The organism is Glutamicibacter sp. (assembly GCF_032154645.1).
Lineage (GTDB): Bacteria > Actinomycetota > Actinomycetes > Actinomycetales > Micrococcaceae > Glutamicibacter.
On record NZ_JALDXV010000003.1, the window covers coordinates 112,749 to 228,091 of the forward strand.

Sequence of the window (115,343 nt, forward strand, 5' to 3'; positions counted from 1 at the left end):
ACGGGTTGCTTCACGCAACAATGCGTCCCGACGCTCGGCCTTGGCGCGTTCGCGGTCTGTTGGTTCGTTGAGTGATTGGTACCTAGCCAACGGCATTATCTCCTTACGAATACCAAGCCCGACTATGGACAACTGTGATGCCTGCCACTAGTGTCAAAAATATGGTGGATGCTTGGACGCTGTGGCAACCAGTTAATAGATATTAACCATACTCGCCCTGATGTGAGCTTCCAAGTAGTAGAGGCCTCATCCCGACCAACGTCCGTCATCCACCGCCCGCAAACCGCGCGGGCAGGGATCGGAGAACTTGATGGAGGCAGCAGCCAATGCTTGATCTAGAACTCGACGAGCAATACCAAGACCTGGTGAACCTTGTCCGTGAATTTGCCCAGCAGGTCGTCGCTCCACAGAGCGCGGCTAATGATGCAAATAAGTCATTTCCGTACGATATTGTGAAGCAGATGGGGGAGCTGGGGCTGTTTGGCCTTCCCATTTCCGAAGAATACGGAGGTTCCGGTGGTGACTACTTCCACCTGGCCTTGGCTCTTGAAGAATTGGGCAAGGTCGATCAGTCTGTAGCCATCACCCTCGAAGCAGGTGTGTCCCTGGGCGCCATGCCGATCTACCGTTTCGGCAGCGCCGAGCAAAAGGAAAAGTGGCTGCCAGAACTTGCCGCCGGACAAAAACTTGCGGGCTTCGGATTAACCGAGCCCGGAGCAGGATCCGATGCCTCCGCAACACACACCCGAGCCAAGCTGGAGGGCGGCCAATGGGTGGTCGACGGGGCCAAGGAGTTCATTACCAACTCCGGTACCGATATCACTTCACTGGTCACTGTCGCGGCCCAAACCGGTATCGACGAAGCAACCGGTGCCAAGGAGATATCAACGATTATTGTTCCTTCGGGCACCGACGGCTTCACCGTGGCGCCTGCCTACGACAAGGTCGGATGGCGGGCCAGTGACACCCATCCGCTGCATTTTGACTCGGCTCGCGTACCCGAAGAGAACCTGCTTGGCGAACGCGGAAGAGGCTATTCCTACTTTCTTAAGATTCTCGACGAGGGGCGCATTGCCATCGCGGCATTGGCTACCGGAGCGGCGCAAGGCTGCCTCGACGAAGCGGTTGCCTATGCAAAGACCAGAACCACATTCGGAACGCCGATCGGCAAGAACCAAGGCATTTCCTTCATGCTCGCGAGAATGGCCACCAGGGTGCACTCGGCGCGATTGGCCTACTATGCGGCAGCCGCCAAAATGCTTGCCGGGAAGGACTTCAAGGTTGAGGCGGCGCACGCAAAACTAATCGCCAGCGAAGCGGCCATGGACAATGCCAGGGACGCCACGCAGGTCTTCGGAGGATACGGATTTATGAACGAATCGTTGGTTGGCCGGCACTATCGAGATTCCAAGATTCTGGAAATCGGTGAAGGCACCACGCAGGTCCAGCAACTGCTGATCGCAAGGAGCCTAGGACTCTAGAAGCTGGCCGAAATAGCGGAGAGCACTTTGGGTGCTCACAGTTAGTACCACCATAATGGTGGGGTGAGCACCCAAGATTTCTCTATTCCCACGAGAGAACCGCGCCGTGTAACGCTTATCGGCTCGACAGGTTCTATCGGAACGCAAGGCCTAGACGTCGTTGATGGAGTACCCGAAAAATTCAGCGTTGCAGCGATCAGCGGCGGCTACAACCTAGAACTGTTGGCTCGGCAGGCGGTGAAGTACCGCCCTGCCGTTGTCGGCAGTGCGGTTGAATCCACCGATCAGCTTGCGGCGGCGATTAAGCTAGCGGCCGAGGATGCTTCAGTGACCGGGTATGAGCCCGTACTCTATGCCGGAGCCGGCGCGGCAACAGAGGTGGCAGCCTACACCGAATCGGACGTGGTGCTCAATGGCATCACCGGCGCGATCGGGTTGGAGCCGACCATTGCGGCCTTGAAGGCAGGTCATCTGCTGGCGCTGGCGAACAAGGAATCGCTAATTATTGGCGGACAGGTGGTTAAGCAGTTCGCCGCTCCAGGACAGATTACTCCGGTCGACTCCGAACACTCGGCGCTGGCTCAGGCGTTGCGCTCAGGCTCCCCCGAGGAAGTAGCGCGACTCATTGTCACAGCTTCCGGCGGGCCGTTCTTTGGGTACAGCTATGAGCAGCTGCGTGAAGTTACCCCTCAGCAAGCGCTGGCACACCCTACCTGGGATATGGGCAAAGTCATCACGACCAACTCCGCAACTATGGTCAACAAGGCACTGGAAGTCATCGAAGCCCACCTGCTCTTCGACGTTCCATTGGAAAAGATCCAGCCCGTCGTGCATCGGCAGTCGATCGTCCATTCGATGGTGGAGTTCATCGACGGCTCGGTGATCGCTCAAGCATCGCCACCTGATATGCGTCTGCCAATTGCTCTGGGAATGAATTGGCCGCATCGCGTTGCCGGGGCGGCGCAGGCTTGCGACTTCTCCACGGCTGCAACGTGGACCTTTGAACCTCTTGACGAGCAGGTTTTCACTGCAGTGAAGATCGCTAAGCAGGCGGCAGCCTCCTCCGGCACGCACATGGCGGTGTACAACGCCGCGAACGAAGTTGCTGTGGATGCGTTCCACGCAGGACTTATCAAATTCACCGACATTGTTGAAATCATCGAACGAGTCTTGGACGCTTACACGCCGGTCAACGCAGAACTCTGCGTAGAAGTTGTACTTGAAACCGATAAGTGGGCCAGAGCCCACGCAGCGAAGATTCTGGGCGTGAGCTAATGAGCACCCTATTATTTATCGGCGGCATCCTCTTCATGGTTATCGCCATCGGCCTGTCCATCGCCCTGCACGAGGTGGGACACCTGGTGCCGGCAAAACTCTTTGGACTGCGCGTGCCGCAGTACATGATCGGCTTTGGCAAAACCCTGTTTTCCTTTAAACGCGGTGAGACGCAGTACGGCATCAAAATGCTGCCGTTGGGCGGCTACATCTCCATGGTGGGAATGTATCCGCCGCGCCCGCACGCCGAGGAAGACCCGCAAGCGCCGAAGAAAAAGCCAAACCTCTTCCAGCGCGTCTTCGGACAGATGGTAGACGATGCGCGCTCGCAGGCGAATGAAAACATTCGTCCGGAAGACGACGGCCGAATGTTTTATCAGCTGCCGATCTACAAGCGAATCATCATCATGCTTGGCGGTCCGTTCATGAACCTGATCACAGGTTTTGTACTGATTGGTGTGGTGCTCACCACCTTTGGCGTTCCAACCACGACGACCACCGTGTCTGAGGTTTACCAGTGCATCACGTCGGCGCAGAACACGACCCAGACCGAGTGCACCGACAAGGACCCGGAAGCACCGGCATATAAGGCGGGGCTGCTGCCCGGAGACACCATCACCGCAGTCAACGGAACGCCCGTCGCCCAGGGGGAGTGGACCGAACTGACCGATGTCATCAGGGACAACCCGGGACAGCCGATTTCACTTGACTACACCCGCAACGGGGTCAGCCACAGTACAACGCTGACACCGTATCTCACGGATCGTCCTGCCATGGATGAAAACGGCAACGCGATCAAGGATGAAAATGGCGACTACGTCATGACAAAGGTCGGTTTCGTCGGCATGAGCTCGACAGTGGCGAATATTCCCCTGCCGTTGAGCGAAGTCCCTGTAGTCATCGGTGATCAGCTGGCAACCATCGGCAACGTGATCATCCATCTGCCCCAGCGCATGGTTGATGTCGCCCAGGCGGCATTCGGCAATGAAGAACGCGACCCGAACGGGCCCGTGTCAATTGTCGGCGTAGGACGTATTGCCGGAGAAATTACTGCACAGGACTCCATCTCGGTCAGCGACAAGTTCGCCACCTTGCTGTCCCTGGCTGGCGGGTTGAACCTTGCACTCTTCGCCTTCAACCTGATTCCGCTGCTTCCGCTGGACGGCGGGCACGTCGCCGGAGCCTTGTATGAGGGGATCAAACGTACTGTTGCCAAGATGATGGGCATTAAGAACGTCAAACCGGTAGATACCATCAAGATGCTTCCCCTGACCTACGTGGTGGTGGTCGGTATGCTGCTGATGGGCGGGCTCTTAATATATGCCGATATCTTCAAACCGATTCAACTGTTCTAATCTCAAGGATTAAGCTGAAGTTATGACTGTTTTTGCTGTTGAATACGTATATGCCGAGAATTCCGCCGAACTGCGCAACGAGCACCGTCCGTCGCATCGCGAGTATCTAGGCGGCTTTGTCGCCGACGACGGTAACGTACGTCTACTGGCTTCCGGCCCAACCCCCTCCAACGACGGTGCGCTGCTGATTATGGCAGCAGAGACCGAGGCTGAATTGGTTGAGGCGTTGAACAACGACCCGTTCAAAACCTCCGGTGCGGTGCAGAACGCCATTATTACAGAGTGGAACCCGGTTACCGGACTGCTTAAAGAATTCGCATCCTAAGCGCGGAAGCGCAGGGGAGAGGTGGTTGATTCATGGAATCAGCCACCTTTCTTATAGGAAACCAGAACATGGATCTTAAGATTTCTCGTTCCTTGAGCATCCCCTCGGCGGAGCTGAAATGGAACTTTTCACGCTCTTCGGGCCCGGGTGGGCAGCACGTGAACACCACCGACTCTCGGGTAGAGCTTTCATGGTCGATCGCTGATTCGAGGGTGCTGAGCCCATGGCAACGGCAAAGGCTAAGCGAAAAGCTGGCATCTCGCACCAGCGCAGGGGTGCTCACCGTTGTTTCTTCACAGGAACGTTCACAGTGGCGAAACAGGATGGACGCACAAGAAAAACTCGTGGCTTTGGTCCAAGCGGCGCTGGCACCCGATGCGCCCGCTCGCAGACAGACCAAACCCACCCAGGGATCGGTGCGACGCCGGTTGAATTCTAAAGCCAATCGATCTTCAACCAAGGCGCTGCGCCGTCGGCCGCCGATGGACTAACTGCCACGACCCCAGCTTTAGGCGTGATGCAGGTCATGTGAATACACGGAATTATCTCTAGTGGGCGTCCGTTGAAAATAGATGAAGCGTCAGCTTGTTCAATTTTTCTGTTTTTAGGAGATGCCCACTATGGCAACTAAGGTCCTGACTCTCGTTGGATCCCTGCGCAACGGTTCGACCAACCAGCAGCTGGCAGAAGCCAGTGCAACCCACGCACCAGAAGGTGTAGAGGTTGAGCTGTTCTCGGGTCTTGAGAACATTCCTTTCTACAATGAGGACCACGATGTTGAGGGCGGCGTTCCTGCAGCCGCTCAGGCCCTGCGCGATGCAGCCAACGGTGCAGATGCGCTGTTGCTGATCACCCCTGAGTACAACGGCACCATGCCAGCTGTGCTGAAGAACGCCATTGACTGGCTGTCGCGTCCCTTCGGCTCCGGCGCAGTGAAGGACCTGCCATCGGTAGTCGTCGGCACCGCATTCGGCCAGTATGGCGGCGTGTGGGCTCAGGACGAGGCTCGCAAGGCCCTGAACATTGCAGGCGCAAACGTCCTTGAAGACGTCAAGCTGGCCATCCCGAACTCGGTGGTCCGTTTCGCTGAACTGCACCCACAGGACGACGCCGAGGTAGCCGAGCAGGTTGCTCAGGTCCTGAGCGGCATCAAGTCGGTTGCAGAAGCCAACTAGTGTGTGACGTCGTGGATTAAGCTGAATTTCCACGACATCGTAGAGTAAAGGCCACGGTGTCATGCCGTGGCCTTTCTCGCATCAGTACCCCGTCTGCTGCAGACGGTGACATACTTGGTAAAGAGTATTACCCACAATCAATTCGGAGGCGTCCATTGACTTCGGTCAGCCTAGGCATGCCGGCAGCCCCACCGCCGGTTCTCGCACCACGTCGTAAGACCCGCCAAATTCAAGTCGGCTCTGTTGGCGTGGGTTCTGACTCGCCGATCTCGGTTCAGTCCATGACCACGACCAAAACCCATGACATCAACGCAACTTTGCAGCAGATTGCGGCGTTGACTGCTACGGGCTGCGACATTGTGCGTGTTGCCTGTCCTACGGACAAAGACGCCGAAGCGCTGAAGATTATTGCGATGAAGTCGCAGATCCCGGTCATCGCTGATATCCATTTCCAGCCGAAGTATGTTTATGCGGCCATTGAGGCAGGCTGCGGCGCGGTGCGTGTGAACCCCGGCAACATCCGCCAGTTCGATGACCAGGTCAAGGAAATCGCTCAGGCCGCCAAGGACCACGGCACCTCGATTCGCATCGGCGTGAACGCCGGTTCGCTGGATCGCCGACTGCTCAAGAAATACGGTAAGGCAACTCCCGAAGCACTGGTTGAGTCCGCCATTTGGGAAGCCTCGCTGTTCGAAGAACATGGTTTCCACGACTTTAAGATCTCCGTCAAACACAATGACCCGGTGATCATGGTCCGTGCCTATGAGCTGCTGGCCGAAAGCGGAGACTGGCCGCTGCACCTGGGGGTCACCGAAGCAGGTCCCGCATTCCAGGGCACCATTAAGTCGGCCACCGCCTTTGGTGCACTGCTTTCGAAGGGTATTGGCGACACCATCCGCGTATCGCTCTCGGCCCCTCCTGTTGAAGAGGTCAAGGTCGGCAACCAGATTCTTGAAGCATTGAATCTGCGCCCACGCAAGCTTGAAATTGTCTCCTGCCCGTCCTGTGGTCGTGCTCAGGTCGACGTATACACCTTGGCCGAACAGGTGACCGAGGGGTTGGAAGGCATGTCCGTGCCGTTGCGCGTTGCTGTAATGGGCTGCGTCGTCAACGGTCCCGGTGAAGCACGCGACGCCGATTTGGGTGTCGCCTCCGGCAACGGCAAGGGTCAGATCTTCGTCAAGGGCGAGGTCATCAAGACCGTGCCGGAAGACCAGATTGTCGAAACCCTTATTGAAGAGGCCAATCGTTTGGCGGCAGAAATGGATCAGGGCAATGACGAGAATCCTTCCGCGGGTTCTCCAATGGTCACCGTCGGCTAAGGGCAGTCGACGAGTCGACGGGGATCAACCGCGCATTCTTGGCCGCAGGGACACTGCGGCCTTGATTGCGTTGCTCGACAGGGATCCCGTCGCCAATATTTTCACCCGCTCGCAGGTTGACCTGCATCGTTCGGCTGTGCCTGACGGGTTTGCCCATGTTCTGGGCGTTTACGGTGAAGAAGGGCTGCTTTCCGCATGCTGGGTGGGCGCGAACATGTCGCCCACCTTCATGCCGGAGGAGCAGGCCCAAGAATACGCACTCATGGCGCTGGCCACGCGCCAGCGTTTTGCCTCGGTCTTTGGTCCGGCGCAATCGGTGTTGGCCATGCACGAGGTCCTGGCCACCGGTCCACAGTCAATATTCGATGTTCGCCACAACCAACCACTCATGGAAATGCGAACCAACCCGACGTCGGTGATGCGGCGCCCGCTGCGGCCAGCGCAGCCCGGCGAATTCGACAAGGTGCTTCCCGCCAGTGCCGCCATGTTCGAAGAAGAACTTGGATACTCTCCGCTGGACAACGGCGGGAGTTTCTATCGCGGACGCGTTCGTCAATTGATCCGCCAGAAGCACACGTTGATCGACACCGACGATCTGGGAAATGTCGTTTTCAAGGTGGATTTGGGAACCGTCACCGACCAAGTGGCACAGATTCAAGGAGTTTGGATCAACCCGATGTACAGGGGCCACGGTCTTGCCGCCGGCTATATGGCCGCCACGGTCGACTACGCGTTGGAACATGCGCCCATCGTGAGCCTTTACGTCAACGACTACAACGAAGCCGCGGTGAAGACCTATCAGAAGGTCGGCTTCCAGCAGGTAGGCACCTTCGCCACGATTCTCTTCTAACCGCGCCACGAGGGGTCGGCGAACAGGCGTCTAACCGCGAAGCGGTGCGGCGATCTATTAGACTCGTTGAGAATTGCCGTAAATGATGGGACAAGTAGTGCACGAAAGCAGAACACGACTAGTTGCTGCGGCGGTTCTGGCTACCTCGCTTCTCACCTTGACAGCATGCAACCCGCCGGCCGCGCAGAACACAGAACCCACGGCGGAACAGGCGGTTGAACGCTCCGCCGATGAGTTGAACAAATCCCTCGAAGAGTTCTCGAAAGACCGACCGGGGGCCAAGGTCGTGAGCGATGCGCAGCTTCGCAAGGGGATCCCGCAGGCCCAGCAGTGGCTGGAGAACGTTGAAATTAAACCCAGCAAATGCGGGGTCACTTTCGCGGCACCCATATCAGAGCAATTGAAGAACTCGGTGATGGGAGCGGTCGAGCTCAAGGATCAATACATTACGGTAGCCATCTACCCGGATGTCGAAGCCCTAAAGACGGCATGGGATGCTCAGGCCGAGGCGAGCAACTCCTGCGCGCGGTACACCGTAAAGTCTGAAGGTCAGTCGAGGGCGTTTCACCTTGCAGAACAACCGGTGAAGAGCAACGCCGAGCTGAACCAGGGCTATGTCATCACCGGCAGCGATGGGACTCGAACCTCTCAGCAACTTAGCGTCCGTTCGGCCGCGGTTAATGTGCTGGTCGGCATACAGCAAGCCACCACCAAAGAACAGACGGCCGACCAATTGAAAGCAGCGACTGAAACCGTCAATGCAGTTTTGGAGAAGATCAACTAGCTGATGCGCAAAGTAATGAAAATGTCGAAAAACCGTGGTTTCCTGGTGCTCCCCGTAGCCCTCACCTTGATGATCACCGGGTGCTCTTCGGCGAATGATCAGTCCGCTCCTTCACAGCCAACCCAAGGACAAACGCAGGCTAGTTCCGAAAACCTAAATGCGGAGCGCGTGGAATCGGTGGTGAAGAGCGTGCTCGGCGATGACCCTTCGGCGATGATCGTTGAAAATGAAGCGATGCAGCAGCAACTTCAGATGGCCAAGGACGTGAAGGCCTCGGGCGGAATCAAACCAGAAAAATGCGCACAGCAAATGGAGGACTACACAGTCTCCGATCTCACCGGTTCAGTCTCGGCCACGGGCACCGTCACCGATGAAAAACTTGGAAAGGTTGTTCAAGTTTTCTCCATCACTGATGATGACACCCTGAAAAAGATTTCCCACGCATTGACCTTGAAGAGTATCGACGGATGCAAGGACGTTAGTGTCGAGCAGGGCGGTGAAACCCTCGATGCCACCCGACAGATTCTTCCATTGGACGTGAAGGCGGATCAGTCACTGACCATGTCTACGCAGCTTGATGCAGGTGGTGGCCAAAAACTGAGTTCCACAGTGGTTCAGGCCTTAAAGGGTAGGGATTTTGTCATCGTCACCTACCAAACTGGCATGGAAGGGCCAGCCGAACTCAGTGCGCAGGCTGTTGAGCTGGCGAACAAAACCTTCGATGAGATCAGTGCTTCCAAGTAACTCTTCGGGATTTGTTTTATTTCTACTTGGATTTGAAATATAGTAAGTGGCACATCACTTCCGATACCTGAGGACATCTGAAAATGAAGAAGCGTTCACTAGTGTTGCTCCCACTTGCCGCGGCTCTGGCACTCTCCGGCTGCAGTGGATCCGATAGCACCGCAGAGAATTCGGCATCCGCGTCACAACAGTCCGAACAGAGCTCACCTGAGCAGAGTGCACCGGCACAGAGTGCTGATGCTTCGGCTGCACTGACCAGCGAACAGGCCAGCGCCGTTGTCAAGAAGCTTGCTGGCGACAGCAAGGACGCGATGGTTATGGACGGTGATACGCTCGCCGCATCGATTCCTCAGGCACAAAAATTGATTGACCAGATGGAGATCAAGCCCGAAAAGTGCGCAGAGTTTGTTTCCCAGCAGAACATCGGAGACCTCAGCGGTATCCACATGGCAGTAGCAGTGGTTCCTGGAAGCAATCCAATGGAGTCGACCAGCTACAGCGTTGCCGGCTATGACGACGCATCGAAACTGAATAAGGCCAAGGAACTTGCCACGGCCAAGGATCTGCAGGGCTGCGATAAGTTCACCATGACTATCGGAGGTCAGGAAGTTGAAGCGGCCGCCAAGTTCGTGGACGCCACCTCCGACGCCGACGTCACCTATGTCACCTCCAGCAACGTCAAAATGGGTGGGCAGGAAGTTCCAGGAGGAACTTACCAGATGCAGGGCATCGTAGGTCCAAACGTCATCGGCATCTCGGTCTCCGGAGATTCTTCGAAGTCCCAGGACGAGGTTGTGAAGGAGATGACCACCGAAATGAACAAGGCGGTGGCAGAGGTCAAGGCCCAATCTAAGTAATAGCGGCGTCCGCACCAAAACGGGTGTTGGTTCCCTGGAGAAATCTACGGAGCCAACACCCGTTTTGTGTGATTGACATCGCTAAAAATGGGCTGAAAAAGTTCAGAGAATCTGGAGCCGAAACCCTCAGACAGGCGTACAGTACTCATTCGTGAATATGAAAGCCGAGGTGCCGAACACCTCTTCGTCTTCAAACTCGCGAACGGATCGCCACCGCCTCTACCGGTGGCTCAACGACCAATCCGTTGGCCACGAAGACCCCAGCGACGGAAAGAACCGCGCTGGCAAATGGTGGCAGGTCATGTGCCTGTCCGGCCTGGACTACTTTTCTACGCTCGGCTACCAACCTGCCATTGCTGCATTGGCCGCCGGAGCACTGGCGCCTTTCGCCACCCTCATCCTAGTTGCGGTGACCCTCGGTGCTGCGCTGCCGGTGTACCGCCGGGTTGCAGGGGAGTCCCCACATGGGCAAGGGTCCATAGCAATGCTTGAGCGTTTGCTGCCGCATTGGAAGGGCAAGCTGCTGGTACTGGTCCTTCTCGGCTTCGCCGCCACCGATTTCATGATTACAGCGACGCTGTCCGCAGCGGACGCATCGGCACACCTGATCGAGAATCCATTCACTCCCGAATGGTTCACCGGTAAACAGATCCCCATCACCGTCATCCTGCTTCTGCTGCTCGGTGCGCTGTTCCTCCGCGGTTTTAATGAGGTCATTTGGATCGCGGTGGCACTGGTCGGTGTCTTTCTGAGCCTGAACCTCATAGTGATCATCGTGTCTCTGCTGAATATCTCGGCTAACCCGGTGACCCTCAGCAATTGGATGGACTCGCTCTTCGCAGCTCATGGGGACCCGTTGATGATGCTGTTGGTGTGCCTGATAGTCTTCCCCAAACTTGCGCTGGGACTCTCCGGCTTTGAAACCGGTGTGGCAGTTATGCCGCAGATCGCTTCCAAACCGGGCGACACCCCTGAAAATCCTGCGAGTCGGATCCGCGGAGCGCGCAAGTTGCTGACCACTGCGGCGCTGATCATGAGTGGATTCTTGGTGCTTTCCTCGGTGGTGACAACGGTATTGATTCCCGCCGGCGAATTTCAAGATGGCGGAAGCGCCAACGGCCGTGCACTGTCATGGCTGGCGCACAAGCTATTGGGCGACGGATTCGGCACGCTCTACGATGTTTCCACGATCTTGATCCTATGGTTTGCCGGAGCCTCGGCACTGGCGGGCCTGCTGAATCTGATTCCTCGCTATTTGCCGCGCTTCGGCATGGCTCCCGAATGGGCCCGGGCAGTACGGCCGCTGGTGCTGGTCGTCATCAGCGTGGCGCTGGCCATTACCTGGCATTTCGAAGCGGATGTCGATGCACAGGGTGCCGCGTATGCCACCGGCGTGCTGGTGCTGATGAGCTCGGCCGCCGTGGCCGTGACCATCTCGGCACGACGTAAACGCGAACGAGGCAAGACGGTGCTGTTTACGATCGTGTCGGTGGTGTTCCTCTACACCACCGTGGCCAACTGTCTGGAACGTCCCGAAGGACTAAAAATCGCAGCCTTCTTTATCGCTGCGGTGCTGTTGGTTTCGCTGATCTCCCGTTTCCGCCGCTCCACTGAACTTCGTGCCACCTCGGTGAGCTTCAACGCTCACGCTGAAGAATTGATCAAGGCCGCCGGCCACCGGGGCATTCTGCAATTGATTGCCCACGAGCCTGCAAATACGACCAAGGGAAGGTACCGCAAGAAGCTGCACCATGCCTCGTTGGCCAGCCATATCTCGGACAAGGCTCCGGTGATGTTCCTTGAGGTCAAAGTGTCCGACTATTCGGATTTCGCGCAGGACATTCACGTGCGCGGCGTGGTGCGCCACGGCTTCTGGATTCTGGAGGCTACAGCTCCATCGGTTCCAACAGCCATTGCATCGGTCAGCCTCGCCATCAGGGACAACTACTCGATCATGCCGCATATTTATTTCCGCTGGACCGAAGGCAACCCGTTGAGCAACCTTGCCAAGTTCGTGTTCCTTGGCCAAGGCGAGATTGCACCGTTGACCCGCGAGGTGCTGCGCGAAGCCGAACCAGATCTGCAAAAACGACCGTGGGTGCACGTGGGTTAGTAGGCCCTCACGAAGGCCAAGACTCACCGTACAGGCTTCAAGCCCGGGTTTTCCGGGCTTGAAGCCTGTACCGGTAGAATTGAGAACGGCTAGCATGCTAGCCGGAATTTATTAGTTTTTGCCTATCACGTCTCTTGCCGACTACCCGGCAACTGACATACGGAAAAGGACACCACGCGTGGTTTTGAAGCTTTCCACAACGTTCCTGCGCACCCTGCGCGAAGATCCAGTTGACGCCGAGGTGGCCAGCCACAAGCTGCTGGTCCGCGCTGGTTACATCCGCCGCGCCGCCCCGGGAATCTACACCTGGTTGCCGCTGGGCCTGCGCGTTCTGGCACGTGTGGAAGCGATCGTCCGCGAGGAAATGAACGCCATCGGCGCCCAGGAAGTCCACTTCCCGGCCCTGCTGCCGCGCGAGCCCTACGAGCAGACCGGACGTTGGACCGAATACGGCGAGGGACTGTTCCGCCTTAAGGACCGCAAGGAAGCCGACTACCTGCTGGCGCCTACCCACGAGGAAATGTTCACCCTTCTGGTCAAGGACCTCTACAACTCCTACAAGGACCTTCCGGTCTACCTGTACCAGATCCAGAACAAATACCGTGATGAAGCACGTCCTCGCGCCGGTCTGCTGCGCGGGCGCGAATTCATCATGAAGGACTCCTACTCCTTCAACATCGACGACGAAGGTCTGGACGAGGCGTACATGGCGCACCGCGGCGCCTACCTTAAGATTTTCGAGCGCTTGGGCCTTGAGGTTGTTCCGGTCTTCGCACAGGCCGGTGCCATGGGCGGTTCAAAGTCGGAAGAATTCCTGCACCCTACCGCGATCGGCGAAGACACCTTCGTGCGCTCGCCGGGCGGATATGCAGCCAACGTCGAGGCGGTCACCACCGTGGTTCCTGACGCCATTGATTACTCGCAGCTGCCTGCCTTCGAAGTTCTTGATACCCCTGATGCGCCGACCATCGATACCCTGGTGGCAGTCTCCAACGAGATCCGACCACGCGGCGACCGAGCCTGGGAAGCAAAGGACACGTTGAAGAACGTCGTTCTGGCCATCATCGATCCAGAGGGCAACCGTCACCTGGTGGTGCTCGGCGTGCCCGGCGACCGCCAGGTGGATGAGAAGCGTTTGGAAGCGACCATCGGCGCTGCCCTCGGCATCAATGGCGAGGTAGGCGTAGAGCAGGCCAACGCCGAAGACCTGAAGGCCCACCCGGAAATCGTCACCGGCTACCTTGGCCCGGCCCTGGGATTGGACCGCCAGTTGTTGGGCAAGGATACCGAGGGCGGGATCACCTACCTGGTCGATCCGCGCGTGGTTTCGGGAAGTTCCTGGATCACCGGTGCCAACGAGCAAGGCAAGCACGTCTACGATCTGGTTGCCGGCCGTGACTTCACCTTCGACGGCACTATCGAAGCTGTCAACGTGCTGGAAGGCGATCCAGCTCCGGACGGTTCCGGTCCGCTGCGCACCGAACGCGGCATCGAGATGGGGCACATCTTCCAGCTTGGTCGCAAGTACGCTGAAGCGCTTGAGCTGAAGGTGCTCGACCAGAACGGCAAGCTGCAGGTGGTCACCATGGGCTCCTATGGCATTGGCGTCACCCGTGCGGTGGCAGCATTGGCCGAGGCCTACCACGATGAGAACGGCCTTGCCTGGCCGAAGCAGGTTGCTCCTGCAGACATCCACATCGTCGTCACCGGCAAGGGGGCAGAACTCTTGGAGGCCGCAGAAAAGCTGGCCAACGAATTTGAGGCTGCCGGCAAGGAAGTTATCTTCGATGACCGTCCAAAGGTTTCTGCCGGCGTGAAGTTCTCCGATGCCGAGCTGATCGGCGTCCCAACCATCGTCGTCGTCGGACGCGGTTTGGCAGATGGCGTAGTAGAGGTCAAGGACCGTGCTACCGGTGAACGCCGCGATGTTGCACTGACCGAGGTTGTGGCGGAACTTTCAGCCTAGTCCGGGAATTGCCGAGCGATGAAAATTGAATAGGAGAGTAGCGCGGTGCAAGAGGTATTAGATTTCCTGTCCGTCAACGGCCAACCGGTTTCCCTGTGGGCATTGCTCCTGCTGTTGATAGCAGGATTCGGTGCTGGGTGGATCGACGCGGTGGTCGGCGGCGGGGGACTGATCCAATTGCCCGCGCTACTACTATTCCCAGGCATCACTCCGGTTCAGGCGCTGGCCACCAACAAGCTTGGATCGATCTTCGGGACGACCACCAGCGCCGTCACCTACTATCGGCGCACCAGCCCCGACCTCAAGACAGCAATACCCATGGCCATCACCGCCATGATCGGCGCCTTTGGCGGCGCCGGACTGGCCACGATTCTACCGGCACAGGCCATCAAACCGATCATCATTGCCGCCCTCATCGCGGTACTGCTCTTCACCATCTTTAAGCCCACCGCCGGTGAACTGACCCGGCTTCGCTACACCGGTAAACAGCACTATTTCATGGCGGTCCTGATCGGACTCGTCATCGGTGTCTACGACGGCATGATCGGGCCAGGCACCGGGTCGTTCCTGATTATTGCCATGGTCACCGTGCTCGGCTATAACTTTCTTCAGTCATCGGCCAAGGCGAAGATCGTCAATCTCTGCACCAATCTCGGAGCCCTGGCACTGTTCATTCCCACCGGTCATGTGCTGATGGGACTTGGCCTGGCAATGGGTGTGATGAACATGCTCGGGGGCTACCTCGGGGCACGCATGGCGATTTCTCGCGGCAGCAAATTCATTCGTATTGTCTTTGTCGTCGTGGTGGCGGGGCTGATTCTTAAATTGGGCTCGGATCTTATCCTCGGCAAGTAGACACCCGGCGCTCTATCTGCCTATGAATCAGAGTCTGCACAATGAATCTGTATGGCCCGTCAAATTTACGGAACAGTTCTTGCCAATCCCCGCTATGACTGTTTGACTGACAGAAATATTTCACGTCAGATATGGATATTCCGTAGGTGAAAGCAATGTCTAAGAAACAGAGCACGGTTTCGAGCGAGTCTATGGACAGGACGACGATTCCAGATCTCGCGGGAATTGATCGAGACTTTGAGCAACATCGCCAATCGGAGTTGCAACAACGTCGTCGGCTTACGGGCAAATTATGGAAGTATGCTCTGGGCCGTGCGACGCGTGAATTCTCTAGGAATAAATGCACCGATTTGGCGGCCAGCCTGACCTATTTCACCATGCTCTCAATTTTTCCGGCCCTCTTGGCGGTAGTTTCAATGCTTGGCGTTGTCGGGCAGGCTGAAGAAACAACACAGACGCTGCTCTCATTGCTCAGGGAGTTCGCCAGTGACCAAGTTGTTTCAACCCTGAAGCAGCCCATCGAGCAATTGACCGCCGCACCATCCGCAGGATTCGCCCTCGTTGTTGGTCTTGTCGGCGCCGTCTGGAGTGCTTCCGGATATGTGGGAGCTTTTGGCAGGGCGCTGAACCAGATCTATTCGGTTCACGAGGGTCGATCCTTTTTCAAGCTGAAGCCCGTACTCCTGATGGTGACGATCTTCCTGCTTCTTGCAGTAGCGGTGATGGCAATTCTCTTCATTCTTTCCGGCACCTTCGCACAAAAACTTGGAAACTTTATTGGGCTGGGAGAAACGGCACTTGCAGTGTGGAACATTGCTAAGTGGCCCGTAATGATCATCTTCGCCGTCATGCTTGTGGCGGTCTTGTATTACGGCACCCCGAACGTCAAGGCGGCCCGGTTTCGTGTACTCAGCGCCGGTGCCTTCGTCGCGTTGGTCGTTCTGGGACTGGCGACGGTGGGATTCTTTTACTATGTGTCCAACTTCGGCAGCTATAACAAAACGTACGGTGCAATTGGCGGCGTAATCGTTCTCCTGCTGTGGATTTGGATTGCCAATCAGTCGCTACTATTTGGCGCGGTGCTCGACGTTGAGCTTGAAAGGGCGAGAGAACTGAGCCAGGGCGAGCGTGCCGGCCGCTCATTGCAGCTTGAACCTCGGGAAGCAGCAGGCATAGTGAAGCACGAAGAAAAATTGGAACGAGATGTTCAAAGGGCCGAGAGTCTTCGCCTGACAAGTGAGATTTCTGCGGAGGATCAAGCAGAAAAGAAGTTCTGGAAAGACAGGGAATCCTGAGCGACAGCAAGAAGGGATCGAGTCTTCATAGATCTCGATCCCTTCCATTCTAAGAGGATTAGGCAGTGCGGCTTTCTGCACCCGTTGGCAAGCCCGGGTACTTAACGCCGCTGACGCCTCGCATTGGAGGCAGCGCGTGGGCAAGTGCGCTATGCGGTAGCGGGTCAACCCTGAAGGTAATGCTCGATGCCTTTGCAGCGTCCATGTAGAGGTCTTTGATGGTCTTGTCCTCCGCATATGGCGCAACCAACTCTAGATCTGCGCAACCGATGATCACGTAGGTAAAGCAAAGATCTCCGTTGTCTGGGTCTAGGGTTGCGATGAGAACCGGCGGTTGGTGAACGACAACCAACGCCATGACGTCGGTCAAGGTTTCATCATGCTGTGCGATGACGATTGGCATGCCTTCGCTCCAACCGTGTTCTTTCAGTTTTTCGCGAGCCTGGCGAGAGCCCACTGTTTCGGCAACGAGCTCTGCAATTTTAGATCGAACGAAGCGACCGGGCATAGTTCTCCACCTCCAACTGAAGCGATCCAAGCATGCAATCACTTCTTCCAACTGACAGCTCCGAAGCGGATAATTCCTTTCCGGAAATTTGACCACAATTTACGAATTTAAAATTGTAGTCTATGAATTACCGTAACCTTAATTGGCGAAATGTGCGAGATAAGTTCATCCTTCGAGAGGCCCTTGACCCTACCGGGGGACTTTGCATGACCAGCATTATTGACCCAAATCATTCCATGTCAAACATGGGTGGCAAGCAGTGATTCTCTCTGTCGCGGTACGCTGTCGCGGGAGCTTGGCGGTAGGAATCCGGGTAAATTCTTGACTAAAACTTAAGTATCTGGATTGAGCGGCGGCTAGATGAACTTGGTAGCGAACGCCGCTAATCTTGCATGGAATATACGAATTTTAGATTTCGGCCGTTATCTGAACGTGATAGTCAATTCATCTGAAAATTGAACCTTGAATCATTCAGAGCGCGGTGGAGTTACCCAGGTTGTCGGGGGTGGGGGAAATTAGGAACTTGAGCTCAAATTGAGGATGGGTTGAGGTTTCTTTGAGCTTTGGTTTGAATAGAGAACCTCGAATGCCACGGATGAGGCAACGCTTTGAGCTTGTCCATCGGTATTGCCGGCTGCGGTCAACAACGCCGAGGCGAAGTCATCACTGGCCGCAGAGGAGACCTTGGTTAGATTCTTGAGCGCACCCTCTGGCAGCTGGTAGGCCGGCAGACGTAGATCGGCGCACCCCTCGGTCCAGATGCTGCGCAGCCGGTCCAATTGGTCGTTTAACTCTTTGCGCTGATCTTCAATTGCTGATGCTGCTGCACTGGTTCCGCGGGCTGCTTCAAGTTGCAGAACATAGTCCAGGGCGTAGCCTCGATCCAGGGCGCGGGCGAGCGAAACGGACTCTGCTGTAGGCCCATCAATTTCCGCAGGTGTATTGACGAGCATTGAAGGGTCGCTGATGCACGCGACGCCATCGGTCTCTCCTGCCGAATTCATGCTCGCCGCTTTCTCCCCGTGCAGTGGCTCTGGTAGGGATGCGGCCTGTTTCTTTTCTGTTTGTTCCAGCGCGGTGCGGGCGTCAAAGTTCATTTGGAACGCAACCTGTGCGAGTTTTTGGCCCTGTTTCAGGTCGCCCGATGGCGGCAGAGACATCGAATGGCTCAACTCGGCAACATCGGTCGCCAGATCAGAAACGGCAGACGATGAATACTCTGCAGGGATCTGAGGTTTGGGCTGGTCATCGTAACTAAGCTGGCCAAGAAGATCGGCACCCTGGGAGAGCGTTGTCTCCATCGCCGTCAGCGCGGCAGACTCTTGCTTATCTGAGCTCAGCTTTGCTAATGCCTGTGCGCGGGCATCCAGATCCGCCAATTGTGCGCCGAGGAGCCACTGCTCTTTTTGCGCATCGGATGCCTGCGCTACCGCTTCGGGCTGGCCTGCCTCGATCAGTGATCCCTTGAAGACCGTCATACCTACAGCCCAGGTCGCACCGGCAGCAACGACGGCTGCAAGTACGGGTGCTACCCATTGTGGAGCGCGACGGGTTTGAGGGCGGCGAGAATTGCTGGGGCGCGGGGAAGAAGCAGTCATATCGAGAATGATCATGCCATGAAGTGCTGAAAACTTGATGGGTCTGCAGCTTCTGAGCCTGGCGTGTGGCGTAATTGAAGGCGTGAGTTCTTTCACCTGAAGCGGTCAACGAGTTCTCAAGTGGCTGTTGGGGAGATACGCTTAACGGACAACATCGAATAGCGTGGGAGGATATCCATGACCGGTATGCCGGCCGATACCGAACAGGAAGCGCAGCGTCTGAGTACCGCGCTTAACAAGGAAGTAGAATCCCACGGGTTAATTCTGGAGGAAGTCACCCTCCGCCCCAGCGGCAAGCAGATGATTATTCAGATCATCGTGGACAAGGCCGACGGACACGATTCAGTCAACCTGGACGAGCTCGGCGAAGTGACCACCACTATTTCTAACGCATTGGACCGTGATCCGGTCTATGCATCCGCGTCCCCTTATGAACTTGAAGTCAGCTCGCCGGGCCTGTCCCGCCCGCTGACTGCACAGCGCCATTGGGTACGCGCCCTGAACCGCATGGTCAAGGTGAGCTTGACCGACGGCACCAAGCTCCGTGGGCGCCTCACCGAAGTCAATGACGACGACGTTGTTATTGTCGAGCACCGCGAGCCAGCCAAGAAGGGAATGAAGGCCAAGGTCCTTGATCCGGCCACGTATTCCTTCGACAACATCCGTAAAGCAGTCGTCGACCCGGAGTTGAACTTCGACGATTCGCTCTTTGACAACATCGATACCGAAGATTTGGAGGGCTAAGCGTGGATATTGATCTCGACGCACTGCGCATCCTGGAAAAAGACCGCGATATCCCCATGGATGTGCTGATTCCGACCATCGAATCCGCGCTGCTGCTGGCCTACAACAAGACCGATGGCGCCATGCCGGGGGCTCGCGCGCACATTGAGCGCAGCAACGGCCACGTCTCGATCCTGGTTGAGGACCGCGACGCCGCAGGCGTTGTGCTCGGCGAATTCGACGACACCCCGCACGGTTTTGGCCGCATCGCCGCCTCCACCGCACGCCAGGTGATCATGCAGCGTCTGCGTGAAGCCGAGGACGCACAGGTAGTCGGCGAGTACGCTGCCCGCGTCGGCACCCTGATTTCCGGAGTCATCCAGCAGGGCTACTCCTCGCACATGGTTCAGGTGAACATTGGCGCCATTGAGGCGCTGCTGCCGCCGGTGGAGCAGGTGCCGGGCGAAACCTACAAGCACGGCGACCGCCTGCGCGCCTACGTGGTTTCGGCTGAACGCGGCAACAAGGGTCCAGCGGTGACCCTGTCCCGCTCGCACCCTAACCTGGTGCGCCTGCTGTTCGAAATGGAAGTTCCTGAGATCGCCGACGGCACCGTCGAAGTTGAAGCGCTGGCCCGTGAAGCTGGCCACCGCACCAAGATCGCCGTGCGCGCCACCAAGCCTGGCGTCAACGCCAAGGGCGCTTGCATTGGCGAGATGGGCACCCGTGTGCGCGCTGTCATGAACGAGCTGAACGACGAGAAGATCGACATCGTTGACTACAACGAAGATCCAGCAAAGTTCATCGCGGCTGCGCTTTCGCCCTCAAAGGTGGTCTCGGTAGAAATCCTCGACTACGACGAGCGCCGCGCCCGCGTGGTGGTTCCGGATTCGCAGTTGTCGCTGGCCATCGGTAAGGAGGGCCAGAATGCCCGCCTTGCGGCCAAGCTGACCGGCTGGCGCATCGACATCCTCGCTGCTTCCGGCGGCAAGGAGCCACAGCTTTAGACGGCTGTTTTAACGGTTTGAGCCAGTCATGGCGGATGACGGTGTGCGCGTGATACCAATCTCACGCGCACACCGGTCTATAAACGCGCTAGACTGGTAGTTGGTTCTTTTCAACGGGAAGGTGGCGACGGCGCTCGCATGAAGCTGCATCAGCAACGCACGTGCATTGGCTGTCGGACCTCTACCGATAGGAAAGAACTCATTCGTTGGGTCCTCAATGACGATGCACCGCCGCGTGCGGTGCTTCTTGATGTGCACAGCAACGCCTCGGGGCGTGGTGCGTGGACCCACGAAAATGAAAAGTGCGTGCGGCAAGCGGTGCAGCGCCGAGCATTCGCCAGGGCCTTTCGGGCCCCGGTAGATGATGCCACGGTGCTGGCGCAATTTACCGCACGCGAAGATCGGCCGGGAGCGTCCCGGCTATCTGGCAATCATGATGAAAGCGGGTCAGAAATCTGATGGCAACCCGATGAGTCCGCAATGTTGAGCGCACACCGATGAACAATCAGTTCTGCGTGATCCACCGTGCGGCGGAAGAATTTCACGAAATACATAGCTGATCTGCCAGAGCTCCGCAGTCTTTTTGACCGCAGGGTTTATGCAGATCACATCAAAACAGGAGAGATGTGGCTAAACCCCGCGTTCACGAGCTCGCCAAAGAGCTCGGAATCACTTCGAAAGAAGCACTAACCAAATTGCAGGACATGGGCGAGTTCGTTCGCTCGGCGTCCTCCACCGTTGAGCCTCCGGTAGCGCGCAAGCTGCGCGACGCATTCCCAGGTTCCAACGCCGGCGCAGCCAAGCCTGCCGCCGCTCCAAAGCCAGCAGCAGCCACCCCGGGTGCCGGCCGTCCAGCCGCCCCGAAGCCAGGCGGCGCAAAGCCGGCAGCTGCAGCCCCAGGTCCACGCCCGGCAGCCAAGCCTGCTGCAGCGGCACCTGCACCAGCGAAGCCTGCGGCCGCTGCTCCGGCAGCGCCAAAGGCAACTCCAGGCGCTCCGGTACCGGGTGCTCCAAAGCCTGCGGCAGCACGCCCAGGCGCACCAAAGCCAGGTACCCCGCGTCCGGGCAACAACCCATTCAGCTCCCAGCAGGGTATGCGCTCGGCTGATGCTGGAGAACGCCGTGGCGGCAACCGCGACGGTGCTCGCGCACCTCGTCCGGGTGCTCCACGTCCAGGCGGTCCACGCCCAGGCAACAACCCATTCAGCTCCCAGCAGGGCATGCGCTCCGAAGGCGGCCAGGGCGGTCCACGCCCACCACGCGACGGTGCGCGCGGTCCACGTCCGGGCGGTCAGGGTCAGGGCGGTCCACGCCCACCACGTGACGGCCAGCGCGGTCCACGTCCAGCCGGTCAGGGCGGTCCACGCCCAGCTGGTGCCGGCGGCCCACGCCCAGCAGGCCAGGGCGGCCCACGTCCAGCCGGTCAGGGCGGTCCACGTCCAGCCGGTGCAGCAGGTCCACGTCCGGGCGGCACCACTGCCACCCCACGCATGATGCCTAACCGCACCGAACGTCCAGCCCCAGCAGGCGGCGGACGTCCAGGCGGCGGCGCTGGCGGCCGTGGTCGTCCAGGCGGCGGCAGCGGCGGCGGTACCGGTGGCGGCTTCCGTCCGGGTGCACCACGCGGACGCGGCGGCGTCGGCGGTGCTTTCGGCAAGGGAGGCGCCGGTCGCGGCAAGCAGCGCAAGTCCAAGCGCGCAAAGCGCCAGGAATTGGAGCAGATGAGCGCTCCGTCGTTGGGCGGCGTGAATGTTCCACGCGGCACCGGTGACACCGAGATCCGTCTGCGCCGCGGCGCGTCGATCACCGATTTCGCAGACAAGATCGGCGCAAACCCGGCAGCACTGGTGACCGTACTGTTCCACCTCGGTGAAATGGCTACCGCAACCCAGTCGCTGGATGAGGCAACCTTCGAGGTCCTCGGCGAAGAGCTGGGCTACAAGGTAGCAGTCGTCTCCCCAGAGGATGAAGACCGCGAGCTGCTCGAAGGCTTCGGCCTTGACCTGGACGCCGAACTTGAGGCTGAAGGCGAAGACGAGCTCGAAGAGCGCGCACCGGTGATCACGATCATGGGCCACGTCGACCACGGTAAGACCCGACTGCTGGATGCCATCCGCCAGTCGAACGTCATCGAGGGCGAGCACGGCGGCATCACCCAGCACATCGGTGCATACCAGATCGTGCACGAGCACGAGGGCCGCGACCGCGCGATGACCTTCATCGATACCCCGGGCCACGAGGCGTTCACCGCCATGCGTGCCCGCGGTGCCGAGGTCACCGACGTTGCAGTGCTGGTTGTCGCAGCGGACGACGGCGTTATGCCGCAGACCGTTGAGGCGCTGAACCATGCACAGGCCGCCGGCGTGCCGATCATCGTCGCAGTGAACAAGATCGATAAGCCGGAAGCAAACCCTGACAAGGTCATGGGCCAGCTCACCGAATACGGTCTGGTGCCTGAGGAATACGGTGGCGACACCATGTTCGTGAAGGTTTCTGCACTGCAGAAGCTGGGCATCCAAGAACTGCTCGACGCAGTGCTGCTGACTTCCGACGTCATGGAGCTGCAGGCAAACCCGGACAAGTCCGCCCGTGGTGTGGCCATCGAAGCCAACCTGGACAAGGGCCGCGGCTCGGTTGTCACCGTGCTGGTTCAGTCCGGCACCCTGGCAGTGGGCGACACCATGGTGGTGGGCACCGCCCACGGCCGTGTGCGTGCAATGTTCAACGAGAACGGCGAGAACCTCGACGTGGCTCTGCCATCGCGCCCGGTTCAGGTCCTGGGTCTGTCCTCCGTGCCTCGCGCTGGCGACAGCTTCCTGGTCACCGAGGACGAGCGCACCGCACGTCAGATCGCTGAAAAGCGCGAGACCGCTGAGCGCAACGCCCAGCTGGCCAAGCGTCGCAAGCGCATCACCCTGGAAGACTTCGACAAGGCAGTGGCAGAGGGCAAGATCGATACCCTCAACCTGATCCTCAAGGGCGACGCCTCCGGTGCTGTGGAAGCACTGGAAGACTCGCTGATGAAGATCGACGTGGGAGAAGACGTGCAGCTGCGCGTCATCCACCGCGGCGTGGGTGCCATCACCCAGAACGACGTCAACCTGGCTACCGTGGACAACGCCATCATCATTGGCTTCAACGTCCGCCCAGCCGAGCGCGTTGCCGAACTGGCCGACAAGGAAGGCGTCGACATGCGCTTCTACTCGGTCATCTACGCAGCCATCGACGACATCGAGGCAGCCCTCAAGGGCATGCTCAAGCCGGAGTACGAAGAGGTGGAGCTCGGCACCGCCGAGATCCGCCAGGTGTTCCGCTCCTCCAAGTGGGGCAACATCGCCGGTTCGATCATCCGCTCGGGCACCATCAAGCGCAATTCCAAGGCACGCCTGGTGCGCGATGGCAACGTGGTCGCCGACAACCTGTCGATCGACTCGCTGCGCCGCGAGAAGGACGATGTCACCGAGGTCCGCGAAGGCTTCGAGTGCGGCATCGGCCTGGGGTCGTTCAACGACATCAAGGAAGGCGACATCATCGAGACCTTCGAGATGCGCGAGAAGCCACGCGCCTAATAGCCAACAGCTATTAGCAGTGTGACTCACCGATTCGTGGGCGTTTGACCGCTAGTATGTGGTCAAGCGCCCACGAATTTTGAACCATAAGGAGAAAATCATGGCTGATTCAGCCCGTGCCGCACGCCTTGCCAAGCGCGTGCAGGTCCTCATGGCCCAGTCGCTGCGTACGGTCATCAAGGACGAGCGCATCGACAACGTGACGGTGACCGACGCCCGAGTTACCAACGACCTGCAGCACGCCACCGTGTACTACACGGTCTTCGGCGATGACGACGCCAAGAAGGACGTTGCAGAGCTGCTGGTCAAGCGCGGGGGTGCCCTGCGCAAGGAGTTGGGCCGCAACCTGACCATCCGTCTGACCCCAACCCTGGAATTCGTCGCAGATGAGATTCCCGAGGGTGCATCGCACCTGGAGGAGCTGCTGGCCAAGGCCCGCGAAAAGGATGCAGAAGTTGCAGCGCTGCGCGAAGGCAAGACCTTCGCCGGCGAAGAGGATCCTTACAAGAAGGACGCAGAAGACGAGGAAGCCGAAGCCTAAGCAACGGACCACGTTAAAACCTCCGGCACCACCGAATCATCGGTGGCGCCGGAGGCTTTTTGCTGCTGCGAGGCTAACGCGCAAGCCTTGCTGTAACCAGCTCGCCCGATTCCGTCAGCACCTTGGTGGTGACGGCCACCCGGTTGCCGTCGATGGCGATATCGGCCGCCATCACCGCAGGCATCACCGTGACAGCTTTGCCATGGGAGAGCTTAGCCACCCCCTCGCCGAAGAGCTGCGTAACGTAGACCTGGTTGTTCTTATCCACCGCCACCCCGGTAGGTGCGCTCAAATGCGAGGCCACCAGCTGGGTCTTCTTCGACTCAAGATTCACGCGGTACACCTTGCCCATGGACAGCGACTCGCCCGGAACTCCCGGCAGCACCGTGTAATAGAGCCACTGGCCCTTGACGGTGATGTCGGTGGGCACTGGCTGGGCCCAGTAGGTCAGGCCCAGCATGCAGTCTGGGACGACCATTCCCATCTGCGCTGCCAGTTCCTGTACCGAAGCGGTGATCTTGATCGGCTCAGCTGGCAGGGCTTTGACCAATGAGACCTTGCCGTTTGCGGACACTTTGAGGATCACGTTGGCACCGGCATCGCCAACATAGACACTGGAACCGACAGGGGCGCTGGAGTATGGGTGAGAGAACTGCTCGCCGTGCGACTGAAGATAGGGTGCCTGGGCGAGACAGCTGTCTGCAGCATCCCGCACCCCGTAGACGGTTGAGCCATCCGCATTGGTGGCCGCCTCATACTTGGCCAGATCCGCAACGGTACTCACTTGGCCGGAAGGGGAAATCGACTTGAGGAATGCGGTGGCATTCGGGTCTGGCTGGCCTTCTTCGCCCATAGAATTTTCAAAGAAGTAGGTTGTGCCTCCGGCATAGGAGACACCGCCGATTTCCTTTCCTCCAGCCGAATACAGTGAGCTGCGTTCACCGGAGGCAGAGATTTTAGTGAGCTGACCCGCAAATGATTCTGCCACCAGCATGCTCGAATCAGCGCCGAAAGCTACCTTCAATGGTGTGGCTAGGCCTTCGGCGACTGTGGTGACGTGGGTGAATTCAGAGGAATCAGGCGAATTCTTGGATGCCGCCTGAGTGGGGACGGCGCCGAGCGCCGCCACCAAGACCGAAGCGGATGCGGCAGCAATGAGTGCACGAAACTTCATTGTCATGTCCTTGATGAGAGTGGAGTGCGCGTCAAAAACGTCGCGCAGGAGTATCACCAAGAGACCAAAAGCCGAGCAGAGATCACTGAGACTAGGTGCGAGTGAATGCGAGGTGGAAGGCGAGGGGCTGCCGGCTGAACCGATGGCCTGCGAGGTGACCATAACACCGCGGATGCGGTTCTCGAGAAGACCGCGGTGTGCAGGTGCTTCTCACCAACTGCCCGGCAAATATCGCGAGCAGTCGTAGCTTATCCCGAATGATTTCAGACAAGGCAACGCACAATGGAATTAGGTATCGCCGGCACTAAAGATAGGTAGCCTGGCGGCAGTTCCCCGGCCTAGACCCCCGCCGGCTGGTTACAGGTACTGGTCAAGCAACTGAACAATTTCGGTGAATCCACGGTCTTCGGCAAGCTCGCGCGGCGACGAGCCATTGCTGTCCGGAATGGTTGGATCCGCACCGGCCTCAAAGAGCAGCCTGATGGATTCGACCTGACGAGGACCGCCGTTATTGAGCACAATTGCTTCATGAATCGCCGTCCACCCCGGATTATTAATGTGGTCCAACGGGACGCCGGCGTCAATGAGAATTTTGATGGTCTCCACATGTCCATGCTCCCCGGCAGGAATCAATGCGGTACCTCCGTAGCGGTTGGTGTCATCGACATCAGCTCCCGCGGCGACGGTTGCCTTGAGGATCTCATTGAGGCCTTCGGCGCCGGCATAGAGGAAGGCGGAGTCCTCAATGTCGTCCTTGGCATTCACATCTGCTCCGGCCTCGATGAGGGCTAGGGCCAGCTCGGTGTCCTGCGCCTTGGTTGCTGCGAGAACCGGAGTCATTCCACGGGCGACTTCTACTTCCAGATCGGCACCGTCGGAGATCGCTGCTTTTGCCGCGTCGACATCGCCGTTGTTGACGGCTTTCACCAACGCATCGGTGGCGGCCTGTGCGTCAGGCGTGGCCGACGCGCTGGCGCTGGCAGCGGCAGTGCCTTGAGCTGCGCTGGGTGTAGGAGACTCGCTGGGCTCGGTGCTGTTTTGCGCGGGGGAGCAGCCGGTGAGCAGCGTGGCGCTCAACGCCGTTGTTGCGAGAAACATGGTCAGTCCGGGCTTCGTTGTTTTCATCAAGAGCACTCCTGTTTATCGGAAGGGGTTTCCACCTTCTAGGCTCTCAACTCGCTTCGACCGCTGGCATCGGCCAAATGGCTAGTCTCGATCGCCATGAGGCTGATGGCGATCTATCAGAGGGCGAAGCACCTCTAATTGTTCGCGGAGAACCGCCAGCGCCTCTTCACCCACCTGCTCCTTCCAGCGTGCTTCAATGGCAGCTTCAATCTCTCGGGCTGCCCTTTGGGCTCTGCGTCCCTGCTCAGTGATGGTGATCAGTTGCGCGCGGGCATCGTCGGGGTTGTCCGCCCGATGTACCAGTCCCGATGCTTCGAGCTGGCTGACGAGATATCCGGCACTTTGTTTGGTAATGCCGGCCGACGCGGCCAGGTCGGTTAAACGGCTGCCCTTCACGGCAATGCGCGCCGCGAGTCTGCCCTGGGACAAGGTGAAATCGAAGCCTTGCAAATGCAAGTTCTCGACTATCTGTTCTTCGAACGCGCGATGGGCGATGAATAGCAGGGTGCCCAATGAAAGTCGTTCGGCATTCTCTCTTGACATAGTAGTCAGAATAGCTGACTATTTAGTCAGAGTCACTGACTACTTTGGAGTGTGGGTCATGCATACCGGGGAAATGTGGGACATTATTGTCGAACAGCGCCAAGAACTTGAGGGGATCCTTCGTTCCTTGCCTCTGGAGCTGTGGGAGCATGAATCACTCTGCAAGGGGTGGAAGGTCAAGGATGTCGCTGCCCATGTCATCAGTGCTCCACAGCTGAACGCCGCCGCCATGGTTAAGGTCCTTCCCCTCCTGCTCGTCTACGGCTATAACGGGATGACGCTGCGCGATGGGCAGCGTCGTGGCAGCGTTGGCGCGGAAGCGATTCTGGTCCAATATCAACAGTTTGTTGCGGTCCGACGCGGTCCGGCGGTGGTGGGCGTCCTTGAAACATTAACCGACACACTGGTCCATACCCAGGACATTGTTCGACCATTGGGCATCAGGCATGACATGCCCCTGGCCGCGGCGGAACAGGTCGCTCAACGCTTGGAAAAGACCGGCGTGCTGCTGGGTTCTCGTAAGGTTCTGCGCACCGTACGCATGGAGGCCACCGATTGGGAATTCAGCTCGGGACATGGGCCTTTAGTTAGTGGTCCATTGGCTGAACTGGTGATGCTGCGCGCTGGACGGCAGCCTGAGTGGGGGAGTCTTCGGGGGCCCGGCGTGCAGATTGCCCGGCAGCTTTACGCGGGGCGTTAACCGCGGCAACCGCCGCCCGGGTGTTCTTGAGTGGTGGTTGGTATGAAATTTCATCCCAGCAATATCTTGTTGGGTGACAGCAGTCACACGTACCTTTATTTCTGGGATCCCGAATTGGGATCCCATTAATCAGGTGGTTGTGTTCGGCGGCGCGCGCATTGTCTAGACCAACACTCGCACCATCGTCTGAACGACAAAAGGACACCCCACTCATGACTACGCAAAACAGTGCAGCGACGGCCACCGAGGCCGATGCATCGCGCCCTGGCCGCGGGCGCGCCACGAGAACACGTTGGCACCTTTTTATCCTCCTGTTGATCCTGGTCACGGTCAATTATGTGGACCGCGGTTCAATCTCCGTGGCACTGCCGTTGATCCGCGAAGAGTTCAACATGCCTCCGGAACTGGTAGGGCTGCTGCTCTCCGCGTTCTTCTGGACCTACGCGTTGATGCAGGTGCCGGTTGGGTGGCTCATCGACAAATTCGGCCCGCGCAAAATGCTCACCGCCTCCTGTGTCGGCTGGGGCGCCGCCACCGCGGCGTCGGGTTTGGCCGGCGGATTCGTTTCGATGTTCATCGCCCGATTGGGAATCGGCGTCACCGAGGCTGGCGTTATGCCAGCCGGAGGCAAGCTGAACGCGCTGTGGATGCCAGCCAATGAGCGAGGCCGCGGTGCAACGATCCTCGACGCAGGTGCACCACTGGGTGCCGGCGTGGGCGGCATCGCCATCGCCGGGCTGATCGCTTCCACCGGCTCCTGGCGCTGGGCCTTCATCATCGCCGGCGCTGCAACGGTACTGCTCGGTGCGGCAGTGTGGTGGTTCGTCCGCGACAATCCCCGCAACCATCCAAAGGTCAACGACGCCGAGGCTGACTACATCGAGGCGGCACACCGTGCCGAGGACGCCGCCATCGACGGTGCAGAGGGCACCGGCAAGCTGCGCAACTACCTGAAGTACCGTTCCTTCTGGTCCATGTGCTTTGGCTGGTTTGGATTCAACGGAGTCTTCTACGGCCTGCTGACCTGGGGCCCGCTGTACCTCTCGGAAGCCAAGGGCTTCGACCTGAAGACTATCGGCTGGTCTACCTTCGTGATCTTCGGCGCTGGCTTCGTGGGCGAAATCCTCGGAGGCATGCTGGCCGACAAGCTGCAGGCCAAGGGCGTCGGCACCAACAAGGTCATGCGCTCCATGCTCGGCTTCTCCGCGCTGATGGTCACCCTGGGGCTGGTCGGCACGACCATCATCGCCGACCCGATCACCGCAGTGGTGCTGCTGTCCACCGTGCTGTTCTTCCTGCGTTGGGTAGGCCTGTTCTGGGCGGTTCCGGCCACCTTGGGCGGCCGCAAGAACGCCGGTGTGCTGGGCGGGGCAATGAACCTTTCGGGCAACATCGCAGGATTCTTGACCCCGATCATCGTAGGCCTGATTGTGGGCGCCACCGGCGGCTACACCTGGGCTCTGCTGTACTTCGTCGGCTCGGCAGTGATTATGGGGATCGCCGTCATCAGCCTCGACTACAGCAAGCGGCTGGCCATCTAAGAAAAACAACCAAGTAAGTAGGACAAAGGAAAGACCATGACCGTGGCGGATCTGAACAAGCCCCAACCCCTGCGTGAACAGGTGCGCGACACCATCCGGCAGCGCATCTTCGACGGCTACTACGTGCCGGGCACCCGGCTGATCGAACGTTCCCTGGCCGAAGAGTTCACCGTCTCACGCCTCCCGGTGCGTGAAGCGCTGCGCATGCTGCGTCAGGAAGGGCTGGTCATTGAAAAGGACCGCCGCGGTTCAATGGTTTCCTCCCTCACCGACAAGGACGTCCGCGACCTCTTCGATCTGCGCACAGCGCTGGAGGTGCTCGCCTGCAAGCTCGCCGCCGAACGCGCCAGCGACGAAGATCTTGAAAACCTGCACGAACTGTTGACGGCTGCCCGTTCCCAACTGGAAGCCGGACGACAGGGGACAGCGCAGCGGATCAACAGCGAATTCCATGACCGGGTCATCGACCTGGCGGACAACGAACAGCTCTCCCAGGTCCTCAAACCACTGACCGGCCGGCTGCATTGGATCTTTAGGCACGTCGATGATCTGGGGGAGCTGATCGACGAACACTTCGGCCTGCTGGCTGCCATCGCCAGCCGCGACCCGGAAGCGGCGGGCGCGGCCTCGGCCGAACACATCGCCAAATACCGGGCCCAGTTCCCGGATCTGCACGCACTCTACTCTCAGGACAAATCGTGAAACTGCTAGTGATCAACCCCAATATCTCCCAGGACGTCAGCGCCCTGATCGCCGCCGAGGCGCAGCGGAGCATGGCCCCGGGCACCGAGCTGGTCATGGCCACCGCCGCCAGCGGCATGGAGTATATTGAAACCCGCTTCGAATCCCTGCTCGCGGCCCCCGCGGTGGCCCAGGCGATGGCGCAGACCCCTGACGCCGACGCCGTGGTGGTCGCCGCCTTCGGAGATCCGGGACTGCCCGCGCTGAAGGAAATTTCAGGAGTCCCGGTCGTCGGGATCACCGAGGCTGCACTGGCCGCCGCGGCGCTGATGGGCAAACGCTTCTCCATCATCGCGATTTCAGACAGGATCACCGCCTGGTACCGCGACTGCGTTGAATACAACGGCTACCTGCCGCGCCTGGCCTCCATCCACCACCTGCGCGACAAGCTGAACTCCATCGGCTCGGTGGCCGAGGACTTCTCCGAAAAGCTGGTGGAGCTTGCCAACCAGGCCGTGCACGAGGACGGGGCCGATGTCATCATCCTGGCCGGAGCGCCGCTGGCAGGACTGGCCCGGGACGTGGCAGGATGCATCCCGGTCCCGGTGATCGACGGCATCGGTGCCGGGGTGCGCTTTGCCCAGTCGCTGGCCGCCATGGATACCGGATCCCACCGCGCAGGCTCGCACACCGCACCGCCGGTTAAACCGCGCAAGGGCCTGGAACCAGAGCTCGACGCATTAATTTCTTCCCGCCAGCACGCCACCACGGCGGCGGCCACCCCAGTCACAGGAGCACACTCATGAGCGCCGACCTGATCATCACCTCGGTACTGATCGCCAACGCAGACTCCCGCCGCACCGGCCACGTGGTCGTTGCCAATGGGGTGATCAGCCAGGTCCTCGATGCGGACCAGCCGGTTCCTCACGCCGCACGCATCATCGACGGCTCCGGAAAAATCTTGATCCCCGGCGGCGTGGACGGACACTGCCACATCGCCCAGGTCACCGGGGCCTGGCGCACCATGGACGACTACGCGGTGACCACCTTGGCGGCGCTGGCAGGCGGCACCACCACGGTGATGGACTTCGGCATCCCCGCCGATGCGGGCGAAACCCCGCTGGCCGCCGCCGAAGCGAAGCTGGCGATGATCGCCGAGGCCCGCTGCGATGTGGGACTGCATGCCTCGGTCGTCGACTGGGATGAGAGCACCGCAGGGCAGCTTGCGCAGCTGGCCGAGCGCGGCATCCGTTCGGTCAAGCTCTACACCACCAACCGGGGTTCCACCATGGCATCCATGGACACCATCGTGAAGGTGCTGCGCGAGATGGCCAGGCTCGACGGGCTAAGCTACGTGCACGCGGAGCACGACGCGCTGGTGGTCGACGCGACCGAGAGGCAGGCGGCCACCGGGCAGATCGGGATTGAGACCCTACCCGGCACCCGCCCCGAACTGGCAGAGGAGGCCAGCGTCCGAGAGGTGCTTGCGGTGGCCGAATACACCGGAGCCCCGGTCTATTTTGTGCACCAGTCAACCCCCGGCGCGGTAGACCTGGTCTCCGATGCCAAGGCCCGCGGCCTGCAGGCCTACTCGGAAACCTGCCCGCATTATGTGGCCCTGCACGACGGCGTCTACAACGGGCCGCTGCCCGAGTTCTACGCTTGCTGCCCGCCGATGCGCGACGAGAAGACCATGCTGGCGCTGCGTGCCAAGCTCAACGACGGCAGCATCGACACCATCGCCTCGGACCACTCCTGCTACGACCTGAACCAGAAGCGCGAACGCAGCGACGACCTGCGACTGATGCCGCACGGACTGCCCGGTGTGGAAACCCGCCTGCCGGTCACCTTCACGCATATGGTGGGGGAGAACCTAGAGGGTTTGGAGCGCTTTGTGGATGTCTTCTCCACCTCGGGCGCACGACTGAACGCGCTGGCAGGCAAGGGCAGCATCGCCGAAGGCTTCGATGCGGACCTGGTGCTCATCGACCCGGCGGCCGCCGACCTGGTGGACGAGGTTCCGCTGCACATGGGCACCGACTTCTCGCCATTCACCGGGCACAGGCTGCGCGGCTGGCCCCAGGTGGTCATCTCCGCCGGCCAGGTGGTGCGCGATGAGCAGGGGGTCCACGACCCCGGACCGGTGGGCCGATTCATCGAACAGCAGCCATTTAGCCAGAGCCTTTCCTGGCCCACCCTCGGGGCGGCCCGTCCCGTTGAAGCCCGCTAGCACCTAGGAGCACCCCTATGACTACCAACCCCGTAGTGAGTCACGCCCCCGGAGAGATCAGCGAAACCCGGCCGGTGCGGCTGGGCATGATCGTCCCCTCGTCCAATACCTGCCTTGAGCCGCAGAGCTACCGCATGCTGGCGGGCCGGGAGGATGTCACGATGCATTCGACCCGCATTCCGGTGACCCGCATTGCGCTGGACGGCGGCAGCGATAAGCAGTTTGAAACGCAGACCATGGCCGATGCCGCGGCGCTGCTCGCCAGCGCCGACACCGATGTCATTGCCTGGAACGGCACCAGCGGTTCATGGCTGGGCATCGAGCACGACCAGCAGATCGCCACGGTGATTACCGAGGCAACGGGCGTGCCCGCGACCACCAGCACGCTGGCCTATATGGAAGCCTTCAAACGCTTTGGGCTCAAGCACATCGCGCTACTGACGCCCTATACCCAGGACGTCAACGAACAGATTGCCGCCAGCTATGCAGACCAGGGAATTCAGATCGTCGGATCGCACCACTGGTCCCTGAGCGATAACGAATCCTTCGCCAGGGTCCGCGCCGAAGACCTGCTGGAGCCATCGCGCAGGCTCCTAGAAGAGAAGCCTGATGCATTGATCTACCTATGCACCAACCTCTATGGCGCCCCAGCGGTGGCCCAGCTGGAGGAAGAGTTCGGCATCCCGGTGCTCGATTCGGTGGCGGTCACGCTTTGGCATGCGCTGCTGCTGGCCCAGGCACAGCTGCTCGACACGTCCTGGGGAAAGCTGCTGAGCGCCAAGCAAAACGCATAAAACTAAGCCTTCCGGCCGGCATCCGAAGTTTCGGGTGCCGGCTTCTTTGCGTTAACCCCGGGGCATGGCCGCCGATGTGACCCACCTGAAAACTGGTGTGACCGAGCAGATAATGACAGTAACATGCGTTAAGGTTATGGTGAATATATGGCACGCAAACCACTGACTCACGAAGCACTGCTGGAGATGTCCCGCAGCTGCGCGGCCCTGCTCAACGAGGTAGGGGCCGAAGCTTCCACGACTGAGTTGGTGGCCGCCGCAGGCGTTTCGGAACGCACCTTCTTCAGGTACTTTCCAATGAAGGCCGACTGCCTGCGCCCGATCATGGAAGACGGCTACCATCGCTTCGTCGCAGCCGTCGAGCGCCAATGCGTAGAAGGGTCCTCGGCAGATCTTCTGGAGATCGTGCGCACCGCGTTCATCAGCTCATACGGTGTCGGTGAAGAAGGGCTAGACCGGCGGTTCTTGGAACTCATCACGGTTGCCGAAATTTACCGCCGTTTGTGGCTTGCCATCAATGAAGAAACCATGCAGGCACTATATGCACCAATGTCCCAGGTGCTGAACCTGCCAACAGACCACATCGACGTGCGCCTTGCCGCCGATGCAGCGACCCGGCTGGCAGTTGAGTCAATCCGCCTGATGGCATTGCACTCGCTGAGCGCCGAACAGGCCGCAACCCAAGTGGCCGACGCGCTGCGCCGGCATCCATTGATGCGTCCTGTAGCGCATCGTTAGATTCAAGGAGAAGATCATGGAACTGAACAACAAGGTCATCATCGTCACTGGCGGCGCCCGCGGTCTGGGTGAAGCGTTCTCCCGCGGCATCGTCAAGGCCGGTGGCAAGGTAGTCATCGCCGACCTGCTCGACGCTGAAGGCAGTGAAGTTGCCGCAGACCTAGGTGAGAATGCACTGTTCCTGCACCTGGACGTCACCGATGAAAAGAACTGGGAAAGCGTCGTCGCCACCGCCGAGCAGCACTTCGGCCGCATCGACGGACTTGTCAACAACGCAGGAATCAGCGCCTCGGGAACCCCTGTCGCCGACGAGCCGCTGGACACCTTCCGCAAGATCATCGACATCAACCTCATCTCGGTGCACACCGGTATGCACTTCACCGCCCCGGCGCTGCGCCGCGCCGGTGGAGGATCGATCGTCAACATTTCCTCGGCAGCAGGACTGATCGGCCTCGCACTGACTAGCGGCTATGGAGCAGCCAAGTGGGGCGTGCGCGGCCTGTCCAAGGTTGCAGCCGTAGAACTTGGCCGCGAGAAGATCCGCGTCAACTCCGTACACCCAGGCATGGTGCTCACCCCAATGACAGCAGTCACTGGCATCGTGGCAGACGAAGGCGCCTTCCCTAACAACCCATTCCAGCGCGTAGGTAAGCCTGAAGAACTGGTAGGCGCCGTGCTCTATCTACTTTCCGACGCAGCCAGCTACACCACCGGCGCAGAAATCGCAGTGGACGGCGGCTGGACCGCAGGCCCATCCATCGAATACGTCATGGGCCAGTAGCCGACGTACCGAGTACAACGAAGCCCTTGGCGGTTTCCCCATCATGGAGGAACCGCCAAGGGCTTTTGTCGTCGCCGAGCATCCTCGCACCGCTTCTCCGCCTAAAGGAAGTTGTCGAGGACTTCAACCAGCCGAAGATGCCCGTGTGACAGTGCCAGCTCCCGTGGGGTGCGGCCTACTCCGTCGGCAAGACGAGGGTCTGCCCCACGCTCCAGCAAGAGCTGCACCGTGTGCACATAGCGCTCGCCGCCATCGCCGAGGATGATGGCTTCGATCAGCGCCGTCCAGTGGAGCTTGTTGATGTGGTTGACCTCAAGACCGGCATCAAGCAGTCGCTGTACGGTATCCACGAGACCACGCTCGCTGGCTGGTATGAGGGCGGTGCCGCCGTAGCGGTTGGTGCTGTAGATATCGGCACCAGCCTGCAGCGCAGCATCGAGAATTTTTTTCATTCCGCGAGCCCCTGCATAGAGGTACGTGGAATCTTCGATGTGGTCTTTGGCGTTGACATCTGCGCCAGCGTTGATCAGTTCAAGTGCGATATCGGTGTGGCTGGCTTTGGTCGCAGCCAGTACCGGGGTCATGCCCTGGCTGTTGCGCGACTCAAGATCGGCGCCGTCGGCAATGGCGCTTTTCAGTGCGGAGAGGTCATTCGAGCGCACCGCTGACCAGAGGTGCTTCGTTGCCTGACTGTTCATCGCCGGACTCCGTTTCTCTTCAGTAAATCTAGTTCGAATGGTATACCATTATTGGGTATTTGTATTGGATGCGCAACGAAAGGCTGAGCCGCTTTTATGAAGCAGAACACTGAGAATCGGAACTTCTTCAGGGCTGCCTTCTCGTCGGTGATCACCAGCAAAGACTTTCGTTTTGCCTGGTTCTCCAACGTATTCTTCTTCAGCGGTTTGTGGACCCAAACCCTGGTGCTTGGCTGGATAGCATTCGAGATGACAGGCTCTGAGTTCCTTGTGGCGCTCTTTACCGCCGCTCGATTGGCGCCCATGATTCTGGGGCCCATCGCCGGTGCCTTCGCCGACCGACTGAATAAGGTCCACCTGCTGATGGCTGCCTGCGGGTGGGCTGCTGTGGCAATTTCGGTGGTTGCGGTGTTGGCGGGCACCGGCATGCTTGAGTACTGGGGTCTGGTGGTTGCTGGGCTTGCCATCGGCATGGCGCAATCTCCCTCTCAACCTGCGCGCGGTGCACTCGTTGCGGAGTTGGTACCCGCCCGCGAGTTATCAAATGCCAATGCGCTCAACGCGTTGGCACTAAACATGACTCAGGTGGTTGGCCCGGGCATCGGCGGCATCATGATCGCCACGCTCGGAGCACCCGCGGCATTGTGGGTTTCCACCAGCTGGTATGTACTTTCACTGCTCATGCTGCTTCCGCTGCGCAAACATCAGAATCTAAGCTCGGGACAAGAACACGGCTCGATGCTCAGGCTCATGGTGGAAGGGCTGAAACTTGTTGGCCGCAACCGTCTTGCCGTCGGCGTTTTGCTGGTGACCTTCAGCGCCAATGCCCTGCTGTGGCCGGTATATCAAAGCTTTATGCCGATTTTTGCGGAGCAGCGCCTGCATTTGGATGCGGCTGGGCTTGGAGCCCTGCTCATGGCCGCCGGCATTGGCGGATTGCTTGGCTCGATTGCCATCGCTTCCCTTGGCGACTTCAAATTCAAGGGCGCATTGTTTGTCTATGGAACCATGGTGTGGGCCGCGCTCTGGGCGGTCTTTGCCTTCCTGACCAATGTGCCCGCGGCATTCATCATCCTGTGCCTGGTTGGCTTTTCCTCCGCCGCCTTCGGTGTATTGCAGACCACGCTGTTGTTAATCGTCACCCCACCAGAACTGCACGGCCGAGTCATGGGAATCCAGGAACTTGCCATTGGAATCATGCCCATCGCCACCTTGCTGCTGGGACTCGCCGCCGAAAGCATCGGCGTTGCCCTGACCACCTTCATCGCCGCTGTGCTCTTGATATTGGTGCTGGGACTGCTGGTCATGCTGATCCCTGCTGTCACGAAGATTGGGAGGGAGACCAGCGGCGAACTGGTCGAAACCAAGATTGTCAGTCCTTAGGAGTACCGGAGCTTATTCGCGACCGGTCATCTTAAGGTTCTTCCCCTGGGCATCCATCACGAAAAACGCTTGATGGTAGTCGTCTTCAAGGGTGAAGCGAACTACCACCGGGCCGTAGGACCGGATGAAATCCGGTGAATGAACGTCGTTGATGGTGGAGCGCTCGACGGAAACCATCAGATCGTCCGTCACTGGAATTTTTGACTGTTCGCTCCCTTTTTCAATCGCAGGCCAGATGCTGTCCCAGGCAACCTCGTCCATGGAAAACTGTTCGCGCGCAGATTCCGGCTGGATAGTCGCAGGTCCGCGGTGTTCGGCGTAGGCCTTGGAAAACCACCAATCGTCGGTTTCCTGGCCTCCGGCGGTGACTGGCATGGAGGCCATCACCCGATCGTTGCCAATGTAGATGTCCACCGCGTTGCGGTGCCCGGCCCGACGTTCCAGTTCGTCGACGACATACTTCATCTGACCTTCGGTGCGCAGATCTGCGGTCAACCGTTGCTGGCTCAGTGCTGCATAGCCGGAAAGCACGCGATCTTGGAACGGCAGGAGCATGAGCGCGGCACCGATGAGCAGTGCGCTGGCATAGGCCAGGAAACGCAGTGGCCGCCCCCGCCGGCCGGTGCCCAAAAGCGGTGTGTAGAGCTTGCCCTGTTTGTTGACCTTCGCCGGAATCAAGGTGAGCGGTGCAGCAGGAGGCATCACAGTTGGAACCGAAATATGGTGCGGAGGATTCACCGACGGCGCACCGGTGAAATACACATGGGTGTCGTCCTTGCCGAAGAATGCCACCTCGTGCAGTTCGCCCGGTTGATAACGACCTAGGTGCGTCAGCGGAACGATCATCTTGATCTGGCCAAGGAACGCCTGGCCGTGCGGAGGCTGAACTGCAATGACAATATTGCACACCGGTTCGTCGTTGATCTTGGTGCCGGTCTGGCTCAGCGACTGCACGATCGCATGCCCGATCCTGCCCTGAGAACGCGCCGCGTCCAAGGCCTCGGCGGGAACTACTGCTCCGGCGGTCATCGCTTTGCCGATGGCGATGAATGCCGCGCTGAAGATGGAAATGTTCAGCCCGAGCCCCAATCCCCAGCCAAGCCCACTGTCAACGCCCAGATAGTAGAGGAAGATTCCTGCAAGGACGACGCCAAGCCCGGCAAAGAACATCATGCGCAACATAGTCCACAGCCTACTGAAAGCAGCACGTGGAAGTGCAATTCAAGGGAACCATAGGAGGTCAGCGGACGCAGGGAAACCCGGGCCTGCGGTGTGGAGCTTGTCACGAGTCGATCAGCCAGAGGGCGTTCTGCATAGCCAGACCATATACTGGAGGGCGTGAGTAAAGCCGGGCAGAACACGCAAGAGCAGGCATCGGGCCTCGTACTAGTCGATAAAGATCAGGGTATGACCTCCCACGACGTGGTCGGCCGCATCCGCCGCCTCGCGGGCACCCGCAAGGTGGGCCACGCCGGCACCTTGGATCCCATGGCCACCGGCGTGCTCGTCGTAGGCATCAATAAGGCGACCCGGTTGCTCACCTATATCGTGGGCCACGACAAAACCTACACCGCCACCATCCGTCTGGGGCAGAACACCGTCACCGACGACGCCGAGGGTGAGATCATCTCCGAGCGCATCGCCGCCGCGGTCAACGACGAAGACATCGAAGCCGAGGTGGCCAAGCTGCGTGGAGACATCCTGCAGGTGCCGAGCCAGGTTTCGGCCATCAAGGTCGACGGAAAACGCTCCTATGCACGCGTGCGGGCCGGCGAACAGGTGGAGCTTAAATCCCGCCCGGTGACCATCTCCCGCTTCGACATCCACGAGATCCGCCGCGAAAACGGCGGCAAGATCCTCGACGTCGACGTGACGGTGTCCTGCAGTTCGGGCACCTACATCCGCGCTCTGGCCCGCGACCTGGGCGAGGCGCTGAATGTCGGCGGACACCTCACCGCGCTGCGCCGCACCGAGGTAGGCCCGTACAAGATCGAGCAGACCCGCACCCTTGAGCAGCTAGCCGAAGAGTTCGAGATTCTTCCCATTGAGAAGGCCGCCGCGGCGCTGTTTCCGAACCGGACCGTCAGCGTCGACGAGGCAGTAGAGCTGTCCTATGGGCGCCCGATTCCCGCCTCCTCCAAGATCCTGGACATTCCTGAAAACACCCCGGTGGCGGCGTTCGCACCCAATGGTGTCTTGGTGGCACTGCTGGAAGACAAGGGAGACAAGGCCCGCGCTGCCCTGGTCTTCACGGCCAAATAGTTTCGAAGGGACATTCTTGGTGATTGCCTTCAACGGCTTCTTCATTGCCGGAGCGATCGTCTGCGCCGTCGCATTCATCGTTGCGGTCATCGCCACGATCATCCGCAAGTACCCCGATGACTGGGCGCTGATCGGCGCGGTGGCCACTGAGCTATTTTTGATCGTCTACGGCATCGCCGCAGCCATCCGCCAGGGCGGGGGAGAGAGCGTGGCCGGGGATCCCATTGAATTTTGGGGCTACCTGATCACCGCGCTGATCATGCCCCCGGTCGCGTTCTTCTGGGCTATCAGCGAGAAAAGCCGCTGGTCGAATGCGGTATTGGCGGCATCGGCCGCAGTGACGTTTGTAATGCTGTTCCGCATGGAACAAATCTGGCAGTAGGAGCCGATTCATGAGTGAAAAGCCCCGCAACTCGCGCATTGTGCAGGCAGCGGAAGCCAAGAACGCGGCGAACGGCCCCAAGCCAAGCCGCACCACAGGACTTGGCCGAGTCATTATTACCGTTTACGGCATCCTGGCCCTGGCAGCCACGGTGCGCGGTGTCTACCAGATCCTGACCAAATTCGACGAGGCCCCGGTGGCCTACATCCTGTCGGTGATTTCCGGTCTGATCTACGTGGTGGCAACCATTTCCCTCGCTTCCGCAAAGCGCGGCGCCTGGCTGGTTTCACTGTGGGCTGTCAGCATCGAACTGGTGGGAGTCTTGGTGGTGGGCACCCTGTCCATCACCCATCCGGAAGTGTTTGCCCATCCGTCGGTGTGGAGCGGCTACGGCAAGGGATACGGATACATCCCTCTGGTGCTTCCGATTGTCGGACTGTGGTGGCTTTACCGTAACCGTAACGAGCGCCACGCCTAAAGACGTGCGAGAATTGCTACGGCGGGTTCGCTGATCCGCCGAAGCAAGAACCTTATAAGGAGCAAAGTGCACTATTGGAAGGGCCTGGACGCAGTCCCCACAGATATGGCTCCCACCGTTGTGACCATTGGAAACTTCGACGGAGTCCATCTGGGACACTGCGAAGTTTTGGATTCAGTGGTTGCGCAGGCGAAAGCACGTTCGGCGAAATCCGTCGCAATAACCTTTGATCCCCACCCGGCATTCGTGCACCGTCCGCAGAGCGCACCGCAGCTGATCATGGGTGTTGCGGACCGCATTGAAACGCTGGCCAAGGTCGGCTTGGATGCTGTGCTGATGATCCGCTATACCCTTGAGTTCGCAGATCAAAGCCCCGAAGAATTCGTGAAATCGGTCTTCGTCGACGCATTGAATGCCGCAGCTGTCGTAGTTGGCCACGACGTGCGCTTTGGACGCAACAATTCCGGGGACTTCGAGCTCATGCAGGAACTCGGCGTTAAATACGGCTTCGAGGTCATCGGCGTGGCAGACGTGGGGGACAAGCGCAGGCTGTCATCCACCTGGGTCCGCGAAGAACTTGCCGAAGGCGATGTCGCCGCCGCCGCCGCGATTCTCGGCAGGCCGCACCGTGTGCGCGGCGAAGTCGTTCACGGCGCCGCCCGTGGACGCGAACTCGGCTTCCCCACCGCAAATCTTTCCCCCGACTCATCGGGGATCATCCCGGCCGACGGCGTCTACGCAGGCTGGCTGATCGATGAGGCAGAAGTTCGCTGGCCGGCGGCGATTTCGGTGGGATCCAATCCAACCTTTGAGGGTGTCTCCCGCGTCGTCGAGGCGCACGTGATCGACCGCCCGGAGGAAGGGGTGGAAGATTTCGATCTCTATGGCCAGCAGATCGTGGTTGAGTTCATTTCTCATTTGCGTCCCATGGTTGCCTACCGCGGCATTGAAGCGTTGATCGAGCAGATGGCCACTGACGTCTCCCAGGCCCGTGCAGTGTTGGCCGCCGAGCGGCACTAGGTTCAATGGCAGAGATTCCTTCACTTCCGCGCCGCGCGTTCGTCGTCGATGAGCAGCGGCGCAGGGAGCTGGCCTCGGCCTTCCAAGCCGGAGCCGAAAGCTACGACAAGATCAGGCCTTCCTATCCGCAAGCTGCACTGGAATTCACCGTGCAGCACGGGCCTGTCGCCGCGGTGGATATCGGGTGCGGTTCCGGAATCTTCACCGAACAGCTGGTCACCCAGGGGCTTGAAGTCACCGCGGTAGATCCGTCCCAAGACATGCTTGACGTGCTGGCGCAGCGGCTGCCACAGATTCAACGCATCTGTGCCTCGGGGGAAGATACCGGACTGGATTCCGACGGCTTCGACCTGGTGACCTATGCGCAGGCATGGCATTGGGTGGACCACCCCAAAGCCAGCGCGGAAGCGGCCCGCTTGCTGCACGACGGGGGATGGCTGACCCTGCTGTGGAACCAGTTAGATGTCACGATTCCATGGGTGCACCGGCTGGCGAGGATTATGCATGCGGGCGATGTACACCGCCCGGAACTTGAACCCCCATTGGGCAGGGAATTCTCCAAACCCGAACACGGGCTGTGGAACTGGTCCATGCAACTGGATTTTTCCGAGGTCATCGAGCTGACTAAATCTCGCAGCTACTACCGTAAGGCCAGCGACGCTACGCGGGCCAAGGTGGAAGCAAACCTTGCTTGGTACTGGTGCGAGCATTTGGGCCATGATCCCCAAGAGAAGGTCGACGTGCCACATCTCACCCATGCCTGGAGGGGGCGTCGGCGCAAGCGTCGATGATATGATTGATGCTGGCCTTCGCTGCAGTCCGCGGTTGCGATACGCCGTCGTGAACGTCTGACGTTCATTGTGAATGAAACGCGGTCCAACTCTAGGAGTTTGTTATGGCACTGGATGCCGCTATCAAGAACGAAATCATCAAGGCTTACGCCACCCACGAGGGTGACACCGGTTCGCCTGAGGTTCAGATTGCTGTCATGTCCCGTCGTATTTCGGACCTGACCGAGCACCTGAAGCAGCACAAGCACGATCACCACACCCGCCGTGGCCTGATGGCTCTGGTTGGTCGTCGTCGTCGTATGCTCGGCTACCTCAAGAACACCGACATCGAGCGTTACCGTTCGCTGATCGAGCGCCTGGGCCTGCGCAAGTAGTCTCAAGCCGTTCAGCAAAGCCCCGGTTCCCTGATGGGAGCCGGGGCTTTGCGCTGTCTTGCGAATGGCGTTGCCAATGATCCTAGGCTGGAGATTGAGTCCCCCGGTCGGAGAGGCGCCTGAGTGCCAGGGTGCAGAGAAGCGCGGCGAAAACCAGGATCACAGCCAAGGTTCCCAAGCCAATGGATACACCAAAGGCCGTGGCGATGGCGCCGACCAACAGCGGTCCGCCTGCATCGCCAAGTTCTCGACCCAGCTCGGCCGAACCCATGGTCCGCCCCATGCGATGCTCTGGGGTATTTGAAGCGAGGTGGGCAAAGCCCAATGGAGTTGTGATGCCGATGCCAGCGCCGATGAGGACCGCACCGAGGAGCAATGTGGCAAGGCTCGGCACCAAGGCAACGATTCCCAGACCTGCGGCGCTGACGAGCAGTCCCAGTACCATCCCTCGACGGGCCGAAATTTTCGCCTGATCGCGCAGCCTTCCAACCCACGGTTGAACCAAGGCAGAGGCCAAGGCCAGCACCGAGACGATGACCATACTCTGCCCGCTGCCCAACTGCAGTTCGGTGCCCAGCAACGGCAGGAAGCCGATGGCGGTGCCCAGCGCACCGGTGGCACAGGCCAGGGCCACGGTCGGGACAATGAAGGACGGTTCAAGGCATTGAACCGCCAGATCCTTCAGCGTATATCGCTGCTTTGGCAGCACCGGCAGGTTCGGCATACAGCGGGCCACCCACAAGGCTGCGGCTGCAGAAATGACGGTCATGGTGGCAAACAGCGCCGAGAATCCACCGGCCCAGATCAGCACCGCGCCCAGCAGGGGTCCAAGGACATAGCCCAAGGTCTTCCACGAACCGTAGCGGCCGAAGTACTTTCCGGTATTCTTCGAGCCGGCCAACCGGGCCACCGCTGCAGATGAAGCTGGGGAGAATGCAGAAGCCGCGGCTCCCTGTCCCAACCGAATGAGACCCAGTGCCAGCGGCGTCGCCGCAAAGATTCCGAGCGCTGAGAACACGCAAAAGAACAGCAGCCCGCCAACGATCACCGGCTTGGCTCCGACGCGGTCGCTGAGCGATCCGAAAACTGGCTTCAGGATCACCTCCGCTACGTCATAGACCGCGAGCAGTACACCGAGAGCCAACAAGCTGGTGCCCAGAGTTGACTGCTCTGCACCAAGACCGGCTGCGATGCTATGAGCTCCAAATGCTGTGGTGAATCCCGCCGCGTAGAGGGGTACTGCCGAATTGGCTGTGCTGGTGCGTGCCATCAGTGATCGCCATTCATGGCCGAGTACACCTGCTGTGCATAGTCATCGAGGTTCGCGACGCAGCCGCTCAACGCGGCTTCTGCCTGCTTGGCGGACTCCAGCTGCAGCACATCGCGTTTCTTCAGGTCTCTGAACCAGCGTCGGAGGCGATCGAGGCTTTGCTCTTCTTCCTCCAGCTCGGCAAAGGTGAACTTCTTGATAGAAATTTCCTTGGCGATTTCTGCATCGAATTTCTTGCAGTCTGCAAGGAACTCTGTCCATTCGTCACTGCGGGCATCCCTGAATGCTTGTTCAAGGACCCGCTGCGATTGCTCGTCCTTGCCCGTGGCTGAAAGCACCGCGAAGGTTCCTCCTGCGGCTGTGCATAGATCGCGAGCTTTAGCCATACCCTCAACAAATTGCGTGGCGTCGGGCAGGGCCCAGGTGCCCGACATCACCGGAACAGCACCAGTTTTACGAAGTTGACGCCACACTGCCACCCTGTGGCGCGAGGGTTCGGAAGGAACTTGAACCAGCAGCAGCAACCATTTGATTTTATTAGTCACAATCCTAAAAGTAACAGTTGTTACAACATTTGAGAGTCGAGGCGTAGCAGAGAATTGATCTTCAGCTGTGGAAGTCTCAAGTTGATGCCCTGAATTCGATACAAACCAGTTCCAAGCAGGAAGCTGTGTGGCAGAATCCGGGAATACATGGGTAAATTACCACCAGCACCAAGGAACAAGCATGTCCGGACAGCACAGGCTCCGTATTTCACTCATGGACCGAGTCTTTTGGATTTCCCTGCTGCTCAAGGGCATCGATGGACTGCTGGAAATTATCGGCGGCATTCTTTTTCTGTTGGTAAAGCCAGAACAATTGGATGCCCTCGTTAGGGTGCTCACTCAGCATGAGCTTGCCGAAGACCCCGGAGACTTCTTGGCTAACTCCTTGCTGCGGGCCAGTGGGGGATTGACTCTGGAAGCTTCGTGGTTCGCCGCAGCCTACCTCCTGCTGCATGGTGCTGTAAAAGTGGTTCTAGTCTGGGCGGTATTAAAGAATCGACTCTGGGCTTACCCGTGGATGATTGCCTTCCTGGTGATATTCATCGGCTACCAGAGCTACCAACTCGTCACCTCGTTCAGCATCGGGATGTTCTTCTTGACGATCTTTGACCTGTTCGTTGTTTGGCTTACCGTGAGAGAATTTCGAATCCATCGGCACAGGGCTCTCAAGGGCACCACAACTCATCGGCGCTGACCTGCGCAAAAGAGCCACAATCTGGACTTGAAATGCAGGGGGTTGATGGCGCCCGGCACCGAGAGCAAAGGCTAACCTGTAGGTACGGTGGATCACCGCAGCACGGAGAAAGCGAGCAGCCATGAGCAAGACAATTCTTGAACGTCATCTCTTCGGCCCTGGACCGAGTAATCCATACCCGGAAGCAACTGCTGCTCTGGGCCTGCCGCTCCTGGGGCACCTAGATCCGGAGTTCATTGCACGTATGGATGCCGTCTGCGACGGGCTCCGGGTGCTGTGGGGAACTAAGAATGCGCGCACCCTGCCGTTGAGTGCCACCGGTTCGGCCGGCATGGAGGCCGCCTTCGTCAACACCATCAACCCCGGCGACGTGGCGGTCATCGCCATCAATGGCCTCTTTGGAGAGCGCATGTGCGAGGTGGCTTCGCGCGTTGGCGCAGAAATCGTGCGCGTGGAGCACGAGTACGGCACACCCATCGACGCCGAACGAGTTGTTGCAGCACATCCGAATCCCAAGGTCATCGCCGGTGTCCATGCCGAAACCAGTACTGGCGTCGTCTCCGACATTGCCGCGTTGGGTGCGATTAAGGGCGATGCCCTGTTGATTACCGACGCGGTGACGTCCATCGGCGGCATGCCGGTATTGGCCGATGAATGGGGGATCGACGTCGGCTATGCAGGTTCCCAAAAGTGCATCGGCGTGGCGCCGGGTCTAGCTCCGTTCACCATTTCAGACAGGGCTTTTGAACGTAGGGTGCAGAAGCCGCAATCCTGGTACCTCGATCTGGGCCTGCTCGGCGGATACACAACTGGTTCCACCGGCGGTAAGCGCACCTATCACCACACCGCCCCGGTAGCCATGATTGCTTCCTTGGAGGCGGGCGTGAAGCGGATTATGGACGAAGGTTTTGATTCGGTGACCAAACGGCACCAAGAAGCCGGAAAGGCACTGCAGGATGGCCTCCAAGCCATGGGTTTGGAACTCTTCGCCGCAGAGGGGCATCGGCTGCCGCAGCTGACCACTGTCAAGGTCCCTGCAGGTGTTGATTCGGCGCGGGTACGCAGCTACCTGCTCAACCGCTTCAGCATTGAGATCGGCGGCGGCGTGGCGCAATATGCAGATACCGTGTGGCGTATCGGATTGATGGGGCCGAATGCCAACCCTGCATCGGTTGCTCTGATCCTTGCTTCGCTGAAGGAAGCTATCGACAAGGCCTAAATCAGCTGATTGCAAAGCATGCGGCGGGTGCTTGAAAGGAAGTTTCGTTTCCTTTTTAGCACTCGCCGCATGTGCAATGGCAGGCTGCCCCAAATTATCGGTGGTACTTCATAGGGTGTGGCCATGAAAGATACCTATGACGCTGTAGGACGACTACAGCTCGACAAGCCGCGCGACTGGTACTCCGCCGAGGAACTGAACCTTCTGCTGGAAGATCCCGAGCCCTCGGAAGAGTTGTGGTGGAATACCACCGCTACACGTGAGTGGGTGAAGCTCGTCTCGGTTTCGCAGCTTGCCCAAGTACTGCAGCTCGTTACGGAGGAAGGCCACACCTTCCAAATCGAAGGAGAAGAGCCAATTGACAAGTATGCGCAGGGAATGCGTTTAGCCGACGGCAACTTCATGTTGGAACTGGCAGTAGTTGATGGAAGCGCCTACAACATGCGCATCGCCTACGGTCCCAATGCCGATCGGGCATCTAGTCATCCCGATGAAGACGTAGAGGCGAACGGCCCCCAGTCGCTGACTCTGGCGCAAACCTATGAGGTGCTGGCAGGCTGGGTCTCAGGCCGGGGACTGCCGGCAGGGTATGGCGGGAGTATCCATGTCTACTGCTAACTGAGAAATCAGCCAGTTGCTAGTTATTTAGCCAAATAGACCTTGCGCAGCGGTTCATCCACCACCCAGGTCGTGTGCATCCCCTCCCGCAAATGACACACACTGCCCGCCACCAAATCAAAGACCTGCTCCGCATACCCGTTCACCGCATGCACCGTGACCGTCGCCCTCCCGGCCAGCACGATGAACAGCTCCTCGGCTTCAACGTCCTGCATCGCGCCTTCGGTCATCTCCCAGAGCCCGAACTCGACCCCGAAGATTTCACCCAGCCCGTGCACCGCGGTGCTCGGGGTGCCGTCCACCAGCTGGGCCGCGTCCACCGGCTCAGGCACCAACACCACCTCCAAAGCGTTGAGGCTGCGGGTGTCCTCATAACCGTCAAACACACTGGTGTTGCTGATCATGAATCAAACCCCATCCCGATCGCGTCCATGGTCCGCAAAAACAGCCCCCGCTTGCCTTCGTTGCGATCCGAGGCGGCCATGGCCCCGGTCATCATCTTCACACCCAGCCACGCGGCGGGTTCTGGAGGGAAGGGCAGCGGCTTCTTCTTCACCATTTTCAGCTCGGTCAGCTCCGTTGTTTCACCCGAGAGCAGGTCGAGCATGACCTTCGCCGCGAAGTGGGTAGCCCCCACCCCCAGCCCGGTGAACCCGGCCGCGGAGGCGACCTTGCCGTCATAGGCCAGGTCAAAGAAGGAGAAGAACCGGCTGCAGGAATCAATCGCACCACCCCAGGCATGGGAGAACTTCAAGCCCTCCAAGGCCGGGAAGGTCGCGAAGAAGTGCGCGGCCAGGCGGGTGTAGGTGTCTTCGCTGTTGTAGTGCTTGCGGTCTACCTTGCCACCGAAGAAATACAGGGCGTCATAGCCGCCGTAGAGGATGCGGAAGTCTCCCTGCTCGTCAATGATCGGCCGCGAGTAGTGGAAGCGGCTGTTCAGATCGGCCAGCCCGGTGAGCTTCTCCCAGCCGATCTCCTCACGCTGGACTGCGGTGAGCGGCTCGGTGACCAGGGCGTAGTCGTAGACCGGGACGGTCATCAACGCGTTGCGCTTGAGCAGCGAAGGGAACACATTGGTGCCCAAGATGACCTTCTTGGCCAGCACCTGACCGTCTGCGGTGGCCGCGGCAACAAGGTCTCCCTGCTCTGACAGGGAGTCCACGCGGGACTGCTCGTAGACTTTCACGCCGAGGTCTTCGCAGACTTTGAGCAGGCCCCAGACCAGTTTGGCCGGGTGCACCAACACCGTATCGGCCGTGGACCAGGAACCGGAGAGGAACGCGGTGGAGCGGATCATCTCCGAGGTTTGGTCGCGGTCTAGGTAGAGCACGTCCTCGCCGTTGGCTTCTTCGCGCAGCCACTGGTCCTGGTGCGGTTCGGTGGCCACGCTCAGGGAGCCTTCTTGGATCAGGTCGCAGTCGATGTTGTAGCGGTGGATGGTGTCGATGAGTTCGGCGAGGTTTTCTTTGCCGAGTTCGGTCAGGCGGGCGTTTTCTTCGGGCAGGTGGTTTTCACCGTTGGATTCACCGTGCACCAGCGATGCTTCGCAGAAGCCGCCGTTGCGTCCGGAGGCTTCGTCGCCGACCCATCCGGCTTCCAGCAGCACCACGGTGGCTTCGGGGTGGCGTTCCTTGGCCTGCAGGGCGCTCCATAATCCGGTGTAGCCGCCGCCGACCACCAGCAGGTCTGCGGTGGTGTGTTCGGTGAGTTTAGGGCGGGGTGCTGGCCGGTTCGGGTCATCGAGCCAGTAGACTGCCCGCTTGGTTTCCCTGAGTGAGGTGGCGGTGAGGGCTGGGTCGATGGTTTGTTCGGCCTGTTCGAAGAAGGTCGGCGTAGATGTAGTCATCACTGTTTCTTTAGTAGGAGGTGTTTTCTGCCGGTTCACTGAATGTGCTGAGCGAAGCAATTCAACTCATGACGCTCACGGCAGCTCATATGTTGTTATGACTTGACTCACATTCATAATGTTGCAAGTATATAGCAGACCAACCAGTTGGTTGGTGAATTTTCAGTATTTACACATTTCTTAGGAGGACTATCCGAATGACGAGCACTCAGCAGCACACCGGCAGCGTTCCTCAAACAGGCTCCAAGGGACTGGCCGCGGGCAAACTTGGACTGCTGCAGTCGACAGTCATCGGGCTGGCTTCCAGCGCGCCGCTCTACTCACTGGCTGCAACCCTGGGCTTCATTGTCATGGCGGCCGGGGCGCAGACTCCCGCGGCCCTGATCGTTGCATTTATCCCCATGTGTCTCACGGCATTCGCCTATCGTGAGCTCAACACCGCCATTCCCGACAGCGGTACCGCCTTCACCTGGGCCGCCAAGGCCTTCGGCCCGAAAACCGGGTGGATGGCCGGCTGGTCGGTCATGGTGGCAGGCGTTATTGTCATGTCCAGCCAAACGGAAGTGGCTTCCAAATACCTGCTGCTGCTGATCGGGGACGGCTCCATTGCCGACTCAAAGGTGCTGGTCACCGCCTTCGGTGCGCTGATCATCATTGCCATGACCTGGATTTCCTACCGCGATGTCGAGACCGGAGCGATTACGCAGTATCTGCTGATGGCGCTGCAGTATGTTGCCATCATTGCGTTCAGCATCGGCCTGTACTTCGCGATCCAAGCTATGCCGACGCTGGGTCTTGAATTCTCCTGGGACTGGTTCAACCCCTTCGCCAGCGATAATCCTGCAGGATTCGTTCAGGGTGTTCTCATTGCGATCTTTATCTACTGGGGCTGGGACACCTGCCTGGCGTTGGCAGAAGAGACTAAGAACCCGCGTACCACCCCGGGCCTTGCAGCGTTGCTGTCCACTGTAATGCTTCTGGTGACCTACATCGGTATGACCGTTTTGACGATGATGTTCGCCGGCATTGGTGAAAGCGGCAAGGGCTTGGGCAATCCGGAAGGTGCCGACGACGTGTTCTTTGCTCTGCGCTTGGATGCCATGGGTTCCTGTGGCTGGCTGCTCGTGTTGGCCGTGGCGATCTCGGCCCTGGCAACCTGCCAGACCACCATCCTGCCTACCGCCCGCGGAACCCTGTCCATGGGCGTCTATGGAGCGCTGCCGAAGCGTTTCGGCGTGGTCAACGAGGTATTCAAGACCCCCGCGTACTCCACGCTGTTCACCGGATCGGCATCGCTGGTGTTCTATGTGGGCATGACGATCATCTCCGGAGACATCTTGGCCGATACCATCGAAAGCACCTCGCTGGCGGTCGCCCTGTATTACTCGATCACCTCCTTTGCCTGCATCTGGTATTTCCGTTCCTCGCTGACCAGTTCCGCCCGCAATGTGTTCTTCCGTCTCGTCCTGCCATTGGTGGGTGGACTGATGATGAGTGCGGTATTTGTCTACTCGGCCATCAGCATGCTCGACCCTGAGTACGGGACCACCACCATTTTGGGCATCAGCGGCACGTTCGTGATGGGCGTGGGCTCGCTTGCCATGGGCTTTGTGGTCATGGGATTGTGGGGACTGCGTCCGGGTTCGCGCGAATACTTCGCCGGTCGTTCGTTGAACCGCGACACCCCGGTGCTTGTTCCAGAGAATTAGGCGCCGCCACGATAGGAGGCCGGAGACTTTGGGAGATCAAGCAGTCATGAGCACAGCAATAAAGCAGGAGATAATTCTCGACGCCTATGTTGGACTGCTCTACGACCATGGCACCCGTGAAGCGACCATTGATGCCACCGCTAAACGCAGCGGGCTATCCAAGGCGGGGCTGTTGCACCATTTTAAGAATCGCCAGGCTTTGGACACAGAATTGGTGCGGCGGCTCAATGAGTTGATCGATGCTGACGTGGCGGCCATGCGTGCGAACCTTGCTCAGGCGGTGCACTATTACTTTGCTTCGTCGATGGAGGAAGATTCACCGCTTGAGCGCATGGTGGTGGCGTCTACCCGGTTGGCGCAGCGTGGAAATGCCGATGCGTCGGCTGCATTGCGCCGTGGCCGCGACTTATGGTTCCAGGTGCTCAATGATGCGTTGGGAGACCCGGTGCTTGCCAAGCTTGCACTGCTGGCCGGCGATGGTGTCAGCTACCATCTGGACATTTCTCGCGGGCATCACGATGAATTCTTGACCGCGCAGACAATTGAGCAGTTGGTGCAGCGTTTCAGCGGACAGGCAGTGGCCAGCGGCGCTCAGTCTGGAAAATAGTCCATTTACTACTGAATTGGTATTTGTAGCAACGCATCTCCATACGAAGCCGAAACTTTTACCGGCGGGTGCACCGATTTGGTGCGCCCGCCGGTCTATTGAACTCCTCGCGGATCTATAAATATATGCAGTCTTCGAACGCTAACGGGCACGCCAAATCCCGTACCGTAATTTAAGCAGCTAATCCGTCGAAAGACAGCGAGACTCAACGAGTCAGGCCCATCAGACGCCGCGGAATCAGCCCACCGGCCGCAGTACCGTGCCCCCATAGTGCAGCGCCAGCTTTTCCAGACCCTGATCGATGCTGACCTGGGGAGTCCAGTCCAGGATGCGGTGTGTTTCGCGCTGATCGAACCAGTGCGCGGTGGACAGTTGTTCGGCCAGGAATCGGGTCATGGGAGGTTCGTCGTGCACCAGATTGCGCGATCCTGCGGCAAGCCACGCGCGTTCGATGACCGAACCTGCACCGCGAGCCAGCCATCCGGGAACACTGAACTTCGGTGCCGGTGCACCGCCGGCGCGGCAGATGCCGGCAATCAATTCTCCCACCGGGCGCGGCTCACCATTGGTGACCACCAGCGCACGCCCCTGAGTCTCGTCCATGCGCTCCAAGCCGCGGACGATCGCGGCGGCCGCGTTGTCGATGTAGGTGGTGTCAATCAGTGCGGCGCCATTGTCCAGCAGCGGCAGCCGGCCGGCGGCCGCCCGCTGAAGCACACGCTCCACCAACTGGGTATCTCCCGGACCCCACACCACATGGGGGCGAATCGCTGCGACCCTGAACTGTTCGTCGTTGCGCGAGAGCGCTTCAAGCTCCGCGGCTGCCTTGGATCGTGCATAATTGCCGCGCGCGCGGCTCGGATCGGCGGTTCCCGCGGAGGCTCCCGCCAGGGCCTGGCCCAAATGCGCGACCGAGGGGGAGGAGACGAACACGAAATCCGCGACGCCCGCCGACTGCGCGGCGGTCAATAAGTGCTTGGTGCCGTCGATGTTCGTCGCGACGAACTCATCCCAATGCCCGGTGAAGGAGACCTTGGCGGCCAGGTGGATGACCGCGTCCATGGAGTCCACCGCGCGGGCGATGTCCGCAGAGTTGGAGAGAGAACCGAGCACCTCGTCGGTGGAACCGGGCGCCGGGCGGCGCTGGAAGGTGCGCACATGGTGCCCCTGATCGCGCAGCAGCTGTGCGACGGCCCCGCCGAGCATACCGCTGGCGCCGGTGACAAGGACCCGACGCGGTCCAGCCAGCTGAATGGGTGAACTCATGGTTTGCGGATCCTTCCACCAGCCAGCGCCGCCTCGGCCCAGGAGGCCAGGTGCGCCCTATCGATCTTCGAGTTGTGCCGAATGTCGGTGGGAAGTTCGGGAACCACCAGCACCGCGGCGATGTCAATTCCCGCGGAGGCCACCGCATCGCGGACCCCGGCTGACAGCTGAGGCGCTGCAAGACCCGGCTTGCGGGCGGGGGGTACGGTCTCCATCACGATGACGGCGCTCTGCGTTCCCGCCGGGCCCACGGGCACCAGCGCGGTGCGCCCGGCTCCGGAAACCGCCTGGGCAAGGTGTTCGCCCAGCACCGGGGTAATCGGTCCGCCGGCGGTGCGCAGCACGTGGCCCAGGCGTCCCTCGACCCACAGGCGCCCGGAGGCGTCGAGGTGCCCCACGTCTCCGGTGCGATGCCAGCCGGGGATGGAGGTGCTGTGCTTTTCGGTGATCCACAACCTGTCATAGCGGTCCTTGACATGCGATGCGCGCACCAGGATTTCGCCGGTCGCTCCCGGTTCGGTGGACGGCTCCAGGATCGGCTCACCGTCGGCGTCGAGCACCGCGATGCCCACGCTCGCGCCGGAGACCGGGGTGCCGACGCAGACGCCGTTGCCGTCCCCGGCCTCCCGGATCCCTGCTAGGTCGATGTCCGTCACCGGCAGCGCCTCGGTCATGCCGTAGGGCGTATGCACCGCGGCGTGTGGGACCAGCTGCTGGACCTGCGCCAGCAACGGCTCAGGAATCGGCGCCCCTGCCGACAGCAGCAGCGACACCTTCTCGAGGGCCTGGCGCTGCTGCTCGGTCAGCTGCTCCTTGGTTGACAGGACGTTGGCCAGCGCCGCGGGGGAGGCGAAGACCACCGTTGCGTGAACCGCCATGGCGGCGTCGGCGAGCGCCGCCGCGGTGAGCGTCTTTGGTGAGGTTACATCCATGTCCGGGGTCACCGAGGTGGCGCCCAGGGCGGGTCCCAGCAGCGCGAAGGGGGCGAATCCTGCCACCAGGGAGGACCCAGCCTTCAGCTGGTAGGTGGCGGCGAGGGTATCGCGCATGGCCGCCAGCTGGCGGTGGGTGTAGACCACGCCCTTGGCGGGGCCGGTGGAGCCGGAGGTGAAGAGCACCGCGGCATCAGCATCCGGATTGGCTGCGGTGAAATCCTGGGCGCTGGGCGTGCCGGCGGCACCCTGCTGCAGCAGTTCGGCCACGCTGTTTTCCACGCCCAAGACCTTTGCCAACGCTGCTGGCAGCCTCTCGACGCTGATGCGCAGTCCTGGCCAGTTCAGCGCCTTGGCGCCGACCAGCGCCCGCTGGATGCCGATCAGGAACTGCGGTCCGGCGCCCTTGATTGCACGGCCCAGGCCCTTGGTGCCAAGACCTGCGTCGGCCACCACAATGACGGCGCCCAGCCGCAGGCAGGCGTAGATCAGCGTGGTGAGCTCGATGCCCGGGGGGACCAGCAGGCTGACCCGTGAACCGCTGGTGACGCCGAGCTGTTCAAGCCCCTTGGCCAGGTCGTTGACGCGTTGGCCCAGCTGAGCCCAGGACAGCGAACGTGGCGGGTTGATGTCCACCACCGCCGGGCTGTGGTCGTTGGTGCGCTCGTCGAGCTGGGCAAGCATGGGCAGGTAGTCCTGCAGTCCAGCGGCCCGCTGGGCGGCGGGGTCCTTGGTGGACGCGGCGTCCAGCCACTGGAAAATCGGGGTGGCGATGTCGCGGTCTTCGGCTACCAGGTGTCCGGCGCCCTCGAAGCGGTGCACCTTTGCCTGCGGCAGCCGGTCCATCAGATCGCGCAGGTAGCGGTCGGAGAAGACCGGATCCTTTGGGCCCCAGAGCAGCAGGGCCGGGACGGTGAGTTCGCGGACGGCCGAGGAGATGGAATCCAGTGCCGGACGGCTCGGGTGTTCCTGGGCAAAGGGGATGTCTGCCACGAAGTTTCCCACGCCGCTGCGCTGAGCGGCGGTGGTGTAGGGGGCCATGAAGGCCTCGCGGACCGCGGGGGTCAGCGCCGGATTGGCCAGCGAGTGGGTCACGCGTAGGAAGGCGTCGGTGGTGGTGGTTCCCCAGCCGTGCACCGCCGGGTGGGATGCCAGCTGCAGGGCAGGAGGCAGGTCGAACCCTGCCGGGTGCACCGCCGTATTGGTCAGTACCACGCTGGCCAGCTGGTCCTGGTGGTTCGTGGCCCAGCCCAGGGAGATGATGCCGCCCCAGTCGTGCCCCACGGTGGTGACCGGTCCGCTCAACTCCAGTTCCCGGGTCAGGTCGCCCAGGTCGTTGACCCTGTCGGCCAGGCGCCGGAAGACCCCGGTGCGTTCGGAAAAGCCCATATCCAGCTGGTCCACTGCGATGATCCGCCAGGGCAGGCGGTGCTCGGATACGTGGTTGAACAGGGAACGCCACAGGTAGGACCAGGTGGGATTGCCGTGCACGCATAGCAGTGTTCCGGTCGGGGTGATGCCCCGCTTGTCCAGTTCTGCACCGTTATCCAGCAGGTGCCAGCGGTGGCTGGTTCCCGGGACGTCGACCAGCGAGGTGGAGGGCACCGTCAGGTGCCGGGAATGCTCTTCGGCCAGGCCGGGGAAGGGGCCGGTCACCAGGCAAGCTCCATCATCGCGGTGTTCAGTCCCGAGCCGACGCCCATGCACAGCACCCTGTCGCCGGGCTTGAGCGACTTGGCTTCCTGCCACAGGGTCATCGGGAGCGAGGCAGGTCCGACGTTGCCCCACTTCGGGAAGGTGACTGGCACGCGGTCGCGGACCAATCCCACGGCCTTGATGATGGCGTTGGTGTAGGACTTGGAGACCTGGTGGGTGACGTAGCGGTCCATCGAGGTCCAATCCCAGCCTGCGGCGTGCGCCTCGTCCCAGGCATCGACGACCAGGTCCAGGCCGTTGTCCAGTAGCCCCTTGCTGTCGGTGTACATGCCGGCAGGACCGCCGACGCACAGTTCATGGTGTGCGGTGCCGGCGCGGGAGACCCCGCCCAGGATGCGCGGCTTGCCCTCGTGCTTGTCGGCGGGGCCGACCACTGCGGCGGCGGCTCCGGATCCCAGGGTGAGGGTGGCGAACTGGCGCAGGTAGTCTTCGCGGGTGGAGTTCGGATCGTTCAGCCGCTGGAAGGTGATCTCCTGGGTTGGCTGGGCGTCCTCGCCGGCGACGATCAATGCGTAGTTGATCTGGCCGGAGTCGATCATGTTCGCCGCTAGGGTCATGCCGTTGACGAAGCCAAGACAGGCGTTGGCAATGTCGAAGTTCATCGCCGAGGAAGGCAGGCCCAGCCCGTGGTGGACCTTGGATGCCACCGACGGTTCCAGGTTGCGGCGGGTCACCGAGGTATTGATCAACAGCCCGATCTGTCCCGGTTCGATGCCCGCGGCGTCAAGCGCCTGCTTGCCTGCCTTGATGGCTGCATCGTCAAAGCTGGTGCCGGCAGCCCACCATCGGCGTTCGGCCACGCCTGATACACGTTCCAGAAGTTTCTTGGACAGATGCAGCCTTTTCAGACTAGGAGCCAGCCGCTCGTCGAACTCAGCGGAACTGAGAACGTCATCGGCGAGCACGCTGTTCACCGAGAGCAGGGCTACGTTGTTGTGTCTGAAGGTTGCATTGCCGTTCAAGATTAGACCTTTACAGGGGACAGGCGTGCCAAACGGGCCACGGCGCAGGGTGCTGGGCGGGCCCGTTGGGAGCCAACGAGCTAGTTTTCTTCCTTAACGGTATTCCCTAAGGCACCGTTCCCCCTATTTCCGGTGTCATTTCAGCCCAGAGCCCGAAAAATTCACGACGATCTGTATGGGCGCTGACAGTTAACCGTGAAAAATGCACACGGGAACCCGCCGATGAGCGGTGCGGGTCATCGGTCTTGACTCATGGACTATCCGTTTCGCGGGTCACCGGTCGTGGTGGTGCGCAAAGCCCAGGTGCACCGTGGAACCTTCGGCGCTCAGCTCGGCGACGCCGCCGATCGGCAGCGTGAACATCGGGCTGGTGTGGCCGAAATCGAGGTTCGCCACTACTGGTATCTGATCGAGCTGCGGGTGTTTCGCGACGATCTGCTCCAGTAGCGAACGGGTGACCCGAGACTCGACCTGGAAGCGGCCAATGGCCAGGCCTGCCAACTGATCAGCACCCTGCGATTGGAGCAGGGCCGCAAGGCTGCGGGCGAACTCGTTGATGTCCACCGCGCCGTCTTCTTCCACGAAAAGCACCGAACCGGCGAGATCAGGCATGGACGGGCCGCCGCGCAGCAGGCCGAGCGTACTCAGGTTTCCGCCGAACACCTTGCCCCGCGCCGAACCCGCATTGAGCACCCAGGGTCCGTCGGTGGTGTGGACGGTCCGTTCATCTTGATTCATGAACCACAGGTCATCGGTGAATTCCTGCCGGTGCTCAATGGACCATTCAAGTTCATGAGTCGCCTGCCTGAACCACTGGCCGGTTGGTTCAAAGTGGTCGCGCATGCCGAATGACGACCAGTGCGCGCCGACGTAGGTCAACAGCCCGGTGCGTGCGTGGATGGCATTGGCCAAGGCAGTGAAATCGGAGTACCCGCAAAAGACCTTGGGGTTTGCAGCGATGAGCTCCCAATTTAGGTAGGGCAGCAGTTCGTTGGAATTGAATCCACCGATGACGCTGATGATTCCATCGACCGTTGGATCGGCGAAGGCATCATGCAGGTCTGCCAGGCGCGAAGTGATGGAGGAACTATCGAAGTCGTCATTCTCATCGACGTGGGCGCCGAAGGTGACGTTGATGCCCAACCGGTCGAAGCGTTCGTTGATCCAATGAGAATTATCGAATTCCATCACGAAGGTGCGCGAGCAGGAGGGAGCAATCACACGAATGGTTGATCCGGCTTTCAGTCGAGCGGGGATCACAATTTTCCGAGGCGACGTGGTCATTTTTCAACCCTATCCGTGGCGAACGTGCCCTTCAAGAAGCGAAGCAGCGGCGAAATCCGTGCAGTTTCGTCATATTCCACGTTGTTTTCTCGGCTCTGGAACTGCCGGGGATGAAACGGGGAGTCATCTTTGTACTTCTAAAGCACGGGTACGACCGCAGTGTTTCAGGTGCGGCGCGCAATAAAAGTCATCTGCGAGGCAAATCAGGCTCCGGGCCAGACGCATGAGTACTTGAGGCAGCAGTGGAAGAAACGAAGGTTTATCTCCGGACGCAAACCACCCATATTTCGCTTTATTGACCCTGTTGACGTGCCCCTTTGCTGGCCGCCGGAGCACTGTTTGGATGGTTTCTACCCAAGCAGCCCATCACCGCATCGCAAAGGAACCACCCATGAAACTCCGCCGCACAAATTCAGTTCGCACCCTTTCCCTGACCGCGCTAGTACTTATCGCGCCGTTGGTGGTCACCTCCTGCGCTTCGTCGAGCCAGGCAGCCGGCAAGAACCCGGACGGCTCGGTAGTTGTCCGTTATGAAGGCGGCGCCAACGGGGTGAACCTTCCTGAACTGGCCGAAGACCTCGGTTACCTTGACGGCGTCGACCTGCAGTGGGTCGGCAACAACACCAGCGGTCCAGCAAGCATTCAAAACACCGCCACCGGTGCCACCGACCTCGGCAGCGCCTTCTCCGGAGCTGTAGTGAAACTCCAGGAAGCAGGTGCCAAGGTCACCGGGGTGGTCTCCTCCTATGGATCGAACGAGGCATCGAACTACACGTTTTATGTCCGCGAGGACAGCGACATCAAGGAACCCAAGGACCTGATCGGCAAGAGCGTTGCAGTCAACACGCTCGGTGCACATTCCGAAGCGGTCTTGAGCTCCTTCCTTCGTCAAAGCGGACTGAGCGAGGACGAAATCAAGCAGGTGCAGCTGGTGGTGCTTCCTCCTAGCGACACAGAACAGGCAATTCGCAGCGGCCAGGTCGACGTTGGTGCTTTGAGCTCGGTGTTCCAAGAACATGCATTGGCCCAGGGAGGGGTGCGCAAGTTCCTGCGCGACGTTGATGTCTACGGAGATTTCAACGGCGGCCAGTACGTATTGCGTGACGACTTCATTGCGCAGAACCCGGAGGCTACCAGAACCCTTGCCACCGGAATCGGCAAGGCGGCAGATTGGGCGAATTCCCATTCACGCGAGGAAGTAGTTGAGCGTCTGACTGACATCATCCAGAAGCGCGGCCGCGGGGAAAGCACCGAACCCTTGAAATACTTCCGCAGCTTCGGAGTCGGAGAGCACGGCGCAGTCAAGGACGAAGACTTCACCCGGTGGGCCCAGTGGCTCAACGACACCGGAATTGTTCAGGGAGAAATCACGCCCGGAGACTACTACACCAACGAATACAACGACCTGGCGAACGGAAAGTAGAAGACTGTGTCAACGATTGAAATCAAGAATGTGGCCAAGTACTTTCAGCGGAAAAGCTCCGGGAGCGCCGAAAGGGTGACGGCGTTGGAATCGGTGAAACTCACCGTGGGCCACGGAGAATTCGTGACCTTGGTGGGCCCGAGCGGATGCGGCAAGTCGACGCTGCTGGACATTTTGGCCGGGCTCAGCGATCCCGACGAGGGGCAGGTGTTGGTTGATGGTCGACCGATATCAGGGCCGGGGCTAGAACGTTCGGTCGTCTTCCAACAGTATGCACTGTTCCCTTGGCGCTCGGCCGTAGCGAACGTGGAGGTTGGACTGGAAAGCCTGGCGCGTGAACGAAAGGATCTCGACAAAAAGCAGCGTCGCGAGCGGGCCGCCGAATACCTCAGGCTCGTCGGCTTAGAAGGATTCGAGGATCGCTATCCCAGCGAACTTTCCGGCGGCATGAGGCAGCGTGTGGCGATCGCCCGAGCTTTGGCCCACGAACCGCGTGTGTTGCTCATGGACGAACCCTTCGCGGCGCTGGACGCTCAAACCAGGGAGCAGCTGCAGGAGCTCCTGCTGCAGATCTGGAAGCGAACCGGTACAACGATCATCTTCATTACGCACGGGATCGAGGAAGCCGTCTACCTGGGGCAACGGGTGGCTGTCATGACGGGCCGCCCGGGCCGAATCCAACGGATCATCGATATCGAACTGGCGGACCGCGATACCAATGAGGACATTCGCTCCACCGCAGAATTCGGCAGGTACCGGCACGAAATTTGGAACCTGTTGCATGCACCAGCCGACAGCATCCCTGGCGTACCGCAACAGCCAGAACCAGTAACGACAGGAGCCGCAGCATGAGCACGATACAAGCGCCGTCATTGACCAAAACTGCTCGACCGAAGACCGCGAGTCAGCCGCAGCAGATCGCGCGGCGGCGGGCTCCTGCCACCGGTGCCGTGGCACGCAGAATACTCTTTGGCTCTGGCGCAATCATCATTTTTCTCATTGCTTGGGAAGTGCTGCCGCTAGTTTTGCTCAGCGACTCGGCAAGGGTATTCCTACCTCCTCTGCACCAGGTGCTTTCCGCGCTGTGGCAGTTGATCACCTCGGGTGAACTTCTGGTCCATGCACAGGCCAGCCTGGGAAGGTCATTAGCAGGCTTCATACTTGCGATCCTCATCGGCGTTCCCGCGGGCCTCATGATCGCCTGGTATCCACGAGCCAAGAGCTTTCTTAATCCCCTGCTGGAAGTCTTCCGGAATACCGCGGCCCTGGCCCTGCTCCCGGTGTTTACCCTCATCCTTGGCATCGGAGAAATATCGAAGGTGGCGATCGTACTCTTCGCCGCATTCTTCCCGGTGCTGCTCAATACGATCCTCGGTGCACAAGGCGTAGATCCGTTGCTGATCCGGGCGGCCAGAACCTTGGGGCTGACAAACCTAGAGATCTTCACCAAGGTGATCCTGCCTTCGGCGGTGCCTACCATCTTCACCGGAATCCGCATGGCAGGTACCGCTTCGGTACTGGTGCTCATCGCCGCAGAAATGATCGGGGCCAAGGCGGGGCTCGGATACCTGATCACCAACTCCCAGGCAAGCTTCCTGATACCGCAGATGTATGCAGCCATCCTCACCGTTTCAATCCTCGGCTTTACGGTGAACACGGGCCTGGTCGCCCTTGAACGGCGTTTCTCACGCTGGAACCGACACTAAGCACACGACAATCTCCCATCTATCAAGAAGGAAACCACCATGTCTCGAAACCTGATCCTCAACGCCTTCCTCATGACCACCGGCCACCATGAAGCGTCCTGGCGGCTGCCTGAATCGACGGTGAATACCGGAACCGACATTGCGCACTATCAGCGACTTGCCCAGCTGGCCGAGAGCGCGAAATTCGATGCGGTGTTCTTTGCCGACAGCCCAGTACTTCAGGCGCCGCCTGCCCAGCGCCCCGCCGGGGCATTGGACCCGATCTTGCTGCTGACGGCGCTTGCCACGGTCACAGAGAACATCGGCCTCATTGCCACCGCCTCGACCAGCTACAACGACCCATACAATCTGGCCAGGGAGTTTGCGACCCTCGATACCATCAGCAATGGGCGGGCCGGCTGGAACGTCGTGACGACGGCGGGAGACGCGGCAGCCAAGAACTTCTCCCAGCACAACCAACTCGACAGCTCCCAGCGTTATGCCCGAGCCGACGAGTTCCTGAATGCTGCGGTGAAACTCTGGGACTCCTGGGAAGACGACGCGGCCATCGGCGACAAGCAGCGAGGCATTTGGGCGGACCCGCAGAAAATCCACCGGATCAATCACCAAGGAAAATACTTTCAGATCGACGGTCCATTGAATCTGCCGCGCTCGCCGCAGGGCCGCCCGGTGATCATCCAGGCAGGTGCGTCTCCGGCGGGAAAGAACTTCGCCGCGCAATGGGCAGAAGCAATTTTTGCGGTACAGCAGTCGCTGGGACAGGCACAGGGCTTCTATGCCGACGTGAAGAACCGAGTAGCGGCCGCCGGAAGAAACCCCGAGGCGGTCAAGGTGCTTCCAGGCGTCGTGCCAATTATCGGCTCCACCGTGCAGGAAGCCGCTGCACTTGCCGATGAATTGGATGAGTTGATTCTTCCGGAGCACGCACTGACCAATCTGGCGGCGCAGCTGCATATCGATCCGACAGAGCTGAAGCTGGATGCGAAATTGCCGGTGGGTCTTGAACACGTTGTGGAAGCCGAAAAGTCGACCTCCCGGCGGGACGTCATCTTGAAGTTGGGATACGGTCGAGACCTGACGGTACGGCAGATCCTGCGCGAGCTGGGCCCCGGACGAGGCCACCAAACGGTCGTGGGAACACCGGAGCAGATTGCGGATCACATCGAGGAATCATTTACCCAGCGTGCCGCCGACGGGTTCAACATCATGGCTCCGGTGCTTCCCTCCGGGCTGGAGGTGTTCATCGAACAGGTGGTGCCGATCCTGCAGCAGCGCGGACTATTCCGCACCGAATACTCCTCCTCCACGCTGCGTGGGCACTATGGGCTAGATCGGCCCGCGAGTATCTTTGCGGAGGGGGAAAACCTCAAGCTCAGCGCCTAGCGGGCATGACTCCGGTGGTTGAACATGCTTCATTAAACGGTGAATGACGTGCCCATTAGGGCACGTCATTCACCGTTTCTACCAGTCGCTGGGAACCTTGACCGATAACACCGGGCAGGGGGCTTGGAGAATAACTCGCTGTGCAGTGTTCCCCATGATGAACTTTCCGATTGCCGATCGCTTTCGAAGACCGATGACAACCAACTCAGCCTCATGCGCCAATGCTGCGTTCACGATGTTCTCCGCGGCATCAGAGCCTTGGGCGCTGCGTTCGATCCAAAAGTCAATGCCCGAAGCGCTCAACCGTTCTTCGAGCTGGTGGTATTCACGAGCGTCAAGCAATCTGTCGTCGACCGGCTGGTCTCCTTTGGAAGAATTCACCACAATCAGTCGTGAACCTGAGCGTTGAGCCTCCGACACAGACTTGTCCAGTGCGGCTTCCCCCTCGGGCGAGGGAATGTATCCCACCACGATGGTCATTTCTTCTCGCTTCCCTTTAGATTGTCGTTAGCGTCCGACTCGGAGGTCTGACCGGTCGAGGTGGCTGCTTCGGAAACAGCCTCGGAATCCAAAGCCGCATGCTCCTGGGAAACCTTGCCGCGCACCGTGCGTACCAGTTTGATAAACAGCGGCAGCGTCAGGAAAAGGGCAATGAGGACGTAGATTCCTACCGCCAGCGGCTCGCTCCATAGGCCGGAAACATCACCGTTGCTCAACTGAAAAGTTTTGCGTAAACGAGTCTCCGCCATGGGGCAGATGATGACTCCCAAGATCAGCGGGAGTACCGGAAGGCCGAAGCGGCGCAGCGCGAAGCCCAACAATCCGATCAGCAGCAGCATCCACAAATCCGTCGTTTGCATATTCACCGAGAACGCGCCAAGCGTGGCAAAGAAGAGGATGCCCGCGTAGAGGAATGGGCGCGGAATCTTCAACAGCTTGGCCCACATTGGCGCCAGCGGCAGGTTGATCAGCAGCAGCAGCGTATTGCCGATGAAAAGGCTGGCGATCAGTGCCCAAACTAGGTCCGGCTCGTTTTCGAACAGCAGCGGGCCAGGCTGAATGCCCTTCATCATCAAGAATGCCAGCATTACAGCCGCCGTGGCGTTGGTCGGCAGACCCAGCGCGAGCATGGGGGTCAATGTACCTGCAGCCGACGCGTTGTTTGCAGCCTCCGGACCGGCCACGCCTTCAATGGCGCCATGGCCGAACTCTTCGGGATGCTTTGAGAGCTTCTTCTCCGTGACATAGGACAAGAACGTAGGAACTTCTGCGCCGCCGGCGGGCAACGCGCCGAAGGGAAAGCCGTAGGCCGTTCCGCGAAGCCAGGGTTTCCACGACCGCTTCCAGTCTTCCTTGCCCATCCACGGGGTTCCCACCGGAATGGTTTTTGCCGGAGTAGAGCGCAGGTGGGCTGCGATCCACAGGGCTTCGCCGATGGCAAAGATTCCAACAGCAACAACCACAATGTCCAAACCATCAACGAGGGAAGGTACGCCGAAGGTGAGGCGGTGCTGGCCCGAGACGGGGTCGGCTCCAACCAATCCGATGGCAAGGCCCAAGCCCAATGAGGCGAATCCACGGATCTTTGACGAGCCGAGCACCGCAGTCACCGTAATCAGGGCCAAAACCATAATCGCGAAATAGCTCGGGTCGCCGATGCTGACCGCAAATTTCACCACGAAGGGTGCAATCGTGACCAGCAGCGCGGTGCCGATGGTGCCGGCAATAAACGAACCGATGGCGGCAGTTGCCAATGCCTGTGCGGCCCTGCCGGACTTTGCCATTTTGTGGCCTTCGATGGCGGTAATAACGGTGGCGGACTCGCCGGGAGTATTGAGCAGGATCGAGGTGGTCGACCCACCGTACATGCCGCCGTAGTAGATTCCAGCGAACATGATCAGCGCGCTGGACGTTTCCATGCCATAGGTCACCGGCAGCAGGAGTGCCACGGCCATGGCCGGTCCGATACCCGGCAGCACACCCACCGCGGTGCCCAGCATGACGCCGGCAAAAGCAAACAAGAGGTTGATGGGCGTCAGCGCCGAGGCAAAGCCTTCCATCAGTAGATTAAAGGTATCCATTTACAGCACCCCCGACAGAATGCCTGCGGGCAGTTTGATGCCCAAGCCCAAATAAAAACCGTAGAAGGTTGCCAAGGAGATGGCTAGCGCGATGACGAATGTCAAAACCCATCTACGGCTTCCCAGACAAACCGCTGTGCCGAAGAAGAGCAGGGTTCCAGCAATCACCCAACCTGCCCAATTTACAATCAGGATCGTGACGACGAAGACTCCCAGAAGGGGAACGATGACCTTCCAATCGGTCGGCTGGTTCAGATCGACGTCTTCACCCTCCTCGCCCTCGGCCAGGTTGCCGCGGAGTACGGTGATCGCCAGGCCGATCGCAGAGAATACCAAGATCGCGCCGACAATGTATGGGACGGTCTTGGGGCCAATCACATCAGACTGGGAATACGTCACCTGGAGCTGCGACGCATCAACGAGCACAATGAGCCCCACCAGAAGAAGAAACGCGGCGAACAATAGTTCGACGCGCTTCTTCTTCGCTGTGGTTACCTCACTCACGCCAGACCCAGCGTCTTGAGCACGCTTGCTACGCGATCGTCCTGCTGGGTGAGGAATGCTTCGAATTCGTCACCGGTCATAAACGCGTCGGTCCAGCCGTTGGTTTTCAAGGCTTCCTGCCATTGCTCGGACTCGTGCATCTTCGTGGCTACATCGATCCACTTGGCCTTCGCTTCATCCGAAAGTTCAGGCGGAGCCACCAAGCCGCGCCAGTTGGTGAAGACGAGGTCGATGTCCGATTCCTTCAAAGTGGGTGCATCCACGCCTTCTAGGCGGTTTTCGCCGCTGGTGGCAAGAACCCGCACCGAACCGTCTTCGATTTGCTGCATGTACTCGCCGGCACCCGATGCTGCAAAATCAACCTTGTCACCGAGGATTGCAGGCAACAGGTCTCCGCCGCCGTCGTAGGAAACGAAGTTCACTTCCTTGGGATCAATGCCAACCGACTCTGCTAGCTGCATAGGCAGCAGGTGGTCAGGCCCGCCCGGGGATGAGCCGCCGCCCACGGAGAGACTACCTGGATCTTTCTTCCACGCCGCAACCAGATCGTCAATTGACTTGTACGGCGAATCCTTTGACACCATGATCGCGCCCGGCTCCTCAATGAGCTTCGCAATCGGGGTGGTCTCGGTCAGTTTCTCCGAGTCGTTGGTGTAGCTTGCGCCAACCACGCCAAGCCCCATCAGCATGGCGAGATCTTCCTTGCCCTTTTCGTTGAGCAGGCGTGCAAGTCCTACGGTGCCGCCGGCCCCGGCCAAGTTGAAGACCTCTGCATTGGAGGCAATTCCGGCCTCATCCATCACCTTGGCCGCTACACGAGCGGTGGTGTCGTAGCCGCCTCCGGGGGTGTTGGGCACCATGATGCGCAATCCGGTAACGGGACCGTTGGCAGAAGAAGATCCGGCTTCCGAATCTCCGCTGGTGACGCCGCAGCCGGAAGCTGTCAGTGCGAGAGCGGCAGCCGCAGCAATTGCTGCAACAGCGCGGAATGGCTTGAAGGTTCTCATAGGAGTGTTCCCCATATCTACTTTGGTGAAGTGCGAATGACATTGATCCTATGAACGGACTGTGGGCCAGGTCACTGTTGCGTAACCAGAGTAGATACTGTTCATTGTGTAACCAAAAATCGTGACTTGGATCTCGTTGATCTTCGATACTCTGGATACGGGCACGATCCAGAACGAAGGGGTGTGGAAGTCATGGCCACACTCAGGAAGCTTCGAGCGCACAACACCAGAAGGCAATTGAGTCTTTCCACCGAAAATCTTTTGCTCCAGTTACTGATCATCGCCGTAGTGATGGCCGGGGTCATCGCGGTATCGGTGGACCAGTCGACCACTGATTTTGAACGGTCCGAAAGCAGACGCAGCCTATCGGCCGCCGAATCATTGGCAGCGAACCCCATGTTGCGAGTGTTGTTGCCCGGCGCAGAGCCGGAAATGGGCGCTGCACTACCGGCAATGGCCGAATCAACTCGAAGCATCTCAGGCCTTGAATTCGTGTCCGTGGCCGATGCCAACGGAAAAATCATCACCTCAAGCTACCCATCAGATATCGGTCGATCATTAATAAACTCTCAGAGCGACGTATTGGACGGGCGTTCTTGGAGGGGCGAGGTGAAACGTGGAGACGAGCACCTGTTGTTGGCGCAGGTCCCAGTTCTCAACGAGCAAGGTGAGCTGATAGGAGTCGTAGAAGCTGGTCAGAGTTATCCGCACACCACGGAAATCTTCAGGGACGTTGCACCCAATGCCCTGATCACCCTGATGATCTGTTTGCTTTTGGGGGCCGGCGGATCGGTTTTGCTTTCGCGACGGGTCAAGTATCAAACGCGTGGCTTGGAACCTCGGGAAATCACCGAACTTTACGAGCATCGCGAAGCCTTGCTTCACGGAGTTAAAGAAGGAACCATCTCCATTGGTCCCGACCAGCGGGTGACCCTAGCCAACGATGTAGCCATCGACCTGCTTGGCCTGCCTGGTAATTGTGTTGGCCGCACGCTAAATGATCTCGACGTTCCGCCTTCGGTGGTCCGTGCACTTATGACAGAGCAGTCTGAGCCTGACCGTGAATTCCTCATCGGAGAAAAAGTCGTGGTCTTCAACCGCATGCCGCTGAAAAGCCACGGAACGGACATGGGCTCGGTGACGACATTTCGCGATAGAACAGAACTGACGCTGCTTGAACAAGAACTCGGAGATACCAAAGCAACCAGCGACATGCTTAGGGCGCAAACTCATGAATTCGCTAATCAGCTGCACACCATTTCGGGCCTCATCCAACTGGAAGAATATGACGATGTTGTCCGATTCATTGATGGGGTGAGCTTCAGCCGAAGCCGAACATTAGAAGAAATCACCCAACGCATCCTCGACCCAACCATTGCCGCACTACTCATTGCCAAGGCCAGCGTTTGCACGGAACGAGGAATAGACCTTCGGCTAGATCCGGACTCCCAACTGCCGCGCTGCGATGATGCACTGGCCAAGGACCTCACAACTGTCCTCGGAAACCTTGTCGACAATGCAATGGACGCTGTCGCCGACGCCGTGGTCGCTAGAATCGATATCCATATCGACGAGACTGCCGAGGCCATCATGGTCATTGTTTCGGATACCGGCTCGGGGATCGATGAAGAAGTCATGGAAGAAATTTTCACTCAGGGATTCTCCACGAAGATCATAGACGCGGATCGAAAACGTGGCTTTGGGTTAGCACTCAGTCGTTTGGTGTGTCGCCGTCGAAACGGGGATATTCGAGCCGAAAACGACAACGGTGCTAAATTCACCGCAACACTGGCAAAGCTAAAGGATAGAACCGCATGATTAATGTCCTGGTGATTGATGATGACTTCATGGTCGCCAAGGTCCACTCGGGATTCGTTAATAGTGAAACTGGGTTTACCGTCGTTGGTGTAGCCCACACCGCTGAGCAAGCAATGCATTCGGTGGCCGCACTGGAGCCGGACCTAGCATTGCTAGACATCTACCTGCCGGATGCCAACGGCCTAGACCTGCTGCAAAAGCTGAGGGATATCCATCCGGAACTTGACGTGATAGTGATCAGCGCCGCGCGAGAAATGGAAACTGTCCGCCGTGCGTTGCGCGGTGGCATCATCCACTACTTGATGAAGCCATTCTCTCGGGAGGATCTGCGCGAAACGCTTGTCCACTACCAAAAGACCTATCGCGACTTTGACGGCAACACTGAACAGGAACTCGACCAATCTGACGTCAACCGGCTTTTAGGAGTCGGCAACCAGCAGCGCAAACCCCTACCCAAGGGCTGCAGTGTCGAGACCTTGGAATTGGTCGAACAGATACTGCGAGACAGCGGCCAGCCGCTGTCCGCTTCGGAAACCGCTCAGAAATTAGGAACGTCGCGAGTCAGCGCTCGCCGATATCTGGAGTATCTGGCCGAAGAGGCGGTAGTTCAGGTCAATCTTAAATATGGGGGAGTGGGACGTCCGGAACGCCTGTACGGAATGGCTAATATCTAGGCCTACGACAACGGCCTTGGACCAAACAGCAGTTCAATCCAAAGCCGTTGAAGGATGGTCATTGACGAGGCAAGGGGAATCGTCCGAGAGAATTTTCCAGCGCTTTGGCTACTTCGATGACAGTGAGGTCGTCGTAGGGGCGTCCGATCACCTGCACACCTACGGGCAGCCCCTCTTTTGACATCCCGCAAGGCACAACGACTACCGGGAATCCAAGGATGCTGATGGCGCGGCAACTGGAGCCGAGGTCGCTCCACGCCACCGGCGTTCCATCCACATCGACGCGGTCCTGTCGTGGATCGACCGCTGGAACGCAGGCTACCGGCAACAAGAGAATCTGGTGTTCCTCCATGAAGTTAAGGACTTCACGCAGGATCTCGTCCCTGACCGATCCAGCTTGTCGGTAGTCTGAAACAGTAGCTTGAACCGGGTTAAGTAGTGATTCTCGAAGGTGCTCGCTGACAAGTTCTTCCCGGCCAGCTGCCAGTGCTTGTACTTCCGGCATGCCAGCGGTAGTTCGCAGCCCAATAAAAGCCTCGGCCGCGCGTTCGATGGCAGGCGGCCGTCGTTCGACTACTGAAAGTCCGCGATCAGCTAAGGCACTGGCGGCTGCCTCGAGGACGGATTCAACGTCATGGCGAATCGGGAAGTTTCCCTCACCGCTGAACCATGCGCAGTTCAGGGACTCCACGGGGGCAGGTGCATAAAGTTGGGCCGGGACGGTGTTGGGGTCAACATGATCGGGGCCCTTGAGTAGCTCAAGCAGCGTTTGATGATCGCCGGTACTGCGCGCGATCCAACCGATAGTTCCCAACCGGTGAAGCACCGATAATGACGACGGGGCGGGGAACGTGTCGCCGGGAACGAAGGGAAGCATTCCGGTTTGCGGAATGAGCCCCACGGTGGGCCGCATACTGGTAAGGCCGGCGCAATGTGCCGGCCAGCGGATCGAACCGCCGAAATCGGTACCCACCCCAAAGCTTGCCATGCCTGAAGCAACGGCGGCGGAGTCTCCGCCACTTGAACCACCGGAAGTCACTGACATGTTCCATGGGTTCCAGGTGTCCCCGAATACCGGGTTCGAGGAATGGGTGGCAACCGCAAATTCTGAACAGTTGGTTTTTCCGACCAAGATCGCTCCAGCTGATTTCAACCGAGCAACGGACGTGGAGTCTTCGTCGGGTACGTAGTCTTTCAGGAGCGGGCTGCCGGCGGTTGCAGTCATTCCCGCAGCGGCAAGGGTGTCCTTGGCAGTGAAGGGGACACCGTGCAACGGCCCGGCCCATTGGCCCTGTTGCGCGAGCCTGTCGGCCTCAGCCGCCTGCTCCCGAGCTTCCGGGTTCAGGGTGACAATTGCATTGAATCGAGGGTTGAATTCAGCGACTGCCGCCAGATGAAGTTCCAGACAGGCTGTGGAGCTGATTTTTCCTTCGCGAATTGCTGCGGCCCAGTCGAGCAGCGATAGCTGCAGGGTATCCGCCACTGTGTAGTTCGTACTCACCGAGCTAACTGTACTTGCCATGTTTTAGTGCTTCTCCTGCAATTTCTCCTGCTGGGACTTATCACTGTCACTTCCTGCGTCCTCCATGGTGATCTTGCTGGTTTCTTTCGCAAGGAAAACACAGATGATCATGAGAACCAGGGTGAGCGAGAGGTACCCGGCGACCGAGAATCCGGTCTGCGTAAGTACCACCAGCTCTAGGGCAATCAGCGGTGCGAAGCCGCCGCCGAAGACGCCAGCGAGTTGGAATCCTACAGCCGATCCGGTGTAGCGGACCTTCGTTGCGAATAGTTCGGGAATGAACGACGCGATGGGGGCGTACATGGCTGCCACGATGCTGAGGCCAATGGCTGGTGCGATCAGTACTAGGAACGGAATCTTCGAGTCCAACATCGCGAAGAAGACGAAGCTGTAGAGGATACCGCCAATTGCCCCGCCGATCATTACCGGTCGGCGGCCAACCTTGTCGCACAAGGACCCGAACAATGGGATGGCAATCGATTGTGCGACCGCTGACAGGGTTGAAGCGGCTAGTACTAGTGACTCGTCGAGGCCGAGATTTTTCGTCCCATAGACCAGGATGAACATTGCGAAAACGTAGAACGCAATGTCGCTGCCGATGCGTGAACCCACTGAAAGGAAGAGCTCTTTCTTATAGTGCTTCAGCACATGCAGCAAGGGTGCCTTCACTTCCTGCTGGCGCTGTGCTTCTTCCTTTGCTTCAGCTTCAGCGAATACTGGAGATTCTGCCAACTGAACTCGGATGTAGAGGCCAATGGCGACCAGCGCGAAGCTGGCAAGGAACGGAATACGCCAACCCCAGGCCAGGAATTGTTCATCGGTAGTCAATGCGGAGACTAACGCAAAGACGCCGGTTGAAAGTAGCAAGCCTGCAGGGGCAGCAGTTTGCACCAAGCTGCCGAAAAAGCCGCGGCGCCCCGAGGTATCAGACTCGGTGACCATCAAGGCGGCGCCGCCCCATTCACCGCCGAGCCCTAAACCTTGGATAAAGCGCAGTGCCACAAGCATGACTGGCGCAGCAATACCAATGGTCGTATATGTTGGTAGGACGCCAACGAGCGCACTGGCCAGCCCCATCATCAGCAAGGTCGTCACCAGAACATTCTTGCGTCCAATCTTGTCGCCGAAATGGCCGAAGAGTGCGGCACCCAAGGGGCGGACAACATACCCCACCGCGTAGGTGGCCAGTGCGAGCAGCAGACCGGCTACCGGGTCGGATCCAGGGAAGAAAAGCATGGGGAAAACAATGGAAGCTGCTGTTCCGTAGGCGAAGAAATCGTAGTACTCCAAGGTGGTTCCAACGAAACTTGCCGCAACGACGCGTTTCATGGAATTTGGGGAGGTGCCGTCGGTCTTTTCAGCAGACGAAGATTTAATGGTCGTGCCGGTCATGGTTGCTCCTGTGAACAGGCGGATGAGTTTTAGCGGAAGTCCTGGGTTCTACCTTCGAAAGTCGTAGGCGGCATAGCTGCGTGAGTATCCGTCTTATTTGGGATCCCGGTTTCGGATCCCAAAATTATTCTGATGTGACCCACCACACTGAGACAATGATGGTTTGGGCTGAAATTAAAGCCAAAATTTTCCCACCATATAGGGCTAACGCGCGTTCCGTACCCTATGTGAGGCTTGGTTGATTCTGTCTACGGGGCTTTGGGTTTCCTGAATGTAACGACACTTCAAGCGGGTCAATGAACGTTTGGGCACGGCATTGGAAGGAATGGTTATTGGCATTCTCAGGTGGGCTTCTGCGCGCCAGCAGGAAATTATGGCGAATCGAGAATGTTGGGATGACGCTATTGGTGCCTAGGCTACGAGCGAGATGATGCCGGCGGCCAAGAGGCCTTGGCCAATGTGATAGGTGACCATGACAATTGTTCGCTCACGGGGATTATCTTCATCGAATCCGCGGCGGGCAATGCCGGAAGAGAGCAATGCATCACTGGCCATGAAAATGCTTGCTCCGATGGCGCAAAGCCATGAACTGGTCAGCCAGGCAAGCAGCACCATTGCAGCAATGGTCAGCGCGTAGACAATGCATGAAATTCCTAGACCAGACCCAAAATTCTTCCACAGCGCGACAAATGAACTGCGCATGACAATGAATGCCGCGGCGACCAAGGCCAAGCCTGCCAGCGCCATGCCCATCTGACCGTCGCGTAATTGGGCCAAAGATATTACGTACGCGATGTGACCAAGAAGGAAGAATCCGAGCCCGGTCATGAAATGAATCTTCTTCTGCCCCAACAAGGCGATATCACCCAGCAGTCCAAGGAGCATTCCCGCCGTAAACCAGAGCCCCGGGCCGCTTGCAAGGATCCCTGCGGACAAGGCAGCAGCGGTCATTAGGGCCATGGTTAAAGGTTTGGCAATGCGTTCCAAAGCTGTTCGCGATCGAGCAACGGACCACCAGTCGCACGACGCGCTGAGGCCGCTAAGGAGCACGAGGGCAAGAGTCATGAATCTCAGACTAGTGCACTGTGACTAGGTACGGGGAAGAGTAACTGTGCGGTCACACGGAGGAAATTAGAAGTTTCTGCGCAATTTATCGCGAATAAGGTGAGGTGAAAATTTGGCAAAACAAACATCAGACGTCTAACGTTAAACCAATGAGTGATGCAACGACCGACACAGTGCCAGAACGGGCGACCCCGGAAATGTCCAAAGAAACTTCTACCGCCAAGCAACAAACGAAACTGTTCGTTGGCTTCCTTGCCGTGGCGGCTGTAGTCCTTATGGGGCTAAACCTGCGTGTCGGTGTGGTCGGCGCTTCAGCCCTCTTCAAGGACCTCCAGAGTTTGCTTGGCTACGGTCCTGTTATTGCGGCAACACTACCGACCATCCCGGTATTGTGTTTTGCTGTTGCCGGATCCGTCACCGTCTGGGTCACTCGCAAGATCGGCCTGGAGCGAGCCATGCTAATTGCGCTGGCTTTGCTCACGGGTGGGTTGTCCATCCGGGCAGCCGAATCAACGAGCATGCTATTGCTTGGAACCATTGTCAGCATGTGCGGGCTGGCGGTCTGCAATGTGGCGCTGCCGTCCTTCGTACGCAAATACTTCCCTGAGCGCACCTCGCTACTGACCAGCGTCTACACGATTTGCATGTCATTGGGCGCAGCAGTTGCCTCGGCGGTGGCTGTCCCCATCGCGCGACAGCTAGGTTCTCCGGTTCTAGGGCTGGCGATTTGGGCGTTGCTAGGTTTGCTGGCGCTCATTCCAATGGTTCCGATTGCCGTCATGAGCAAGAAGCCACGTCCAACAGCTGCAGCAAAACAACACTCGCCATGGCCATTGCTGGTTACCCGCAAGGGTCTGCTCATCACCGGAATCTTTACCGTGCAGGCAATGCTCGTTTATTCGCTGGTGAGCTGGCTTCCGTCGATGCTCATTTCCCGTGGGATGGACGCCGCCGGTGCCGGAGTAATGCTAGGGGTACTGCAGTTCATTTCTATTCCAGCCATCGCCGTGGTGATGTCAATTGCGAGCCGTCCTCGCCTGCTGCGCACGGCATTCATGCTTGCCACCGGAGCAAGTCTTATCGGTTTTGCCACCCTTCCGATTCTGCCAATTAGTTTGACATTGATCTCAGTCATTTTCCTGGGAATTGGATTCACCGTGTTCCCGCTGGTCATGCTTTCGATCAGTCGCAGCGGTGACAGTATCGAGGAGTCGGCTGCCATGTCCACACTTGCCCAGACGGTTGGGTATCTTGCGGCCGCGGTTGCCCCATTCGTATTGGGTCTATTGGCATCGGCTCTGGGGAACTGGCAAGTGCCAATGTGGCTGTTGCTAGTGGTATCAGTGGCACAATTGTTATTGGCCTATATGCTGAGTTCGGGTGTGCCCAAGGCTGCAAAACTGGAACCCGTCGACTCGAAATAATCAGTTCACTCCGGAAGGAAGAGCTTTGACTTCTGCGCTGCCGGGTCGTGCACGCGGCCCCCTGTCAGACGACGTCGCATCTTGGCTGACCCAGAAAATTTCCTCTGGCCAGTGGCCTTTGGACTCTCGAATTCCTTCTGAACCAGTTCTGATTGAGGAGCTAGGGGTATCCCGAGGCACCTTACGTGAAGCGATCAAGGCACTGAGTCATGTCGGCATGCTTGAAGTACGTCGTGGCGACGGAACATATGTCAGGGCCACCAATGAGTTTGACGGTACCGCGCGCCAGGTTTATCAGCAGCACTCCGATCAAGACGTCCTTCAACTCCGATTTGCACTCGATACTCAGGCCGCTCGATTGGCGGTAAATGCTGCCACGACTGAACAAATCAAACGCCTCAGAGAACTTCTCGGTACTCGCCGGGACGCTTGGATCGCTCAGGATTATGAGTCGTGGGTAGAAGCGGACTGGCAATTTCATCTGACAGTGGCCGAAGCTTCTGGAAACTCGCTTTTAGGCGAGGTTTATCGCAGCTTCGAGGAAGTTTTCCATGGCACCAAGATGCAACAGCGTTTACGCGAAGGTTTTGACGGTTGCTTGAGCGCGGGACACGAAGAATTATTGTCAGCTATTGAGAAACGCGACGAAGCCAGTGCGGCTGATTCCGTGAATACGAATTTGGATTACTGCATGTCTTGGGCGGTTAGAGACTCACGCCAATGAAACTTTCGTTGAACGTAGCGTCTGCGATCCAGCATCTGATGGCAAGCTTTACGTAGAAGCGCCGGTCAATACCCGCGAAGAGACCAAAGGGGATGCTCAATGATGGATCAAAGACTCAACGACAGGATCCTAGGTGTCATGGGCGGGCTCTCTGCCGGAGACGCTCTTGGCGCAGGTTATGAATTCGGCCCATCGTTCGGTAGCGACGTGCCGGTAGCAATGATTGGCGGGGGCTTGGGGGATTTCGCCCCAGGAGAATGGACCGACGATACGTCGATGGCGGTGGTTATCGCCCAAGCCCTGGTCCTCAGCGGCGGAAAAGTAACTCCTGCGGCCTGCGATCGCATGGTTCAAGAGTGGGAGCACTGGGCGCAAACTGCGCCTGATGTTGGCAACCAAACTCGTGCTGTCCTCAATCTTGGGCGGCAACTGGCCGATCAGGCTGGTCGGCAAACCATCACCGCCGAGGACGCAGTGGAGGCCGCCGCGCTAATTCACCAGCGCACGGGACGATCGGGAGGCAACGGAAGCTTGATGCGTACCGCACCGGTGGCGATTGCCTTCCTTGGTGCCGATGCGGAAGAAGCTTACGGAGCTGCGGTGCGCATCAGCGAGCTGACTCACTTTGACGCCGAAGCAGGCGAAGCCTGCGGTCTTTGGACCGTTGCCATCCACCATGCGCTGCGTACTGGAGAATTAAACATCCGGTACGGCCTGAACTTGTTGGACTCTTCTCGGTCCGAAATTTGGAACCACCGAATTGATCAAGCCGAGACAAGCGCGACTGCACAGTTCGCCAATAACGGCTGGGTCGTTGAAGCGTTCCAGTCTGCCTGGTGCGCGATCAGCACGACGTCGTCGGCAAACCCAGGTGAGCATCTTGTCGATGCGCTTGAAGCAGCCGTCCGAGGCGGTCAAGATACGGATACCGTCGCCGCAATTGCAGGGTCGCTCATTGGAGCCGCATATGGTCAGTCGGCCATTCCGTCACAATGGCAGTCGATTATTCATGGGTGGCCGGGACTGCGAGCCGCAGACCTTGATAAATTGGCTATCACTTTGGCTACACCCTCATTGCCGGTACAGGAATAACGCTGGTACGCCGCATGCAAGGGCAGTTCCCGATTTCAATCAGGGACTGCCCTTACTCGAAACTTGGCTACTAAGACTGTGCTTGCCGCGTGGTGCGCGTGTATCAGTCGCTCCATCGATCAGGAGCGTGAATGAAACGACGCCGATATTGAAACTGACATACGAATAAGGCGTCCGCTGCGGGCAAGGATCTGTATTCGTCCTTGAACTAAGTCGAAGATCATGGTCGGTTTGAAAGCGTCTGAACTGCGCAGTTTCCCAATTCCCGGTAGGCTTGGAGTAGGGCCTGCATATCTTGTGCAGGACTCCGAAAGAAAACAACTCCCAGGATCGACAGACCGTTGGTCCCGACCGCCAGTTTCGCGGTCCTCGGTAGTGACTTTCGCTTGGGCATCAGCTTCAAGCGCGGGTCTCGATCGAAGACCAGATCTGGGTAGGGCCACTCGGTTTGCTCATCCATGGACATGGGAGCAACTGAAAGGAGCACCCCCTTAATGGAGGGTCCAGAAATCCAGTTCGCCGAGGCCGTTATCGACAACGGCCGCTTCGGCAGCCGCACCATCCGCTTCGAAACCGGCCGCCTTGCCAAGCAGGCTGCAGGTTCGGCAATGGTCTACATCGACGAAGAGACCGCACTGCTCTCGGCAACTACCGCCGGCAAGCACCCGCGCGAAGGCTTCGACTTCTTCCCGCTGACCGTGGACGTGGAAGAGCGCATGTACGCCGCTGGCCGCATCCCGGGCAGCTTCTTCCGCCGCGAAGGCCGCCCATCGACCGAGGCCATCCTGGCCTGCCGCCTGATGGACCGCCCGCTGCGCCCTGCATTCGTTAAGGGTCTGCGCAACGAGGTTCAGGTTGTCGTCACCGTACTGTCCATCGATCCAGATGAGCTGTACGACGTGGTGGCAATCAACGCTTCCTCGATGTCCACCCAGCTTTCGGGACTGCCATTCTCCGGCCCGATCGGCGGCGTTCGCGTTGCACTGGTTGACGACGGAAACGGCGCGCAGTGGGTTGCCTTCCCACGCCACTCCGAGCTGAAGAACGCTGTCTTCAACATGGTTGTTGCCGGCCGCATCGCTGGCGACGACGTTGCCATCATGATGGTGGAAGCTGAAGCTACCGACAACGCTTGGGAACTGATCAAGGAACGCGGCGCCCAGGCACCAACCGAAGAGGTTGTTGCAGAAGGCCTTGAGGCTGCCAAGCCATTCATCAAGGTCCTGTGCGAGGCCCAGGCCGACTTGGCTTCCCGCGCTGCCAAGGAAACCGTTGAGTTCCCGGTCTTCCGCGATTACGAAGAAGATGCCTTCGCCGCTGTCGAGGCTGCTGCTTCGACCCGCCTGGCAGAGATCTACACCATCGCTGACAAGCAGGAGCGCGACAACGCTGCCGGCGCCTACAAGGACGAGGTCCTTGCTTCGCTGGCTGGCGAAGGCAACGCCTTCGAAGGCCGCGAGGGTGAAATCTCCAAGGCTTTCGGCGCTGTTACCAAGCACATCGTGCGCCAGCGCATCCTGACCGACCAGGTCCGCATCGACGGACGTGGACTGGCTGACATCCGCCAGCTCTCTGCCGAGGTCGAGGTTCTGCCTCGCGTGCACGGTTCGGCCATTTTCGAGCGTGGCGAAACCCAGATCATGGGTGTCACCACCTTGAACATGCTTAAGATGGAGCAGCAGATCGACTCGCTGTCCCCAGTGAAGTCCAAGCGCTACATGCACAACTACAACTTCCCTCCATACTCGACCGGTGAAACCGGCCGCGTAGGTTCGCCAAAGCGCCGCGAAATCGGCCACGGCGCACTGGCAGAACGCGCACTGGTTCCAGTGTTGCCAAGCCGCGAGGAATTCCCTTACGCCATCCGTCAGGTCTCCGAGGCACTGGGCTCCAACGGCTCGACCTCCATGGGCTCGGTTTGCGCATCGACCCTGTCGCTGCTCAACGCAGGTGTGCCGCTGAAGGCACCTGTAGCAGGTATCGCCATGGGTCTGGTTTCGGACACAGTAGACGGCGAGACCCGCTACGCGGCCCTGACCGACATCCTGGGCGCCGAAGATGCCATGGGCGACATGGACTTCAAGGTGGCAGGCACCTCCGAGTTCGTCACCGCGATCCAGCTGGACACCAAGCTCGACGGCATCCCAGCCTCGGTGCTGGCGGCTGCGTTGACCCAGGCCCGCGAAGCACGCCTTCACATCCTGAACGTGCTGAACCAGGCCATCGACGCACCGGATGAGCTGAATGCCCACGCTCCACGCATCATCTCCGTGAAGATCCCAGTGGACAAGATCGGCGAGGTCATCGGCCCTAAGGGCAAGATGATCAACCAGATCCAGGAAGACACCGGCGCAGACATCTCCATCGAGGACGACGGCACCGTGCTGATCGGAGCAACCAACGGCGATTCCGCCGAGGCTGCACGTTCGGCCATCAACGCCATCGCCAACCCTCAGGTTCCTGAGGTCGGCGAGCGTTACCTGGGCACCGTCGTGAAGCTGACCACCTTCGGTGCGTTCGTTTCGCTGACCCCGGGCAAGGACGGTCTGCTGCACATCTCCGAGCTGCGTAAGATCAACGACGGCAAGCGCGTTGAGGACGTCGAGGACGTCGTCTCCGTGGGTCAGAAGATCCAGGTGGAAATCACCAAGATCGATGACCGCGGCAAGCTGTCGCTGGCACCAGTTGTCGAAGAGGCTGAAGAAGCTGCAGCCGAGTAATCTCGGTAGGTAGATTCCTGCAGGTCCCGTTTCACCATCGCGGTGGGACGGGACCTGTTGCATTTTCCACGGTGTCGGTTCGAACGCCTAGGCTTCAAGATAGAGCAGCAGCAAAGTTTTTCTTGAGCGCAGTCTGCAGGGCGTGCAGAATAATCTAAAGCCAGCGACCGACTACCAGCTACGGGGTCCACATGAGCGAAGACACGGTGATTAATCCCGAATGGAAGCTTGCCCGGGCCATGGCCGATGCCGTGCTCAATTGGAGCGAATGGTGCCACCGCCGGCAGGACCAGTACATCCCCGAGGAACAGGACCGCGGCCAGGTAGTGCATACTATGGACTGCACCCCGCTGCGCGACCCATCCTTCGCGCTTCGGCCGCGCTGGCGCGCTGAAGAAGCACTGCCCGAAGATGCTCAGGCCCTCGTTCCACTGGCGATTGTCCGCAAGGGAATATTGCGGGAATTTGAAGTCTTTGGCTTCGCAGGCGCTGCCGTTCCCGTTCTCACCCGGGATCAGAATATCGACGTTTCCGTCGGTCTGCTCGCTTATCTGCTGCTTCGGGTTGAAGGGCTGGTTGTGAAGCCAGCGGTACTCATGGACTGTCTTTTCACAATCGTCTCCGACGATGAGAACAGCAGCGACGCGGCCCAGGACTTGATCCACCACGGATCATTCCAAGGAACGAAGGTCATCGACCAGCAGAGGCTGTTAAAGCAGGCACGGATTCCTGAATTGATCAAAAACCTCAGTGAAGGGTTTTTACTGATCGCCGTAGTTCCCTTCGCAGACCTTGGCAGGCGAGGAATCATCAAGGTTTCGTATCTGTGGGATTTCAAGTTCGTGGGCCATAAGGCACTGACCTTTATCAAGGGGCGCCGCTCAATCCAGCTGCCGATGAATGCGCCCAGCGATGCACAGTCCTATCATCTTGAAGTCAGGCTCCCTGCAAACGTCCGCTGCCTGGGGATGAGTATCCCCGGTTCGATAGAGTTGGCTTTCACCGACGATGGAAATCCTGAAACTCAGATCCACGAAGACCAAGAGATCGGCAAAACCACTGATTCCACGTTGCACCTGCGCGCCAACTATCTCATTCCGCCATATCGTTCGGCGGCATGGCTAGAACTTGTCGGACCACGCAACGATACCTTCTGGGTGTCTATTATTGGCGGCTTTTTCATTGCAGTGATCGGAATCCTGCTGACTGTTTTTTCGGCGAGCCTTCCGCCGGAACAGGCAGATGCGCTGGGTGACGCCACTACCGCTCTGACGCTGTCCGTCCCGGCAGTCTTTTTTGGATATATTTCCACGCAAAAGGATCACTTGCTCGGCCAGCCGTTGACGCTGGTGTATCGACTCGTACTGCTGGCCTATGCGCTAATTTTGATGATCATGGCCGGGGCCTCAATGTTCGTGCTCAGCTCGGAACTCTTGCGCGGCATTTGGGCGGGCGGTGCAGCGCTCGGATTCATTATTTTGGTGGTCCTGATCCTGCGACTGCAAGCTGGATTCTGGCATAGAATTTGGCTTAATATCTGGTTTGGCGCCTCGAAGCCGGTGCCTAGTAAGGAAGATCGTTGGAGGTTGTACTTATGACGAATTCACAATCTTCCCCTAAGTCCCGGGGACCACAGCCCGCCAAGATCTATGAGAAGGCAGAAGCCAAACCGGAGCGCCGGGTTATCCCGGTGGAAGTGGCCACCAGATTCGGCGTCGATCCGGCCCTGTACTCGGATGCAAGCGTGGCCCATGCCGTATCAAAAGCCCAAGCAGCTCAGCTCAAGAAGAAGTGGGATCCAAACACTCTGCCCAAAAGCAACTAAGGCCGGGCCAATAATGCCTCTGAAATAACTTCAAGAGAGCTTGTGGCCCGGCCGAAACTGTTGATGCTGGCTTATTTGCGCAGATTCTTGTCGTAGAACTCGCGCAGCTGCACACTCTTTTGCTTAACGATGGCGTCCCACTCTTCCATGCTGGTTGAGCTGTCTGCATAGTCGGAAGGGATCTTGAAGATCTGTAGTGGAATGTTGAAACGCTGGCACATGCTTGCGTATGCATAACCCTCCATGTCAACCAACGAGGCACCAAGTCCTGAAATGTGCGTGCGCTGCGCGTCATCGGAGACGAAGACATCTCCCGTTGCCATGGTGACCTGTAGCTCCGGCAGGATAATGTCACCGCTGGGCAGTACATCAGCCGAAGGCAGAGGGAAATCGTGCTGGATCAGTTTGGCTACCTGATAAATCGTATCGAGGCTGGGGCGGTCCTCGCCTGCATGGCCCACCACTCCGGCGGTACCCAAAACAATGACTCGCTCAATATCGTTTTCAGCAAAGGCCCCGGCGAGCGCCACGGTGGCGTTGACCTTGCCCACCCCCGATACAAGGTGCTCGACATCGCTAAAGGCCACTGCCTCGTCATCATGTGCAAAGACGAGCAAGGTCTTCTTTTCAGCCATCAGTTTCCCCTCTAAAAAAGTCAATCCGGGTCTTAATTTCTTCCCGAAAGTCCTAAAGAAGTCTAACGGTTACGGTTCGTTAAACTGCATCGAACCAGTAGCCGGTGAGCGGATACACTTCTAGGTATGAGTGATATCGAACTTGCTGAAGTTGAAAGCTTTGCCCTCGACCATACAAAGGTGAAGGCACCCTACGTGCGTAAGATCGGTGTTGAGCACGGCCCCAAGGGCGATGCCATTTCGAACTACGATATTCGTTTCGTTCAGCCGAACCACGGCGAAATCCCCACCGCTGGCCTGCACACCATCGAGCACACGCTTGCAGGCTTGATTCGCACCCGATTTGATGGGTTGATCGATTTCTCCCCGTTTGGCTGCCGCACAGGATTCCACCTGATCGCGTGGGGCGAACCAACTCCTGCCGAGGTGGCTGCAGCGATCAAGACCTCTCTGGAAGATCTGGTTCAGAAGGTTACCTGGGACGATGTTCCAGGCACCGAGGCCGTCAGCTGCGGCAACTACCGTGACCACAGCCTGCATTCTGCCAAGGAATGGGCGAAGCTCATTCTGGAACAGGGCATCAGCCTGGATGCTTTCGACCGGACGAACATCGCCTAGGTAGAATTTGCACGTTTCAAGGGCTTCGGTCTCATAGTGAGATCGGGGCCCTTGAATGCATCGTGCTGAAATAACTTGGAACCAATGCCGGCGTTCAGTACTCTCAAATCTAGAACCGGTAGCATGTAGTGCATGCGAAAAGTTTTACCCTCAGCTGTGCTTCTTTCGTTGGTTTTGCTGACAGCATCAGGGTGTACGAACTTTGACGCAGCAGCCACATCTCCAGTCAGCAGCGAATGCTCGGCAGCCATTCAAGATCAGAACGCGTCATGGCAGGATAAGAAGGCCTTTGAAGAAGAAATACAGGGGCTGGAGATCAAGTCCCTGCAGGCGTGCAAGAATCTTGACGAGTGGGCCACCGCCGTCTCCTACAATCCCGGGTCAATGGGCTATGAGGTCTTGAACACCGAGGAAGCGGCCAACCTCGTGTACCTTCCGTGCCAAGGCGATGATCCAGAAAATGAAACCCCGGTCTGCGCCGATGCCGCCGGGCGCGGCTATCTCGATTAGTCTGCGACGCTGCCGTTGAGAGGGTAGCAGTCATCTCCACTTGCTAGATGACCAGTGGGATCTTTGTCGATAGACTGACGGAAAGCAGCGCCTTGAGGCAGTGCTTTCTGGATAGAAAGAGATCGAATGCTGGTCACCATCACCTTGGATTCACCGGTTGGTTCAGAAATCAACGCAATGGATCTTTCTCACCTTCTGAGAAAGCACCCCGAGAAGGTGCAGTCATTTGACCTGCCGGTTGGCACTGCACACGTCTTCTATCCTCACCGTACAGAAGATCGCACCACTGCAGCCTTGCTGCTGCAGATCGATCCAATCAACCTCGTGCGCAGCAAGCGGTTTCGTGGAGATTCAGGAATTCTTGACTACTACGTCAACGATCGGCCCTACACCGCGTCCAGTTTGACCGCTGTAGCTATCGGCAAGGTCTTTCGAAGTGCGATGACGGGCGTTAGCGTTAGTCGTCCGGAACTTGCCTCCACCGCGCTGCCACTGACGATCAGCATCCCGGTGATATCAACTCGAGACGCCCGCGGCATTGACCTGGTTCGGCGGCTCTTCGCCCCGCTGGGCTGGAACATTGAGCAAGATCCAATCGCCTTGGATTCTGACTTTCCGCAGTGGGGCGATTCCCAATACTCTTCCCTGGTGCTCCGCGGCACCGAACGCTTGGATGTCGCGCTCCGCCAGCTCTACGTCCTGCTTCCGGTCCTCGACGACTCAAAGCACTACTGGGTAAACGACGACGAAACTCAGAAGCTCGCCCGCCAGGGGCAAGGGTGGTTGGAAGAACATCCGGAACGAGAACTCATCACGAGGCGCTATCTCGTCCACCAGCAGCCCTTGGTAGCACTGGCGGAGGCCCAATACTCGGCCTCGGGTCAGTCGGCAGACACTCAAGAACCGGCGGGGAGCGATGACAACGCCACCGCCGACGTCCCTTTGCGGGTACAGCGCGCACAATCCGTGCTCAAGGTGCTCAAAGACCGTGGCGCACAGCGGGTTGTTGACATGGGCTGCGGATCTGGAGCGCTGCTGCGCAGGCTGCAGGCGGATCCATTCTTCACCCGCATCGTTGGAACCGACGTTTCTGCCCGCTCATTGGAACTGGCCGCCAACACGCTGCACCTCGATGAGCGATCCGACGCTCAGCAGGAACGCATCACCCTGCTGCACAGCTCCGCGGTGTATCAGGATGAGCGCCTCAATGGATTCGATGCCATCATCTTGATGGAAGTGATAGAGCACCTTGATCTATCTCGATTGCCGGCGCTGGAAGCGGCAGTATTTGCCGCCAATGCTCCACGCTCAGTCGTTGTGACGACCCCCAATGCCGAGTACAACGACCATTATCCAGGTCTTGAACAGGGAGCACTGCGCCACGATGACCACCGTTTTGAATGGACACGCGATCAGTTTCAAACATGGGCCCACAAGGCAGCCCTAGAACATTCATATGTGGTCAGCTTCGAAGACATCGGCCCCGCCGCAACGTCGGTGGGTGCGCCAACCCAGATGGCAATCTTTTACAAGGAGCAAGCATGAGCGAACTACAACTTCCTGAGGTCGGTCTTGTGCTTCTCATTGGAGTTTCAGGTTCCGGAAAATCAAGTTTCTCGGCCAAGCATTTTGGACGGTTCGAGGTGTTGTCGAGCGACTTCTTCCGCGGGCTGGTGAGCAACGATGAAACCAATCAAAAGGTGAGCAAGGCAGCCTTTGAAGCACTTGAATTCGTCGCTGGCAAACGCCTCGAAGCAGGGCTTTTCACGGTCATCGATGCCACCAATGTCCAGCAGTCGGCACGCCAGTCGTTGATTGAGGTGGCCAGAAAATATGATGTGTTGGCCTCTGCGATCGTCCTGGACGTGCCCATCAAGCTGTGTTTCGAACGCAACGAGCAACGGGGGGAGCGTCGGGTTCCTCCGCCTGCCATCGAGCGGCAGCACAAGGAACTTAAGCGTTCACTGAAGTCATTGCGCCGCGAAGGATTCTCGCGGATCCACGTATTGAATGGTGAAGAGCAGATTTCCGAGGCGAAGATCCTCCGGCACAAACTGCTCATCGACTTCAGGGACGACCACGGGCCGTTTGATGTGATTGGCGACGTGCATGGCTGCCTCGACGAACTGCAGATGCTGTTGGCAAAACTGGGCTACAGCATCGAGTGCGACATCGAGGGGCGAGCAGTAAATGCGGTCCATGCAGCCGGCCGGCGTGCAGTCTTCGTCGGCGACCTCGTCGATCGAGGGCCTGATTCGGCTGGTGTGCTGCGTCTGGTCATGGGCATGGTGCGGCAGGGCAATGCACTTGCGGTCAGTGGAAACCACGAAGACAAACTGGTGCGGGCCCTGCGCGAACGCAATGTCAGCCTGACCCACGGTCTGGATCAAACCATGGCACAAATTCAGGCGGAAGGTCCACAGTTTAGGCGCGACGTCACCGATTTCTGTGCTTCGCTGCTCTCACATGTTGTTCTCGACGACGGAAATTTGGTTGTTGCCCACGCCGGTCTGATCGAGAAATACCAGGGCCGTGCCTCGAAGCGGGTCCGCGCATTTGCGCTTTATGGCCAAGTCACGGGTGAAGTCGATGAGTTCGGGTTGCCGGTTCGCTACCCGTGGGCCAATGATTACCGCGGCAAGGCAAGCGTACTTTTCGGACACACACCAATGACGGAGGTCGCGTGGATCAACAACACCGCGTGTCTCGATACCGGGTGCGTGTTCGGCGGCGAACTCAGCGCCATGCGCTACCCGGAACGCGAAGTATTAAGTGTCGCAGCGCTCAAAAAGTACACGGAATCAGGGCGTCCGTTGGAATCTCCCTACGGCCCCCAGCGAGAAGCGGGAGTGCTGTCGATTCAGGACGTGACAGGGCCATTACGGTTGCAAACCAGCTCCTACGGCACGGTCCGTATCGGCGCCGAACAGGCCGCCGGCGCGTTGGAGACCATGAGCCGCTTTGCCACCGACCCGCGATGGCTGCGCTACCTACCGCCGACCATGTCACCGGCGGAGTCATCGCAACGCCCGGGATATTTGGAGTACCCGGATGAAGCCTTCGCCTATTACACGAAGCAGGGTGTTACAGAGGTGATTTGCGAACAGAAGCATATGGGTTCCCGGGCGGTGATGCTATTGGCCCGCGACCCAGAACGCTTCGACGCAGCGGCGGGTTGGCTGGGAGCCCTGCACACCCGCGCCGGCCGTGATTTTCTTGACCCGGAGGCAGAACAGGCCCTGCTGTCCCGGGCCCACCGTGCTGCCGATGACTGCGGGCTGTGGGAGGAATTAGACACAGACTGGCTGCTGCTTGACGGTGAGTTGCTTCCCTGGTCGTTGAAGGCAGAAGCGCTGATCAAGAACACCTACGCCAGGGTGGGCGCCTCGGGCGTCGCCGCGACGCGCGCTGCGGTTCAGGTGCTCGAGCAGGCGGCAGATTCCGGATTGGATGTCTCACAGCTTTTGGAAGGCGCACGGGGACAGTACGACAACGCGAAGGCATTCCGCGACGCCTACAGACGCTACGTCGGGGACAAGGACCAGCTGCGTTTCGCTGCCTTCCAGGTGCTCGCCACCGAGAAGCGAACGTATGAAAGCTCTGACCACGGCTGGCATATGGGGGTAGCGCAGCGTCTTGCTGCCGCGGCACCGCAGTTGTTTATCGAAACCGAGTGGGTCCGCGTCAAGCTCGACTCGGATGAAGAAGTTCAGCGTGCGGTTCGGTGGTGGGAGCAGCTGACCGATTCCGGCGGTGAAGGCATGGTCGTGAAACCTTGGGGCAACTTGCAGCGGGGGAGCAAGGGGTGGATCCAGCCAGGGATTAAAGTCCGCGGGCAAGAATACCTTCGGATTATTTACGGACCCGATTATCTCGAGCCGCAGAACCTTGAACGGCTACGACGCAGGGCAACTGACAAGAAGCGGGCCAGGGCGCTCCAGGAATACATCCTCGGATTGGAAGCACTGAACCTCACAGCGCAGGATGAACCGTTGTGGAAGGTCCACCAAATGGTGTTTGGGGTCCTCGCCCTCGAATCGGATCCCATTGATCCGCGGCTGTAGAACAGGTCGTCATAGGCGATCGGGGACGGCCGACGGCCGGGTGGTGCCATGCACTAGCGATGCTGTGGGAGAATATAGGTCATAATTCCCGGCAAATGCTGGAACACCAAGTGAGCTAAGGACGTATTCCGTGGTCATGATTCCGTTGCCGTTGCATTCGGTAGAGGATCAGCAGTTTTCGCCCATCGACCCAGCAGATCTATCGCTGGTCCACCGAGGCGAAGGCGGGTCAGAAGTTCGGCGAAGTATTCTTCCCGGAGGCGTTCGAGTTCTTACCGAAGCGATGCCTGGACAACGATCGACCACCGTAGGTTTCTGGGTACCGGTGGGCAGCCGCGACGAAGAAGCCGGTCACTATGGTTCGACGCACTTCCTGGAGCACTTGCTGTTCAAGGGCACCAGCAAGCGCACCGCCCTTGAGATCGCACAGTCTTTTGATGCTGTCGGTGGCGAATCGAATGCTGCGACGGCCAAGGAGTCGACCTGCTACTACGCGAGGGTTCTGGATACCGACCTGCCCATGGCATTGGAAGTCATTGCCGACATGGTGACCTCAGCGGTCATCGACCCGTATGAACTTGAACAAGAACGCGGCGTCATCATTGAAGAACTGGCCATGGACGCCGACGACGCAACAGACGTCGCCCATGAGCGATTCGTCGCGCGCGTTATGGGGGAGCACCCGCTGGGCCGACCCATCGGCGGCAGCCCGGAGGAGATCATGAACATCTCCCGCGAAGCGGTCATGGAACACTATCGTGCCCACTACCGCCCGAGTGAATTGATCATCACCGCAGCAGGTTCGCTGAACCATGACGAATTGTGCACGATGGTGCTCAACGCCTTGACCGAGGCGGGATGGGAGCTTGATCCCCTGGCCGTACCAGAGCCGCGGCGCAACCCGGAACCTGCCCAGGTGATTAGCAACCCGGGGCTGGAAATCATCAACCGTCCTGTGGAACAGGCGAACATCATCGTTGGCTGCACCGGCATTACCGGGCACGATCAGCGTCGACAGATCCTTGCCGTGCTCAACGCAGTACTCGGTGGGGGGATGAGTTCACGTCTTTTCCAAGAAATCCGTGAAAAGCGTGGACTCGTGTACTCAACCTATTCGTTCTCTGCCGCCTACACCGATGCAGGCTACTTTGGAATGTATGCCGGATGCGCGCCCGCCAAAGCGGCGGAGGTGATCGGCCTGCTTGGCGCTGAACTTGACCGTTTGGCCGCCGAGGGCATTACCGAAGCAGAACTGACACAGGCCAAGGGGCAGCTGGCCGGCGGCACGGTATTGGCGCTTGAGGACCCGGGAAGCCGCATGTCCCGCTTGGGCCGGGCCGAAATGATCACCGGCGAATTCCAAGACATCGATGAAGCGCTGGCCAAGGTTCACTCCGTGACCCGAGCGCAGGTTCAGGAACTGGCAAGGGAACTTGCATCCGAGCAGCGGGTCATTACCGTCGTTGGGCCCTTCGAAAACGAAGAAGCACTCGGGATCTAGCGCCTTCGCCTGTGCGCACGCGCGAGAAGCATTTGTGCGCCATGGAACAGGTCCTAGAATCAGGCTCCTTGCGAATGCTGGTCTACGGCGTTCCAGAGGTCTTCCGGAAAGAGCTTGTGAACTTCCTTCCGATACCCGCTGCCCTCATCTGGTTTTTGAATCTTGTTTCCTGAAATCTTGAAGGGGAATGCTTCGGCTTTTGCGCCCGAACCTGCTGCGACGGAATTGCTGTCGGTGCAAGACGCCCAGCCATAAGTACTTTTGCCTTCGACGCGGAACACTTCAACGCTGCACGAAGGCGAAGAAATATCGGCCCCTTGGTCTTGAACTAGCTTGACGATTTTCTGCTGTTCATCATCGCTGAGATTGTCTGGCTGAGAAGAAGCAGCGCAAGAAGTGGCGAGAACTGCCACCGAGAGTGCGGCTACTGTACCGAGGGCTGTGTTTTTGACGTTTCGATTAATCATGATCCGTCCATCTTCCTTGCGACACTGTTCTATTCATCTTGGACCTGAACCTCGGTGAACCCAGTGAATGAACCTCGGCGTGCCGAGAGCTACTTCACAAGGGATCAGGCACCGGTGATGGAACCGCCTGATGTACACGTCACGAAAATCATGGTGATGTGGCTATTGGCGATAGTCTTAAAGTCATGAGTGCACAGATCAAAGTTGCCGTGCTTGGCGCGGCTGGACGTATGGGATCGGAAGCGGTCAAGGCCGTCTCCGAAGCCGCAGATATGGAACTAGTGGCTAGTTTGGGTCGTGGCGACGATCTGCAGCAGATTATTGAAGCTGGGGCTACCCACGTCGTTGATCTGTCAGTTCCGGGATCGACCGAGCAAAACGTGCGTTTCGCCGTAGAACATGGCCTGCATGCGGTCGTGGGAACCACCGGTTGGAGTGACGAGCGCAGGGCCGAGCTTCAGCTCCTACTTCAGCGCCACCCATCGGTGGGCGTGCTCATTGCACCGAACTTTGCCTTGGGGTCCGTCTTGGCAAGTGCCTTTGCAGCGACTGCCTCCAAGTACTTTGAATCCGTCGAAATCATCGAGCTCCACCATCCCAACAAGGTGGACGCGCCCAGCGGAACTGCCGTCCGCACCGCCGAATTGATCGCCAGCTCGCGCGAAGCGGCCGGAGTGGATGCAAGTCCCGATGCAACAGAGACTCAACTTGACGGTGCCCGGGGGGCGGTGGTTGATGGAATCCACGTTCATTCGGTCCGATTGCGTGGCCTTGTGGCCCACCAAGAGGTTCTGTTGGGTGGACCGGGAGAACAGCTGACCCTGCGCCATGATTCATACGACCGGGCGTCGTTCATGCCGGGTGTGCTGTTGGGCCTGCGAACCGTGGCTTCAAAGCCGGGGCTTACCTACGGCCTCGATGGATACCTGGAGCTGGGACAGTGAAGACTAAGCTGTGGGTCGGCGGCATCCTCTTGCTCTTCGTCATCTACATCGTGATGGCGTTCAACCAGGCGTTCCGCTTCATCAACACCGGAGTCCCTCAAGCTCAGATCATGGGCGTAGCGATTCTTGTTATTCCGGCCTTCGGTGTGTGGATCTTGATCCGCGAGGTCCTCTTTGGGCTGCGCACTGAAAAGATGGGCAAGACCCTAGCAGAACTGGGCGAGCTTCCAGAAGATCTTCCACGTATGCCATCGGGTAGGTTCGTCCGTGAGGCCGCGGATGCAGATTTCCCCAACCATCAGCGTGATGTGGAAGAACATCCAGAATCATGGAAGTCCTGGTATCGGCTTGCCCTTGCCTATGAGGCAAGCGGCGACAAAAAACGCGCTCGTAGTTCGATGCGTACTGCCATTGATTTTTGGCGTGGCGAGCAGAAAAACGCCAACGCATAGCAAGCCACACATTCACCGGGCCGATCTGTAGCGGCGGGAAAAATCATGAAAAGGGCCGCGGCAGTCGCGAAATTCTGAGCATCACATGGCAACTGTCGCGGCCCTTCTGACTGCCGCGCAGCTGAGGCGTCGTTCAGCTCTCTGGATGTTCGTTGTTCTTTGGAACATCTGCTCCGCTGAGTGTCCTTACCAGTGATTCCAGGGGACCGGACGTCGGGTTGAGCATCAGCCACAGCCCTAGCAGCGCCGTAGCGCTGCAGAGGATCCACCAGGCGGCGGTGGGGCTGATGAGTTCATACACCAGCGGAAGAAACAAAAGATGCCCCACATACAAGGTCAGTGGCGCTTTGCCCGAGGCCGAAACGAAGCGGCCGAATGCTCCAAGCCGCCGAACTATCAGCTGCATTAATCCGATCACGGCCACGGCGAACGCCGCCGTGTGGATCGTGGAAATCAAGGATTGGCTATGGGCGGTGGGAAGCCAAAGATAAAGTTGCTCGCCTAGCAGCGGATCAATCGAGGATCCAGGCAACCTGCCGGTGGTCAACAGCGTTCCTACCTGTGTGCTACTCGCACCGGTCAGCTCGGTAATCCGGTCGATGCTGGGAGAACTGACGAGCCAGCCAAGCAGCAGCGACGATACTGCAATCAGCGAACCCCAGATAAACAGGTGCCAGGCAGCGCGTGTGCTGCGCAGATTGCTGCGGGCCACAGCCATGCCCAGCAGTCCGTAGCCGAGCCACACCAGCAGCGGGTAATAACCGGTGACGAATAGGTCCTTGAATAGCAGTCCGGGAGTCGTCAGGTCTAGGAAATTTGGATTGTGTCCAAGCGACTGCTCGTTCCACTCGGCTTCCAGCGGGCGCCACAGTATAGGGGCAATGATCAGCCAGAGACTTGAGACTATCCAAAGTGTTGCCCTTGAGAGCGTGATCGCGAGTGGAAGCAACAGAAAAAGTATCCCATAGTGGACGAGGATGTTCGCAATCGCTTCATTTGCGGACCCAATGAGCAATCCGAGCACGGCAATAATTAATGCTCTCCGGAAAAGGATTGAGTAAACCTTGGGGTTGGAGAACCCCTTTCGCACCATGGATTCAGTTAAAAGAACCAGCGAAATCCCAGCCAGGACCATGAACAAAACCGAAGCCCGCCCGGCGGCTAAAGCCCCGGTAATTGTAGGGGAGTAGGCGCCTTCAGCTGTCGATGTGGACAGGGTGAAAACATGCGCGGCGAACATTCCGAGGATGGCCAGCAACCTGGCTGCATCCACTCCCAGCAGCCGTCGCGACGTGCTTGGTTGATCCATGAATTCATCGGATCACGGATTCAAGCGGAGATGCCATTCCAACATGCGCGAGTGTAGATTAATCCCATGGCTACAAGTGCAATTGATAATCAGGCATTCCCCTTCGGAACCGTGCTGACCGCAATGGTCACCCCCTTTGATGAAGCAGGTGAGGTTGATTATGCGCTGGCCGCTAAGTTGGCTGCAAAGCTTGTCGATGACGGCTGCGACGGTTTGGTCGTCACCGGAACCACCGGAGAGACCTCCACCTTGACCGATGAGGAAAACATCGGCATGTTCCGTGCAGTCGTTGAAGCGGTCGGCGACCGTGCAGCGGTGCTTGCCGGATCCACCACCAATGACACCCGTCACTCCATCACCCTGTCGCTGGCCGCCAAGGAAGCCGGAGTCGACGGCATCCTGGTCACCACCCCGTACTACAACAAGCCGAGCCAGGCAGGCGTCGTCGCACACGTTATGGCCATCGCCGAAGCCGTTGAGCTTCCTATCATGCTTTACGACATCCCAGGTCGTGCGGGCATTGCGCTGGATCCGTCCACCATTATCGAGCTGGCAAAGATCCCTCAGGTGATCGCGCTCAAGGACGCAAAGGCCGACTACCAGTCCACCACCACCGTGTTGGCCAAGACCAATTTGCATGTCTACTCTGGCGACGACAGCCTGACCCTGCCGCTGATGGCGGCAGGTGCTGTGGGCGTAGTTTCGGTTTCGGCTCACGTAGCGGCGGCTAAGTACCGTACGCTGGTTAATGCAATGCATGCTGGCGATTTGGCCACTGCACGTGCTACACACTTCGAGCTGGACCCGATCCAGCGCGGCATCATGGGCCACATTCAGGGTGCGGTTGCCGCAAAATATGGACTTCACTGGCAGGGTGTCCTGCCAAACACCGTCGTCCGACTGCCACTGGTGGCGCCGTCGGACGCTGAGCTAGATGCTATCCGCGCGGACCTACGTGAAGGCGGATGGGATCTGTAACGAAAGGGTATAACCGCATATGACTGAAAGCTCCGTAGGTAAAGCCGACTCTGCCCGTCTGCAGAGCCCGGCCAAGCTGAAGAAGGGGACCATGCGCATCGTCCCCCTCGGCGGCTTGGGCGAGGTCGGCCGGAATATGACCGTGTTCGAACTCGACGGCAAGCTGTTGATTGTCGACTGCGGTGTGCTCTTCCCAGAGGAGCACCAGCCGGGCGTGGACCTGATCCTGCCCGACTTCTCCTACATCAAGGATCGCCTTGATGACGTGGTGGGCCTGGTGCTGACCCACGGACATGAAGATCATATTGGTGCGGTGCCATACCTGCTGCGCCTTCGCGAAGACATCCCACTGTACGGGTCCAAGCTGACCCTGGCCTTCGTGGAAGCAAAGCTGGCAGAGCACCGCATCAAGGCGGTCACCAACATCGTGGTGGAGGGCGAGATCGCCCAGATCGGCAACTTCGAATGCGAATTCGTCGCCGTGAACCACTCGATTCCGGATGCTCTGGCGGTGTTCATCCGCACCGAGGCCGGCACCGTGCTGCACACCGGGGACTTCAAGATGGACCAGCTGCCGTTGGATGGACGCATCACCGATCTGCGCCACTTTGCGCGCTTGGGCGAGGAAGGCGTGGATTTGTTCCTGCCCGACTCCACCAACGCCGAAGTACCCGGCTTCACGATGCATGAGCGAGAAATTGGCCCCGTGCTGGAAGCCAAGTTCGCCCGCGCCCGCCGCCGGATCATCGTCGCTTCCTTCTCCTCGCACGTTCACCGTGTGCAGCAGGTGCTGGACGCTGCGGCGCTGCATGGTCGCAAGGTTGCCTTCATCGGCCGCTCGATGGTGCGCAATATGGGCATCGCCGAGCGCTTGGGCTATCTGGATGTCCCTCAGGGCGTGCTGGTTGACCTCAAGCAGATCGACCAGCTGCCAGATAACAAGGTAGTGCTCATGTCCACCGGTTCGCAGGGCGAGCCAATGGCCGCGCTGTCCCGCATGGCCAACGGCGAGCACAAGGTGCAGATCAACCCGGGCGACACGGTGATCCTGGCCTCCAGCCTGATTCCGGGCAATGAGAACTCGGTCTTCCGCGTGATCAACGGCCTGATGCGCCTTGGTGCAGAGGTCATCCACAAGGGCATGGCCAAGGTCCACGTCTCTGGCCACGCTTCAGCCGGCGAACTGCTGTACTGCTACAACATCCTGCGCCCGAAGAACGTGCTTCCGGTCCACGGCGAGACCCGTCACCTGATTGCCAACGGCCGCCTGGCCGCACAGTCGGGGGTCCCGGAGGAGAACGTGCTGCTGGCCGAAGACGGCTCGGTCATCGACCTGGTTGACGGTGTCGCACAGCTGGTGGGACAGGTTGAATGCGGCTACGTCTACGTGGATGGCTCCAAGGTCGGAACTATCACCGACGATGACCTCAAGGACCGCGTCACCCTGGGTGAAGAGGGTTTCATTTCCGTCATCACCGTCATCAACCGGACCAACGGCACCATCATCTCGGGCCCGGACATCCACGCCCGCGGAGTGGCCGAGGAAGACTCGGTGTTCAACGAGATCAAACCAAAGATCGCGGCAGCGATCGTGGAGGCCGTGGCAAATAACCCTAACCACAGCACCTACCAGCTGCAGCAGATCACCCGTCGCGTCATCGGCTCGTGGGTATCGCGCAAGCTGCGCCGACGCCCGATGATCGTCCCTGTGGTGTTGGAAGCCTAAGCGCTTTTATTCCGTCGAAAACCTCACCTTTCCGCAAAGATTGGTGAGGTTTTCGTGTTTTCTGCGCCGGGTCGGCACAGCGAATTCCCTTGAGCTACTTCTCGGCGTCAAGAACGCACAGTTGACTAGTTCTCTTAGGCGAGGAGCCGTGATAATCTCAACTTCAATTCACTGCGATGTTTGAGAACAGGGGTGCATCGTGGCAGGCATGGTCAATTATCAAGGCTCGTATTTTCCCGCTGAGCAGCAGACACAAGTCAGCAGCAAGAGCTTTGTCGCAACCTGGATTCTGTCGTTTCTATTCGGTGTCTTCGGAGCCGACCGGTTCTATCTGGGGAAGATCGGGACTGCTGTCCTCAAATTGGTAACCCTCGGTGGTTTGGGGATATGGGCTTTTGTCGATCTTGTCATCACCTTATGCGGCGCCCAGCGAGACAAGTTCGGAAGGCCCCTGGAAGGGTACCAACAGTATCGCGTCCTCGCATGGATCTTGACCCTGGTTCCTACGGCCCTTTCCCTATTCCTGTTCTTTGCGTTGAACGTTTTTGCCTTCGTTATTGGCACCAGTGTTCCGACGACGCCGAATTCAGGAACAGCGATCGAAGAAACTTCGCAGTACGCCGGACAGAATGAATACCAGATGGCGTTGAACCAGGCACAGCAGTATTCAGACGAGTACTGGATGAGCGAATCTGCCATCTTTTCTGTCCTCGTGGACCCCGCGGAAGACGGATTCAGTGAAGAAGCAGCCAATTACGCTTTGGACAATGTGGACGCCGACTGGAATGAGAACGCACTACTTGTAGCCCGCTACCTTCGGGAAGAGGAGCACTTAAGCGTCGATGAAATACGTGATCAACTATTAAGCGTCGAGTTTGAAGCTTTCACCATCGACCAAGTGAAGTATGCCATGAGCCACTTGGATGTCGTGGCCTGACAAGAACTAGTGATCTACACGAGTCGCCGAGGCTCCTTTTACCAGCGAGTGCTTGCAGTCCCAGGCTACAAGGAACCTAGCAGCATGGCGCAGGTAATACCTTGAACGAAGCACGTCGGAGATCAAACTGTTTCTATCTCAGAATCGCCAGAATTTTCGGCCAAGGTAGATGGTGCAGCGTCACGATCTTTCTGCTACTGGTGACCGACTGCACTACATCGAGAAACGAATAAGTGGTGAGTCGAGTAGATTCCTCATGATCAGATGCATTTTACTTAATGGTCTAAATGCTGAAAGTCCGTTGTCACGTCTGATTCAGCGAACAACTGATCCGCATATCATCACCACGTAATTTCTGAGGAGAACCCCGTGTCATACCAGTCAAACTCATATCAACAGCCAAACCCGTATCAGGCGGCACACAACTGGGAGGGTCAAAAGAGTTTCGTGGCAACCTGGCTGCTGTCCTGGTTTCTCGGAGGACTGGGTATCGATCGTTTCTACCTAGGAAAATTCGGTACCGGCATCCTAAAGCTGATCACCCTTGGAGGCTTCGGCATCTGGGCACTGATCGACATCATCTTGATCTTGGCTGGGGCGATGCGCGACAAGGCAGGATACAACCTGGCGGGGTATGAAAAGAACAAGAAGACCGCGTGGATCGTCTCTTTGGTGATGTTCCTGATTGGTCTGGGAATCGGGGTAAGCACCGGTCCTGACTACATGGAACAGATGCTGTACATCTAAGCTGAATGCGCAGATGACGAACTGAAATTTAAGATTCAAAAGGCGAACCCCTGTGAAGTCTCACGGGGGTTCGCTTGTGTCAGCTCTTTTTCTGCCGATGAATACCCCAGTTCACCTGTGCAATGACTTATTCCTCAGGCAGAATGGGACGTGGGCACCTAACAAGGAGACATGCATGTCAGAGGCGAGTACTGAGTCAGGATCGATTAGTTCGGGCGTATCGCAGACATGATTGAATTTACCTCTGTCACTAAGAGCTTCCCCGACGGAACCGTAGCGGTCGAAGATTTTTCATTGATGGTGCCGACCGGCAGAACTACGGTACTCGTCGGTTCCTCGGGATGCGGGAAAACAACATTGCTGCGCATGGTCAACCGCATGGTTGAGCCCGATGGTGGGCGCATCAGTATCGACGGTAGGGATGTGCGACAGCATCAAGCGGTCAACCTGCGTCGCAGCATTGGTTATGTCATGCAGAACGCCGGTTTGATGCCCCACTTCACGATTGCAGACAACATCGCGACAGTGCTGAAACTGCTGAAGAAATCACCGAGATTCCGACAGCAGCGGGTAGAAGAACTCATGGAGGTCGTGGGACTAGAGATCAGCACGGCCAACCGATATCCGCACCAGCTATCCGGGGGCCAGCAACAACGCGTTGGTGTGGCAAGAGCCTTGGCGGCAGATCCAGAAGTCTTGTTAATGGATGAGCCCTTTGGCGCAGTGGATCCGATCGTTCGGGCCGAGCTGCAGCAAGAACTGATCAGCCTGCAGCGAGGCCTGGGCAAGACCATCCTCTTCGTCACCCATGATATCGACGAAGCATTCCTACTTGGCGACCAGATCGCGATATTGTCCGCCGGTGCGAACTTGCTTCAAGTCGGAGCACCGAGCGAAATTATTGAGAATCCGGTCGATCAATTTGTTGCTTCATTCATCGGAGCCGACAAGGGGCGGCGTGCACTGACCATTAAACATACACCTTGTGGCCCGGTCGTGATCGACGGCCAGGGTCGTGCCCAGGGGCGGTTGGTCGATACCGAAGAGATTACATGAGCTGGATTCTGCAGAACTTCGAACTCATTGTTTCCCTGAGCCTTGCGCACTTGCGTCAGTGTCTTCTGGCCTTGACCCTAGGCTTCGCTATCGCGCTGATTCTAGGATGGCTGGCGGAACGGGTCAAACCCCTCCGCACACTGCTGGTACTGGGAACCGGCCTGCTCTACACCATCCCGTCGTTGGCGCTATTGATGATATTGCCGGCAGCAACGGGAATGAGCGCCATTAGCGAAGCAAATCTCGTCACGGCATTGACGATCTACGCGGTGGCAATCATGACACGAAGTGTGGTCGATGGCCTGGACTCGGTGGGTCGTGAGACGCGACAAGCAGCCAAAGCCATGGGCTACGGGCAATTCAGGCGCTTGGCCGAAGTGGAACTACCATTGGCAGGGCCCGTGATCCTTTCTGGGCTTCGAGTCACGGCGGTCAGCACGATTTCTTTGGGCACCGTTGGAATCCTAGTTGGTGTACGAAATCTCGGTTACTTGTTCACCAACGGGCTGCAACGTCGAATCATTGCGGAAGTGTTTGCTGGAATTCTGGCCGTCGCAGTGCTTGCGCTCATCGTAGACCTGACACTGATACTGCTGGGTCGTTGGCTGATGCCGTGGAATCGGCTGATGCAGAAAAGCGGCATTGGTCAAGCAGTCGGAGGACCGCGATGAATCTCGTGCGCAATTCCCTGGATTGGCTCATCGATCCGTCACAATGGCAGGGCGAAGACTCGCTGGCAGCCTTGCTGGGCGAGCAGTTGCTCTACACATTTGTTGCGGTGGGCCTGGCGGCACTGGTTAGCGTTCCGCTTGGCTGGTGGATTGGCCATAGTGGCCGTGGACGAGATATCGCGGTGGCAATTACGGGTATGGCTCGCGCCGTACCCTCTTTTGGGTTGCTGATCTTGTTGGTGTTGCTATTCGGTGTGCTTCACAAACCAGAAGCGGCTCTGTTGACTTTTGTGCTGCTGGCAATTCCCCCTATTCTTGCCGGATCCTACACAGGATTCCAGGCAATTGACCGTCGAACCTTGGACGCGGCTAGGGCAATGGGAATGAGCGAATTGCAGGTCATGGCCAAGGTTGAAATACCTCTGGGACTGCCGTTGCTGGTGGGTGGTCTGCGCTCGGCGATGCTGCAAGTCGTAGCCACTGTGACGATCGCAGCCTACGTCAATCTTGGCGGATTAGGACTGCCGATTATCAGCGGGCTGAACCTTCGCCGATATGACATGGTGTTGGGAGCAGCCCTGTTGGTGGCAATGTTAGCTCTGACGATTGACTTGGTGATGGGCCTAATACAAAAGATGTCAGTACCCGGCGGATTGCTCCGTGGGACACGATTTATTGTCGATCCAAAGGACGGAATTCATTGATGCAACTCAAAAACATGAAGGGCTGGGGAGTGGCTTCTGCAGTTCTTGCTGGCGCGTTAGCTCTGACTAGTTGTGGTGGCAGCGATCCACTCGAGGCAAATACAAGTGCCAACGGTGCACCGCCCGATGGGCAAAGCGTGGTTGTCGGCTCTCAGGCATATTACTCAAATGAGATTATTGCCGAAATCTATGCACAGTCGCTGGAACGAGCAGGATTTAACGTCGAGAGGCAATTCAGTATTGGCCAGCGCGATGCCTACATGCCGCAGCTGGAGAACGGTTCGATCGACATCATGCCCGAATACACCGGGAACCTGCTGCAATATTTTGAGCCGGAAACCAAGGCCCGCAAAGCGAACGACGTCTACAGTCAGCTTTCTTCGGCATTGCCTAATGGAATGGCTGTTTTGGATCGAGCTGAGGCATCGGATCAGGATTCGTATACGGTCACTCGTGATTTTGCTGAAGACAATCAGCTCGCTTCGATTGGGGACCTTGCGAAGGTTTCGAAACAACTAACCTTGGGAGGTCCACCGGAACTGAAGCAACGGCCGTATGGACCTTCAGGACTGTCGAAAACATACGGCGTTGATGTCCAATTCTCATCCACGGGAGATACAACTGTCGAAGATTTGGTGGCGGGGACCGTGGATGTAGCTAATGTTTTCACCGCGGACCCCCGAATTCAGACTGAAAATTTGGTGGTTCTCGACGATCCGAAGGCATTGTTCTTGGCATCCAACGTAGTTCCAGTGGTCGATGCATCAATGGCGGATCAGCTGGGTGAAGTAATTGACCCTATTAGTGCGAAGCTGTCAGCGGAAGCCTTGATTGGGCTGAATGTTGAAAGTACGGTTGGACAGAAATCTGCTCAGGAAATTGCTACAGATTGGTTAAACAAGAATTTGCAGTAGTCTATTTTTCTTTTGGAACCACGATTTGGAAATACCTTAAGCCAAAAAGTTTCCGTATCCCGAGCCAATGCGGGGGATACGGAAACTTTTTGAGTTTTAGTGGAGTCCTAGACTAGCACTTGAGTTCGCTGGCCAGGTCAGCACGAGCTGACTCCACTGCCTTAGCATCGTCCTTCAACGAATCAACCGACTGTGAAACAGTGGCATCTTCTGGAAGGTCCTTAACTGCCTTGTCGAAGGAATCCTGCTTTGAGTTCAAATCCTCAAGACGGTCCTTGCTCACGTCGGCAGTTGCTTCGGCGTAAGTCTTGTAAGCGCTCTGGACATCATCATATGCAGAACGGATCTCGCCGATGGTGGATTCCTTGTTCAGTGTGGACTGGAAGGTTTCCAACGAGGTTGCATAAGCCTTCGATGCGTCGCAGGCTTCAGTTACGTTTTCTTCAGGCGAGGAGCAACCAACGAGCAGAGTTGCTACTGCTGCGATGCTGCACAGACCACCAATGAGAGTTTTCTTCTTAGACATTGAGTCGTGTTCCCTTCAATATTCGAGTGACGAATGGAAGCTGACCGGCTTCACTAATTGATACTAGAATTCTGCTGGCTGCCTCGCCCAGCTACCTCATCCTTGACGGGTGAATGTACTCGGTTGAGCGAAAAGCTTCATTCGAAATGAATGATCAGAAAGGAACAATACTAAAGTGACGAGTTGGCGTTCGCTTAATGTGCATGGGCACACTTGCTGCGTTAGCCTCGTGGCTGTCGGGAATTCGTGCCAAGCAAACCAGTTGACCGAGCAGCAGAAATCGCCTCGCGTCTAGTGCCCACATCAAGTTTGCGGTAGATGGATTTGATATGTGTTTTTACCGTATTGGCAGAGATCTGAAGGTCATCAGCGATCTCTGAAATTGTCGCTAATGATGGGAGCAGCTTCAACAACTCCAGTTCACGCGATGTGAGAAGCGGTGCGGATGTAATCGATGTTTCGGCCTTGAACTTGCCGATTGAATCAAGGGCCCAACTGAATTGTGACAGATGATCTCTATAACCCAGAAGAGCGTCACGGGCATCGGCTGGTAGAAGAACTATTACCCGCAAGGTGTCCTGTGCTGCGGCTAGAGTCAATGCTTTCTCGAAGGCCTTTCGTGCCTTCACCGGTCGATTTTCTCTTACATCGATCGCCGCTTGGATCGCCCAGGCGAAGGTTTTCCCGTGTGCAGATACGCAAGGGGCAAACTCCGACGTGACCATGGTAGTAATTCTTTGCGCCTGACCAAGTTGGTCGGAGAGCAATAACTCCCAGGCAGAAATGAGGTAGTACTCCCCGCAGTTACCGAATCTTCTGCGAAGTTCATCTTTTAGATGAAGAACCGAGGCTTTCTTATTAGTAACAAAAAGCATCTCAGTTAAGTGCAATGCACACAAAATAGTCTCGGAGTCGGAGCCCTGGGCCTTCAAGAACTCATGAAATAGTCCTTCGAACTCATGACAAACAGAAGCCTTAATTGGTGATTCAGGGAAGCTTAGAATTAGCGACAAGCGTCGTGCTGTATCGAAAAACTCATCGGGGTAGAAGCTCGACTGCCGAACAAAGGAGAGATGATGCGTAGCAGCTTCGGCGTCCAGCCTAAGAAAGCCTGTCCATGCCAAGATAAGGTGCGCGGCAATCGTTCGAGGGTGGTACTTCATCCCCAAGCTTTCGGCCAAGGTCAGAGAATCCTTCGCATAATTGCTTGCTAGTGTTTGGTTGTTCTCAATTGCCTGCAAAGCGGCGGCCGAAGTTAGAATGTCAATGCTGAAGGTGTGAGGGTTCCCCTGCAGCTCATCGGTCGCGATCTTATTCATTAAGACGCGAGCCTTGTCGATTTCTCCAAGGTAAATGAGCGAGGAAATACGCAACGTTGATGCATAAAGTCGCAGCTCCGGCGGTCCGTCCGTTGCGCTGTTTGATTCGAGTACGGACAACGCGCCATCAAAGTTCCCGTTGATCAGCAATAAATGCGCATGAAGTACTTGACTGAGTGGCCTAAATTCGGCGCCAAGAACTTCACCGTCGTGTCCAGTGAGGCATTCGTCAAGCCAGAGTTGAGCAGACCCGGGGGTTCCTTTATTGACCTCTAGAAGGCCACGGAGCAATGCCACTTCCGGGATATTCGCTGTCAATTGTGACTTAAATATTGGTGCACCAAGTTCCAGCTGGTTTTGCCAGAAAAGCGGTAGAACTGATCGAGCCAACAGGTCTTGAATAGTCTCCAAGTCCTCACTGCTGATCGCATGCTGCAAAGCTTCGAGATGCCGGCCTTGTCCTGCGCGAAGCCTCGCGGCCCGGCGATGCAGCGCAGATAGGTCGTTGACTTCAGAGTCTCGATTGCTTCGGGTCAAAAATTGCGACAGTAGCCTGTGCAGCCGGAACGTTTTCACGGTGTTGTCTGATTCCAAGGGAACGACCATCGCAGTTTCTTGTCGACAGGTACTTACAATCTCTGCCGCTGCGCCAGAGGATTCGAGTACAGCTTCAAGATCGGAACAGGAAAAGGGCTCAATGAGCGCCATGACCTCTAAAGCGGATTTAATTTGTTCCGGGTAACTCTCGAATAACGGCTCATAGAAGTCAGATAGCAAAGCGTCTAAGCAAGTATTGGCAGCTGATTCGTTGATAGGCCCGTGACTCTTCACAAAGAGAATGGGAGCGATCCAACCTTCGGTGACCTCTAGAAGCCGATTAATATCAACTCCCTTGGAATCAATAAAGTCCCGGGTATCACGTCTCTTTACCAATAAATCCTTGGGCGAGATGCGAAGTACTTGGAGGTCCAAATCGAGTTTGCGGACTGACTCTAGCCCAAGTAGCTTACGTCCGGAGAGAATTAGGCGAAAATTCTCGGGGATATTATCGACGAAGTAGTTCAGCCCGTCCTTAATATTCTGATTGTTGATGACATCAACGTTGTCGAGTATCAAAAACACCGGCGAATCACTGGCTGAGATGTAATCGATTAGTCGATCAGCACCGATTGCTGAAACTGGTCCGGGGGCGAGTTTCTCCCAATTTGTTCCGCAGAAAGCGAAGCCCGCCAGATTCCAGAACCTAGACGGTTCGTTGTCGAGTGCGTCCAAAGATATCCATAGGACGGAGCTACCTGTCTTTTGGCAGTTTCGAGCCCACTGCGCCAGAAGCGTTGTTTTCCCAAATCCAACCGGAGCGTTAAGCGTTAGGATTCGGGTCGAAGACTGATGCCATTCGCTAATTTTTCGGGTCAAGCCCCCGCGGATAACTTCACCAGATATTGCAGAAGGAATGCACGTCTTATTGCGAAGTGCAACCGTCATCAATTCTCCAAAGTCCCTGTCGAAGTCTGCTCGTACCTTCTTATTATAGAGTGATGAATTTTTGAACAGTTCATATCAGCTCCGGAGAAGTGCTTATGTCGGTTGTGTTTAGTTACCTGTCAGTGCAGCTTTCGATGTCCTATTGCGTAAGTTTGAGATATTGAGTGATATTGGCAACTGCTATTGGTCTGAATTGACCGGAGGACCAACTAAGAAGTTGCAATAATTACATTCGACACACGTGTTCAGGAATCATTGCACCATGCTTGGTAAACCTCCGTCTTGCGAGCCATGCAAGTACTATACGTGCGGTAACTCATGTTCTTGTTCTATCACAGGTTCAACCGAAGAGACACGGATCCTGTCAATCTTCGAATTCCTGATTGCACATTGTTGATTGTGTAGTCATTTGCCCCCTCAAGTACCTTCTCAAGTAGTTTTGGGCGCGATAGTCCTAAGTGAGCATTCTGGAAAGTAAAAGAGGGTAAGCCGCTGGAGAATTTATTCACCAGTATCGCTTACCCTCTTCAAAGTCCCTATCGTTGGCGCAGGACTGAATCAGATCAACCTATGAACTCTGAGTTGCCCGATTAGTCGTTCGCGAAAACGCCGCGCAGTTTTGCTTCTTCGTCGTGGCTAAGGTTTGTCTCGAGCAGCTCCATCTTGGTGCCTGCGAACGCTTCCGCCACACGGTCCGTGGTTGCATCCGAGCTCAGAACGAAGATTGCAGAAGTACCTTCGACTACCTCGTCGCGGACTCGCTTGATGAAGGAATCATCGATGCCAACATCAGTCAGTGAGCCGGACATCGCACCCATTGCCGCGCCCATCGCGGCACCCAACAGCGGGACGAAGAAAATCAACCCAAACAGGAAGCCCCAAAAGGTTCCGCCGAGGGCACTGGCCCCGGTCACGTGATTCAGCTGCTTGGTTTTTGGCTTCTTTGCACCGTTTTCCCAAGAGACAATCGCGGCATCATGAATTTGGATGAGTTCCTTGGTCTGCAAATCTAGAAGAACTCGTTCGGCGCTATCTGCACCAGTTGCGTCATGAAATTTCCATACAGTGAGCGTCGCCATAGATGTTCCTTTCAGGCTTGCCGGAGCGGTTCCGGTCTATGAGTAACTCTTGTCTTCGGACCTCGACGTGGCATCACCCGAACCGGGTGAGAACAGACGCCTGTCGTTTGAGAGCCAGCTGAAGTGCGAATAATCAGGGATCGACGAAGACCCGTGCCCAACTGTATTTTTCAGGATCCGAGAAGGTGAGCGACAGGACGAATAACGTCAACGGGACAGCCAATACAGCGCCTATAGGGCCGAGAATCCATGCCCAGACAATGAGCGACAGGAAGGAGATCGTAAGATTCATTCCAACGGCTTGACCGACAACCTTAGGTTGGAGCAATGATTGGAAAACAATGTTGATCACCGAATAGGTGACGATTAGGACCACCATCGCGGTGAAGTCATGGCCCAGCAGGGCTAGCAGCGCCGGAGGAACCAGGCCGATGACGAATCCGATGTTGGGAATGAAATTGGTGGCAAAAGCCAACAGTCCCCACAGCCATGGCAATGGGATTCCCATGATGTAGAGCACCAAGACATCTAGCAGAGCGATACCGGCACCAAAGATGGTGGTGACTACTAAGAATTTTCGAGTACTGCCAGCAAATTGGATGAACGAGCCGCGCATCGTCGCATGATGATCCTTAAGCGCTAGTAGCTTTGAAATGACGCCGTCCGCATCAAGGCTCATAAAGAGAAGAAGTGAAACCAGGAAAATTATTGCTGTAACCAAAGATGCAAGTCCTGAAAGCATCCCCGTTAGTAGATTCTTGATGTCTTCAAAATTCAAAGACTGCTTCAACAACTCCACGGCATCGATATTAATGCCTGCATTGATCATGAAGCTTCTGGTCGATTCGATGAGATCGGTAAAGGCAGCTTCATAAGTGGGTAGAAGCTCAATTAGTTCTGTGGCCATGAGGTAGAAGGTCCATACACCAACCAGCAAAATGCTTATAGTCAAGGTAAAGACGACACCTGTGGCTATCGGCCGTGGCCACTTCTTATGTACTAGAAAATTGCGAGCGGGGCTCAACATGATCGATAGAACTATAGCTAAGAAGACCGGCCCTATGATTCCCGAGGCCAAATGAATTCCTATAAATACGATCACGATCGCAGCCATAGAAAAGAGCGGTAAGCCAGGGAATGTGGCACGTCCTTCTCGTTGAGTGGTGTCCATAATATATATGTTAAAACTTGACCCGTCTTTGCAAATCACCCGGTGTGGGTGAAGCTTCGTTTTCAATTTCATTCGATGATCTATTTATAGGCTGCGCATTGTAAAAGGACGGTAGGTCAATTAATGAAGGTCGGTCCGGTAGAAGTTCTCGTGTGCACTTTTCCGCGCCTCAAGGTAGAGAAACTCTTCCTTGAAGCCTTGGAAGAAACTGTAGAGACTGGCGCTATCGCTCTAATTGACCTTGTGCTGGTGCAAAAAGACGCTGAGGGAAATCTGCAGTTTAGGGACTTAGAACGCGGTTTGCCGGAGCATTGGGCACGAATGATTATTGACCCAAGACCGATGATTCTCTTCAGTCAGCAGGACATGGACCTAATTGCCAGTTCACTGAATAACAACAATTGCGCAATAGCTATAGCTGTTGAACATCGCTGGAGCCGTAGATTGTCGTCCGTGGCGATGAGCGTTGGTGGCGGGACTCAATTACAGACAAGCATTCCACACTCCGACGTCGTTAAGGCCTTCAAATCTGATGGAGTAGCGGCCAACTAGACCAGTACGAAGTTTTGTCCAGATTTTCCGAGCGAAAGTGGAATTCGATGTTGTATTCACGCTATAGCAGGCCAGGTATTCTTTCGCATGTGTCTTTGGGCGGACAATCACACACCTCTGAATCAAATGATCATGGCGTGGTGCCGAACGAATCAGGCATGCCCATTCCGCATAAGGCTGTTGCGCCTGATAATCGGGAAGAAGCTTTAGCCTTGAACCATACTTTCCGTTGCTTAGTCTTGCTTCAAGAACGGGGCATGCTCACCGAACATGAATTCTGCCTCGCAGCCAAAAGACTCTTCGCATGACGAGTAGCAAGGAAGAACCGATGCATTCGTTAAGTGATGATTTTTTGAACCCGACGAGGGAACCAGGAACGCGTACAGCCAAGTCCGAATATTTGTTGCCGGAAATTGAAGAACGCGTATTTAGAAGGCCACGAGTCAACGACGAACTTGAAGCTTCGATCACAGGCAACCGAATTACTGTGGTTGCGGCTCCCAGCGGTTTCGGTAAAACGGTCGCAGTTTCCGCATATCTAGATTTGGCGAAGGCCGAGGTTCTATGGGTAACAATTCCGGAGAGCGGCCAAGGGCAAACCGGACTGATTGATGATCTACGATGCACAATAACTGATCTCAGCAATTCCTTGAATGCCCCGCGACAATTGAGCGCAGTTAAGGATCTCGATGGAATCAATACGAATCGAGTTTCTACGAAGCGAAAGCTCAACGACGTACCGATAATAGTCGTAGACGACTTTCATCTTGCGTCGAGCACACTTCGAGATGATTTGTTGAATCTGCTGACAAGCTCATCAATTCCATCAGTGAAGCTCGTCATTATTGGGCATTCGCAAATCCTCGGAAGCCTTTCGAAGGTCATTGCACGTCATCCAGAGGCATTGATCACGGGCAACGAACTTGCCTTTGACACTTCAGAACTGAGCATATTATGCCGTTCGGAGTTCACGTCGCTTGACCCTCATAAACTGATGCAAGACACTGGTGGTTTGCCCATAGCGGTGAACTTGTTTCTCAAACTCAAGCGCGGAAACATCCACTCAGACTCCAAAATTCAAGACATCCTTTCGGGATATGTGCGGGAACATGTTTTAGGTGCATTGCCTCGTGAACAATCAATGATGCTGCAGGTATTGAGCGTTAGCGATCAGTTCAGTTCCCAATTTGCGGTCGAAGTTGTTGGACGGCAAGAAGCGGAATTGTGGCTCGAAAAGTTCGTTTCACTTGGATTCATGACTCGTCATTATTCTGTGGGTGGTGAGCTTTATGCAGTTCAGCCTGTTGTCCGCAAGCAATGCCTTAAGGTGCTCTCGGGCGCTCAGCCGGAATTGTTAAAGAACGTTCATAAACAGGCAGCGCGCTTCCTGGAAGTCGGCAGTCCGCTCGTTGCGATGAACCATTACCGCAGCGCGGGAAAGATTGACGAAGCCGTTGAGATACTGAAAAAACGTTGGGTACGCCTTCTATTAGAGGACCGATATCCAGAAGTTACCCGTTGGTGCTCCAGCCTTGAAGAACGGCTCTCAGATGATCCTTCCGTACTCTTAATTTCAGCGTGTGCCGAGGAACTAATGGGCCACAGAAACGTCGCACGTGCAAGATTCGAACGTGCTCAGGCTCAGATCTGCTCTGGTCAGGGAGACAGAACTTCTCAGGCCATTCTGAAACTAGCCCGGCTCTTCCTCGTCGATGAACAAGATGAAGCATTGGCGGCAAGTGATGCTGTTCGACAATTGATGGGTAGCAATGATCCTGTTGTCGCTCACGATTATGCCGCCCTGCAAATGCTCGTAGGCTGGGCGGAGCTACGAATAGGTAAGCACTTGGACCTGTCCCAAGAACTGCTTTTCGCTGCCACCAGTGAAGCTGAAGCACGCGGTGAAATTCTTCTTGAACAGCGAGGAAAGCACCATCAAACTGCGGCTCTTGTGCTTGCCGGCAAACATCAACAGGCGAAGAAGCTTGTTGATGAATGTCGCAGCCAACCAGGGGCACGGTCATGCCCTGAGTCCAGTATTTGGGCCGGCGGCGCACAGATTTCTCAAGGCATCATGTCATTCTGGGAGGCAGATTTTTTCCAGGCTAACCTTGAGCTGAGCGATCTTTTTGCATCGGATATTCCAGCGTCGCCTTTTGGTGCAATAGCTAGATTTTATGCGGCTGTAAACGCTGCATTTAGTATGGATCCGGTAATGCGCAGAAGGGCTGCCGCAGGATTGCAAGCAATTCCGCGGGCCAGTCTTTATGGGCAGGACTGGTCGGTATATAGAGATACTGCCTTGGCATTATTGGAAGAAGCCGCAGGCAACCGTTCAAAGGCCCTGGCAATAGTAGGTCGCTACAGCGGAATGCGCGGAGTACCGCTCATCGGCGTTTCTCTTGCATCGATCCTGCGTAGAAATGGGGATCTCACCGGTGCGTTGCAGATGTTGGCAATGCACCAACAAAATCCTGATTGCTCGTATCTTCGTGTTTCCACCCTGCTCACGGCCGCTTTGGTTTACAAGAATAAAGGGGACGCCGAGGCAGCACATGAATATTGTGAGTCGGCGTTGGAAATTGGCAGCCTAGAACGGATTAAGCTGCCCTTCTGCGATGGCGATTTGGCTGTTCGAATATTGTTGGCCGAGCATCTACTGCGACCTACGAAATATGAATCCTTCGTCACCGAGTGTTTAACGTATTCACAAGGTTCAGGTTTGCTCGATTGCCTTTCATCGAGGGAGACTGACGTGTTCAGATTGTTGCAGACGACTAGGACTGTAAAAGAAATTGCTGACCAACTCGATGTTTCGGTGAACACGGTCAAGACTCATCAGAGGTCCATTTATCGTAAACTTGGCGTGCAGAATCGTCGAGAGGCACAAAAGGTCGTTGCTTAGCTGCGTCCTTAAAAGGAGAATCCACTGGACCCCAATACGTTGGGAGCCAGTGGATTTTGTCTTGTGCCAGTATTACATCTGAGCGATCCGCTGCCGTCAGGAAAATGATTCCTTGGACACCAGTTCCAGAACTGCTTCCGCAATTTCATTGGGAATCGTGGTTATCGGAATTAGGGTTGCGCCGGCTCGCTGATACTGGGATTTGGGGAACGACCATGTATGTTCAACTAACACAACAGCCCAACCTCCGACGCCAACTTTGTCCAGAACATATTGGAAGTCCTGCTCGGCAATGAGTCCGGGCAGCTTCAGAGTTATCCCAGCTAAGGCGAACTCGTCTTCATCCACATCACTCCATGACATAGATTGCGTTTCGGTGAGTGTTGCAATGGCAAAGTCCAATACTCGAATTCCTCCAGCTTGGACCAATTCGCTGAGCCTGTGGAGGAGGACCGGGTCTGGGTAGTTTCCATGCAACGGCGCTGTGACGATCTCCAGCGTTCCGAAGCGACTGGACGATTGATTGGGCACGTAGATCACTGGCCTTAGAGAAGTGCGAGCTTTGGCTAGGACAAAGCACGAGTCTTGATGGTGTTGAACTCTTCGTTGGTGATGATTCCGCTCTGAAGCAACTGAGATGCTTTCTCGATTTCAGTACTTGGCGAAGATCCTGCAACTGAACGGATGTAGGCATCCGATGTCTGCTTCTGTTCTTCAACGTTTTTAACACTGCGCTCGGCCATACCTTGGCCACGGGCGATGAGGTAGACCACGGCAGTGATGAATGGGACGAAGATAAGGCAGACTACCCAAATGGCCTTAGCCCAACCTGACAAGCCCCTGTCGCGGAAAACATCCATAAGAATCCCGATCATAGTCACCAAATAGGCAACGAAAATGAAGGTGAAGAAGAACCACCAGATAATGTCCCAGAATGATGACCAGAATTCCATGGTCGTACCTTTCGCCTATGTTCGCTCCTCCGATGGAACGCTAAAATGATGCAATCACGGACCTTGCCACCGTATCCAAGTAACTCATCTTCAATGGGCGATATAAATTGTGGAACCAACTTCACTAGCATTTTTGACTTCAAAAATGAGCCGCTCAACTCCATCGGAGTTTCGACGTATCACCCACTGAGGATGAGCTATAAGCCGTGAACTACACATTTCAGTAAATGTATAAAAGAGAGTCACCGCCGTGAGGCCCTCGGTTTGGTGAGCCCGATATGCGAGAAAGGAAAGAAAGCATGTCTGATTTACGGTTCGGACCAGTTGAGCTATACCTCATCGGTTTCCAGAGTGATACTCCGGACGCTAATACGTTGGAGTCGATTGCTCGACTTTTTGAGTCCGGCATTCTTCGTTTGCTGGACTTAGCCTTGATTTCCAAGGACGAGAACGACAACGTTGAAATTGTTGAGATTGAAGGCGGGTACGAGTCCCTCGGTTTGAGCATCGAGTCGGCGGAGCTAACCAGCGGTCTCATCTCTGATGAGGATTTGCAGGAGCTTGCAGCTTCCATGCCTAGCGGCACTTCGGCGCTGGCCGCTGCCGTAGAGCTCGCATTCGCGCGAGATCTAGTAACGCAGCTCGCAAACTCAGGTGGAGAGGTATTGCGAACCGAACGCATTCCGGCGCCAGTGATCAACGCAATTATCGATCTCAGCGAAGAACTTTCAGACATTGAAGGAGGACAGTAAAAATGCCATTTCGTAGAATGGGACGACCTGGTCTGATTGGGACTGCAGCACGAACCGCTGTCATCGCCGGCACCGCTCAGGCAGTCGGAGGTCGTGTAGCGGCAAACCAGCAGCGCAAAGCACAGGCACAAGTTGAGCAGGAGCAGTACGCTGCGGCGCAGGAGCAGGCACGAATTGACGCCAGCGCGCAGGCAGCAGTAGCGGCACAGGCGCAGCCTGCAGCGGTCGCACCCGCTGCTTCCGAGGACAACTTGCTGGAGCAGCTTCAGCAGCTGGCGACAATGAAGGCCAGCGGAATCCTCACCGACCAAGAATTCGCAGAAGCGAAGGCGAAGCTCCTGAGCTAGTCCAGGGCCGTGAACGGGTAAACCATCAGAGAGCATGAAAGGACCAGCAGCCTGTCGCTCTGAGCAACCCGAACACACTTTGAATTGAAGATCCGGTCAAATAATTTCGATTATTTGACCGGATCTTCTCTATTTCCAACCAAGGGTTCAAGAAAAATACAGAGCAATTTGGCTTCGTTGGATCTGGACTACCAAAAAGATTCGGTGGCGCTCATCCTCAGTAGGTGATCTGTGAGTTTATGCCTGCCGAATGATGCCACGATGTAGATATGAAAACCGATGATGAATTACAGACACTGCGTGCTCGTGTCGAGGAGCTCGAACGAGAAAACGCAGCACTAAATACAAAATCTGCACCGGGTAAAGGTAGGCGCTGGCGTGCAGTAGTTTCGGCGTTATTAATCGCAATTGCCGTGCTCGTGGCACCCATTGCTGTCATTGGTACTTGGACGCATTCGCAATTGGCGGATACAGACAAATTTGTTGCGACTGTGGCACCGCTGACGAAGGATCCCGCAGTTCAGGCCTACATAACAGATGAAGTCGTTGCAGCCATCAATGACAAAGTCGATATTGATGCCTTGGTCTCTGACGCATTTGATGGCATCGCTACCTTGGATCTACCTCCGAAGGCGGCCGCTGCACTAGGTCTCTTGGAAGCACCGGCAGCGAACGGCGCACACAACATGATTAATACGGCCGTTTCCAAGGTCGTTGCGTCGCCTCAGTTTTCCACGGTGATCGAGGAAGCCCTGCGTCAGACGCATTCAAGGGCAATTGCGATTATTCAGCAACAGCCGGGTACCGCAGTCACGCTTTCCGAAGACGGAACCGTCTCATTGCAGCTTGGAGTTGTCGTTGAACGAGTTAAGGCTCAGCTGCAAGCTCAGGGCTTTGGATTTGCAGATGCTATTCCAGCTATTGACAAGTCAATTCCACTGGCCACGGATTCGTCCCTGGCCAGCGTTCGAGCAATCTACAATATCTCCGTCGTCGGCGGATACTGGCTTCCGTGGGTTGTGTTGGTGCTCGCCGGTGTAGGCATTGCGCTGGCGCGACGCCGTCTGCGTGCCCTGTCGGTGACTGGATTGGCCTTAGGCATCGCATTTGCCGCAACGTGGATGGGCGTTTTTATTGGTCGAACCTTGTTCGTCGGAACGATAGCCCCGGTGATCATGCCGAGAGATGTTGCGTTGGCGATCTACTCGCAGCTGACGGCCGCTGTGGTTTCTGCACTAGTCGCGTTGGTAGTTCTCGCGCTGGGAATCGCGTTGGGCGGTTGGTTCGCCAGCGGCGCACAGTCAGCCATGTCCACGCGCGGTGTTCTGAACCGAGGATTCTCTAGCGTACGTGTTCGGGCGGCACGTGGTGGAATTTCCACCGGTGCATTTGGGCGTGGAATTGAAAAATTCAGGCTAACGATCCTCGTCCTTGCAGCAGTTGGCGCGGTAATCGTCATCTTCCTGAATCGACCTGCCACCTTCTCGCTGGTACTTGGCTCGATCATCACGTTCCTGGTCATAGCAATCTTGGTCGAGCTGCTGCGACACCCGGCGGAACTTGATGAGATTCAGAGTCAGAAGTCGGATTCGAACCTGAACTTAGATATTGCTTCCGGCGACGATGACGAATCTGTAAAACAGTAATGCTAATTGTGGCAACCTTTTAGGTTCCCGCTCGTAGTAGTTCCAGTGGATCTCAACAGGGCTGCTGGAAAGTTGGAACGCGTTTTGAACTCCGAATAGTCGATTCATAACCGCGAAAGGGATGTTCCCGGCCTACACGTCGGGGACGTCCCTTTACATGTTTCGTGATTCTGAACATTCGATGAATAGAGAAGCTCCGCAGATTCTACAGACGTAAAGTCATACTAAATCCACTATCCGAAAAGGTGGAAAACATTGCCCAGTGCCTTTGAAAAAGCGTCGTATCCAAGCCAAAGGGCGAATCCGCATTCGAACCGTCATACATAAACTCGCTCGCGCAGTTTGCCTATGTTTGGGGATATCCCATGGTGAATATGATGAATCGACGCACACGGCTTGGCGCCGCTCCAGAACCGGGGCGCCTTGGAGGTATTCTTCGGAGGTATTCTTCGGAGGTATTCTTCCGGCTTCGCCGATTGGCCAAATTGCCATGCTGAATGACTACATCGAACCCGCAGAACCATTTATCGCCTGCCCGAACCAAGATGTTGCGTACGGTCTTGGGTTCTTTTCGCTCGACGAGCAACCTGTCGTTGTCCAGTTCCCCGACTTCGGCGATCGCTTCTATGTCTATGCTTTCTGTGATGCTCGTACTGATCAGTTCGGTCATCTGGGGTCGTTGTATGGCAGCAAGCCAGGCCACTACTTGCTTGTCGGGCCAAATTGGAGCGGAGATGTACCGGAAGGCATCGTAGATGTTTTCCGGAGCCCTACGGACCTGGCAAATGCCATTCCCCGGATTTTCATGGACGATACCAACGAAGATCGCGCTGCACTCCAACCGCTGGTGAATCAAGTATTGGTGTACCCGTTGGATGAATATACCGGTCAGATGCGAATGAAGGACTGGGCGAATGTTCCTTCCTTTGAAGCGGGGGACTCTGCCGGCGGTGGCGAGACGAAGTGGGTTCGACCCGAAACCTTCTTTGAGCAACTGGGCGAGGTCCTTGCGACAGTCTCTCCTTTACCAGGAGAAGAAGCCATCTATGCACAATTCTCAGCATTGCGAGCAGCCGGGGAACGCGATCCGCAGATCCGGGAGTTAATCGAGGCGGCGTTCCTTGCCGCAGACGAATCTTTTGTGCAGCGGGCCATGAAGTGGGAGTACAACGGCAAAGATGCCGGAAACGGCTGGAACCGTTCCGTCAATAATTCACAGCGGGGGATCGATTTCCAAAATCGTGCCGCGACTTCACGCTCGAATATGTTCGAAAATCTCCCCAATGAAACACTGTATTTTTACACCGACTATGATTCTCGGAGAACTCGCCTGACGGGTGTCGAGTCGTACGAGGTGACCTTTGCCGCCGGTCAGCTACCGCCGGTCGACGGCTTTTGGTCACTGACCATGTACGACGACGACCACTTCTTCTACCCAAATGAGCTTGGTCGGTACTCATTGGGCACGAAGAAGAAGAGTCTCAAGTACTCGGAAGACGGATCCTTGACGATCTATGTTGGCCACGTTTCTCCCGGACCGGTGCTCGAAAGCAATTAGCTTCCTGCTCCAGACACCACCTTCTCCCTGTACTTGCGAGCCTATGGAGGGCAAACGGGCATTACCGAAGGCACTTGGGTGCCACCGGTCGTGAAACGCCGTTAACGGGCGCACATTTAAATTGATGGGGCGGAGCACTTCGTAAAGTGCTCCGCCCCATCTTTCGTGCTTGCTATAACGAATCCGGAGGAATCAAAGGTGGTGGGCCCGGGTTGGCGGTAATGGTGGCCCGTAGCTCCATGTCTTCTAGCGCCTTGGCCAATTCTTTGATGACTTTGGAAGTAATGGCCGGACCCGACAAAGGATCATGCCAGTACTGTACGCGCAGCGTACAGCGATCCACCCCGAAGGACTGCAATAGCGCTTTTGTCGGCTTGTAGCTGGAATCAACACCGGGGGTACGGGCCGATACCTCGCAAACCAACTTCTGCAAGTCATCCAGCGACTGTACGTCGGGACAGTACGCCCGCACCTGGACCTCGCTACGACGCAGCCCCTGCTTTGAATGATTGATCAGTACGTTGTTGAGTATCGATGCGTTGGGAGTATGAATTGTTCGCCCATCGACCGTCACCATCACCACCGAGCGTCCGTTCAGCTCGGTCACGGTGCCGCTGAGCGGTTCATCGGGGCCCTCGACCTGAATTTCATCTCCAACTCGAACCGGTTGACGCGATTGAATGAGCATTCCGGCGGTGAAGTTCTCGGCAAAGCCCTTGACGATCAAGACGATGACTGCGCCGATGATGATTACGATGGCCAGCAGCGGCTGAATGTTCGCTCCGAGGAAGGCAAGTGCAATGCCTATGCCAAGGAGGATCAATACATACTGAATGATTCTGGCTGTTAGGTAAGCAACTGCATCCGTGATCCCCGGAGTACGTTTAAGCAGCTTCAGGGATCCTCTGCGAGCGTACCGTCCGAGGATCATGCAACCGATGATGGCAAGAATCGCAAACAAGAAATCTAGCCACGTAGTTGCCGGGGGGATGTATTGCGACGGGTCGAATGATTCGATGCCCGTCGCACTTTGCTCTTCCGCAAGGATAGAAATGCTAGAAGCTTCCAATGCCTTTACCTAACGCGCTTACCGCCAGCACTAGCAGCAGGACGCTCATGATCGTTGGTGTCTCTTTTTCCAGCCATACCTGCAGGTGCTGCAAGGGCTCGCGAAGCCGTTCCTTGGCAACAAGGTAGCCTACTACGGGAATCATCACCGTAGAACCGGCCAAGACCGTGAAGACTACGATCAGCAGGATGATTGAGGCAGTGCCTTCATCGCTGTCACCGAGAATCATACCGGCAGATGCACCCATGATGAGATTCTTCGGGTTCACCGCTGCCAGCAACAGCGCCAAGCCAAGGGCCTTGCCGAATTGCATGCTGTCGATTGCCTGCATCCATTTTGGCTGCTTCCGTTCCCCCGCTTCAGGATTGCGGCTGCGCCATTGTTTAGCCGCGAGCAAGAACAACCCTCCAGCCAAGACGATTGAGATGATTCCGCGAATGGGCTGCGACTGATCTGCTCCATCCTCTTCGGGCAAGATAGAAGACAGTAAGGTGAAGACGGTCACGCTGATGATGATTCCGCCGAGCCAGCCAATGAGGAATCCCACTGCGCTTGAACTTGCTCTGGGGGAAATCAGCAGGAGAACTGCGGCAATGATCGGCAGTGGACTAACCGCGATGCCGAGAGCTAGGGGGAGCAGCTCCCCGAGGGCTTGACCCATTTACTTGCCGTCCTTTACTTCAGAACCGTTAGAAGCGTCATGAGTTTGCAGAGAGGTCAGCGCCAATAGCGCTTCACGGTTGGTAGGGAAGAGCTTCTCATCTTCCAAGATACCCAGATGCTTGAGGCGAGGCACGAGCTCATCCCGCACGCGGCTGAAGTACAGCGAAATATTCCGGTGTTCCAGCCAGTCGTCGAGAGACTCGAAGGATTCGGCCGCCGTGACGTCGGCATCGTTGACCGCTTCAAAGTCGATCACCAGATGACGGACTGGCGGATTGTCTTGCGATTGGTTTGACTCGATTTTCTCGATGGCGGATTTGACGTATTCGTTGAACACATTTCCGTTGGCAAAGAACAGCGGCGCCGCCGGGCGTACCACGACGATCCCCGGTGCAGTTGCGGTGCCTTCGGCAACCCCGTAGAGCAGCGATTCGTTGGGATCGCTGGTCGCGCCCAATACGTCGATGGCGGGATTCGATGCACGCTTTGCCATGTTGATCAGTGCAAGGACGAAAGCGACGAGGATTCCTGCAATAGAGCCGATCAGCAGCGTCACGAGGAAGCAGGCAGCACCAACAGCGAACTCGAATCGATCGAGTTTCCACAGCTGCTTGAATTCCGCAATGCCCAGCAACGGCAGCACGGCAACGCCAACAATGGCACCGATGGCTGGCGAGGGGATGTCTTTGAGCAGCGCGGTGCCGAACATGAGCAGCAGCAGAGTTCCGGCCGCCAGCACGATCGAAGGCAGCTGGGTCCTGGAACCGGCCTGATCCATGGCGGCGGTGCGAGAAGTGGATGAACCTACGGAGAAGCTGCCGCTGGCACCTGCAGCAATGTTTGAAACGCCGAAGGCAAGGAGGTCCCGGTTCGGGACGGTGGTGTAGCCGCGCTTCTCACCGTAGGACCGTGAGACGAGCAGCCCTTCGGCGGTGGTCACCAAGGTCAACGCCAGTGCCGAAGGGATCAGCAACAGCCAATCGATCCACGGAATAACCGGCCAGGTAAGTACCGGTGGGCCGGCCGGAACGTCTCCAAGAATGTCGACGCCAGCCTGGTCTGCGTGGGTCGCTACGGTGGCGATGGTGGCGGCGACCAAGACAATCAACGCCCAGGGGACCGCGCCGGCGAACTTCTTACCCAACATAAGCACCACGACCGATACGGCCGCGATGAGCAGTGACCAGACGTTCAGCGTGCCGAAGTCGGCGATGATCGTCGAGACCTTCTCGACAAATTCCGAGCCCGGCTCTAAGTGGATGCCGAGCATCTTTGCGGTCTGCGAGGCCAGGATGTCCAGTGCTAGGCCGCCCACGAATCCCACGAGAATCGGCTTGGAGAGAAAGTTGGCCAAGAATCCTAATTTGAACCATGCCATGGCTATTAGGAAGATGCCGCAAAGTATTGCTTGGGCCAGTGCGAGGGTCATATAGCTCTGACTGCCGGCGACCGCTAGACCGCCCAGCGACGAGGCAACCAGTGCGGCGGCCGCCGCATCGGGCGAAGCCACAACCTGTCGTGAAGACACGATCAGTGCGTAGAGCAGCGTCGGTACCACGAGGGCATAAAGGCCGGCGGTGGCCGGCAGTCCAGCGATCTGCGCATAACCGATATTGAGCGGTACCGCGATCGCAATGAGTGTAATGCCAGCGATGAATTCTTTGCCGGCGTTCTTTGCCGTCAGTCCAGCTAGTGGTTTTTGCACAGCAACCTCCCAAATTAGTCGAAATCAGGTTTTCATGTACCGCCACCTCGGGGCGGGGCAGCTCATCCATATCGGGTGATAGTTCGACTCCTGCATGGTGCTGATCTCTCATGATGTCGCTATGAATGCTCAAGCCAAAGTGCCACGCCAAGACAACAGCCTAGAACCGAAACCGTCGCGAAGCATCGACCGAATCTCCGAGGTGCTCACGATTGTCCTCTTGGCGGTCATGGCTGTGCTGACCGCCTGGTGTGGATTTCAAGCGTCGAAATGGGGAGGCGAAATGTCCATCGCGTTCAGTAACGCTTCCAGTG

At 57.6% G+C, this 115,343-nt stretch carries 109 protein-coding genes (2 of these 109 cut by a window edge); 74 read left to right on the forward strand and 35 right to left on the reverse strand.

Going from position 1 to position 115,343, the window contains the following annotated elements:
* A protein-coding gene (locus tag RUH64_RS04345; RefSeq protein ID WP_313811582.1) for a TetR/AcrR family transcriptional regulator crosses the window boundary here: on the reverse strand, positions 1-132 show its beginning. Its footprint begins 525 nt before the window's first position; only the first 132 of its 657 coding nucleotides appear in the window; its start codon is at positions 130-132; its stop codon lies off the left edge, out of view.
* Positions 133-326: 194 nt separating this feature from the next.
* Here RUH64_RS04345 and RUH64_RS04350 point away from each other — a divergent pair, with 194 nt between their 5' ends.
* From RUH64_RS04350 to RUH64_RS04420, 15 genes are all read left to right on the forward strand, one after another.
* Entirely contained in the window at positions 327-1,481 is a 1,155-nt protein-coding gene (locus RUH64_RS04350) for an acyl-CoA dehydrogenase family protein (RefSeq protein ID WP_313811584.1), read from the forward strand.
* A 63-nt stretch (positions 1,482-1,544) separates the two neighbouring features.
* Positions 1,545-2,756 carry a 1-deoxy-D-xylulose-5-phosphate reductoisomerase gene (dxr, locus tag RUH64_RS04355; protein WP_313811585.1) on the forward strand — a complete coding sequence of 404 codons (1,212 nt, stop codon included), beginning with the start codon at positions 1,545-1,547 and terminating at the stop codon, positions 2,754-2,756.
* Entirely contained in the window at positions 2,756-4,111 is a 1,356-nt protein-coding gene (locus RUH64_RS04360; protein WP_313811587.1) for a site-2 protease family protein, read from the forward strand. The genes dxr and RUH64_RS04360 overlap by 1 nt, the downstream gene beginning before the upstream one ends.
* A gap of 22 nt (positions 4,112-4,133) precedes the next feature.
* Positions 4,134-4,436, forward strand: coding sequence for a YciI family protein (locus RUH64_RS04365; protein ID WP_313811589.1), 303 nt, complete (start codon positions 4,134-4,136; stop codon positions 4,434-4,436).
* A gap of 68 nt (positions 4,437-4,504) precedes the next feature.
* The gene (gene arfB, locus RUH64_RS04370) at positions 4,505-4,927 is read left to right on the forward strand and encodes an alternative ribosome rescue aminoacyl-tRNA hydrolase ArfB (protein ID WP_313811591.1); all 423 of its coding nucleotides are present in this window, start codon (positions 4,505-4,507) and stop codon (positions 4,925-4,927) included.
* A gap of 129 nt (positions 4,928-5,056) precedes the next feature.
* Positions 5,057-5,611 (forward strand): NAD(P)H-dependent oxidoreductase, encoded by a 555-nt coding sequence (locus RUH64_RS04375; RefSeq protein ID WP_313811593.1) that lies wholly within the window; start codon positions 5,057-5,059, stop codon positions 5,609-5,611.
* A 155-nt stretch (positions 5,612-5,766) separates the two neighbouring features.
* Positions 5,767-6,933, forward strand: a complete 1,167-nt coding sequence (ispG, locus tag RUH64_RS04380; RefSeq protein WP_313811594.1) for a flavodoxin-dependent (E)-4-hydroxy-3-methylbut-2-enyl-diphosphate synthase — start codon at positions 5,767-5,769, stop codon at positions 6,931-6,933.
* Positions 6,934-6,994: 61 nt separating this feature from the next.
* A complete protein-coding gene (locus tag RUH64_RS04385) occupies positions 6,995-7,783 on the forward strand; it encodes a GNAT family N-acetyltransferase (protein WP_313811595.1) in 789 nt (262 codons plus the stop codon).
* 82 nt (positions 7,784-7,865) lie between these two features.
* Complete coding sequence (locus RUH64_RS04390) at positions 7,866-8,567, forward strand: hypothetical protein (protein ID WP_313811597.1); 702 nt, start codon at positions 7,866-7,868, stop codon at positions 8,565-8,567.
* A 3-nt stretch (positions 8,568-8,570) separates the two neighbouring features.
* A complete protein-coding gene (locus RUH64_RS04395) occupies positions 8,571-9,311 on the forward strand; it encodes a hypothetical protein (RefSeq protein WP_313811598.1) in 741 nt (246 codons plus the stop codon).
* A gap of 83 nt (positions 9,312-9,394) precedes the next feature.
* Complete coding sequence (locus RUH64_RS04400) at positions 9,395-10,168, forward strand: hypothetical protein (RefSeq protein ID WP_313811599.1); 774 nt, start codon at positions 9,395-9,397, stop codon at positions 10,166-10,168.
* 301 nt (positions 10,169-10,469) lie between these two features.
* A complete protein-coding gene (locus RUH64_RS04405; protein WP_313811826.1) occupies positions 10,470-12,281 on the forward strand; it encodes an amino acid transporter in 1,812 nt (603 codons plus the stop codon).
* A 178-nt stretch (positions 12,282-12,459) separates the two neighbouring features.
* A complete protein-coding gene (locus RUH64_RS04410; RefSeq protein WP_313811601.1) occupies positions 12,460-14,247 on the forward strand; it encodes a proline--tRNA ligase in 1,788 nt (595 codons plus the stop codon).
* 66 nt (positions 14,248-14,313) lie between these two features.
* The gene (locus RUH64_RS04415) at positions 14,314-15,102 is read left to right on the forward strand and encodes a sulfite exporter TauE/SafE family protein (protein WP_396275987.1); all 789 of its coding nucleotides are present in this window, start codon (positions 14,314-14,316) and stop codon (positions 15,100-15,102) included.
* A gap of 155 nt (positions 15,103-15,257) precedes the next feature.
* Entirely contained in the window at positions 15,258-16,397 is a 1,140-nt protein-coding gene (locus RUH64_RS04420; RefSeq protein ID WP_313811605.1) for a YihY/virulence factor BrkB family protein, read from the forward strand.
* Positions 16,398-16,455: 58 nt separating this feature from the next.
* Here RUH64_RS04420 and RUH64_RS04425 read toward each other — a convergent pair whose 3' ends face one another.
* Together RUH64_RS04425 and RUH64_RS04430 are read right to left on the reverse strand one after the other, a co-directional pair.
* Positions 16,456-16,800, reverse strand: a complete 345-nt coding sequence (locus RUH64_RS04425) for a hypothetical protein (protein WP_313811607.1) — start codon at positions 16,798-16,800, stop codon at positions 16,456-16,458.
* Positions 16,801-17,420: 620 nt separating this feature from the next.
* Entirely contained in the window at positions 17,421-18,503 is a 1,083-nt protein-coding gene (locus RUH64_RS04430; protein WP_313811609.1) for a hypothetical protein, read from the reverse strand.
* 177 nt (positions 18,504-18,680) lie between these two features.
* On the opposite strand from RUH64_RS04430, the gene rimP reads away from it, so the two are divergent.
* The 5 genes from rimP (at position 18,681) to rbfA (ending at position 24,343) form a co-directional block, all read left to right on the forward strand.
* Positions 18,681-19,247, forward strand: coding sequence for a ribosome maturation factor RimP (gene rimP, locus RUH64_RS04435; RefSeq protein ID WP_313811611.1), 567 nt, complete (start codon positions 18,681-18,683; stop codon positions 19,245-19,247).
* A 2-nt stretch (positions 19,248-19,249) separates the two neighbouring features.
* Positions 19,250-20,233: a transcription termination factor NusA gene (gene nusA / locus RUH64_RS04440; protein ID WP_313811613.1), complete on the forward strand. Its 984-nt coding sequence runs from the start codon at positions 19,250-19,252 to the stop codon at positions 20,231-20,233.
* 138 nt (positions 20,234-20,371) lie between these two features.
* Positions 20,372-20,692 carry a YlxR family protein gene (locus RUH64_RS04445; protein ID WP_313811615.1) on the forward strand — a complete coding sequence of 107 codons (321 nt, stop codon included), beginning with the start codon at positions 20,372-20,374 and terminating at the stop codon, positions 20,690-20,692.
* 167 nt (positions 20,693-20,859) lie between these two features.
* Positions 20,860-23,802 carry a translation initiation factor IF-2 gene (gene infB, locus RUH64_RS04450; RefSeq protein WP_313811617.1) on the forward strand — a complete coding sequence of 981 codons (2,943 nt, stop codon included), beginning with the start codon at positions 20,860-20,862 and terminating at the stop codon, positions 23,800-23,802.
* Positions 23,803-23,902: 100 nt separating this feature from the next.
* Positions 23,903-24,343, forward strand: coding sequence for a 30S ribosome-binding factor RbfA (gene rbfA, locus RUH64_RS04455; RefSeq protein ID WP_313811619.1), 441 nt, complete (start codon positions 23,903-23,905; stop codon positions 24,341-24,343).
* Positions 24,344-24,416: 73 nt separating this feature from the next.
* Here rbfA and RUH64_RS04460 read toward each other — a convergent pair whose 3' ends face one another.
* The 3 genes from RUH64_RS04460 to RUH64_RS04470 form a co-directional block, all read right to left on the reverse strand.
* Entirely contained in the window at positions 24,417-25,517 is a 1,101-nt protein-coding gene (locus RUH64_RS04460; protein WP_313811621.1) for a ScyD/ScyE family protein, read from the reverse strand.
* A gap of 357 nt (positions 25,518-25,874) precedes the next feature.
* Positions 25,875-26,642, reverse strand: coding sequence for an ankyrin repeat domain-containing protein (locus RUH64_RS04465; RefSeq protein ID WP_313811623.1), 768 nt, complete (start codon positions 26,640-26,642; stop codon positions 25,875-25,877).
* 81 nt (positions 26,643-26,723) lie between these two features.
* Positions 26,724-27,185 carry a MarR family transcriptional regulator gene (locus tag RUH64_RS04470; RefSeq protein ID WP_313811625.1) on the reverse strand — a complete coding sequence of 154 codons (462 nt, stop codon included), beginning with the start codon at positions 27,183-27,185 and terminating at the stop codon, positions 26,724-26,726.
* A 58-nt stretch (positions 27,186-27,243) separates the two neighbouring features.
* On the opposite strand from RUH64_RS04470, the gene RUH64_RS04475 reads away from it, so the two are divergent.
* The 8 genes from RUH64_RS04475 (at position 27,244) to RUH64_RS04510 (ending at position 34,650) form a co-directional block, all read left to right on the forward strand.
* Positions 27,244-27,885, forward strand: a complete 642-nt coding sequence (locus tag RUH64_RS04475; protein ID WP_313811629.1) for a maleylpyruvate isomerase family mycothiol-dependent enzyme — start codon at positions 27,244-27,246, stop codon at positions 27,883-27,885.
* A 212-nt stretch (positions 27,886-28,097) separates the two neighbouring features.
* Positions 28,098-29,426, forward strand: a complete 1,329-nt coding sequence (locus tag RUH64_RS04480; protein ID WP_313811630.1) for an MFS transporter — start codon at positions 28,098-28,100, stop codon at positions 29,424-29,426.
* Positions 29,427-29,462: 36 nt separating this feature from the next.
* Positions 29,463-30,128, forward strand: coding sequence for a GntR family transcriptional regulator (locus RUH64_RS04485; protein ID WP_313811631.1), 666 nt, complete (start codon positions 29,463-29,465; stop codon positions 30,126-30,128).
* Positions 30,125-30,913 (forward strand): aspartate/glutamate racemase family protein, encoded by a 789-nt coding sequence (locus RUH64_RS04490; RefSeq protein WP_313811633.1) that lies wholly within the window; start codon positions 30,125-30,127, stop codon positions 30,911-30,913. Before RUH64_RS04485 ends, RUH64_RS04490 begins: the two co-directional genes overlap by 4 nt.
* Positions 30,910-32,337, forward strand: a complete 1,428-nt coding sequence (locus RUH64_RS04495) for an amidohydrolase family protein (RefSeq protein WP_313811635.1) — start codon at positions 30,910-30,912, stop codon at positions 32,335-32,337. The genes RUH64_RS04490 and RUH64_RS04495 overlap by 4 nt, the downstream gene beginning before the upstream one ends.
* Before the next feature lie 17 nt (positions 32,338-32,354).
* Entirely contained in the window at positions 32,355-33,131 is a 777-nt protein-coding gene (locus RUH64_RS04500) for an aspartate/glutamate racemase family protein (protein WP_313811637.1), read from the forward strand.
* A gap of 147 nt (positions 33,132-33,278) precedes the next feature.
* Positions 33,279-33,869 (forward strand): TetR family transcriptional regulator, encoded by a 591-nt coding sequence (locus RUH64_RS04505; RefSeq protein ID WP_313811638.1) that lies wholly within the window; start codon positions 33,279-33,281, stop codon positions 33,867-33,869.
* 16 nt (positions 33,870-33,885) lie between these two features.
* Positions 33,886-34,650, forward strand: coding sequence for a glucose 1-dehydrogenase (locus RUH64_RS04510; RefSeq protein ID WP_313811640.1), 765 nt, complete (start codon positions 33,886-33,888; stop codon positions 34,648-34,650).
* Positions 34,651-34,751: 101 nt separating this feature from the next.
* Here RUH64_RS04510 and RUH64_RS04515 read toward each other — a convergent pair whose 3' ends face one another.
* Positions 34,752-35,348, reverse strand: coding sequence for an ankyrin repeat domain-containing protein (locus RUH64_RS04515; protein WP_313811641.1), 597 nt, complete (start codon positions 35,346-35,348; stop codon positions 34,752-34,754).
* Positions 35,349-35,444: 96 nt separating this feature from the next.
* Here RUH64_RS04515 and RUH64_RS04520 point away from each other — a divergent pair, with 96 nt between their 5' ends.
* Positions 35,445-36,731, forward strand: coding sequence for an MFS transporter (locus RUH64_RS04520; RefSeq protein ID WP_313811642.1), 1,287 nt, complete (start codon positions 35,445-35,447; stop codon positions 36,729-36,731).
* Between the two features lie 12 nt (positions 36,732-36,743).
* Here RUH64_RS04520 and RUH64_RS04525 read toward each other — a convergent pair whose 3' ends face one another.
* Positions 36,744-37,913, reverse strand: a complete 1,170-nt coding sequence (locus tag RUH64_RS04525; RefSeq protein WP_313811644.1) for a hypothetical protein — start codon at positions 37,911-37,913, stop codon at positions 36,744-36,746.
* Between the two features lie 156 nt (positions 37,914-38,069).
* Between RUH64_RS04525 and truB the strand changes: the two genes are divergently transcribed.
* From truB to rpsO, 6 genes are all read left to right on the forward strand, one after another.
* Entirely contained in the window at positions 38,070-38,993 is a 924-nt protein-coding gene (truB, locus tag RUH64_RS04530; RefSeq protein ID WP_313811646.1) for a tRNA pseudouridine(55) synthase TruB, read from the forward strand.
* 19 nt (positions 38,994-39,012) lie between these two features.
* Complete coding sequence (locus RUH64_RS04535; RefSeq protein WP_313811648.1) at positions 39,013-39,375, forward strand: hypothetical protein; 363 nt, start codon at positions 39,013-39,015, stop codon at positions 39,373-39,375.
* Positions 39,376-39,385: 10 nt separating this feature from the next.
* Positions 39,386-39,853 carry a hypothetical protein gene (locus RUH64_RS04540; protein WP_313811649.1) on the forward strand — a complete coding sequence of 156 codons (468 nt, stop codon included), beginning with the start codon at positions 39,386-39,388 and terminating at the stop codon, positions 39,851-39,853.
* A 66-nt stretch (positions 39,854-39,919) separates the two neighbouring features.
* The gene (locus RUH64_RS04545; protein WP_313811650.1) at positions 39,920-40,873 is read left to right on the forward strand and encodes a bifunctional riboflavin kinase/FAD synthetase; all 954 of its coding nucleotides are present in this window, start codon (positions 39,920-39,922) and stop codon (positions 40,871-40,873) included.
* A 5-nt stretch (positions 40,874-40,878) separates the two neighbouring features.
* On the forward strand, positions 40,879-41,664 hold the full coding sequence (locus tag RUH64_RS04550) for a class I SAM-dependent methyltransferase (RefSeq protein WP_313811651.1): 786 nt from the start codon (positions 40,879-40,881) through the stop codon (positions 41,662-41,664).
* A gap of 104 nt (positions 41,665-41,768) precedes the next feature.
* A complete protein-coding gene (gene rpsO / locus RUH64_RS04555) occupies positions 41,769-42,038 on the forward strand; it encodes a 30S ribosomal protein S15 (RefSeq protein ID WP_141364742.1) in 270 nt (89 codons plus the stop codon).
* A gap of 82 nt (positions 42,039-42,120) precedes the next feature.
* On the opposite strand, the gene RUH64_RS04560 is transcribed toward rpsO, so the two are convergent.
* The gene (locus RUH64_RS04560; protein WP_313811655.1) at positions 42,121-43,308 is read right to left on the reverse strand and encodes an MFS transporter; all 1,188 of its coding nucleotides are present in this window, start codon (positions 43,306-43,308) and stop codon (positions 42,121-42,123) included.
* Entirely contained in the window at positions 43,308-43,853 is a 546-nt protein-coding gene (locus RUH64_RS04565; RefSeq protein ID WP_313811656.1) for a Chromate resistance protein ChrB, read from the reverse strand. Before RUH64_RS04565 ends, RUH64_RS04560 begins: the two co-directional genes overlap by 1 nt.
* Before the next feature lie 181 nt (positions 43,854-44,034).
* Between RUH64_RS04565 and RUH64_RS04570 the strand changes: the two genes are divergently transcribed.
* The 3 genes from RUH64_RS04570 (at position 44,035) to RUH64_RS04580 (ending at position 46,384) form a co-directional block, all read left to right on the forward strand.
* On the forward strand, positions 44,035-44,547 hold the full coding sequence (locus RUH64_RS04570) for a DUF2127 domain-containing protein (RefSeq protein ID WP_313811658.1): 513 nt from the start codon (positions 44,035-44,037) through the stop codon (positions 44,545-44,547).
* A gap of 121 nt (positions 44,548-44,668) precedes the next feature.
* Positions 44,669-45,766, forward strand: a complete 1,098-nt coding sequence (locus tag RUH64_RS04575) for an alanine--glyoxylate aminotransferase family protein (RefSeq protein WP_313811659.1) — start codon at positions 44,669-44,671, stop codon at positions 45,764-45,766.
* A 123-nt stretch (positions 45,767-45,889) separates the two neighbouring features.
* Complete coding sequence (locus tag RUH64_RS04580) at positions 45,890-46,384, forward strand: hypothetical protein (RefSeq protein ID WP_313811660.1); 495 nt, start codon at positions 45,890-45,892, stop codon at positions 46,382-46,384.
* A gap of 23 nt (positions 46,385-46,407) precedes the next feature.
* On the opposite strand, the gene RUH64_RS04585 is transcribed toward RUH64_RS04580, so the two are convergent.
* Together RUH64_RS04585 and RUH64_RS04590 are read right to left on the reverse strand one after the other, a co-directional pair.
* Positions 46,408-46,788: a cupin domain-containing protein gene (locus tag RUH64_RS04585; RefSeq protein WP_313811661.1), complete on the reverse strand. Its 381-nt coding sequence runs from the start codon at positions 46,786-46,788 to the stop codon at positions 46,408-46,410.
* On the reverse strand, positions 46,785-48,230 hold the full coding sequence (locus tag RUH64_RS04590; protein ID WP_313811662.1) for an FAD-dependent oxidoreductase: 1,446 nt from the start codon (positions 48,228-48,230) through the stop codon (positions 46,785-46,787). Before RUH64_RS04590 ends, RUH64_RS04585 begins: the two co-directional genes overlap by 4 nt.
* A 197-nt stretch (positions 48,231-48,427) precedes the next feature.
* Here RUH64_RS04590 and RUH64_RS04595 point away from each other — a divergent pair, with 197 nt between their 5' ends.
* Both RUH64_RS04595 and RUH64_RS04600 read left to right on the forward strand, forming a co-directional pair.
* On the forward strand, positions 48,428-49,939 hold the full coding sequence (locus RUH64_RS04595) for an APC family permease (protein ID WP_313811664.1): 1,512 nt from the start codon (positions 48,428-48,430) through the stop codon (positions 49,937-49,939).
* Between the two features lie 46 nt (positions 49,940-49,985).
* Entirely contained in the window at positions 49,986-50,546 is a 561-nt protein-coding gene (locus tag RUH64_RS04600) for a helix-turn-helix domain-containing protein (protein WP_313811666.1), read from the forward strand.
* 237 nt (positions 50,547-50,783) lie between these two features.
* On the opposite strand, the gene RUH64_RS04605 is transcribed toward RUH64_RS04600, so the two are convergent.
* The 4 genes from RUH64_RS04605 to RUH64_RS04620 form a co-directional block, all read right to left on the reverse strand.
* Positions 50,784-51,812, reverse strand: coding sequence for an NAD-dependent epimerase/dehydratase family protein (locus RUH64_RS04605; RefSeq protein ID WP_313811668.1), 1,029 nt, complete (start codon positions 51,810-51,812; stop codon positions 50,784-50,786).
* Positions 51,809-54,403: an alpha/beta fold hydrolase gene (locus RUH64_RS04610; protein WP_313811827.1), complete on the reverse strand. Its 2,595-nt coding sequence runs from the start codon at positions 54,401-54,403 to the stop codon at positions 51,809-51,811. Before RUH64_RS04610 ends, RUH64_RS04605 begins: the two co-directional genes overlap by 4 nt.
* Positions 54,397-55,422, reverse strand: coding sequence for a 3-oxoacyl-ACP synthase III (locus RUH64_RS04615; protein ID WP_313811669.1), 1,026 nt, complete (start codon positions 55,420-55,422; stop codon positions 54,397-54,399). The genes RUH64_RS04610 and RUH64_RS04615 overlap by 7 nt, the downstream gene beginning before the upstream one ends.
* A 273-nt stretch (positions 55,423-55,695) precedes the next feature.
* On the reverse strand, positions 55,696-56,706 hold the full coding sequence (locus tag RUH64_RS04620) for an LD-carboxypeptidase (RefSeq protein WP_313811670.1): 1,011 nt from the start codon (positions 56,704-56,706) through the stop codon (positions 55,696-55,698).
* A 391-nt stretch (positions 56,707-57,097) separates the two neighbouring features.
* Between RUH64_RS04620 and RUH64_RS04625 the strand changes: the two genes are divergently transcribed.
* From RUH64_RS04625 to RUH64_RS04640, 4 genes are read left to right on the forward strand one after another with little or no spacing between them, the layout of a single operon-like run.
* Positions 57,098-58,129, forward strand: a complete 1,032-nt coding sequence (locus tag RUH64_RS04625) for an ABC transporter substrate-binding protein (protein ID WP_313811671.1) — start codon at positions 57,098-57,100, stop codon at positions 58,127-58,129.
* A gap of 6 nt (positions 58,130-58,135) precedes the next feature.
* Positions 58,136-58,981: an ABC transporter ATP-binding protein gene (locus tag RUH64_RS04630; protein ID WP_396275984.1), complete on the forward strand. Its 846-nt coding sequence runs from the start codon at positions 58,136-58,138 to the stop codon at positions 58,979-58,981.
* Positions 58,978-59,835 carry an ABC transporter permease gene (locus tag RUH64_RS04635; protein ID WP_313811672.1) on the forward strand — a complete coding sequence of 286 codons (858 nt, stop codon included), beginning with the start codon at positions 58,978-58,980 and terminating at the stop codon, positions 59,833-59,835. Before RUH64_RS04630 ends, RUH64_RS04635 begins: the two co-directional genes overlap by 4 nt.
* Before the next feature lie 39 nt (positions 59,836-59,874).
* Positions 59,875-61,218, forward strand: a complete 1,344-nt coding sequence (locus RUH64_RS04640) for an LLM class flavin-dependent oxidoreductase (RefSeq protein ID WP_313811674.1) — start codon at positions 59,875-59,877, stop codon at positions 61,216-61,218.
* Positions 61,219-61,296: 78 nt separating this feature from the next.
* On the opposite strand, the gene RUH64_RS04645 is transcribed toward RUH64_RS04640, so the two are convergent.
* From RUH64_RS04645 to RUH64_RS04660, 4 genes are read right to left on the reverse strand one after another with little or no spacing between them, the layout of a single operon-like run.
* Positions 61,297-61,698, reverse strand: a complete 402-nt coding sequence (locus RUH64_RS04645) for a universal stress protein (protein WP_313811675.1) — start codon at positions 61,696-61,698, stop codon at positions 61,297-61,299.
* Complete coding sequence (locus RUH64_RS04650; protein WP_313811677.1) at positions 61,695-63,299, reverse strand: tripartite tricarboxylate transporter permease; 1,605 nt, start codon at positions 63,297-63,299, stop codon at positions 61,695-61,697. Before RUH64_RS04650 ends, RUH64_RS04645 begins: the two co-directional genes overlap by 4 nt.
* Positions 63,300-63,803 carry a tripartite tricarboxylate transporter TctB family protein gene (locus RUH64_RS04655; RefSeq protein WP_313811679.1) on the reverse strand — a complete coding sequence of 168 codons (504 nt, stop codon included), beginning with the start codon at positions 63,801-63,803 and terminating at the stop codon, positions 63,300-63,302. It abuts the gene before it with no gap.
* Positions 63,800-64,810, reverse strand: coding sequence for a tripartite tricarboxylate transporter substrate-binding protein (locus tag RUH64_RS04660; RefSeq protein ID WP_313811681.1), 1,011 nt, complete (start codon positions 64,808-64,810; stop codon positions 63,800-63,802). Before RUH64_RS04660 ends, RUH64_RS04655 begins: the two co-directional genes overlap by 4 nt.
* A 192-nt stretch (positions 64,811-65,002) precedes the next feature.
* On the opposite strand from RUH64_RS04660, the gene RUH64_RS04665 reads away from it, so the two are divergent.
* Together RUH64_RS04665 and RUH64_RS04670 are read left to right on the forward strand one after the other, a co-directional pair.
* Positions 65,003-66,628: a sensor histidine kinase gene (locus RUH64_RS04665; RefSeq protein WP_313811683.1), complete on the forward strand. Its 1,626-nt coding sequence runs from the start codon at positions 65,003-65,005 to the stop codon at positions 66,626-66,628.
* Entirely contained in the window at positions 66,625-67,302 is a 678-nt protein-coding gene (locus RUH64_RS04670) for a response regulator (RefSeq protein WP_313811684.1), read from the forward strand. Before RUH64_RS04665 ends, RUH64_RS04670 begins: the two co-directional genes overlap by 4 nt.
* Before the next feature lie 58 nt (positions 67,303-67,360).
* Here RUH64_RS04670 and RUH64_RS04675 read toward each other — a convergent pair whose 3' ends face one another.
* From RUH64_RS04675 to RUH64_RS04685, 3 genes are all read right to left on the reverse strand, one after another.
* Entirely contained in the window at positions 67,361-68,824 is a 1,464-nt protein-coding gene (locus RUH64_RS04675; RefSeq protein ID WP_313811686.1) for an amidase, read from the reverse strand.
* 3 nt (positions 68,825-68,827) lie between these two features.
* A complete protein-coding gene (locus RUH64_RS04680) occupies positions 68,828-70,216 on the reverse strand; it encodes an MFS transporter (RefSeq protein ID WP_313811687.1) in 1,389 nt (462 codons plus the stop codon).
* A gap of 411 nt (positions 70,217-70,627) precedes the next feature.
* Positions 70,628-71,281, reverse strand: a complete 654-nt coding sequence (locus RUH64_RS04685; protein ID WP_313811688.1) for a lysoplasmalogenase — start codon at positions 71,279-71,281, stop codon at positions 70,628-70,630.
* A gap of 104 nt (positions 71,282-71,385) precedes the next feature.
* On the opposite strand from RUH64_RS04685, the gene RUH64_RS04690 reads away from it, so the two are divergent.
* From RUH64_RS04690 to RUH64_RS04715, 6 genes are all read left to right on the forward strand, one after another.
* Complete coding sequence (locus RUH64_RS04690; RefSeq protein ID WP_313811689.1) at positions 71,386-72,705, forward strand: MFS transporter; 1,320 nt, start codon at positions 71,386-71,388, stop codon at positions 72,703-72,705.
* Positions 72,706-72,730: 25 nt separating this feature from the next.
* Positions 72,731-73,429, forward strand: a complete 699-nt coding sequence (locus RUH64_RS04695; RefSeq protein ID WP_313811690.1) for a FadR/GntR family transcriptional regulator — start codon at positions 72,731-72,733, stop codon at positions 73,427-73,429.
* A gap of 99 nt (positions 73,430-73,528) precedes the next feature.
* Complete coding sequence (locus RUH64_RS04700) at positions 73,529-74,521, forward strand: ADP-ribosylglycohydrolase family protein (protein ID WP_313811692.1); 993 nt, start codon at positions 73,529-73,531, stop codon at positions 74,519-74,521.
* A gap of 494 nt (positions 74,522-75,015) precedes the next feature.
* On the forward strand, positions 75,016-77,241 hold the full coding sequence (locus tag RUH64_RS04705; protein WP_313811694.1) for a polyribonucleotide nucleotidyltransferase: 2,226 nt from the start codon (positions 75,016-75,018) through the stop codon (positions 77,239-77,241).
* Positions 77,242-77,432: 191 nt separating this feature from the next.
* Complete coding sequence (locus RUH64_RS04710; protein WP_313811696.1) at positions 77,433-78,839, forward strand: hypothetical protein; 1,407 nt, start codon at positions 77,433-77,435, stop codon at positions 78,837-78,839.
* On the forward strand, positions 78,836-79,066 hold the full coding sequence (locus RUH64_RS04715) for a hypothetical protein (RefSeq protein WP_313811697.1): 231 nt from the start codon (positions 78,836-78,838) through the stop codon (positions 79,064-79,066). The genes RUH64_RS04710 and RUH64_RS04715 overlap by 4 nt, the downstream gene beginning before the upstream one ends.
* Positions 79,067-79,137: 71 nt before the next feature.
* Here the strand turns inward: RUH64_RS04715 and RUH64_RS04720 are convergent, their stop codons facing one another.
* A complete protein-coding gene (locus RUH64_RS04720; RefSeq protein ID WP_313811699.1) occupies positions 79,138-79,701 on the reverse strand; it encodes a purine-nucleoside phosphorylase in 564 nt (187 codons plus the stop codon).
* Positions 79,702-79,827: 126 nt separating this feature from the next.
* Here RUH64_RS04720 and RUH64_RS04725 point away from each other — a divergent pair, with 126 nt between their 5' ends.
* From RUH64_RS04725 to RUH64_RS04745, 5 genes are all read left to right on the forward strand, one after another.
* The gene (locus RUH64_RS04725; RefSeq protein ID WP_313811700.1) at positions 79,828-80,319 is read left to right on the forward strand and encodes an S-ribosylhomocysteine lyase; all 492 of its coding nucleotides are present in this window, start codon (positions 79,828-79,830) and stop codon (positions 80,317-80,319) included.
* Positions 80,320-80,451: 132 nt separating this feature from the next.
* Positions 80,452-80,829 carry a hypothetical protein gene (locus RUH64_RS04730; RefSeq protein ID WP_313811701.1) on the forward strand — a complete coding sequence of 126 codons (378 nt, stop codon included), beginning with the start codon at positions 80,452-80,454 and terminating at the stop codon, positions 80,827-80,829.
* Between the two features lie 126 nt (positions 80,830-80,955).
* Positions 80,956-82,374 (forward strand): 3' terminal RNA ribose 2'-O-methyltransferase Hen1, encoded by a 1,419-nt coding sequence (locus RUH64_RS04735; RefSeq protein WP_313811702.1) that lies wholly within the window; start codon positions 80,956-80,958, stop codon positions 82,372-82,374.
* Positions 82,371-84,893, forward strand: a complete 2,523-nt coding sequence (locus RUH64_RS04740) for a polynucleotide kinase-phosphatase (RefSeq protein ID WP_313811704.1) — start codon at positions 82,371-82,373, stop codon at positions 84,891-84,893. The genes RUH64_RS04735 and RUH64_RS04740 overlap by 4 nt, the downstream gene beginning before the upstream one ends.
* A 130-nt stretch (positions 84,894-85,023) precedes the next feature.
* Positions 85,024-86,394, forward strand: coding sequence for a pitrilysin family protein (locus RUH64_RS04745; protein WP_313811705.1), 1,371 nt, complete (start codon positions 85,024-85,026; stop codon positions 86,392-86,394).
* Positions 86,395-86,453: 59 nt separating this feature from the next.
* Here RUH64_RS04745 and RUH64_RS04750 read toward each other — a convergent pair whose 3' ends face one another.
* A complete protein-coding gene (locus RUH64_RS04750) occupies positions 86,454-86,861 on the reverse strand; it encodes a hypothetical protein (protein ID WP_313811707.1) in 408 nt (135 codons plus the stop codon).
* Between the two features lie 185 nt (positions 86,862-87,046).
* Between RUH64_RS04750 and dapB the strand changes: the two genes are divergently transcribed.
* Positions 87,047-87,805: a 4-hydroxy-tetrahydrodipicolinate reductase gene (dapB, locus tag RUH64_RS04755; RefSeq protein ID WP_313811709.1), complete on the forward strand. Its 759-nt coding sequence runs from the start codon at positions 87,047-87,049 to the stop codon at positions 87,803-87,805.
* A complete protein-coding gene (locus RUH64_RS04760; RefSeq protein ID WP_313811710.1) occupies positions 87,802-88,257 on the forward strand; it encodes a tetratricopeptide repeat protein in 456 nt (151 codons plus the stop codon). The genes dapB and RUH64_RS04760 overlap by 4 nt, the downstream gene beginning before the upstream one ends.
* Positions 88,258-88,390: 133 nt before the next feature.
* Here RUH64_RS04760 and RUH64_RS04765 read toward each other — a convergent pair whose 3' ends face one another.
* Positions 88,391-89,566, reverse strand: coding sequence for a heparan-alpha-glucosaminide N-acetyltransferase domain-containing protein (locus tag RUH64_RS04765; protein WP_313811712.1), 1,176 nt, complete (start codon positions 89,564-89,566; stop codon positions 88,391-88,393).
* Between the two features lie 66 nt (positions 89,567-89,632).
* On the opposite strand from RUH64_RS04765, the gene dapA reads away from it, so the two are divergent.
* The 8 genes from dapA (at position 89,633) to RUH64_RS04805 (ending at position 97,299) form a co-directional block, all read left to right on the forward strand.
* Positions 89,633-90,544 carry a 4-hydroxy-tetrahydrodipicolinate synthase gene (gene dapA / locus RUH64_RS04770; RefSeq protein WP_313811713.1) on the forward strand — a complete coding sequence of 304 codons (912 nt, stop codon included), beginning with the start codon at positions 89,633-89,635 and terminating at the stop codon, positions 90,542-90,544.
* A gap of 19 nt (positions 90,545-90,563) precedes the next feature.
* Positions 90,564-92,270, forward strand: a complete 1,707-nt coding sequence (locus RUH64_RS04775) for a ribonuclease J (protein WP_313811714.1) — start codon at positions 90,564-90,566, stop codon at positions 92,268-92,270.
* Positions 92,271-92,478: 208 nt separating this feature from the next.
* Positions 92,479-93,207, forward strand: a complete 729-nt coding sequence (locus tag RUH64_RS04780) for an Ltp family lipoprotein (protein ID WP_313811829.1) — start codon at positions 92,479-92,481, stop codon at positions 93,205-93,207.
* Between the two features lie 369 nt (positions 93,208-93,576).
* Complete coding sequence (locus tag RUH64_RS04785; protein WP_313811715.1) at positions 93,577-93,954, forward strand: TM2 domain-containing protein; 378 nt, start codon at positions 93,577-93,579, stop codon at positions 93,952-93,954.
* Positions 93,955-94,182: 228 nt separating this feature from the next.
* Positions 94,183-95,010 carry an ATP-binding cassette domain-containing protein gene (locus tag RUH64_RS04790; protein ID WP_313811716.1) on the forward strand — a complete coding sequence of 276 codons (828 nt, stop codon included), beginning with the start codon at positions 94,183-94,185 and terminating at the stop codon, positions 95,008-95,010.
* Positions 95,007-95,681, forward strand: a complete 675-nt coding sequence (locus RUH64_RS04795) for an ABC transporter permease subunit (protein WP_313811717.1) — start codon at positions 95,007-95,009, stop codon at positions 95,679-95,681. Before RUH64_RS04790 ends, RUH64_RS04795 begins: the two co-directional genes overlap by 4 nt.
* Positions 95,678-96,385 carry an ABC transporter permease subunit gene (locus RUH64_RS04800; protein WP_313811719.1) on the forward strand — a complete coding sequence of 236 codons (708 nt, stop codon included), beginning with the start codon at positions 95,678-95,680 and terminating at the stop codon, positions 96,383-96,385. Before RUH64_RS04795 ends, RUH64_RS04800 begins: the two co-directional genes overlap by 4 nt.
* A complete protein-coding gene (locus RUH64_RS04805) occupies positions 96,385-97,299 on the forward strand; it encodes an ABC transporter substrate-binding protein (RefSeq protein WP_313811720.1) in 915 nt (304 codons plus the stop codon). Before RUH64_RS04800 ends, RUH64_RS04805 begins: the two co-directional genes overlap by 1 nt.
* Positions 97,300-97,411: 112 nt before the next feature.
* On the opposite strand, the gene RUH64_RS04810 is transcribed toward RUH64_RS04805, so the two are convergent.
* The 4 genes from RUH64_RS04810 to RUH64_RS04825 form a co-directional block, all read right to left on the reverse strand.
* Positions 97,412-97,825 (reverse strand): hypothetical protein, encoded by a 414-nt coding sequence (locus RUH64_RS04810; protein WP_313811722.1) that lies wholly within the window; start codon positions 97,823-97,825, stop codon positions 97,412-97,414.
* Positions 97,826-98,046: 221 nt separating this feature from the next.
* Positions 98,047-100,416, reverse strand: a complete 2,370-nt coding sequence (locus RUH64_RS04815) for a LuxR C-terminal-related transcriptional regulator (RefSeq protein WP_313811724.1) — start codon at positions 100,414-100,416, stop codon at positions 98,047-98,049.
* A gap of 803 nt (positions 100,417-101,219) precedes the next feature.
* Entirely contained in the window at positions 101,220-101,708 is a 489-nt protein-coding gene (locus tag RUH64_RS04820; RefSeq protein ID WP_313811726.1) for a DUF1269 domain-containing protein, read from the reverse strand.
* 133 nt (positions 101,709-101,841) lie between these two features.
* A complete protein-coding gene (locus RUH64_RS04825) occupies positions 101,842-102,879 on the reverse strand; it encodes an AI-2E family transporter (protein WP_313811728.1) in 1,038 nt (345 codons plus the stop codon).
* A gap of 123 nt (positions 102,880-103,002) precedes the next feature.
* Between RUH64_RS04825 and RUH64_RS04830 the strand changes: the two genes are divergently transcribed.
* On the forward strand, positions 103,003-103,431 hold the full coding sequence (locus tag RUH64_RS04830; protein WP_313811729.1) for a DUF6325 family protein: 429 nt from the start codon (positions 103,003-103,005) through the stop codon (positions 103,429-103,431).
* 304 nt (positions 103,432-103,735) lie between these two features.
* Entirely contained in the window at positions 103,736-106,336 is a 2,601-nt protein-coding gene (locus tag RUH64_RS04835) for a LuxR C-terminal-related transcriptional regulator (RefSeq protein WP_313811730.1), read from the forward strand.
* 96 nt (positions 106,337-106,432) lie between these two features.
* Here RUH64_RS04835 and RUH64_RS04840 read toward each other — a convergent pair whose 3' ends face one another.
* Together RUH64_RS04840 and RUH64_RS04845 are read right to left on the reverse strand one after the other, a co-directional pair.
* The gene (locus RUH64_RS04840; protein WP_313811731.1) at positions 106,433-106,876 is read right to left on the reverse strand and encodes a DUF6325 family protein; all 444 of its coding nucleotides are present in this window, start codon (positions 106,874-106,876) and stop codon (positions 106,433-106,435) included.
* 26 nt (positions 106,877-106,902) lie between these two features.
* Positions 106,903-107,289, reverse strand: a complete 387-nt coding sequence (locus RUH64_RS04845; protein ID WP_313811733.1) for an SHOCT domain-containing protein — start codon at positions 107,287-107,289, stop codon at positions 106,903-106,905.
* Positions 107,290-107,588: 299 nt separating this feature from the next.
* On the opposite strand from RUH64_RS04845, the gene RUH64_RS04850 reads away from it, so the two are divergent.
* The 4 genes from RUH64_RS04850 (at position 107,589) to RUH64_RS04865 (ending at position 111,592) form a co-directional block, all read left to right on the forward strand.
* Entirely contained in the window at positions 107,589-108,041 is a 453-nt protein-coding gene (locus RUH64_RS04850; RefSeq protein WP_313811734.1) for a DUF6325 family protein, read from the forward strand.
* Positions 108,042-108,043: 2 nt separating this feature from the next.
* Complete coding sequence (locus RUH64_RS04855) at positions 108,044-108,388, forward strand: SHOCT domain-containing protein (RefSeq protein ID WP_313811736.1); 345 nt, start codon at positions 108,044-108,046, stop codon at positions 108,386-108,388.
* Positions 108,389-108,657: 269 nt separating this feature from the next.
* The gene (locus tag RUH64_RS04860; protein ID WP_313811738.1) at positions 108,658-110,034 is read left to right on the forward strand and encodes a hypothetical protein; all 1,377 of its coding nucleotides are present in this window, start codon (positions 108,658-108,660) and stop codon (positions 110,032-110,034) included.
* A gap of 262 nt (positions 110,035-110,296) precedes the next feature.
* Positions 110,297-111,592, forward strand: a complete 1,296-nt coding sequence (locus RUH64_RS04865; protein ID WP_313811740.1) for a DUF1254 domain-containing protein — start codon at positions 110,297-110,299, stop codon at positions 111,590-111,592.
* A 172-nt stretch (positions 111,593-111,764) separates the two neighbouring features.
* Here the strand turns inward: RUH64_RS04865 and RUH64_RS04870 are convergent, their stop codons facing one another.
* The 3 genes from RUH64_RS04870 to RUH64_RS04880 all read right to left on the reverse strand — a co-directional run bounded on the left by RUH64_RS04870 (position 111,765) and on the right by RUH64_RS04880 (position 115,029).
* Positions 111,765-112,523, reverse strand: coding sequence for a mechanosensitive ion channel domain-containing protein (locus RUH64_RS04870; protein WP_313811741.1), 759 nt, complete (start codon positions 112,521-112,523; stop codon positions 111,765-111,767).
* A 124-nt stretch (positions 112,524-112,647) separates the two neighbouring features.
* Entirely contained in the window at positions 112,648-113,322 is a 675-nt protein-coding gene (locus tag RUH64_RS04875) for a GAP family protein (protein WP_313811742.1), read from the reverse strand.
* Positions 113,323-115,029: a SulP family inorganic anion transporter gene (locus RUH64_RS04880; RefSeq protein ID WP_313811744.1), complete on the reverse strand. Its 1,707-nt coding sequence runs from the start codon at positions 115,027-115,029 to the stop codon at positions 113,323-113,325. It abuts the gene before it with no gap.
* 121 nt (positions 115,030-115,150) lie between these two features.
* Here RUH64_RS04880 and RUH64_RS04885 point away from each other — a divergent pair, with 121 nt between their 5' ends.
* On the forward strand, positions 115,151-115,343 hold the beginning of the coding sequence (locus RUH64_RS04885) for a hypothetical protein (protein ID WP_313811745.1). Its footprint extends 467 nt past the window's final position; only the first 193 of its 660 coding nucleotides appear in the window; it begins with the start codon at positions 115,151-115,153; its stop codon lies beyond the right edge, outside the window.

Bases quoted from the DNA above. Each gene is read 5' to 3' on its own strand.
- RUH64_RS04605 (WP_313811668.1), bottom strand. From the start codon at position 51,812: ATGAGTTCACCCATTCAGCTGGCTGGACCGCGTCGGGTCCTTGTCACC.
- RUH64_RS04830 (WP_313811729.1), top strand. From the start codon at position 103,003: ATGAAGGTCGGTCCGGTAGAAGTTCTCGTGTGCACTTTTCCGCGCCTC.
- RUH64_RS04720 (WP_313811699.1), bottom strand. From the start codon at position 79,701: ATGGCTGAAAAGAAGACCTTGCTCGTCTTTGCACATGATGACGAGGCA.
- RUH64_RS04515 (WP_313811641.1), bottom strand. From the start codon at position 35,348: ATGAACAGTCAGGCAACGAAGCACCTCTGGTCAGCGGTGCGCTCGAAT.
- RUH64_RS04765 (WP_313811712.1), bottom strand. From the start codon at position 89,566: ATGGATCAACCAAGCACGTCGCGACGGCTGCTGGGAGTGGATGCAGCC.
- RUH64_RS04850 (WP_313811734.1), top strand. From the start codon at position 107,589: ATGTCTGATTTACGGTTCGGACCAGTTGAGCTATACCTCATCGGTTTC.
- RUH64_RS04725 (WP_313811700.1), top strand. From the start codon at position 79,828: ATGAGTGATATCGAACTTGCTGAAGTTGAAAGCTTTGCCCTCGACCAT.
- arfB (WP_313811591.1), top strand. From the start codon at position 4,505: ATGGATCTTAAGATTTCTCGTTCCTTGAGCATCCCCTCGGCGGAGCTG.
- RUH64_RS04665 (WP_313811683.1), top strand. From the start codon at position 65,003: ATGGCCACACTCAGGAAGCTTCGAGCGCACAACACCAGAAGGCAATTG.
- RUH64_RS04700 (WP_313811692.1), top strand. From the start codon at position 73,529: ATGATGGATCAAAGACTCAACGACAGGATCCTAGGTGTCATGGGCGGG.
- RUH64_RS04505 (WP_313811638.1), top strand. From the start codon at position 33,279: ATGGCACGCAAACCACTGACTCACGAAGCACTGCTGGAGATGTCCCGC.
- RUH64_RS04485 (WP_313811631.1), top strand. From the start codon at position 29,463: ATGACCGTGGCGGATCTGAACAAGCCCCAACCCCTGCGTGAACAGGTG.
- RUH64_RS04750 (WP_313811707.1), bottom strand. From the start codon at position 86,861: ATGATTAATCGAAACGTCAAAAACACAGCCCTCGGTACAGTAGCCGCA.
- RUH64_RS04595 (WP_313811664.1), top strand. From the start codon at position 48,428: ATGACGAGCACTCAGCAGCACACCGGCAGCGTTCCTCAAACAGGCTCC.
- RUH64_RS04685 (WP_313811688.1), bottom strand. From the start codon at position 71,281: ATGACTCTTGCCCTCGTGCTCCTTAGCGGCCTCAGCGCGTCGTGCGAC.
- RUH64_RS04575 (WP_313811659.1), top strand. From the start codon at position 44,669: ATGAGCAAGACAATTCTTGAACGTCATCTCTTCGGCCCTGGACCGAGT.
- RUH64_RS04425 (WP_313811607.1), bottom strand. From the start codon at position 16,800: ATGCCAATCGTCATCGCACAGCATGATGAAACCTTGACCGACGTCATG.
- RUH64_RS04650 (WP_313811677.1), bottom strand. From the start codon at position 63,299: ATGGATACCTTTAATCTACTGATGGAAGGCTTTGCCTCGGCGCTGACG.
- RUH64_RS04500 (WP_313811637.1), top strand. From the start codon at position 32,355: ATGACTACCAACCCCGTAGTGAGTCACGCCCCCGGAGAGATCAGCGAA.
- RUH64_RS04860 (WP_313811738.1), top strand. From the start codon at position 108,658: ATGAAAACCGATGATGAATTACAGACACTGCGTGCTCGTGTCGAGGAG.
- RUH64_RS04390 (WP_313811597.1), top strand. From the start codon at position 7,866: ATGATGGGACAAGTAGTGCACGAAAGCAGAACACGACTAGTTGCTGCG.
- RUH64_RS04365 (WP_313811589.1), top strand. From the start codon at position 4,134: ATGACTGTTTTTGCTGTTGAATACGTATATGCCGAGAATTCCGCCGAA.
- RUH64_RS04525 (WP_313811644.1), bottom strand. From the start codon at position 37,913: ATGTTGCGCATGATGTTCTTTGCCGGGCTTGGCGTCGTCCTTGCAGGA.
- RUH64_RS04795 (WP_313811717.1), top strand. From the start codon at position 95,007: ATGAGCTGGATTCTGCAGAACTTCGAACTCATTGTTTCCCTGAGCCTT.
- RUH64_RS04600 (WP_313811666.1), top strand. From the start codon at position 49,986: ATGAGCACAGCAATAAAGCAGGAGATAATTCTCGACGCCTATGTTGGA.
- RUH64_RS04740 (WP_313811704.1), top strand. From the start codon at position 82,371: ATGAGCGAACTACAACTTCCTGAGGTCGGTCTTGTGCTTCTCATTGGA.
- RUH64_RS04470 (WP_313811625.1), bottom strand. From the start codon at position 27,185: ATGTCAAGAGAGAATGCCGAACGACTTTCATTGGGCACCCTGCTATTC.
- RUH64_RS04820 (WP_313811726.1), bottom strand. From the start codon at position 101,708: ATGGCGACGCTCACTGTATGGAAATTTCATGACGCAACTGGTGCAGAT.
- RUH64_RS04805 (WP_313811720.1), top strand. From the start codon at position 96,385: ATGCAACTCAAAAACATGAAGGGCTGGGGAGTGGCTTCTGCAGTTCTT.
- RUH64_RS04635 (WP_313811672.1), top strand. From the start codon at position 58,978: ATGAGCACGATACAAGCGCCGTCATTGACCAAAACTGCTCGACCGAAG.
- RUH64_RS04480 (WP_313811630.1), top strand. From the start codon at position 28,098: ATGACTACGCAAAACAGTGCAGCGACGGCCACCGAGGCCGATGCATCG.
- RUH64_RS04715 (WP_313811697.1), top strand. From the start codon at position 78,836: ATGACGAATTCACAATCTTCCCCTAAGTCCCGGGGACCACAGCCCGCC.
- RUH64_RS04730 (WP_313811701.1), top strand. From the start codon at position 80,452: ATGCGAAAAGTTTTACCCTCAGCTGTGCTTCTTTCGTTGGTTTTGCTG.
- RUH64_RS04570 (WP_313811658.1), top strand. From the start codon at position 44,035: ATGTCCGGACAGCACAGGCTCCGTATTTCACTCATGGACCGAGTCTTT.
- RUH64_RS04800 (WP_313811719.1), top strand. From the start codon at position 95,678: ATGAATCTCGTGCGCAATTCCCTGGATTGGCTCATCGATCCGTCACAA.
- rimP (WP_313811611.1), top strand. From the start codon at position 18,681: ATGACCGGTATGCCGGCCGATACCGAACAGGAAGCGCAGCGTCTGAGT.
- RUH64_RS04775 (WP_313811714.1), top strand. From the start codon at position 90,564: ATGACTGAAAGCTCCGTAGGTAAAGCCGACTCTGCCCGTCTGCAGAGC.
- RUH64_RS04735 (WP_313811702.1), top strand. From the start codon at position 80,956: ATGCTGGTCACCATCACCTTGGATTCACCGGTTGGTTCAGAAATCAAC.
- RUH64_RS04475 (WP_313811629.1), top strand. From the start codon at position 27,244: ATGCATACCGGGGAAATGTGGGACATTATTGTCGAACAGCGCCAAGAA.
- RUH64_RS04350 (WP_313811584.1), top strand. From the start codon at position 327: ATGCTTGATCTAGAACTCGACGAGCAATACCAAGACCTGGTGAACCTT.
- RUH64_RS04780 (WP_313811829.1), top strand. From the start codon at position 92,479: ATGGTCAATTATCAAGGCTCGTATTTTCCCGCTGAGCAGCAGACACAA.
- RUH64_RS04430 (WP_313811609.1), bottom strand. From the start codon at position 18,503: ATGACTGCTTCTTCCCCGCGCCCCAGCAATTCTCGCCGCCCTCAAACC.
- RUH64_RS04825 (WP_313811728.1), bottom strand. From the start codon at position 102,879: ATGGACACCACTCAACGAGAAGGACGTGCCACATTCCCTGGCTTACCG.
- RUH64_RS04640 (WP_313811674.1), top strand. From the start codon at position 59,875: ATGTCTCGAAACCTGATCCTCAACGCCTTCCTCATGACCACCGGCCAC.
- dapA (WP_313811713.1), top strand. From the start codon at position 89,633: ATGGCTACAAGTGCAATTGATAATCAGGCATTCCCCTTCGGAACCGTG.
- RUH64_RS04590 (WP_313811662.1), bottom strand. From the start codon at position 48,230: ATGACTACATCTACGCCGACCTTCTTCGAACAGGCCGAACAAACCATC.
- RUH64_RS04710 (WP_313811696.1), top strand. From the start codon at position 77,433: ATGAGCGAAGACACGGTGATTAATCCCGAATGGAAGCTTGCCCGGGCC.
- RUH64_RS04510 (WP_313811640.1), top strand. From the start codon at position 33,886: ATGGAACTGAACAACAAGGTCATCATCGTCACTGGCGGCGCCCGCGGT.
- RUH64_RS04645 (WP_313811675.1), bottom strand. From the start codon at position 61,698: ATGACCATCGTGGTGGGATACATTCCCTCGCCCGAGGGGGAAGCCGCA.
- RUH64_RS04550 (WP_313811651.1), top strand. From the start codon at position 40,879: ATGGCAGAGATTCCTTCACTTCCGCGCCGCGCGTTCGTCGTCGATGAG.
- RUH64_RS04405 (WP_313811826.1), top strand. From the start codon at position 10,470: ATGTGCCTGTCCGGCCTGGACTACTTTTCTACGCTCGGCTACCAACCT.
- RUH64_RS04680 (WP_313811687.1), bottom strand. From the start codon at position 70,216: ATGACCGGCACGACCATTAAATCTTCGTCTGCTGAAAAGACCGACGGC.
- RUH64_RS04585 (WP_313811661.1), bottom strand. From the start codon at position 46,788: ATGATCAGCAACACCAGTGTGTTTGACGGTTATGAGGACACCCGCAGC.
- RUH64_RS04540 (WP_313811649.1), top strand. From the start codon at position 39,386: ATGAGTGAAAAGCCCCGCAACTCGCGCATTGTGCAGGCAGCGGAAGCC.
- RUH64_RS04420 (WP_313811605.1), top strand. From the start codon at position 15,258: ATGTCTAAGAAACAGAGCACGGTTTCGAGCGAGTCTATGGACAGGACG.
- RUH64_RS04790 (WP_313811716.1), top strand. From the start codon at position 94,183: ATGATTGAATTTACCTCTGTCACTAAGAGCTTCCCCGACGGAACCGTA.
- RUH64_RS04855 (WP_313811736.1), top strand. From the start codon at position 108,044: ATGCCATTTCGTAGAATGGGACGACCTGGTCTGATTGGGACTGCAGCA.
- RUH64_RS04495 (WP_313811635.1), top strand. From the start codon at position 30,910: ATGAGCGCCGACCTGATCATCACCTCGGTACTGATCGCCAACGCAGAC.
- RUH64_RS04620 (WP_313811670.1), bottom strand. From the start codon at position 56,706: ATGACCACGTCGCCTCGGAAAATTGTGATCCCCGCTCGACTGAAAGCC.
- RUH64_RS04460 (WP_313811621.1), bottom strand. From the start codon at position 25,517: ATGAAGTTTCGTGCACTCATTGCTGCCGCATCCGCTTCGGTCTTGGTG.
- RUH64_RS04870 (WP_313811741.1), bottom strand. From the start codon at position 112,523: ATGATCCTCGGACGGTACGCTCGCAGAGGATCCCTGAAGCTGCTTAAA.
- RUH64_RS04360 (WP_313811587.1), top strand. From the start codon at position 2,756: ATGAGCACCCTATTATTTATCGGCGGCATCCTCTTCATGGTTATCGCC.
- RUH64_RS04660 (WP_313811681.1), bottom strand. From the start codon at position 64,810: ATGAGAACCTTCAAGCCATTCCGCGCTGTTGCAGCAATTGCTGCGGCT.
- RUH64_RS04465 (WP_313811623.1), bottom strand. From the start codon at position 26,642: ATGAAAACAACGAAGCCCGGACTGACCATGTTTCTCGCAACAACGGCG.
- RUH64_RS04810 (WP_313811722.1), bottom strand. From the start codon at position 97,825: ATGTCTAAGAAGAAAACTCTCATTGGTGGTCTGTGCAGCATCGCAGCA.
- RUH64_RS04375 (WP_313811593.1), top strand. From the start codon at position 5,057: ATGGCAACTAAGGTCCTGACTCTCGTTGGATCCCTGCGCAACGGTTCG.
- RUH64_RS04560 (WP_313811655.1), bottom strand. From the start codon at position 43,308: ATGGCACGCACCAGCACAGCCAATTCGGCAGTACCCCTCTACGCGGCG.
- RUH64_RS04520 (WP_313811642.1), top strand. From the start codon at position 35,445: ATGAAGCAGAACACTGAGAATCGGAACTTCTTCAGGGCTGCCTTCTCG.
- rpsO (WP_141364742.1), top strand. From the start codon at position 41,769: ATGGCACTGGATGCCGCTATCAAGAACGAAATCATCAAGGCTTACGCC.
- RUH64_RS04835 (WP_313811730.1), top strand. From the start codon at position 103,736: ATGACGAGTAGCAAGGAAGAACCGATGCATTCGTTAAGTGATGATTTT.
- RUH64_RS04875 (WP_313811742.1), bottom strand. From the start codon at position 113,322: ATGGGTCAAGCCCTCGGGGAGCTGCTCCCCCTAGCTCTCGGCATCGCG.
- RUH64_RS04400 (WP_313811599.1), top strand. From the start codon at position 9,395: ATGAAGAAGCGTTCACTAGTGTTGCTCCCACTTGCCGCGGCTCTGGCA.
- RUH64_RS04580 (WP_313811660.1), top strand. From the start codon at position 45,890: ATGAAAGATACCTATGACGCTGTAGGACGACTACAGCTCGACAAGCCG.
- RUH64_RS04845 (WP_313811733.1), bottom strand. From the start codon at position 107,289: ATGGAATTCTGGTCATCATTCTGGGACATTATCTGGTGGTTCTTCTTC.
- RUH64_RS04670 (WP_313811684.1), top strand. From the start codon at position 66,625: ATGATTAATGTCCTGGTGATTGATGATGACTTCATGGTCGCCAAGGTC.
- RUH64_RS04705 (WP_313811694.1), top strand. From the start codon at position 75,016: ATGGAGGGTCCAGAAATCCAGTTCGCCGAGGCCGTTATCGACAACGGC.
- RUH64_RS04395 (WP_313811598.1), top strand. From the start codon at position 8,571: ATGCGCAAAGTAATGAAAATGTCGAAAAACCGTGGTTTCCTGGTGCTC.
- RUH64_RS04445 (WP_313811615.1), top strand. From the start codon at position 20,372: ATGAAGCTGCATCAGCAACGCACGTGCATTGGCTGTCGGACCTCTACC.
- dapB (WP_313811709.1), top strand. From the start codon at position 87,047: ATGAGTGCACAGATCAAAGTTGCCGTGCTTGGCGCGGCTGGACGTATG.
- RUH64_RS04625 (WP_313811671.1), top strand. From the start codon at position 57,098: ATGAAACTCCGCCGCACAAATTCAGTTCGCACCCTTTCCCTGACCGCG.
- rbfA (WP_313811619.1), top strand. From the start codon at position 23,903: ATGGCTGATTCAGCCCGTGCCGCACGCCTTGCCAAGCGCGTGCAGGTC.
- RUH64_RS04675 (WP_313811686.1), bottom strand. From the start codon at position 68,824: ATGGCAAGTACAGTTAGCTCGGTGAGTACGAACTACACAGTGGCGGAT.